The organism is Ruegeria sp. AA3, assembly GCF_056542905.1.
The window spans coordinates 1-115,343 of sequence record NZ_JBQGAQ010000002.1; the positions used below are offsets into that span (position 1 = coordinate 1).

103 protein-coding genes and 4 pseudogenes (1 of these 107 running past the window's edge) are annotated in these 115,343 nt (G+C 54.7%); 54 read left to right on the forward strand and 53 right to left on the reverse strand.

Annotation, left to right across the window (positions count from 1 at the left end; translation table 11 throughout):
* Window positions 1-261: 261 nt before the first annotated feature.
* Window positions 262-1,197 (reverse strand): LysR substrate-binding domain-containing protein, encoded by a 936-nt coding sequence (locus ACR0JR_RS04510; RefSeq protein ID WP_480455197.1) that lies wholly within the window; start codon window positions 1,195-1,197, stop codon window positions 262-264.
* Between the two features lie 238 nt (window positions 1,198-1,435).
* Between ACR0JR_RS04510 and ACR0JR_RS04515 the strand changes: the two genes are divergently transcribed.
* The 7 genes from ACR0JR_RS04515 (at window position 1,436) to ACR0JR_RS04545 (ending at window position 9,061) form a co-directional block, all read left to right on the forward strand.
* Window positions 1,436-2,386, forward strand: a complete 951-nt coding sequence (locus ACR0JR_RS04515) for an ABC transporter substrate-binding protein (RefSeq protein WP_170546212.1) — start codon at window positions 1,436-1,438, stop codon at window positions 2,384-2,386.
* 84 nt (window positions 2,387-2,470) lie between these two features.
* Window positions 2,471-3,499 carry a quaternary amine ABC transporter ATP-binding protein gene (locus tag ACR0JR_RS04520; protein WP_170546215.1) on the forward strand — a complete coding sequence of 343 codons (1,029 nt, stop codon included), beginning with the start codon at window positions 2,471-2,473 and terminating at the stop codon, window positions 3,497-3,499.
* Window positions 3,499-5,481: an ABC transporter permease gene (locus tag ACR0JR_RS04525; protein ID WP_480455198.1), complete on the forward strand. Its 1,983-nt coding sequence runs from the start codon at window positions 3,499-3,501 to the stop codon at window positions 5,479-5,481. The genes ACR0JR_RS04520 and ACR0JR_RS04525 overlap by 1 nt, the downstream gene beginning before the upstream one ends.
* A 19-nt stretch (window positions 5,482-5,500) precedes the next feature.
* Window positions 5,501-5,854 carry a cupin domain-containing protein gene (locus tag ACR0JR_RS04530; protein WP_480455199.1) on the forward strand — a complete coding sequence of 118 codons (354 nt, stop codon included), beginning with the start codon at window positions 5,501-5,503 and terminating at the stop codon, window positions 5,852-5,854.
* Window positions 5,851-8,253 carry a trimethylamine N-oxide demethylase gene (locus ACR0JR_RS04535; protein WP_480455200.1) on the forward strand — a complete coding sequence of 801 codons (2,403 nt, stop codon included), beginning with the start codon at window positions 5,851-5,853 and terminating at the stop codon, window positions 8,251-8,253. The genes ACR0JR_RS04530 and ACR0JR_RS04535 overlap by 4 nt, the downstream gene beginning before the upstream one ends.
* The gene (locus tag ACR0JR_RS04540) at window positions 8,237-8,689 is read left to right on the forward strand and encodes a hypothetical protein (protein WP_480455201.1); all 453 of its coding nucleotides are present in this window, start codon (window positions 8,237-8,239) and stop codon (window positions 8,687-8,689) included. The genes ACR0JR_RS04535 and ACR0JR_RS04540 overlap by 17 nt, the downstream gene beginning before the upstream one ends.
* A 183-nt stretch (window positions 8,690-8,872) precedes the next feature.
* Entirely contained in the window at window positions 8,873-9,061 is a 189-nt protein-coding gene (locus ACR0JR_RS04545) for a DDE-type integrase/transposase/recombinase (RefSeq protein ID WP_480455202.1), read from the forward strand.
* A 75-nt stretch (window positions 9,062-9,136) separates the two neighbouring features.
* Here ACR0JR_RS04545 and ACR0JR_RS04550 read toward each other — a convergent pair whose 3' ends face one another.
* Together ACR0JR_RS04550 and ACR0JR_RS04555 are read right to left on the reverse strand one after the other, a co-directional pair.
* Complete coding sequence (locus tag ACR0JR_RS04550; RefSeq protein WP_480455204.1) at window positions 9,137-10,378, reverse strand: L-rhamnose isomerase; 1,242 nt, start codon at window positions 10,376-10,378, stop codon at window positions 9,137-9,139.
* A gap of 22 nt (window positions 10,379-10,400) precedes the next feature.
* Window positions 10,401-12,503 carry a bifunctional rhamnulose-1-phosphate aldolase/short-chain dehydrogenase gene (locus tag ACR0JR_RS04555; RefSeq protein ID WP_480455206.1) on the reverse strand — a complete coding sequence of 701 codons (2,103 nt, stop codon included), beginning with the start codon at window positions 12,501-12,503 and terminating at the stop codon, window positions 10,401-10,403.
* 187 nt (window positions 12,504-12,690) lie between these two features.
* Here ACR0JR_RS04555 and ACR0JR_RS04560 point away from each other — a divergent pair, with 187 nt between their 5' ends.
* The 7 genes from ACR0JR_RS04560 (at window position 12,691) to ACR0JR_RS04590 (ending at window position 19,818) form a co-directional block, all read left to right on the forward strand.
* Window positions 12,691-13,497, forward strand: a complete 807-nt coding sequence (locus ACR0JR_RS04560) for a DeoR/GlpR family DNA-binding transcription regulator (RefSeq protein ID WP_170546235.1) — start codon at window positions 12,691-12,693, stop codon at window positions 13,495-13,497.
* Window positions 13,498-13,540: 43 nt separating this feature from the next.
* On the forward strand, window positions 13,541-14,539 hold the full coding sequence (gene rhaS / locus ACR0JR_RS04565; protein WP_170781329.1) for a rhamnose ABC transporter substrate-binding protein: 999 nt from the start codon (window positions 13,541-13,543) through the stop codon (window positions 14,537-14,539).
* A 65-nt stretch (window positions 14,540-14,604) separates the two neighbouring features.
* Window positions 14,605-16,131: a sugar ABC transporter ATP-binding protein gene (locus tag ACR0JR_RS04570; RefSeq protein WP_480455492.1), complete on the forward strand. Its 1,527-nt coding sequence runs from the start codon at window positions 14,605-14,607 to the stop codon at window positions 16,129-16,131.
* 14 nt (window positions 16,132-16,145) lie between these two features.
* A complete protein-coding gene (locus ACR0JR_RS04575; RefSeq protein WP_480455208.1) occupies window positions 16,146-17,129 on the forward strand; it encodes an ABC transporter permease in 984 nt (327 codons plus the stop codon).
* Window positions 17,126-18,109: an ABC transporter permease gene (locus tag ACR0JR_RS04580; RefSeq protein ID WP_480455210.1), complete on the forward strand. Its 984-nt coding sequence runs from the start codon at window positions 17,126-17,128 to the stop codon at window positions 18,107-18,109. Before ACR0JR_RS04575 ends, ACR0JR_RS04580 begins: the two co-directional genes overlap by 4 nt.
* Window positions 18,109-18,423, forward strand: a complete 315-nt coding sequence (rhaM, locus tag ACR0JR_RS04585) for an L-rhamnose mutarotase (protein WP_170546249.1) — start codon at window positions 18,109-18,111, stop codon at window positions 18,421-18,423. Before ACR0JR_RS04580 ends, rhaM begins: the two co-directional genes overlap by 1 nt.
* A 12-nt stretch (window positions 18,424-18,435) precedes the next feature.
* Window positions 18,436-19,818, forward strand: a complete 1,383-nt coding sequence (locus ACR0JR_RS04590; RefSeq protein ID WP_480455211.1) for an FGGY-family carbohydrate kinase — start codon at window positions 18,436-18,438, stop codon at window positions 19,816-19,818.
* A gap of 817 nt (window positions 19,819-20,635) precedes the next feature.
* Here the strand turns inward: ACR0JR_RS04590 and ACR0JR_RS04595 are convergent.
* Together ACR0JR_RS04595 and ACR0JR_RS04600 are read right to left on the reverse strand one after the other, a co-directional pair.
* On the reverse strand, window positions 20,636-21,790 hold the full coding sequence (locus ACR0JR_RS04595) for a hypothetical protein (protein WP_480455212.1): 1,155 nt from the start codon (window positions 21,788-21,790) through the stop codon (window positions 20,636-20,638).
* A gap of 196 nt (window positions 21,791-21,986) precedes the next feature.
* Window positions 21,987-22,814 carry a LysR family transcriptional regulator gene (locus ACR0JR_RS04600; protein WP_480455213.1) on the reverse strand — a complete coding sequence of 276 codons (828 nt, stop codon included), beginning with the start codon at window positions 22,812-22,814 and terminating at the stop codon, window positions 21,987-21,989.
* 81 nt (window positions 22,815-22,895) lie between these two features.
* Here ACR0JR_RS04600 and ACR0JR_RS04605 point away from each other — a divergent pair, with 81 nt between their 5' ends.
* Entirely contained in the window at window positions 22,896-23,882 is a 987-nt protein-coding gene (locus ACR0JR_RS04605) for an aldo/keto reductase (RefSeq protein ID WP_480455214.1), read from the forward strand.
* Between the two features lie 162 nt (window positions 23,883-24,044).
* Here ACR0JR_RS04605 and ACR0JR_RS04610 read toward each other — a convergent pair whose 3' ends face one another.
* Complete coding sequence (locus ACR0JR_RS04610) at window positions 24,045-24,554, reverse strand: MarR family winged helix-turn-helix transcriptional regulator (RefSeq protein WP_319544354.1); 510 nt, start codon at window positions 24,552-24,554, stop codon at window positions 24,045-24,047.
* A 77-nt stretch (window positions 24,555-24,631) separates the two neighbouring features.
* Here ACR0JR_RS04610 and ACR0JR_RS04615 point away from each other — a divergent pair, with 77 nt between their 5' ends.
* The 5 genes and pseudogenes from ACR0JR_RS04615 to ACR0JR_RS04635 all read left to right on the forward strand — a co-directional run bounded on the left by ACR0JR_RS04615 (window position 24,632) and on the right by ACR0JR_RS04635 (window position 27,241).
* Window positions 24,632-25,519 (forward strand): DMT family transporter, encoded by an 888-nt coding sequence (locus ACR0JR_RS04615; RefSeq protein WP_480455215.1) that lies wholly within the window; start codon window positions 24,632-24,634, stop codon window positions 25,517-25,519.
* Window positions 25,520-25,531: 12 nt separating this feature from the next.
* Window positions 25,532-26,173, forward strand: a complete 642-nt coding sequence (locus ACR0JR_RS04620; RefSeq protein ID WP_480455216.1) for an NAD(P)-dependent oxidoreductase — start codon at window positions 25,532-25,534, stop codon at window positions 26,171-26,173.
* Between the two features lie 503 nt (window positions 26,174-26,676).
* Window positions 26,677-26,838: pseudogene (locus ACR0JR_RS04625) on the forward strand (SAM domain-containing protein); the annotation flags it as partial.
* Between the two features lie 44 nt (window positions 26,839-26,882).
* A complete protein-coding gene (locus tag ACR0JR_RS04630) occupies window positions 26,883-27,020 on the forward strand; it encodes a hypothetical protein (RefSeq protein ID WP_480455496.1) in 138 nt (45 codons plus the stop codon).
* A 5-nt stretch (window positions 27,021-27,025) separates the two neighbouring features.
* The gene (locus ACR0JR_RS04635) at window positions 27,026-27,241 is read left to right on the forward strand and encodes a hypothetical protein (protein WP_480455497.1); all 216 of its coding nucleotides are present in this window, start codon (window positions 27,026-27,028) and stop codon (window positions 27,239-27,241) included.
* 169 nt (window positions 27,242-27,410) lie between these two features.
* On the opposite strand, the gene fsa is transcribed toward ACR0JR_RS04635, so the two are convergent.
* The 5 genes from fsa to ACR0JR_RS04660 all read right to left on the reverse strand — a co-directional run bounded on the left by fsa (window position 27,411) and on the right by ACR0JR_RS04660 (window position 31,819).
* Window positions 27,411-28,064: a fructose-6-phosphate aldolase gene (fsa, locus tag ACR0JR_RS04640; RefSeq protein ID WP_480455217.1), complete on the reverse strand. Its 654-nt coding sequence runs from the start codon at window positions 28,062-28,064 to the stop codon at window positions 27,411-27,413.
* A gap of 97 nt (window positions 28,065-28,161) precedes the next feature.
* Complete coding sequence (locus tag ACR0JR_RS04645; RefSeq protein ID WP_480455218.1) at window positions 28,162-28,722, reverse strand: nucleoside/nucleotide kinase family protein; 561 nt, start codon at window positions 28,720-28,722, stop codon at window positions 28,162-28,164.
* Between the two features lie 107 nt (window positions 28,723-28,829).
* Complete coding sequence (locus tag ACR0JR_RS04650; protein WP_170546283.1) at window positions 28,830-29,612, reverse strand: ATP-binding cassette domain-containing protein; 783 nt, start codon at window positions 29,610-29,612, stop codon at window positions 28,830-28,832.
* Window positions 29,612-30,682 (reverse strand): ABC transporter permease, encoded by a 1,071-nt coding sequence (locus ACR0JR_RS04655; RefSeq protein WP_170474723.1) that lies wholly within the window; start codon window positions 30,680-30,682, stop codon window positions 29,612-29,614. The genes ACR0JR_RS04650 and ACR0JR_RS04655 overlap by 1 nt, the downstream gene beginning before the upstream one ends.
* A 117-nt stretch (window positions 30,683-30,799) precedes the next feature.
* Complete coding sequence (locus ACR0JR_RS04660) at window positions 30,800-31,819, reverse strand: sugar ABC transporter substrate-binding protein (protein WP_029622083.1); 1,020 nt, start codon at window positions 31,817-31,819, stop codon at window positions 30,800-30,802.
* Window positions 31,820-32,005: 186 nt separating this feature from the next.
* Here ACR0JR_RS04660 and ACR0JR_RS04665 point away from each other — a divergent pair, with 186 nt between their 5' ends.
* Window positions 32,006-33,205, forward strand: coding sequence for an ROK family transcriptional regulator (locus ACR0JR_RS04665; RefSeq protein WP_170781471.1), 1,200 nt, complete (start codon window positions 32,006-32,008; stop codon window positions 33,203-33,205).
* Window position 33,206: 1 nt separating this feature from the next.
* Here ACR0JR_RS04665 and ACR0JR_RS04670 read toward each other — a convergent pair whose 3' ends face one another.
* The 19 genes from ACR0JR_RS04670 to ACR0JR_RS04760 all read right to left on the reverse strand — a co-directional run bounded on the left by ACR0JR_RS04670 (window position 33,207) and on the right by ACR0JR_RS04760 (window position 52,266).
* On the reverse strand, window positions 33,207-33,380 hold the full coding sequence (locus ACR0JR_RS04670) for a hypothetical protein (protein ID WP_480455219.1): 174 nt from the start codon (window positions 33,378-33,380) through the stop codon (window positions 33,207-33,209).
* Window positions 33,381-33,610: 230 nt separating this feature from the next.
* Window positions 33,611-34,627, reverse strand: a complete 1,017-nt coding sequence (locus ACR0JR_RS04675) for a GlxA family transcriptional regulator (protein WP_480455220.1) — start codon at window positions 34,625-34,627, stop codon at window positions 33,611-33,613.
* 72 nt (window positions 34,628-34,699) lie between these two features.
* Complete coding sequence (nhaC, locus tag ACR0JR_RS04680) at window positions 34,700-36,172, reverse strand: Na+/H+ antiporter NhaC (protein WP_480455221.1); 1,473 nt, start codon at window positions 36,170-36,172, stop codon at window positions 34,700-34,702.
* A gap of 546 nt (window positions 36,173-36,718) precedes the next feature.
* Window positions 36,719-37,414, reverse strand: a complete 696-nt coding sequence (locus tag ACR0JR_RS04685) for an RraA family protein (RefSeq protein WP_480455222.1) — start codon at window positions 37,412-37,414, stop codon at window positions 36,719-36,721.
* On the reverse strand, window positions 37,411-38,106 hold the full coding sequence (locus ACR0JR_RS04690) for an alpha/beta fold hydrolase (RefSeq protein WP_480455223.1): 696 nt from the start codon (window positions 38,104-38,106) through the stop codon (window positions 37,411-37,413). The genes ACR0JR_RS04685 and ACR0JR_RS04690 overlap by 4 nt, the downstream gene beginning before the upstream one ends.
* On the reverse strand, window positions 38,103-39,224 hold the full coding sequence (locus tag ACR0JR_RS04695) for a cobalamin-independent methionine synthase II family protein (protein WP_480455224.1): 1,122 nt from the start codon (window positions 39,222-39,224) through the stop codon (window positions 38,103-38,105). Before ACR0JR_RS04695 ends, ACR0JR_RS04690 begins: the two co-directional genes overlap by 4 nt.
* 10 nt (window positions 39,225-39,234) lie before the next feature.
* Complete coding sequence (locus ACR0JR_RS04700; protein WP_170772136.1) at window positions 39,235-39,837, reverse strand: class I SAM-dependent methyltransferase; 603 nt, start codon at window positions 39,835-39,837, stop codon at window positions 39,235-39,237.
* A complete protein-coding gene (locus tag ACR0JR_RS04705; RefSeq protein ID WP_480455225.1) occupies window positions 39,834-40,793 on the reverse strand; it encodes a cupin domain-containing protein in 960 nt (319 codons plus the stop codon). Before ACR0JR_RS04705 ends, ACR0JR_RS04700 begins: the two co-directional genes overlap by 4 nt.
* Window positions 40,794-40,945: 152 nt before the next feature.
* On the reverse strand, window positions 40,946-41,920 hold the full coding sequence (locus tag ACR0JR_RS04710; protein ID WP_480455226.1) for a nuclear transport factor 2 family protein: 975 nt from the start codon (window positions 41,918-41,920) through the stop codon (window positions 40,946-40,948).
* 2 nt (window positions 41,921-41,922) lie between these two features.
* A complete protein-coding gene (locus ACR0JR_RS04715) occupies window positions 41,923-42,936 on the reverse strand; it encodes a LacI family DNA-binding transcriptional regulator (protein ID WP_480455227.1) in 1,014 nt (337 codons plus the stop codon).
* Window positions 42,936-43,703, reverse strand: coding sequence for an SDR family NAD(P)-dependent oxidoreductase (locus tag ACR0JR_RS04720; protein WP_480455228.1), 768 nt, complete (start codon window positions 43,701-43,703; stop codon window positions 42,936-42,938). Before ACR0JR_RS04720 ends, ACR0JR_RS04715 begins: the two co-directional genes overlap by 1 nt.
* A 1-nt stretch (window position 43,704) precedes the next feature.
* The gene (locus ACR0JR_RS04725) at window positions 43,705-44,757 is read right to left on the reverse strand and encodes an ester cyclase (RefSeq protein ID WP_480455229.1); all 1,053 of its coding nucleotides are present in this window, start codon (window positions 44,755-44,757) and stop codon (window positions 43,705-43,707) included.
* Window positions 44,754-46,085 carry a histidinol dehydrogenase gene (hisD, locus tag ACR0JR_RS04730; protein ID WP_480455230.1) on the reverse strand — a complete coding sequence of 444 codons (1,332 nt, stop codon included), beginning with the start codon at window positions 46,083-46,085 and terminating at the stop codon, window positions 44,754-44,756. The genes ACR0JR_RS04725 and hisD overlap by 4 nt, the downstream gene beginning before the upstream one ends.
* 11 nt (window positions 46,086-46,096) lie before the next feature.
* The gene (locus ACR0JR_RS04735) at window positions 46,097-46,627 is read right to left on the reverse strand and encodes an ester cyclase (protein WP_480455231.1); all 531 of its coding nucleotides are present in this window, start codon (window positions 46,625-46,627) and stop codon (window positions 46,097-46,099) included.
* Between the two features lie 132 nt (window positions 46,628-46,759).
* Complete coding sequence (locus ACR0JR_RS04740) at window positions 46,760-47,749, reverse strand: nuclear transport factor 2 family protein (RefSeq protein WP_319544333.1); 990 nt, start codon at window positions 47,747-47,749, stop codon at window positions 46,760-46,762.
* A 178-nt stretch (window positions 47,750-47,927) separates the two neighbouring features.
* Entirely contained in the window at window positions 47,928-48,809 is an 882-nt protein-coding gene (locus ACR0JR_RS04745; protein ID WP_010442385.1) for a carbohydrate ABC transporter permease, read from the reverse strand.
* Between the two features lies 1 nt (window position 48,810).
* Window positions 48,811-49,839: a carbohydrate ABC transporter permease gene (locus ACR0JR_RS04750; RefSeq protein ID WP_480455232.1), complete on the reverse strand. Its 1,029-nt coding sequence runs from the start codon at window positions 49,837-49,839 to the stop codon at window positions 48,811-48,813.
* 65 nt (window positions 49,840-49,904) lie between these two features.
* Window positions 49,905-51,131: an ABC transporter substrate-binding protein gene (locus tag ACR0JR_RS04755; protein WP_480455233.1), complete on the reverse strand. Its 1,227-nt coding sequence runs from the start codon at window positions 51,129-51,131 to the stop codon at window positions 49,905-49,907.
* A gap of 85 nt (window positions 51,132-51,216) precedes the next feature.
* Window positions 51,217-52,266, reverse strand: coding sequence for an ABC transporter ATP-binding protein (locus ACR0JR_RS04760; protein ID WP_480455234.1), 1,050 nt, complete (start codon window positions 52,264-52,266; stop codon window positions 51,217-51,219).
* Between the two features lie 147 nt (window positions 52,267-52,413).
* Here ACR0JR_RS04760 and ACR0JR_RS04765 point away from each other — a divergent pair, with 147 nt between their 5' ends.
* From ACR0JR_RS04765 to ACR0JR_RS04775, 3 genes and pseudogenes are all read left to right on the forward strand, one after another.
* The gene (locus ACR0JR_RS04765; RefSeq protein WP_480455235.1) at window positions 52,414-53,415 is read left to right on the forward strand and encodes a nuclear transport factor 2 family protein; all 1,002 of its coding nucleotides are present in this window, start codon (window positions 52,414-52,416) and stop codon (window positions 53,413-53,415) included.
* Window positions 53,412-54,323, forward strand: coding sequence for an amidohydrolase family protein (locus ACR0JR_RS04770; RefSeq protein ID WP_480455236.1), 912 nt, complete (start codon window positions 53,412-53,414; stop codon window positions 54,321-54,323). The genes ACR0JR_RS04765 and ACR0JR_RS04770 overlap by 4 nt, the downstream gene beginning before the upstream one ends.
* A gap of 142 nt (window positions 54,324-54,465) precedes the next feature.
* Window positions 54,466-54,671 (forward strand): annotated as a pseudogene (locus ACR0JR_RS04775) (transposase); the annotation flags it as partial.
* A gap of 787 nt (window positions 54,672-55,458) precedes the next feature.
* Here ACR0JR_RS04775 and ACR0JR_RS04780 read toward each other — a convergent pair.
* Window positions 55,459-56,157, reverse strand: coding sequence for an MOSC domain-containing protein (locus ACR0JR_RS04780; RefSeq protein WP_480455237.1), 699 nt, complete (start codon window positions 56,155-56,157; stop codon window positions 55,459-55,461).
* Window positions 56,154-56,699: a MarR family winged helix-turn-helix transcriptional regulator gene (locus tag ACR0JR_RS04785; RefSeq protein ID WP_480455238.1), complete on the reverse strand. Its 546-nt coding sequence runs from the start codon at window positions 56,697-56,699 to the stop codon at window positions 56,154-56,156. The genes ACR0JR_RS04780 and ACR0JR_RS04785 overlap by 4 nt, the downstream gene beginning before the upstream one ends.
* Window positions 56,700-56,785: 86 nt before the next feature.
* Between ACR0JR_RS04785 and ACR0JR_RS04790 the strand changes: the two genes are divergently transcribed.
* The gene (locus ACR0JR_RS04790) at window positions 56,786-57,535 is read left to right on the forward strand and encodes a hypothetical protein (RefSeq protein WP_480455239.1); all 750 of its coding nucleotides are present in this window, start codon (window positions 56,786-56,788) and stop codon (window positions 57,533-57,535) included.
* 371 nt (window positions 57,536-57,906) lie between these two features.
* Here ACR0JR_RS04790 and ACR0JR_RS04795 read toward each other — a convergent pair whose 3' ends face one another.
* The 5 genes from ACR0JR_RS04795 to xylF form a co-directional block, all read right to left on the reverse strand.
* A complete protein-coding gene (locus ACR0JR_RS04795; RefSeq protein ID WP_480455240.1) occupies window positions 57,907-58,164 on the reverse strand; it encodes a hypothetical protein in 258 nt (85 codons plus the stop codon).
* Window positions 58,165-58,612: 448 nt separating this feature from the next.
* Window positions 58,613-59,920, reverse strand: coding sequence for a xylose isomerase (gene xylA, locus ACR0JR_RS04800; RefSeq protein ID WP_480455241.1), 1,308 nt, complete (start codon window positions 59,918-59,920; stop codon window positions 58,613-58,615).
* Window positions 59,921-59,929: 9 nt separating this feature from the next.
* Window positions 59,930-60,733 (reverse strand): ATP-binding cassette domain-containing protein, encoded by an 804-nt coding sequence (locus tag ACR0JR_RS04805; protein WP_480455242.1) that lies wholly within the window; start codon window positions 60,731-60,733, stop codon window positions 59,930-59,932.
* The gene (locus ACR0JR_RS04810) at window positions 60,733-62,031 is read right to left on the reverse strand and encodes a sugar ABC transporter permease (RefSeq protein WP_480455243.1); all 1,299 of its coding nucleotides are present in this window, start codon (window positions 62,029-62,031) and stop codon (window positions 60,733-60,735) included. The genes ACR0JR_RS04805 and ACR0JR_RS04810 overlap by 1 nt, the downstream gene beginning before the upstream one ends.
* A gap of 63 nt (window positions 62,032-62,094) precedes the next feature.
* Window positions 62,095-63,114 carry a D-xylose ABC transporter substrate-binding protein gene (xylF, locus tag ACR0JR_RS04815; protein ID WP_480455245.1) on the reverse strand — a complete coding sequence of 340 codons (1,020 nt, stop codon included), beginning with the start codon at window positions 63,112-63,114 and terminating at the stop codon, window positions 62,095-62,097.
* A 151-nt stretch (window positions 63,115-63,265) separates the two neighbouring features.
* On the opposite strand from xylF, the gene ACR0JR_RS04820 reads away from it, so the two are divergent.
* Together ACR0JR_RS04820 and ACR0JR_RS04825 are read left to right on the forward strand one after the other, a co-directional pair.
* On the forward strand, window positions 63,266-64,483 hold the full coding sequence (locus tag ACR0JR_RS04820) for an ROK family protein (protein WP_480455246.1): 1,218 nt from the start codon (window positions 63,266-63,268) through the stop codon (window positions 64,481-64,483).
* A complete protein-coding gene (locus ACR0JR_RS04825) occupies window positions 64,473-65,984 on the forward strand; it encodes a CRTAC1 family protein (RefSeq protein WP_480455247.1) in 1,512 nt (503 codons plus the stop codon). Before ACR0JR_RS04820 ends, ACR0JR_RS04825 begins: the two co-directional genes overlap by 11 nt.
* Here the strand turns inward: ACR0JR_RS04825 and ACR0JR_RS04830 are convergent, their stop codons facing one another.
* The 4 genes from ACR0JR_RS04830 to ACR0JR_RS04845 form a co-directional block, all read right to left on the reverse strand.
* Complete coding sequence (locus tag ACR0JR_RS04830) at window positions 65,985-67,286, reverse strand: cytochrome-c peroxidase (RefSeq protein ID WP_480455248.1); 1,302 nt, start codon at window positions 67,284-67,286, stop codon at window positions 65,985-65,987. It lies immediately after the preceding gene.
* A 1-nt stretch (window position 67,287) separates the two neighbouring features.
* Window positions 67,288-68,235 carry an aldose epimerase family protein gene (locus ACR0JR_RS04835; RefSeq protein WP_480455249.1) on the reverse strand — a complete coding sequence of 316 codons (948 nt, stop codon included), beginning with the start codon at window positions 68,233-68,235 and terminating at the stop codon, window positions 67,288-67,290.
* Entirely contained in the window at window positions 68,232-69,689 is a 1,458-nt protein-coding gene (gene xylB, locus ACR0JR_RS04840) for a xylulokinase (protein WP_480455250.1), read from the reverse strand. The genes ACR0JR_RS04835 and xylB overlap by 4 nt, the downstream gene beginning before the upstream one ends.
* Window positions 69,690-69,920: 231 nt before the next feature.
* On the reverse strand, window positions 69,921-70,700 hold the full coding sequence (locus tag ACR0JR_RS04845) for an MOSC domain-containing protein (RefSeq protein ID WP_480455251.1): 780 nt from the start codon (window positions 70,698-70,700) through the stop codon (window positions 69,921-69,923).
* Between the two features lie 386 nt (window positions 70,701-71,086).
* Between ACR0JR_RS04845 and ACR0JR_RS04850 the strand changes: the two genes are divergently transcribed.
* From ACR0JR_RS04850 to ACR0JR_RS04970, 25 genes are all read left to right on the forward strand, one after another.
* Window positions 71,087-72,406: an ABC transporter substrate-binding protein gene (locus ACR0JR_RS04850; protein WP_029622076.1), complete on the forward strand. Its 1,320-nt coding sequence runs from the start codon at window positions 71,087-71,089 to the stop codon at window positions 72,404-72,406.
* Window positions 72,407-72,485: 79 nt separating this feature from the next.
* Window positions 72,486-73,433: a carbohydrate ABC transporter permease gene (locus tag ACR0JR_RS04855; RefSeq protein WP_480455252.1), complete on the forward strand. Its 948-nt coding sequence runs from the start codon at window positions 72,486-72,488 to the stop codon at window positions 73,431-73,433.
* Window positions 73,430-74,368 (forward strand): carbohydrate ABC transporter permease, encoded by a 939-nt coding sequence (locus ACR0JR_RS04860; RefSeq protein ID WP_010442361.1) that lies wholly within the window; start codon window positions 73,430-73,432, stop codon window positions 74,366-74,368. The genes ACR0JR_RS04855 and ACR0JR_RS04860 overlap by 4 nt, the downstream gene beginning before the upstream one ends.
* Complete coding sequence (locus ACR0JR_RS04865) at window positions 74,365-74,553, forward strand: hypothetical protein (protein ID WP_010442360.1); 189 nt, start codon at window positions 74,365-74,367, stop codon at window positions 74,551-74,553. Before ACR0JR_RS04860 ends, ACR0JR_RS04865 begins: the two co-directional genes overlap by 4 nt.
* 2 nt (window positions 74,554-74,555) lie before the next feature.
* A complete protein-coding gene (locus ACR0JR_RS04870) occupies window positions 74,556-75,653 on the forward strand; it encodes an ABC transporter ATP-binding protein (protein WP_480455253.1) in 1,098 nt (365 codons plus the stop codon).
* Window positions 75,646-76,638, forward strand: a complete 993-nt coding sequence (locus ACR0JR_RS04875) for an ABC transporter ATP-binding protein (RefSeq protein ID WP_480455254.1) — start codon at window positions 75,646-75,648, stop codon at window positions 76,636-76,638. The genes ACR0JR_RS04870 and ACR0JR_RS04875 overlap by 8 nt, the downstream gene beginning before the upstream one ends.
* 11 nt (window positions 76,639-76,649) lie before the next feature.
* Complete coding sequence (locus tag ACR0JR_RS04880; protein WP_480455255.1) at window positions 76,650-78,272, forward strand: dihydroxyacetone kinase subunit DhaK; 1,623 nt, start codon at window positions 76,650-76,652, stop codon at window positions 78,270-78,272.
* 37 nt (window positions 78,273-78,309) lie between these two features.
* Complete coding sequence (locus ACR0JR_RS04885) at window positions 78,310-79,338, forward strand: LacI family DNA-binding transcriptional regulator (protein WP_480455256.1); 1,029 nt, start codon at window positions 78,310-78,312, stop codon at window positions 79,336-79,338.
* A 27-nt stretch (window positions 79,339-79,365) separates the two neighbouring features.
* Window positions 79,366-80,421, forward strand: coding sequence for a sugar phosphate isomerase/epimerase family protein (locus ACR0JR_RS04890; RefSeq protein ID WP_480455257.1), 1,056 nt, complete (start codon window positions 79,366-79,368; stop codon window positions 80,419-80,421).
* Window positions 80,421-81,575 (forward strand): Gfo/Idh/MocA family protein, encoded by a 1,155-nt coding sequence (locus ACR0JR_RS04895; protein WP_480455259.1) that lies wholly within the window; start codon window positions 80,421-80,423, stop codon window positions 81,573-81,575. The genes ACR0JR_RS04890 and ACR0JR_RS04895 overlap by 1 nt, the downstream gene beginning before the upstream one ends.
* Window positions 81,576-82,192: 617 nt before the next feature.
* Window positions 82,193-83,266 (forward strand): LacI family DNA-binding transcriptional regulator, encoded by a 1,074-nt coding sequence (locus ACR0JR_RS04900; RefSeq protein WP_480455260.1) that lies wholly within the window; start codon window positions 82,193-82,195, stop codon window positions 83,264-83,266.
* Between the two features lie 18 nt (window positions 83,267-83,284).
* Window positions 83,285-84,640, forward strand: coding sequence for an ABC transporter substrate-binding protein (locus ACR0JR_RS04905; RefSeq protein WP_480455261.1), 1,356 nt, complete (start codon window positions 83,285-83,287; stop codon window positions 84,638-84,640).
* 65 nt (window positions 84,641-84,705) lie between these two features.
* On the forward strand, window positions 84,706-85,941 hold the full coding sequence (locus tag ACR0JR_RS04910) for a carbohydrate ABC transporter permease (RefSeq protein WP_480455262.1): 1,236 nt from the start codon (window positions 84,706-84,708) through the stop codon (window positions 85,939-85,941).
* A complete protein-coding gene (locus ACR0JR_RS04915; RefSeq protein WP_480455264.1) occupies window positions 85,941-87,149 on the forward strand; it encodes a carbohydrate ABC transporter permease in 1,209 nt (402 codons plus the stop codon). Before ACR0JR_RS04910 ends, ACR0JR_RS04915 begins: the two co-directional genes overlap by 1 nt.
* Window positions 87,150-87,154: 5 nt before the next feature.
* Window positions 87,155-88,402 (forward strand): MGH1-like glycoside hydrolase domain-containing protein, encoded by a 1,248-nt coding sequence (locus ACR0JR_RS04920; protein WP_480455265.1) that lies wholly within the window; start codon window positions 87,155-87,157, stop codon window positions 88,400-88,402.
* Entirely contained in the window at window positions 88,402-89,457 is a 1,056-nt protein-coding gene (locus tag ACR0JR_RS04925; protein ID WP_480455267.1) for an ABC transporter ATP-binding protein, read from the forward strand. The genes ACR0JR_RS04920 and ACR0JR_RS04925 overlap by 1 nt, the downstream gene beginning before the upstream one ends.
* 200 nt (window positions 89,458-89,657) lie before the next feature.
* Window positions 89,658-89,897, forward strand: coding sequence for a hypothetical protein (locus ACR0JR_RS04930; RefSeq protein ID WP_480455269.1), 240 nt, complete (start codon window positions 89,658-89,660; stop codon window positions 89,895-89,897).
* Window positions 89,898-90,124: 227 nt separating this feature from the next.
* Window positions 90,125-91,864, forward strand: a complete 1,740-nt coding sequence (locus ACR0JR_RS04935; RefSeq protein WP_010442345.1) for an ABC transporter substrate-binding protein — start codon at window positions 90,125-90,127, stop codon at window positions 91,862-91,864.
* Window positions 91,865-91,948: 84 nt separating this feature from the next.
* A complete protein-coding gene (locus ACR0JR_RS04940) occupies window positions 91,949-92,998 on the forward strand; it encodes an ABC transporter ATP-binding protein (RefSeq protein WP_480455270.1) in 1,050 nt (349 codons plus the stop codon).
* Window position 92,999: 1 nt separating this feature from the next.
* Window positions 93,000-94,076 (forward strand): ABC transporter ATP-binding protein, encoded by a 1,077-nt coding sequence (locus ACR0JR_RS04945; protein ID WP_480455271.1) that lies wholly within the window; start codon window positions 93,000-93,002, stop codon window positions 94,074-94,076.
* Window positions 94,073-94,936: a carbohydrate ABC transporter permease gene (locus ACR0JR_RS04950; RefSeq protein ID WP_260027296.1), complete on the forward strand. Its 864-nt coding sequence runs from the start codon at window positions 94,073-94,075 to the stop codon at window positions 94,934-94,936. The genes ACR0JR_RS04945 and ACR0JR_RS04950 overlap by 4 nt, the downstream gene beginning before the upstream one ends.
* On the forward strand, window positions 94,933-95,730 hold the full coding sequence (locus ACR0JR_RS04955; protein ID WP_480455273.1) for a carbohydrate ABC transporter permease: 798 nt from the start codon (window positions 94,933-94,935) through the stop codon (window positions 95,728-95,730). Before ACR0JR_RS04950 ends, ACR0JR_RS04955 begins: the two co-directional genes overlap by 4 nt.
* 8 nt (window positions 95,731-95,738) lie before the next feature.
* Window positions 95,739-96,140: a DUF2160 domain-containing protein gene (locus ACR0JR_RS04960; RefSeq protein WP_480455274.1), complete on the forward strand. Its 402-nt coding sequence runs from the start codon at window positions 95,739-95,741 to the stop codon at window positions 96,138-96,140.
* A 65-nt stretch (window positions 96,141-96,205) separates the two neighbouring features.
* Complete coding sequence (locus ACR0JR_RS04965; RefSeq protein ID WP_010442339.1) at window positions 96,206-96,601, forward strand: BlaI/MecI/CopY family transcriptional regulator; 396 nt, start codon at window positions 96,206-96,208, stop codon at window positions 96,599-96,601.
* Window positions 96,588-97,685, forward strand: a complete 1,098-nt coding sequence (locus ACR0JR_RS04970; RefSeq protein WP_480455275.1) for a M56 family metallopeptidase — start codon at window positions 96,588-96,590, stop codon at window positions 97,683-97,685. Before ACR0JR_RS04965 ends, ACR0JR_RS04970 begins: the two co-directional genes overlap by 14 nt.
* Before the next feature lie 400 nt (window positions 97,686-98,085).
* Here the strand turns inward: ACR0JR_RS04970 and ACR0JR_RS04975 are convergent, their stop codons facing one another.
* The 3 genes from ACR0JR_RS04975 to ACR0JR_RS04985 are packed head-to-tail and all read right to left on the reverse strand — an operon-like array spanning window position 98,086 to window position 106,185.
* A complete protein-coding gene (locus ACR0JR_RS04975; protein WP_480455276.1) occupies window positions 98,086-101,910 on the reverse strand; it encodes a hypothetical protein in 3,825 nt (1,274 codons plus the stop codon).
* Window positions 101,911-101,925: 15 nt separating this feature from the next.
* A complete protein-coding gene (locus tag ACR0JR_RS04980; RefSeq protein WP_480455277.1) occupies window positions 101,926-104,676 on the reverse strand; it encodes a hypothetical protein in 2,751 nt (916 codons plus the stop codon).
* 24 nt (window positions 104,677-104,700) lie between these two features.
* Window positions 104,701-106,185, reverse strand: coding sequence for a hypothetical protein (locus tag ACR0JR_RS04985; protein WP_480455278.1), 1,485 nt, complete (start codon window positions 106,183-106,185; stop codon window positions 104,701-104,703).
* Window positions 106,186-106,385: 200 nt separating this feature from the next.
* Here ACR0JR_RS04985 and ACR0JR_RS04990 point away from each other — a divergent pair.
* Window positions 106,386-106,781: pseudogene (locus ACR0JR_RS04990) on the forward strand (DDE-type integrase/transposase/recombinase); the annotation flags it as partial.
* An 84-nt stretch (window positions 106,782-106,865) separates the two neighbouring features.
* Here the strand turns inward: ACR0JR_RS04990 and ACR0JR_RS04995 are convergent.
* The 6 genes from ACR0JR_RS04995 to ACR0JR_RS05020 form a co-directional block, all read right to left on the reverse strand.
* The gene (locus ACR0JR_RS04995; RefSeq protein WP_480455280.1) at window positions 106,866-107,543 is read right to left on the reverse strand and encodes an aspartate/glutamate racemase family protein; all 678 of its coding nucleotides are present in this window, start codon (window positions 107,541-107,543) and stop codon (window positions 106,866-106,868) included.
* A 7-nt stretch (window positions 107,544-107,550) separates the two neighbouring features.
* Entirely contained in the window at window positions 107,551-108,273 is a 723-nt protein-coding gene (locus ACR0JR_RS05000; protein ID WP_010442325.1) for an ABC transporter ATP-binding protein, read from the reverse strand.
* A gap of 3 nt (window positions 108,274-108,276) precedes the next feature.
* Entirely contained in the window at window positions 108,277-109,059 is a 783-nt protein-coding gene (locus ACR0JR_RS05005) for an ABC transporter ATP-binding protein (RefSeq protein WP_480455281.1), read from the reverse strand.
* Window positions 109,056-110,042 carry a branched-chain amino acid ABC transporter permease gene (locus ACR0JR_RS05010; protein ID WP_480455283.1) on the reverse strand — a complete coding sequence of 329 codons (987 nt, stop codon included), beginning with the start codon at window positions 110,040-110,042 and terminating at the stop codon, window positions 109,056-109,058. The genes ACR0JR_RS05005 and ACR0JR_RS05010 overlap by 4 nt, the downstream gene beginning before the upstream one ends.
* A 4-nt stretch (window positions 110,043-110,046) precedes the next feature.
* Window positions 110,047-110,916, reverse strand: a complete 870-nt coding sequence (locus ACR0JR_RS05015; protein ID WP_010442322.1) for a branched-chain amino acid ABC transporter permease — start codon at window positions 110,914-110,916, stop codon at window positions 110,047-110,049.
* Between the two features lie 95 nt (window positions 110,917-111,011).
* The gene (locus tag ACR0JR_RS05020; RefSeq protein ID WP_480455284.1) at window positions 111,012-112,199 is read right to left on the reverse strand and encodes an ABC transporter substrate-binding protein; all 1,188 of its coding nucleotides are present in this window, start codon (window positions 112,197-112,199) and stop codon (window positions 111,012-111,014) included.
* A 228-nt stretch (window positions 112,200-112,427) separates the two neighbouring features.
* Here ACR0JR_RS05020 and ACR0JR_RS05025 point away from each other — a divergent pair, with 228 nt between their 5' ends.
* Window positions 112,428-113,138 (forward strand): GntR family transcriptional regulator, encoded by a 711-nt coding sequence (locus ACR0JR_RS05025; RefSeq protein WP_480455286.1) that lies wholly within the window; start codon window positions 112,428-112,430, stop codon window positions 113,136-113,138.
* A 56-nt stretch (window positions 113,139-113,194) separates the two neighbouring features.
* Here ACR0JR_RS05025 and ACR0JR_RS05030 read toward each other — a convergent pair.
* The 3 genes and pseudogenes from ACR0JR_RS05030 to ACR0JR_RS05040 form a co-directional block, all read right to left on the reverse strand.
* Window positions 113,195-113,875 (reverse strand): annotated as a pseudogene (locus ACR0JR_RS05030) (IS6 family transposase).
* 203 nt (window positions 113,876-114,078) lie between these two features.
* On the reverse strand, window positions 114,079-114,963 hold the full coding sequence (locus tag ACR0JR_RS05035; protein ID WP_480455287.1) for a glycosyltransferase family 2 protein: 885 nt from the start codon (window positions 114,961-114,963) through the stop codon (window positions 114,079-114,081).
* 34 nt (window positions 114,964-114,997) lie between these two features.
* Window positions 114,998-115,343, reverse strand: the final stretch of a protein-coding gene (locus tag ACR0JR_RS05040; RefSeq protein ID WP_480455288.1) for an ABC transporter ATP-binding protein. It continues 1,352 nt past the right edge of the window; only the last 346 of its 1,698 coding nucleotides appear in the window; its start codon lies off the right edge, out of view — the gene reads right to left on this strand; it ends in the stop codon at window positions 114,998-115,000.

Here is a 115,343-nt window from a genome sequence, read left to right on the forward strand (position 1 = left end):
ACTGGAAATGCCCAGCTTGGCACCGATCTCCTGAATCGGCTTCTTGTTTGCCTCACGGGCAATCTCAATATCGGATTTATAGCTCATTGGGCTTTGGACTCCCTGCAAAAGTAGGCCGAACGAATTCAGACCCGTCCGCATAGGCGACCCGGGGCTGAATCAGATACTTTCTTTAAGGTAAATATTTATTCCCTTCGGTCAACCTTTGAATTTCAGAGACATTGAAGGAAAGCAAATTTATCGCGCGATGGCACCATCGGATCACGCGTAACGTTTGCGCCCTGCGCTGAGCCCCAACAACCAATCCTCGACAATGCGTCGCTCGGGAAATGATTTTTGCGTTGGGCTCTTCAGAAGAAAATATCCCGACTGCGTTCGTACCGATATGTCCTGGATTGGTCTGACCAACGCACCGCTTTCAAGCAGGGGGTCAACAAGATGGGCCCAACCCAGTGCGACGCCCAAACCATCAACAGCTGCTTGTATAGAGAGAGGATAGGTGTTGAAGGCCACAGCGCGTTCCATCAATGAGGTGGAAATTCCATTGCTGCCAAGCCAGGTATGCCAAGTCATCCATTCTGCGTGGCTGCTGGTCACCTCAATCAGATCCAATTCCGGCAGCGCGGATAGTACCGCCGCCTTCGGATTACTTTTGAGATAATCAGGGCTGCACACAGGGAATACGGTTTCCCCGAACAAAAGCTGCGCCTCATATCCGGGCCAATCCCCTTCCCCGCGCAATATCGTCAGATCCATAGAATCAGACAGGCACTCCGCGTCGCTGTCCGAAGACACCAGCGAAATACGGATGCGGCCATTGGATTTGTTGAACTTACGCAGCTGCGGCATCAACCAGAGCGACGCGACAGAGTTGGTCGCGGAGATCGACACCGTATTGGCCTGATGTTTGGCCAACATATCGCGGCTGACGTCTCGCATCAGATCCAGCGACTTTTCAACGGTCGCCAGCAATATGGCCCCTTGCTGTGTCAGCGAAACCGACCGATGACCTCTGACAAACAAGGGTACGTCATAATGTTGCTCCAGCAGACGTACTTTGCGGCTGATTGCTGTTTCCGAAATGTTGAGCACCTTGCTGGCCTGCGCAAAACTCTGGGCCTTGGCGGCCGCTTCAAAAGCCAAAAGGTAGTCGAGCGGTGGAAGAACCTTCCCGGTAACTGGTGCTTTCTTTGGCATCTGACGGCGGATTCCCAATCTGAAGCGGATTGCAATCAAAGAACATTCGCCTGCGTCAACTGGAAACCGATCAGGCAACTGACTGTTAAGATAGTAAAAAAATAAATTAGCCTCAAGATTTTATGGGCAACGCCTCTCAAATTTCTGTTCTGCGTTTCGCGCAAATTTGGGCAGAATGCGCAAATTCGGGGCCGGAAGAGCCCTCAATCCAATATCGAACGTCACTCAGGGAGCAATCATGAAACTTTCAAACCTACTTTCTGCTGCAACCTTGGCAGCGGTAGCGGGCACCGGTGCGATCGCAGAAGACAGCAGCGATCCGATCGTCATCCCAATTCACAACTGGTCCAGCCAGATCGTTATGTCTTACGTGGTCGGCCAGTTGTTCGAAGAGATCGGTGATAATGTCGAATACGTCACGACCGACAGTCAGGCGGTCTACGAGTCGGTGCGTCTGGGCGACGTCACGCTTGAAATGGAAGTCTGGGAAGGCGCATTTGGAGCATCCTTCCGCGCGGCTCTGGAAAAAGGTGGTCTGCATGATGCAGGCGACCACGATGCCGTCACCCGCGAGGACTGGTGGTATCCGATGTGGACCAAAGAGTCCTGCCCCGGCCTGCCCGACTGGAAAGCTCTGAACGACTGTGCGCATCTGTTTGCAACAGCAGAGACCGGCGACAAGGGCCGATATTTGGATGGTCCAGTAGACTGGTTAAAGCATGGTAAAGAGCGTGCCGAAGCGCTTGATCTGAATTTCACCGTGATCAATGCAGGTTCGGCTGCAGCCCTATGGGCCGAGATCGGCGCCGCAGAGGCGGACAAGAAGCCGGTTCTGGTCTTCAACTGGACACCCAACTTTGCCGAAGCTGTCTGGCCCGGTGAGTTTGTCGAATTTCCTGCCTGGGAAGATGGTTGCGACAAAGACCCATCCAAAGGTCCGAATCCCGAGGCTTTGTATGATTGCGGTAATCCAGCCACCGGTTACCTGAAAAAAGCCGCGTGGGATGGCATGAAAGACAAGTGGCCGGCGGCCTACTGCGTATTGACTGAAATTTCGTTCACCAACCCGCAAATCGCGGAAATGGCCAAGCTGGTCGACACAGACGAGCTGGAACCGGAAGAGGCAGCAGCCGAATGGCTGGATGCTAACCGCGCCGTTGTTGACCCCTGGATCAGCGCCTGCAGCTGATAATCCGGTCATTCGCAACGAAACTGGCGCGGCCTTGCCGATCTCAGTGAAGCAAGGCCGTGCCTAACAAGAAAGAAGGCAGCCATGTCCGCCACAGCGCCCGTCATCTCAGCCAAAAACGTCTGGAAACTGTTTGGAGCTTCTCCTGAGACCTATCTGAAATCTATTCCCGCGGGCCGCAGCTTCGATGAGATACGTGCGGACGGCTACATCGCCGGGGTCAAGGATGTATCGATTGAGGTTGGCCGAGGTGAAATGCTGGTCATCATGGGGTTGTCGGGATCAGGAAAATCCACCCTGGTACGGTGTTTTTCGCGGCTGCATGACATTACTGGAGGCATCATTGAGGTCGACGGTCAGGATATTATGAGCCTGAGCGAACGTGACCTGATTGAGTTGCGCCGCAACAAGATGGGCATGGTGTTCCAGTCCTTTGGCTTGCTGCCGCATCGTACCGTTCTGGACAACGTGGCCTTCCCTTTGGAAATGCGCGGCCAAGATCGTCATGACCGACGCGAGCGCGCTTTGGAAGTTGTAAAACTGGTCGGCCTAGAAGGCCGTGAAGAATATTTCCCGCGCGAGCTCAGCGGAGGGCAACAGCAACGCGTCGGCATCGCCCGGTCCCTGGCGATTGAGCCGGACATCTGGTTTCTGGATGAGCCGTTCTCCGCTCTTGACCCTTTGATCCGACGTGAAATGCAGGATGAATTCCTACGGCTACAAGAGATGTTGGGTAAAACCATTGTCTTTATCACCCATGATTTTGACGAAGCGCTGCGTCTGGCGGACCGGATCGCGATCATGCGCAATGGCGCGGTGGAACAATGCGATACGCCGGACCAGATCGTCATGAACCCCGCCACGGAATACGTGGCGAAATTCACCGAGGACATCGACAAAGCCCGCGTAGTGCATGCTAAAGGGCTGGCGAAACCAGTCAACGGACACGCTTTGGAAGGCGCACCAATCAATGGTGGAGCAACGATCCACGAACTTGCGCGGGTTCTGGTCAATGACAACCGCATCCTTTTGCCGGTTGCAAATGACAAAGGCGTTGTCACCGGTGTACTGGAGCGCGACACTGCACTGAATGTCCTGCTCGGAGCCGAATAATGGCGACGCTGTCGACAGATCTGACAGAGACATCAGACAAGCCATGGGGACGTTCCCGTGTACTTTCTGTGCTGCTTGCCGTGGCCTTCGCACTGATCCTTGCCAAGGCAGTTGGTATTCTGCCTGAATGGCTAAACCGCATCCCCGAAGCCGCCATCCCACCCACTGCGCAGGTTCTGGACGCAGTTTTCAGCTTCATCCAAAATGACCTTGGCTTGATTTATGTAACCCGCTTTATCGCGGAAGGTCCTCTAGAGTTTCTGCTGGACACGTCAGCAAACCTTTTGGAAGGCAAGCGTCGCTGGCCCTATCTGGGACCAATCCCATGGTCTGCGATTGCCGCCGTCGCTGGGGTTGTTGGATACGCTGTCGGTGGTTGGCGGTTGGCCGCCCTGGGCGCTGGAACCTTTATCTGGACGGCTGCGATCGGTCAGTGGAAGATCGCCATGCAAACAATGTCCGTGATCGTCGTCGCGGCGCCATTGGCGTTTCTGCTGGGTCTGGCGCTTGGTATCGCCGCGTGGAAATACGGCTGGTTCGAGCGGATGTTGAAGCCCGTTCTGTCTGTGCTTCAAACCCTGCCCTTCTTCACCTATCTGCTGCCCGCTGTGATCTTCTTCAAGGTGGGGCCAACCGCTGGAGCCGTAGCAACGATTACCTTTGCCATCCCACCTATGATCTTGATGACAACGCTGGGGCTAAAAAAGGTCAGCCCTGAAGTGATCGAGGCGGGCCAAATGTCCGGCTGCACTCGTTGGCAGATGCTGCGCCATGTCTATGTTCCGGCGGCACGCACCGAAATTCTAGTCGGCGTAAACCAGGTGATCATGCTGTGTCTGGCCATGGTTGTTCTGACCGCCTTTATTGGTATGCCCGGTCTCGGTGCCAAGCTGTTGGCAATGATGGGCAGCTTCAAACTTGGCAGATCGTTCGAGATCGGCGTTACGATTGTTCTTCTAGCCGTAACGCTGGATCGGATGTCCAAGGCATGGGTGGTCAAGCAACCTGTTCACTTTGAACGTGGGACACCCTGGTGGAAGCGGTATAAGATTTCGCTGGTCGCACTGGGTCTATTCATTGGTTTTATTCTGCTGTCGCAGCTGTTTCCGATCCTGGCCGAAGTTGGTCGCAAACAGCACCTGAGCCAAGGCAAGGAAATTGATGTGGTGATCAAGTCGTTCCTGGCGATCGAGGCTATCAAGGGAACAACTGAATGGTTGCGCTGGTTTCTGAACGTCAAGGTTCTGATCCCGTTCCGGGACACGTTGCTGGCGATCCCAACCCCCGCCTTCATCCTGATAGTCGTTGCTTTTGCATATTGGATCGGTGGACGCCGCCCAGGTATATATGCGGCGGTTTTCTTTACCATCGTCGCATTCTCGGGTTGGTGGGACCGATCTGTGATCACTCTATACACAGTTATTTCGGCTGTTGCTCTGGCCACCTTGATTGGCATACCGCTCGGTGTAATCGCTGCCCGATCAGAACGTTGGTCAAAAAGCATCCTTTTGGCCTGTGACACGGCACAAACCTTCCCCAGCTTCATCTATCTGATCCCGGCAATCATGCTGTTCGGCGTTAATGACGTAGCTGTTGTGTTCTCGATCCTAATCTTCGCCGCAGTACCATTGATCCGGTACACCATTATTGGCCTCAGCAGCGTACCCTCGGAAATGACCGAAGCGGCAGACATGTCTGGATCAACGCGGCGGCAAAAGCTGATGTCAGTTCAGTTTCCGCTGGCACTACCGACAATGGCAGTTGGGTTCAATCAGGCCATCATGTTTGCCTTCTTCATGGTCATCATCGCAGCCTTCATCGGCACTCAGGATCTGGGACAGGAACTGCAGCGAACGCTGGCCGGCACCGAGTTGGGTAAAAACTTTGTCCTTGGCCTGAATGTGTCGCTGATGGCTCTGACCTTTGACATGGCCATCAGCAGCTGGACGGAACAGCGCAAGAAGCGATTGGGGCTCGATTAAGATGTCACAACAGCAAAACATGCGTACGGTCACCCGTTTCGACGATACTGGCTTTGTCAGAATGCAGATGAAAGACCTGCCCGACGAACAAGTTTGGTGGAAAAATGTAAGCTTTGACCAGGATACCGGCCAAGGCAGCTATCTGATGAAAATGGCACCTGGCACGCGCTCGAACCCGCATATTCATCACGGTCCGGAAGAGTTCTTTGTCCTTGAGGGTGACCTGACCGATCACGATGGATTCAGCTATCGCAGCGGTGACTTCGTAAGTCTAACCGCAGGTTCCAGCCATTTTTCACACACCAAATCGGGATGTCTTTTGGTGGTCATGCACCGCGGCGCGACGGAATCTATTCAGGAAGGTGCATTATGAATGTGAAGCCGGTCTTCGAAGTGCCGTATGAACGCAGCGGGGTTCTGGCTCCTGGCCTTCCAATCCTGCCCCATGGCACGGAACGTCATCCCGTCCCTGGCACAGGATCGCGTGCGGTTCCGGTGTCCAAAGGCGACACGATCACATTGTTGGATCGCGATGGGATGCAACCCGCCGAGATGGTGTTCTTTGCCCCGGATCGAAGCTCGGACGCTGCCATGCTTGGCGCGCAGGGGCACGGGCGACCAGAGGGGCTGATTGCAACTCTGGCGAATGGCTCGGCTTCGGGCAAGAAAGTGCTGCGCGCGTTAGAGATTGCAGGTTTCGACATCGGACGCGGGGATGCAGTCAGGGCCTTCTCAGATGGATCACGCCCCGGCGACATGGTGCATTTCGTGGCGGAAAGTGACGGTCTTCTGATCGTCGCCGCACCCGGTGAAGCTATGCGGCCGGAAGACAACAACCCACCGACCGACATTATCCTGTACATTCAGCGTGCCGCTCCCGGCTTGGGAAAACCCGACGTGGGTCCGCCCGATCCGCTGGCCGACCCGCTTAAGGATATCAACATTCAGCCTGGCAACGCCAAATCCTATGAGGTCAAAGCCGGAGAGTTCATCCAGATCGTGGATATCAGGGGCCGCGAATGCTCAGACTTTCAGGCGTTCAGCCGACGAGCATTGGATCAGGGGATCGAGCGCGAGATTGATCCCACCACGACACGCAGCCTGATGGGCAGCTTGTATCCGCAACCAGGTATATTCTCGAAATACTGGTCAGTGGATCAGGAACCCCTGGTTGAGATCGTGCAGGATACGTGCGGCCGTCACGACATGTTCGGGCTGGCCTGCACAGCAAGGTACTATGAAGATCTGGGCTATCCTGGCCATGTCAATTGCTCGGACAATATCAACAAGGATCTGAGCCAATATGGCATCCGTCCTCGCGCAGGTTGGTCCGCGATCAACTTTTTCTTCAATACAATGCTGGACGATAGCAATGCCATCGGTATGGATGATCCTTGGTCGCGACCCGGAGATTTCGTGCTGCTGCGCGCACTGACGGATCTTGTCTGCGTCAGTACCGGCTGCCCCTGCGACATCGACCCGGCCAATGGCTGGAATCCAACCGACATTCAGGTGCGAACTTACAAAGCGACCGAGGATTTTAAACGGTCCTTCGGCTACAGAAAATCTGCGGAGGCGGATGTGGAAGAAACCAAGAAAACAGCATTTCACGACTGCTTTGCACGTCATACCCGTGATTTTGTCGAATATAACGGATATTGGCTGCCCAACACGATGACCAATCATGGCGCAATCGCAGAGTATTGGGCCTGTCGAGACAAAGTCGCCGTAATGGATCTGAGTCCACTGCGCAAATATGAGGTTGTTGGCCCGGATGCCGAAGAACTGATGCAGCTTTGCGTGACCCGCAACATGAAGAAGCTGAGCGTCGGTCAAGTTGTCTATACGGCAATGTGCTATGAACATGGCGGCATGATCGACGATGGCACTATCTATCGGCTGGGTGAGACCAACTTCCGATGGATTGGTGGCAACGACACCAGCGGTTTGTGGCTGCAGGAACAAGCGCGTAAGCGCAACATGAATGTCTGGGTTCGAAACTCTACAGATCAGTTGCACAACATCGCGGTACAGGGGCGGCACAGCTGTGACATCCTCTCGCAGATATTCTGGACGCCACCCCAGCAGCCAACCATAGAAGAATTGCCTTGGTTCCGGCTTACCGTGGCCCGGATCGGGGATGTGCGCGGCACCTCTGTCGTGATTTCCCGAACCGGATATTCCGGCGAATTAGGATATGAAGTCTTCTGCCACCCCAATGATGCTGTCGAGATTTTCGACCGTGTCTGGGAAGTTGGTCAGGATTATGGAATTGCTCCGCTTGGCCTTGCCGCCCTCGACATGTTGCGGATCGAAGGCGGCTTGATCTTTGCTGGGTCCGAATTTGACGACCAAACCGATCCGTTCGAGGCTGGGGTCGGTTTTACCGTCCCATTGAAATCTAAGACCGATGACTTCATCGGGCGCAGCGCAATTGAGGAACGCAAGGCTCACCCTCAACGCAAACTGGTCGGGTTTGATATAGAAGGTGGAACAGTTCCTTCTCCGGGCGATTGTGTACGTATCGGAAAAGCGCAGGTCGGTGAAATCACCAGCGCGATGAAATCACCCATCTTAGGCAAGGTCATCGCCCTCGGGCGGGTTGCATCAACCCATGCGCTCGAGGGGCACAATATTGAGATCGGCCAACTGGATGGGCAGCAAAAGCGCTTGAAGGCAAAAATTGTTCCATTCCCGCATTTTGATCCAGCAAAAGAGCGTGTGAAGGGTGTTTACCTAAGAAATGATTTCCCGGATGCGGCTGAATTATAAATTGACAACCAAGCAAACGGCCAAAGTTGCGGTCGTTTGTTTTCTGGGATTTGTCATGGCTAATTCGCCAGAAACCGGCTTCGCAGGATTATGTGACAGGGTTATCGCGCTTGAAAACTACAACACCACCGGCTCCTCACCGAAAGGAGCAATGTGCGAACCGTATGTCGGCCTGGTCAATGTCCAAGGCATTTCATGCCGATGGGAGTTTTCGTTCCGAGACACCGAAGCCAATCGCGCATTCAACGACCTATGGACCGAAGTAACACGTTGCAAAGACGGAACTCAGAAACAACACGGTAGTTCCGTTAACCACCCTGACAGCTACGTACAGAAGGAACTTATCACCTCGGACCGTCTTTATCGCGTCGCCCAAAAAGACAAGAGCCAAATCAATCGCACATTGGTGTTTTTGAGTCTCGAACATCGCAATTGACGCAGCCGACGTACCATTGTTCGCTAGATGACTAAGGATAGAGTAGTTCATGCTCTGCCATCTTCGATCGTCACGAAGCCCAAGTGCCGGACAACAGAACAGGCAGCGGCGCGAGCTGTCAGCTCAGGTATTCTGAAGCGGTTTGGTTGCCAAGCCAAGGTTTAGACAATCAGGTCCAAATTTTTGAATAACATGATCGAGCAGGATCATCGGTTCATAAAACGACGCGTTCAACATATGTGTGGGTTCAAATCCTTCGCATCCGCGTCTGCTACGTTGGATGGCATTGAAGTCGCCACTATGACCCGAAAGCAGCAACTCTCCAGCGCAGCAACCTCCGGCTTTCGGGGGTTCGCTGAGATCGTAGGATAAGTGTGCCTGGTAAGGCGCTTACTCTGATCGTTCCAAAAATTTGCAACATAACCTTTGCGACAGAACCCGGCTCGTCTATCCTCGCGTCGAAACTTTGCTTTGGTAATTGTCGAGTTCCCTAAGCAAGGATTTCCCGTATTCTACATCCATCCGTTCACAGTATTCGGCCCAGATTGCGCTGAAGGGCAGATCCTTAAGCTCTTCTGTCATCATGAAGCGCGTCGTGAAGTCCAGCGAGGTCTCAGCAGTTTTCAGTTGATCCAAAGGAAGAAGTAGTGCGCGCAAAAGCGCCTTTTGCATATTGCGTGTTCCGATGACCCACGCGGCAGTTCGGCTGATCGTGGCATCGAAGAAATCAAGTCCGATATGAGTGCGGCCAAGCAGATCGCATGCGACCAGTTCCTGCGCCATGGCAAGAATGGAGTCATCGAGCAGAATCACGTGATCGCTGTCCCACCGCATCGGGCGCGAGACGTGAAGCAGGACTTTCTCGACCGATAGGGCGACGGAACTTAGCTTGTCGGCGATGTTTTCAGTTGGGTGGAAATGCCCCATGTCGAGGCAAAGAAGCGTACCCTTCCGCGTCGCATAGCCCAGATAGAATTCATGGCTGCCGACCGTATAAGCCTCGACCCCAATGCCGAAAAGTTTACTCTCGACAGCATCCAGAAGATGTTGGGCATCGAACGGGTCCGACAGCATAGAATCCAGAGAGTTTTCAAGATGCTTTCGAGGTGTCATCCGGTCGATCGGGTGGTCTTTCATACCATCCGGTACCCAAATATTGTTGATGCATGGGTTGCCCTGCGCATCACCGATTTGAGATGCAATTTCACGTGTACGTTTGCCATGCTCGATCCAGAAATCCCGGATGCCCTGGTTTGGGTGCGCAAGGGTTAGATTGTCGTCAGCTTTCTCATGGGCAAAGAAGGTGGGATTGAAGTCTAGCGCTATGTTTTGCTCGTTGGCCCAGCCAACCCACGGCGCGAAATGACGCAACTCGATTTCATCCCGGTCGGGTGATTCATCGGTGTCCAGGTACATCGCGTGCAGATTGAGACGGTGCGCCCCCGGAATTTGTGAATAAGCGAACTCCAGATCAGCCCGCAGTTCGTCCGGTGTGCGTGCTCGGCCAGGGTGGTTGCCCGTCGCTTGTATGCCACCGCCTGAACTTCCGGACTTCTTTTCGAAGCCGACCACATCATCGCCCTGCCAGCAATGCATGGAAATTGGAATGGCCTTAAGCGTCTCGATGGCGGCTTCGGTGTCGACGCCCCAGTCCGCAAACTGTTGCCTCGCGCTACTATAATTGCTCATGATTTCGTCCCTTCGTATGGCCTCAGCGTGTGAAGGCCTGAACGTTTCCTGCGTCCACGTTCAATATGTTGCCGGTGGATTTAGCAGAGGTGTCGGCCGCGAAGAAATAACAGGCCTCAGCAATATCTTCCGGCAGGACTGAACGTTTTAGCATTGAGCGCTGGCGATACATTTCTTCCAGCCCTTCCTTGTTCGTGCCGTAGGTAGTGGCGCGCTGATCCAGCCAGTCGCCTTCCCAGATTTTTGATCCACGCAGAACTGCATCCGGGTTGACAACGTTCACTCGGATACCCGCCTCGGCCCCTTCCAGTGCCAGACACCGCGCAAGGTGGATTTCGGAGGCTTTGGCCGTGCAGTAAGCCGAGGCGTTGGGTGAAGCCGCCAGCCCATTCTTGGACGCGACAAACACTATGGAGCCACCCATGTTTTGTAACCGCAGCAACTTGAAAGCCTCGCGACTGACAAGAAAATATCCGGTACTGAGGATATCCATGTTTTTGCTCCAAAGAGCCAGTGAGGTTTCCTCAATCGGAGCAGAGGATGCAATGCCTGCGTTTGATAAGAGGATATCAACTCCGCCAAACTCGCAAGCGGCCTCATTGAATGAACGTGCTACGGATTCTTCACTGGTAACATCCATGGTCACACTGCGCACTACGTCGGCGCTGTACTTTGCCGCGAGCGCTGCTTGGGTAGTGGCAAGGCCGTCGGCATTGATATCCGCGAGGACAACACATGCGCCTTCAGACAGATACCGTTCCGCCGTCGCCGCACCGATCCCACCCGCCCCGCCGGTGACCAAGGCCACCCGGCCTGCAAGCGATTTGGGCTTTGGCATGCGCTGAAGCTTGGCCTCTTCCAAAAGCCAATACTCGATGTCGAAGGCTTCTTGCTCTGGCAAACCTACATATTCGCTGACCGAGGAGGCGCCGCGCATCACGTTGATGGCGTTGATGTAAAATTCCCCGGATATGCGCGCCGTTGCCTTGTCCTTGGCAAAGGTGATCATACCAACGCCAGGCACCAGATACACCACAGCGTTGGGATCACGCAGTGCTGGGCTGTTGTCGTGCTTACAGCGCTCGTAGTAGCTGGCGTAGGCATCCCGATACGCGGCAATCTGCGCAGACAGACCATCAAGCACCTCATCTATATTGCCTTTCAACGGATCGTAATTGATCACCAATGGACGGATTTTCGTTCGCAGGAAGTGATCGGGGCAGGATGTCCCCAGTGCGGCGAGAGACTCCATCTCGTTGGCATTGAGGAACTCCAGAACCGCATCGCTGTCATTGAAATGCCCAACCATATGTTGATTGCCCGAGACAAATCCACGGATTGCGGGCATCAGCCGTGCAGCTACGGCGCGGCGATCTTCGGGTTTAAGGCTTTGGTGGATGGGACCTCCGAAAGGTGCGACGTCTTCCGCCTTTTCGGCCAGCCACTGGGTGGCGGTATTGATGACTTCGATTGTCTTGTCATAGCAGGACTTCGCGGTGTCCCCCCAGGTAAACAGCCCGTGGCTTTCCAATACCACCCCATCCGCATCCGGGTTTTCCAAACAGAACTTTTCAAGCCACAAACCCAGCTCGTACCCGGGTCGTTTCCAGGGCAACCAACCGATTTTGTCGCCGAATATTTCCTGCGTCAGTTCCTTTGAGCCTTTGGACGCCGCGATGGAAATGATGGCGTCAGCATGGACGTGATCCACGTGTTTTTGTGGCACATAGGCGTGCAACGGGGTGTCGATTGATGCCGCGCGCGTGTTCAGATCGAAGGTACAATGTGATAAGTAGCCAACCATCTCATCTTCTAATTCCACACCGCGATACAGACTTTTCAGAGCTTTCAGCTTGTCCATGTAAAGCGTCGCGAACCCGTCCATCTTGATCGAGCCGATATCCCCCCCGGATCCTTTAACCCACAGGACCTCGACCTCTTTGCCGGTTAGCGGGTCGGTCTCCATCACCTTTGCTGAAGTGTTGCCGCCGCCATAATTTGTCACGCGCTTATCAGCTCCGAGGATATTCGAACGGTAGAGCAGCAGTTCCGATTCGCTCATTCCAGCGACAGCAGCCTCATCCCAACGATTATCCAGAAGCGATTTATCTTCAGATTTCAACATGCTGTCCTCCGGATCGGCGGCGCGCGCCTGAATTAGATTTAGGGTACATCCTGAAAAGGCAGTCAAGAATTGTCAATCACAAACAATCATTATCAGCCATAATATGTGCTATAGTGATTAGTTTTGATTGTTTTTGATTGACAGACGCATTGAAACTGCGCAGTGTTGACGCTCAAGGGAGGCGTGAATGCACGAAAAAGAACGTCATAGAGTTATTCTGTCTGCGGTTCAGGACCGTCCAGTCGTTACTGTTGCGGATCTGTGCAATCTGACAGACGCGTCAGAGGCGACCATACGTCGTGACATCGCCACACTCGATGCAGAACGCAAACTAAAGAGGGTGCGGGGTGGAGCCGAAGCACTTAACCCGCCGCAGTTTGTGGGGCTTGCCGGACGGCCATTTGCAATCAACGAAACCATGCGCACGCGTGAGAAGCAGGCCATCGCCCGTGCGGCGGTCGAGATTTGCGAAGATGGTGAATCGATCATCATCAATGGCGGCACCACCACATTTCAGATGGTGCATCCGTTAGCTTCGCGTCGGATGCAGGTATTTACGAACTCATTTCCGATTGCCGAGCATCTTCTCAAGCACTCTAAGAACACCGTAATGTTGTCGGGTGGGGTGATCTATCGCGAGCAGAACATCATTCTTTCCCCCTTCGAAAATGACGTGACGCGCAATTTCTACGCACGCCGCGTGTTCATGGGGGCGCAAGGGCTGGGACCACTTGGCCTCATGGAGGCAGACCCGCTTCTGATCCAGGCAGAAGAAAAGCTTATCGGTCAGGCTGACGAACTCATCGTTCTTGTCGACAGCTCCAAGTTTGAGAACCGCTCCAGTCTGGTGCTGTGCCCGTTGAATCGGATCACAACTGTGATCACCGACGAGCGTATCTCAGACAGTGCAGCAGCCATGCTTGAAGCTGCGGATGTGAATTTGATCGTCGCTGAATCCGGCGCCGCTCAGGAAGAAGACGCAGCGGCTTCATAGGGCCAATGCGTCAAAAATCGTAGTGACTATGGGAGGAAACGTAATGCACCGTCGCAATTTCAGTAAACTGGTCGCAGGTCTTGGGCTTGCCATGAGTCTGACCACCGCCCCGGCCTTTGCCGAGGACAACGTGCGAATCGCGCTTGTCGTCAAGGCACTTGGCATTGGGTTCTTTGAAGCTGCTGCCAAGGGCGCCGAAGAAGCGGCAGCAGAGCTTGGGAATGTCGAGATCATTTATACCGGTCCAACCGACACCACTGCGGAAGGCCAGATCGAGGTCATTAACTCGCTGATCGCCCAGGGCGTCGACGCCATTGCGATCTCGGCCAACGACCCGGATGCGCTGGTACCCACTTTAAAAAAGGCGATGAGCCGCGGCATCACTGTCGTTTCCTGGGATTCGGGAGTTTCCCCCGAGGGCCGGCAAATGCATCTGAACCCGTCGTCGACCGAACTGATCGGCAACACAATCATCAAGCTGGCGGCCGATCACATGCCCGATGGTGGGGATATTGCAATCCTGTCGGCGTCGGCAACTGCGACCAACCAGAACGCATGGATCGAAGCTGCGAAAGAGGTTCTGCCCAATTATCCGGGCGTCAATCTGGTCTCGACAGTTTATGGCGATGACCTGTCGGACAAGTCCTATCGTGAAGCGCAGGGCCTGATGTCGACCTATCCCGATCTGAAAGCAATCATTGCACCGACAACCGTGGGTATCCTGGCATCATGTCAGGCCGTCACAGACGCGGGCAAAATCGGCGAAATCAACGTGACCGGTCTTGGTCTCCCATCCGAGATGGCCGGCTGCGTTGAGTCTGGTGCAACCAAAAGCTTTGCGATCTGGAACCCGATTGATCTGGGTTATGCGGCAACCATGCTTGCCTACAACATCCATGAAGGGGCCACGGCCGATGCGGGGTCTTCGGTTCCGATGGGGCGTATGGGCGAAGCGACGCTGGACGATACAGGGTCGGCCGCGATGTCCGATCCGTTCACCTATGACAGCTCGAACGTCGACGACTTCAAGTCGATCTTCTGATCGTGGCCTGACCACCCGACCCGGCGTACCGCGCCGGGTCATCACTTCCAATGAATGATACGGCGATGCAGATTCAACCTGATCCGATAGCCGCAGCCGACCGGGCACTTGAACCGATCCTGGCGCTTGATGGGATCACTAAGACATTTCCCGGTGTAAAAGCTCTGTCCGAGGTCGAACTGAAGCTTTACCCCGGCCAAGTGACTGCTCTTGTTGGGGAGAATGGCGCGGGCAAATCCACGGTCGTTAAAATCCTCACCGGGATCTACCAGCCTGACGGCGGCGCGATCCGTATTGATGGAGAGGCAATGCAGTTTCCCACAGCTCAGGACGCCGCGGATGCGGGGATCACTGCCATCCACCAGGAAACAGTGCTTTTTGACGAGCTGTCGGTCGCCGAAAACATCTTTCTGGGCCATGCGCCACGTGGCCGTTTGGGGTTGATTGATTGGGCGGGGATGGAGCAACGGGCGCAAGATATTCTGTCCGAAATCGGAGCAGAAATCGATCCTTCAACCAAGCTGCGTGAACTTGGGATCGCCAACAAACATCTTGTTGCGATTGCCCGCGCACTGTCGATCGACGCGCGCGTCGTCATCATGGACGAACCAACTGCAGCGCTATCGCACAAAGAAATTCAGGAACTATACCATCTTGTGGAAACGCTCAAAGAGCAGGGCAAAGCCATCCTATTCATCAGTCACAAGTTTGACGAGATCTTTCGAATAGCGGATCACTTCACCGTTTTTCGGGATGGGCAGTTCATTGGCGACGGCCGGATCTCCGATATCACCGAAGCCGAACTGGTCAAGATGATGGTGGGGCGGGATGTGAGCCAGATCTTTCCAACCCGTGACAGCCGCATTGGAGAACAAGTGCTTCAGGTCGTTGGTTACGATCACCCGACCGAGTTTGCGGATATAGGTTTCGCACTGCATCGGGGTGAGATCCTCGGCTTCTACGGTCTGGTCGGAGCCGGACGTTCAGAATTTATGCAGGCGCTGTTCGGGATCACGAAACCATCCAAAGGCGTCACCAAGCTCGATGGAAATATCCGGGTGATCCGTTCCCCCGCAGACGCAATTGAAAACGGGGTTGTTTACGTCCCAGAGGATAGAGGGACACAGGGTGCCATTACCTCGCTTCCAATCTTCCAAAACGTGACGCTTCCGTCGCTCAATCGAACCTCAAAGCACGGGTTTCTGCGACTGGCAGAGGAGTTTCGTCTGGCCCGAGAATATACCGAGCGTCTGGATTTGCGTGCAGCTTCGCTTGATACCGATGTGGGATCTCTGTCCGGGGGAAATCAGCAAAAGGTGGTGATCGCCAAATGGCTGGCAACGCAGCCCAAAGTGATCATTCTTGACGAACCGACTAAGGGCATAGATATCGGATCCAAGGCTGCCGTGCACGAGTTTATGGCCGAGCTTGCTGCTCAGGGCTTGGCCGTCATCATGGTCAGCTCGGAAATCCCCGAAATCATGGGCATGTCCGACCGAGTCATCGTCATGCGTGAAGGCCGCATCGCTGCCGAGCTGGAAGGCACCGACCTTTCCCCCGAAACCCTTGTCCGCCATGCGGCAGGTATCTGATGGAGGCCGCAAGTATGCTGAAACGGTTCATCGGTTCTCGGGAAGCCCTGTTGTTGGGCGCGATTGCTGTTCTTCTGGCGCTGATCTCAATGCGCTTCCCCAGCTTCGTCACGCTATCCAACCTCTCCGTCGTGTTTAATGACACTTCACCTCTGATCCTGCTCGCCATCGGCCAGATGATTGTGATCTTGACCAAATGCATTGACTTGTCAGTGGCCGCGAACCTCGCTCTGACCGGCATGATCGTCTCAATGATCAATGTTGCGGCGCCGGGTGTGCCAGTCGTTGTGATCATTGCCGTAGCTGTTGCTCTTGGTACGATGATGGGCATGGTCAACGGAATTCTGGTTTGGAAACTCAATATCCCACCCATCGTTGTGACGCTTGGCACCATGACTATTTTCCGCGGGATCATCTTTTTGATTTCTGACGGAAAATGGGTGAACAGCCACGAGATGAGCGCTGCCTTCAAAGCTTTTTCTCGATCTGAATTTCTGGGCCTACCAATGCTTAGCTGGATCGCCATCATTGCAGTGATCGCGTTCGCCATCGTGATGACGCGGACGACACTGGGACGGGCGTTCTATGCGGTCGGTGGCAACCCGCAAGCGGCAACCTACACTGGCATCGATGTTGGCAAGACCCAGTTCTGGGCGTTTACAATCTCAGGTGCACTGGCCGGCTTGGTCGGGTATCTCTGGGTGTCGCGCTATGCCGTGGCCTATGTCGACATTGCGGGCGGGTTCGAGCTTGATGTGGTCGCCGCCTGTGTGATCGGCGGTGTTTCGATTGCGGGTGGCATCGGTTCGGTTGGCGGCGCGTTGTTGGGAGCGTTGTTTCTTGGCCTGATCAAGAACGCCCTGCCTGTCATTAATGTCTCACCATTCTGGCAACTGGCCATTTCGGGCAGCGCGATCATTATCGCTGTGGCGCTGAATTCACGGACCAATCGCGACAAGGGACGGATCATCCTTAAATCAGCGGAGCATACGGCATGAGCACCACAGCCCGTTTTATTCCCGACCGGTTGAAATCGCCGTTGGAGCGGAAGCTAAGGAGTTGGGAGTCGCTGCTGCTGGCGGTCGCCATCGCCATCTTCATTGCCAACAGCTTTGCCTCGCCATATTTCCTTAACGCCTGGAACCTGTCTGACGCGACCTTCAATTTCACTGAAAAGGCAATGATTGCCTTCGCAATGGCACTGCTGATCATTTCGGGCGAAATCGACTTATCTGTTGCCTCAATAATCGCGCTTGCATCCACGGCTATGGGTGCGGCGGTCCAAATGGGGGCCGGGACTCCGGTCTTGATCCTTGTCGGTTTGGGAACCGGGGTTCTGTGCGGGGCCTTCAATGGGGTCTTGGTTACCCGTCTGGGTCTGCCTTCGATCGTGGTCACCATAGGGACAATGAGCCTGTTCCGCGGGATCAGCTATATCGTCCTGGGGGATCAGGTCTACAAGGGTTACCCGACGGACTTTGCCTACTTTGGCCAGGGCTATGTATTTTGGGTCATTTCGTTTGAGTTCGTCCTGTTTGCGCTGCTTGCTGTGATCTATGGAGTGATCCTGCACAAAACCAATTTCGGCCGTGCGGTCTATGCCATCGGCAACAATCCCACCGGTGCGCTGTTCTCGGGCATCCGGGTCGCGCGGGTGAAGTTTCTTTTGTTCTTGCTGACTGGCCTTATGTCGGGCGTCGCCGCGATCTGCCTGACGTCACGTCTCGGGTCGACGCGCCCATCGATTGCCTTTGGGTGGGAGCTTGAGGTGGTGACGATGGTCGTTCTGGGCGGGGTCAACATTCTTGGTGGGTCGGGCAGCATCCCCGGTGTTGTCATTGCCGCATTTGTGATGGGATTGGTAACCTTCGGACTTGGGCTTCTGAATGTACCTGGAATCGTGATGTCCATTGTGATCGGTGCGCTTCTGATTGGCGTCATCGCACTGCCCCGCCTTTGGACTATGTGGAGAGGCTGATGCAGAAGTATGCGTTCAAGATGACGTTGAACCCTGGCTGCAAAGACGAATACCGCCGGCGTCATGATGAAGTCTGGCCAGAGCTTCTGGAGCTTCTGAAACAGGCGGGGGTGTCTGATTATTCGATCCACCTGGACGACGACACAGGTATTCTGTTTGGTGTCCTGTGGCGGACCGATGATCACACAATGGAAGACCTGTCAGCACACCCGATAATGCAGCGCTGGTGGGCGCATATGGCGGATATTATGCAAACCCATCAAGACAACGAACCAGTTGCAAAGCCGCTGGAAACCGTTTTCCACATGTCGTGAGGTGCCGTGCATATGGTTAAGGGCCACGTCGCAGTCATCGACATCGGAAAAACCAACGCAAAACTGGCATTGGTCGATCCGACCAACATGTCCGAGCTGGCTGTCATCACCCGGCCTAATACCGTGCTGTACGATTCCCCATGGCCGCATTTCGACGTCGAAGGGCATTGGGAGTTTATCCTGCGTGGGCTGGCGGATTTCCATCGTGAATACGGCGTCTCTGCCATCTCCGTGACGACGCATGGGGCGTGCGTGGCCCTGCTTGCCGCTGACGGTTCCTTGTCCGCGCCGATCTTGGATTATGAGTTTACCGGGCCGGAAACGCTTGCTAATGCCTATGATGCCATTCGACCTGCGTTTTCTGAAACAGGGTCTCCCAGGCTTTCGATGGGCCTTAACATTGGCGCGCAACTGTATTGGCAGTTTCAGGTCGATCCGGAACTGAAAGCGCGTACAAAAACGATCGTGACCTATCCCCAATACTGGGGGTACCGATTGACCGGTGTCGCGGCAACGGATGTCACGTCGCTTGGTTGCCATACTGACCTGTGGAATCCCCACGCAGGGCAGTTCTCGTCGTTAGTCGTGGAACTTGATGTGTGGGATAAACTCGCGCCGCCGCGCCGCCCCGGAGAGGTTCTTGGTACAGTTTTGCCGGACATAGCGGCACACACTGGGCTCGACCCTGATACACCGGTCCATTGCGGCATTCATGACTCAAATGCTTCACTGCTGCCGCACATTCTTGGCCATCAGCCACCGTTTTCGGTTGTTTCCACCGGTACCTGGGTTATCGCTATGTCGATCGGTGGGCAGGCGATCACGCTCGACCCGAATGCGGACACGCTTATCAATGTGAACGCCCTTGGAGACGCAGTTCCATCGGCCCGCTTCATGGGCGGGCGAGAGTACGATATCGCTATCGGGTGCCAGAGTTGCCCAAATCCCTCGGATGCCGACATGCAGACGATACTGGAAGACAAGGCGATGTTGCTTCCTGCGGTTGTCACGGAAAGCGGGCCATTTCGCGGACGTAAGTTACATTGGATTGGCCCGGAACCCGCATTGGGTACATCCCTTCGCAAAGCAGCGGTCAGTTTCTATCTTGCACTGGTCACATCCCGCTGCCTCGAAGAGATTGGCCACCAGGGCCCGATCATCGTCGAGGGCCCCTTCGCCGCAAACCGAGCTTATCTTTTGATGCTGGCAGCGGTTTCAGATGTGCCAATCAAGGTTTCCCAATCGGTCACCGGAACAAGCCAGGGCGCGGCTATGCTTGTCGAACCGTCAAGCACGGTCACTTCCCTCGAAACACTGCCCGTCCCACAGCCCGATGCTCTCAGAAAAAGCTTGCTTTCTTATGCTGAAAACTGGCTTAGGCTTTCGCAGAAATGACGCCTTTGCCGCACAGAATGAACCGGAGGATCACTATTTGAGGACAGCGTGTACTATGGAGATTTCGAACAGATGGACTCCGGTAATGCGTTAGAATAATTGACTTTCTATCCTCGACCATCGGTCGTTTGCGACATGTCTCCATGGTATTAACTTTGCCGCCACATTTGCGGATCAGCACAGCGTTCGACTCTTGCAATCGCTATGATGTTGCCCGGATGGTACAGGAATCTTGATGACATCAAGTGCGACGCGCCGAACTCGTACCCCCTCATTAGAATCGCTAAACCCCATCAAGGCGCGCCGCATCAACTTGATACTTGAGTGACGTGTTCTGATTGCGACCGTTAAAAGAAATATACGTACAAATCCTGACATTTTATAAACGCAGTTTGCAGTTTTGAGAATTTGGCGTGTTGGTCGTTGGGCGACACGCCGTACTAGGTAACCCCCTAAAATCAAATTGAAAACTAGAAAGTGCTAAAATCAAGACATGCCGCCCACATCGTGAATATCGCATTACGGCAAAATAGTGCCTGCAATTCATTGAGAAACTTATAGTTCGTGCTGTGGAAACAAACCGTTTCGCACAAACTTGCAGCTTTACGGGAAACCCCGAATATCGTCCAACTCGCAAAACCCGTATTTTGAGTTCAGAAATACCACTCACCCCCTCGAGTCTAAGGAGAGGGGCCGGCTTCTACCCCCTCAGCCAGTCCCTCGCACCACCTCTCATTTTTACACACTGGTGACAGGTGGTTATCGTCAGAAGCGAATATTGCCAGTGCATCACTTTCTACGGCACACCAACTGTTCTTCAGCCATTATTTGCAAGTTCTTCTTGGGTATCCTCGTTGGAGGTTTGATCCTCTCCCGCAGTTTGATCAATGACTTCTTCATTGTCTTCGCTGTCGGCATGGGCAGTTTCTCTATCGGTTGTGCCGAGCGTAGCTTTTACTGCTTCTTCGTCGGGATTAGAGGATCGTACTGCGTCTAGGACGCGGTCTTGTTGCTCCGCAGCCAAAACATCGTCTTCAGAAAAGTCACCCTTGTAACTCCCCAGGAGGCTTGCCTCTGCTTCATATACCGCCTCTGCGGCAGCCAATTGATCCTCGGTTGGGCGCTCAATCGCATTGCCATCATCGTTCAATATTGCGTCGTGCGCATCTTTAACCGCTTGAGCGTCTGCCAAATCTTCAGGGTCAGTCACACCCGGGTTTGCCATCTCCTCGGCAAGAACCTTCTCGGCTTCTTCCAGCGTCATAGAGGCAGCGTCCAAGTAATCGTAAGCTGCAGCAATATCCTTAACGTCTGCTGGGCTTAAAGTGTAATCTTCACCCATGACATGATTGAAATTCGCGTCGGCAACGGCCAGGCTAGCGGCTAGGCTGACTGGCCCTGAACCCTTCGCATACTGACCGTTCGCAATATGCGCGAGCTTTGCGTTGATGCTGGAATTAATAGCACCATTCAGTTTGCCAAGATTGCGCGGGGCGAGAGTGCCATCGCCGACAATTTTTGTTTTCTTGCTTTGCGGTTTTTGTACTGGCTTAACAGTAGACTTTTTTGCGCTCGTTGCTACCGGCTTGGTTTTATTACCTTTGAATAGGCCCTTGATCCCGTTCTTCTGTAGATTGCGGCCTAGCGTTTGAAAATCTTCTTTGACAGCCCGGCCCAAACGACCGCTGCGTTTTGACTTATCACCTTTGTTAGCAGACTTTCTGCTTTTCCGGTTCAGCTTGCTGTCTGAGCCCGCCCCACTCTTAGCGCCCTTGTCGCCGCCTTTGCCGCCTCCATTTCCGCCTTTTTCACCACCTTTGCCCCCACCATTTCCGTTGCCGTTTTTCGCATAGGCGTAATCGGCAGTGAGAACGGTCGCGACGGGTGCGGCTACGAAAGCAGTTAACGCGAGCGCGGAAACGCTTACTCTCAGAAAGTTCAACAAAACAAAATTCCTTCTCGCTCTCATCATCTAAACCAAAGCGCTATTGCCACCGGCTTAACCAAGATTGTCGGTGGAATGAGTTCAGATTAGGGCAGCTTTCCGGCTTCCCAGAGTTGTTATTTTTAACCGAAAATTAACAACTCCGCCCTTACGTCTCTTAAGACCGATGCGGGTGTGCTCGGTTGATGGAACGGTTAGGTGAATAGGCATTTGCAGCATCAGTTCATCCGTTTTCACAAGCTTCCGACAACACTGCGTGGGTGCGATCTATGACATGCCGCACCTCTGCAAGAAACCGATCTTCATGATGGGTGACCAGCCACTGATCATGTTCCAGATCGTCAATCAAAGGTGAGACCGGTTTCAGACCCGGCTGGGTGTTTCCAATGAAAGTTGGCAGAACCGCCCGGGCAAGACCTGCATTTGCAAGCTCAAGCGCATTTTGCGGCGCCGTCACTTCGATTGCGTCGTCCTCTTGCGCGTGCGCCCGCAGCCATCTGGCCGAGGGTGTTTTGGACATCACGCGCGCCCAGGTCGAAATGCTCTCATCCGCAGCATAGACCGCAAAACGAACTCGCCCAATCTTACGACCCGCCAGGCCAATCTCTTCTGGTCGGCGGTTTCGAATGCCGATCGCGGCTTCCCGGTGTCCAATCTTTAACACCTCTTCTGACGAGATGAATCGCAGCCGAACCGGCATTGAACGGGTAAGCCTTCCGAACGCGCCGATCAAAACCTTTGTCACCCAACTCCCGGCCGAGATTTTGACCAAAGGTGGCGCGGTGGCAAGGCTGCTTTCCGTGACAGGCATGACACGCGCTTCGATTCCTTCGACCTTCCTCAAAAGCGCTTGCCCGTCTTCGGTCAGGTCATACCCTCGCGGTTTGCGGTGAAACAGCTCGCTTCCCAGGTTGCGCTCAAGCTCGATCATGCGCCGGCCCAGGGTGGGTGCGCTCTTGCCGGTCTGTTCAGCAGCTGGTCCAAGCCCTCCCGCTCTGGCAACCGCTAGGAAAAGCCGCAGGTTGTCCCAGTCAAAGTTACTTTCATTCATGAAATGAAGATTACATTCTGTGTTATTGATGAAAAGAGAGTCGTGGCTTTATTTCTGGAGGATCAGTCAAGAGGGCCACAAATGAACTTTCTCGACACCAAAATCTCACCCCTTGGTATGGGATGCTGGCCGATCGGCGGCAAGATGTATTGGGGCGAACAGTCGCTGGGTTACACCCGATCGGACGACGAAACCTCTATACGTGCGATCCACGCCGCACTGGATGGTGGAATCACACTTTTTGACACCGCTGCCGCCTATGGCGCGGGGCATTCTGAACGTTTGTTAGGCAAAGCGTTAAGGCACCGGCCCGACGCCCTGATTGTCACAAAGATCGGGGTTGGGATCGATGAGGCAAGCAGGCAGATTTCGTTTGACCCCTTCACCCCGGATCAGGTGGGCCCCGCCGTAGATGGGTGCCTGTCGCGGCTGGAACGGGATCGGATCGATCTCTTGCTGTTGCATGTGAACGATATGCCAATTGCCCAGGCGGAGGCGGTGTTTGACGAACTGGACCGGCTTAAAGAGGCTGGCAAGTTGCGCGCCTATGGTTGGAGCACTGACCATTCCGAAAGTGCCCGAGTGACCTCAACACGTGATGGTTTTGAGGCGGTGGAATACGTGTTGAACGTCTTTTTCGATGCGCCCCGCATGCAACAGGTTGTCCAAAAGGAAGGGCTTTTATCCCTAATACGCTCACCTCTTGCGATGGGGTTGCTCTCGGGCAAGTACAATCGGAACAGTGTCATGGCACCAAACGACGTGCGCGCATCCGGTGAAAGCTGGATGGAGTACTATTCGGATGGAAGGGTAAACCCTGATTTCATGCAAAAACTCGAAGCGGTTCGGGATCTGCTGACCACCGATGGCCGAACGCTTGTGCAAGGGGCTCTCGGGTGGATATGGGGCCAATCTGAAACATACGTACCGATTCCGGGCGCTCGGACAGAAGAACAAATTGAAGGCATTTCGGGAGCACTGACCTTTGGTGCCTTGCCAGTTGAAGCAATGAACGAAATAGAAAGCTTGATTTCGCGCAATCCCAACGAGCCAGACCGCCCCAGGTAACTTTAAGAACTGTATCAAATCTGTGCGCTTGCCGCGAATGTCGGCAACGCGGGCTGCTAACGCGGCATTTCAGATTTCTGTTCAAGGTCTGCTTAGGGCCGTCCGCATCGGAGCGACATAAGGCCAACAGGTCGCGGTTATGTGTTGCACCCAGAGATACGATCATTCGCGTGAATTCGTCCCACTATCTGAGTTCATTCTTTCGTCCAGCGTCTTTAATAGCTTGTTCAAATCTTCGGCTTCCGCCGGAGATAGCCCCCGCAAAAGATGATGCTGTGTTTCGACATGATCGCCAACGGCATCCTCGATTGTCGCAAAACCGGTCTCGGTCAAGCGGATCAGAAACCCGCGCTTGTCTTCGGGGTTTGGCACTCGCTCGACAAGGCCGCGTTTGACGAGTTGGTCGATACGATTGGTCATTGTTCCAGAGGTCACCATGGTCAGGTCCAGCAACTCGCCAGGGGATAAGCCATCAGGTTTACCCGATCTGCGCAGGGTCGCCAGGACATCAAAGCTGGCGGCGTTTAACCCATGTGCCTTCCAGGTTTTATCCATTTCACTTCGGAGCTTGGTAGCCATACGAGATAGCCGGCCGATGATTTCCATCGGTCCGACATCAAGGTCGGGCCGGGCCTTGTTCCATTGAGCAATGATGCGGTCTACGTGGTCCATGCATACATATTGCGGGATTATATCTTGACGTCAAGATAAAGCAGTATATCTTGACGTCAAGATAATGGAGATCTGCGATGAGACATCTCGACATTGGAATCACAGCCATTGCGCCATTGGTATGGGGCAGCACCTACTATGTGACGACGGAGTTTCTTCCTGTCGGGTATCCGGTGACGATGGCCGCCCTGCGCGCTCTGCCTGCCGGCCTGCTGCTGCTTGTTTTGGCTCCTCGATTGCCGAAAGGTAATTGGTGGCTGCGCATCTTTATTCTTGGCGCACTGAACTTCACGCTTTTCTGGGTCTTTCTTTTTATCGCAGCCTACCGGTTACCGGGGGGGGTCGCGGCTACCGTCGGTGCTGTTCAGCCGCTGATCGTCGTATTCCTTGCCGCACCGCTGCTCGGGACCGCAATCCGAGCAGCGTCGGCGCTGGCCGCCTTGATCGGCATCCTAGGTGTTGGACTGCTCGTCTTGGGGTCCGGCATATCGCTTGATCCAATCGGTTTGATAGCCGGGATTTGCGGAGCGGCCTCAATGGCCGCAGGTACAGTCCTGACCCGGAAATGGCAGCCTCCCGTGTCGCTACTCACCTTCACCGCGTGGCAACTGACCGCCGGCGGTCTGTTGCTGGTGCTTCTGGCCGTCTTCATCGAGCCGCCTCTTCCTCCACTGGATGCACGAAACCTCTCCGGCATCTTTTACCTTGCTCTCATCGGGGCTGCGCTCACCTATATCCTGTGGTTCCGCGGCATCTCTCGGATAGAGCCAGATGCCGTCTCGGTACTTGGTTTTCTGAGCCCGCTTTCCGCCGTCCTGATCGGCTGGACATTGCTGGGTCAGGCGCTGACACAGATGCAGATCACTGGGGCCGCGCTTGTTTTTGCCGCAATTTGGCTTGGACAAAGGGCGGGGCGCGTCCGCCCGCCCAACCTTCCGAAACATCCCATCCGTAATCCAGTATAAAGGAGAACTTCCATGAAACTCATAGTATTTGGTGCCACCGGTGATGTCGGTTCTCGCGTCGTAACAGAAGCGCTCGCACGCGGGCATGACGTAACAGCAGCTGTCCGAAACGAGGCAGCGTTTGCCAAGTTGCCGGAAGGCATCAGGCCAGTCATCGCGGATGCGAAAGACCCCGCAGCCCTCGCCGCCGCCATGGAATCGCAGGAAATGGCGATCAGCGCATTGCGCTCTCCGCCCGGGCGCGAAGGCGAGATTGTCGCTCTGACACGTTCGATCCTCAATGCTGCGTCACGCACGGGCCTTCGGGTGATCATCGTCGGTGGCGCCGCGCGACTCCATCTGCCAAACGGAAGTCCACATACGGTTTTGTCAGACCCCGATTTTTTACCTGAAGACATCGTTCCGATTGCCCGCGCATCGATGGCGCAATGGGAACTCTGCGCCACTGAAACATCGGCAAACTGGACCTATGCCAGCCCGTCCGCCCTCTTGCAGCCCGGTCAACGCCTAGGCGCGTTCAGAACCGGTACAGACACGCTGCTCGTTGATGAAGCTGGCAAATCAGAGATATCGATGGAAGATTTTGCTGTTGCGCTGGTAGATGAGGCACAATCAACCAAGTTTCCGCGTGCTGGGTTCACGGTCGGTTACTAACACTCGTCTCAGAGCGCTATGGAAAGGGCGTCCAGCCAGCCGGCTAGCAGGCAGGGCGTTTCCTAAAGGGAGCAGTCCGCCGACTCAAGACGTTGATCGCTGCAGGGCCGACGCAGCTTCTTACGCGATGCAGTCCTGCGCCTGACCTGAATGCCACTCTCAGGTCTAAACATTCGTTTTCAGGAAACTGAACTGCAGAGTTGCTCAGATTGATGGAGGTTTCCTTTGGGCCGTTAGATAGATCGCAGGAAACGGGTAATAGAAAGTCACAGGCGAGAGTGTTTGCGTGACAAAGGCAATATTCCGGCCGGGATTCATGACTAGAACTGCATTGGCGTTGATAAGCACCATTGTTGGACCAAAGCCCATGGAGGGTCACCTTCCGAAGGCAACTCTACTCGAGCTTGGATAAAGTGTCTTACTTCCCAATAACTTTGAAACAGATCCAAAAAGCTCTGTGAAAATATCAAAATTAGGCAAGCTGAGTCCGTGGAGAATTGTGCATGCCTGATGTCGCAAGCTGGCTGGCTGAATTCGGCTTAGAAAAGTACGCAAGGGATTTCGACGGCGTCGAAATCGATTTTGAGACTCTTCCGGAGTTAACAGAGAAAGACCTCGTAGAGCTGGGTTTGCCAATTGTTCCAAAACGCAAGGTTTGGGCTGTTATCCAGCGTCTTAGTGGTGGGCTGAAGGAGCAGAATCCCTTGGGGTGGAACACTTTGGACAGGCTGGTACGGTTGAAGACACCTATCATCTGCATGGAATTGGCACGAACGCAATTCTGCACGCGACGCGAGCGTTGTTGCCGGGGCGCGGGGCGCGCTACATTACTCCTCTTGCGGGATGAAAGAGATGATCAAAGACCAACCTCTGCCACCCGGCGCGCATTCCGAACCGGGGTTTTGGCTTGAAACCTTCAATCACCGTAACTGGTTGATGGATCAGGCCATGCGACAGTTTGAGTTCTTCAGCGCCAGTTGCCGAAACGGGCTTGGGCTCTTCACTCTTGGTCACGATGGCAGCCCAGCAGCGCTGGCGACGAAGTTGGATGTCTCCTTTGGGCAGTAGTGTTCATGCCGCCATTAAGAGGAGTTCCGACAATTTCCCACTAAGATTGACCTGCTTGACAAAGCCGAAAGACTCTCCTTGAGCGTTTACTTCCTCAAAGCGCAGCCTTGCCGCTCAGCCGTAAAACATTTGGTACAGGCCGTTCCCTCCCAGACAAAATGGCAATCCATCAAAGGATCGATTGCCCAGTCGAGTTCCAATCATTGAGAAACTTCTCGATGCCGGTATCGGTCAATGGATGCATGACCAATTTGCGGATAACGGACGGTGGGATTGTGGCTATGTCTGATCCGGCCAATGCCACCTCTGTAATATGATTGGGGCTTCTGACGGATGCAGCAATGATTTCCGTTTCAATACCATAGTTATCGTAAATGGTACGGATATCACGGATCAGATCGGCTCCGTCCAGATTAATGTCGTCCAATCTGCCAATGAAAGGAGATACATAGGTCGCTCCGACTTTCGCCGCTAAAAGCGCTTGATTGGGTGAAAAGCAGAGTGTGACGTTTGTTTTGATGCCTTCTCTTTTAAAATGTGCACAGGCTCTGAGGCCATCTAGTGTCAAAGGCAGTTTGACGACGACGTTGTCGGCAATCGCGGCAAGGTGCTCTCCCTCCGCAATCATGCCAGCTGTATCCAAAGCTGCAACTTCTGCTGACACGGGCGTTTCCGTCAGTGTACAAAGTTCGGCAATGACTTCTTTGAAGTCCCGGCCGGACTTGGCGATCAGGCTTGGATTGGTAGTAACGCCATCCAACAATCCAAAGTTTATCAGATCTTTTATGTCGTTTACTTCTGCAGTGTCCACGAAGAATTTCATGAGCTTTCCTCATCGTGTATAAGGTGATTTTGCTTGCACTTGAAATCGCCCAGAGGCGTTTGCATCAACGGATCGTTTCAGCTTTCATTGCGCGGGGTCAGAACGCGTAGCGCATCCCGAATTCGGTGTAATTCTGGTCCAGTGTGAGATCCGCTTTCCTGCTATCACGGATAACGTGTTCCGCGTTGGGCAGATCGTTCGTTTTCGCGCGTTGCAGCGCAGTTTGCGGGTCAAAGCCATGCTTGATCCAGCGATGCTGGAGCCGGTTTTCGAGTTCCTCCAATGTGGGGCTGACAAAAACCGTTGCGGCGTAAACATCTGCCAGCGTCCTCCACGGGTCGCTATTCATCAAAAGGTAGTTCCCTTCTACGACCAAAGTCTGAGTTTCCGGGTGAACGGCAATCGCATTCGCAATGGCCAGGTCCATTTGGCGGTCAAATTTAGGAAGAAAGGACTCATGCTGCGCGGATTGCAGCCCTCTGATTGCAGTGCAGAAACCGACTGCATCGAAGGTTTCCGGCGCGCCTTTTCGGGCCAGCAAGCCTCGCGTTTCCAGCACGCGGTTGTCCAGATGATAACCGTCCATGGGCACCAGCGTGGCTAAAGGAACCGCAGAGCTTTGTTGCGCGTTCAGCGATTGCACCACGGTTTCTGCCAAAGTCGACTTTCCGGATGCAGGGGGGCCGGCGATTGCGACAATCGTCCGAACCCCTACCTGCCTCCGGGAGGAAATAAGGTCACAAACGCGCTTTGCATCCTGATCGATCACGCGGCGTCCTCTTTTGGGGGTTCCTTGGCACCGGTCATGAAGGCCACCGCGTCGGACATCGTGTAATCCTTGGGATCAATGGTGCAGAGCCTTTTGCCCAGCCGATGCACATGAATGCGGTCAGCAACCTCAAAAACATGCGGCATGTTGTGGCTGATCAGAATGATCGGAATACCACGCGCCCGCACGTCTTGGATAAGCTCAAGCACTTTGCGGCTTTCCTTGACCCCCAAAGCAGCCGTGGGTTCGTCCATGATGATGAACTTCGTCGCAAAGGCGGCAGCACGCGCAACGGCTACGCCTTGGCGCTGGCCGCCAGAGAGAGTTTCGACCGCCTGATTGATCGATTGTACAGTCATCAGCCCAAGCTCGGTCAGTTTTTCACGGGCGAACTTCTCCATCGCTGGACGGTCAAGCTGACGCATGTATTTGCCCATGAACCCTTGTTTGCGGATCTCGCGCCCCATGAACATGTTGTCGGCTATCGACAGAGCAGGGGACATGGCGAGCTGCTGATAGACAATCTCAATCCCCATATTTCGGGCGTCGATCGGAGAAGTGAAGTTGACCTTTTCCCCTTCGATCAGAATCTCGCCCTCGTCTGGGATAGTGGCGCCGCAAATTGCCTTGACGATGGACGACTTGCCTGCGCCGTTGTCGCCAATAACCGCAAGGATTTCCCCCTGGCGCAGTTCAAAGTCAGAATGGTCGATGGCAGTGACGTGGCCATAGCGTTTCACGATCCCGCGGCCCTGGACGACTGGAGTTGTGTCTGACATTAGCCCGATACCTTTCTGATCCACTGGTCGACTGCGACCGCTGCGATGATGAGAAGTCCGATAAGCAGGAAGGTCCACTGCGCGTCCGCGCCCAGAAGCCTGAGCCCCAGAGTAAAGACGCCGACGATCAGTGCCCCAAACAGGGACCCCAGAATGGAGCCACGCCCGCCGAACAGTGAGATACCGCCAATCACGACCGCAGTGATGCTTTCGATATTGGCCAATTGGCCGGAGGTCGGCGAGACCGATCCGATGCGCCCGATCAAAGCCCAGCCCGCAAAGGCACAGATCAAACCGGACAGCATGTAGACGGACATCAGTGTTTTGTGGACGTTCACACCGGATAGCTCGGCCGCCTCGGGATCGTCCCCCACCGCGTAGACATGTCGGCCCCAGGACGTGTGTTTGAGCGCATAAGCCAACACGAATATTAGAACGAGCATGAAGATCACACCAACCGTGAAAGTCGCACCACCGATGCTGAATTTTGTGCCAAAGAATTGCAGGAACGGGGCGTTGGCCTCGATATCCTGACTCCGAATTGTTTCGTTTGCGGAATACAGGAAGTTTGTCGCCAGAACGATCTGCCACATGCCGAGCGTAACAATAAAGGGCGGCAGCTTTACGCGACTGACCAGCCAGCCGTTGAGTGCCCCGATTAGCGTACCCATTGCCAGCCCGCACATCACCGCAATGGGTACGGGGATGCCGTAGCGGAAGGTGAACTGACCCATAATGACGGATGAAAACACCATGATCGCTCCGACGCTTAAGTCGATGCCGGCGGTCAGAATGACAAGGCTTTGCGCTGCAGCTACGATGCCCACGATCTGAACCTGCTGCAGGATCAGCGTCATCGCAAAGGGTGAGAAGAACTTAGAACCCAGCAGCAAGCCGAAAATCACGATCGCGCCAACCAGAACGATCAATGGCACAAAGGATGGATTGACGTGGAGAAGATGCTGCAACTTCCCCAGAACACCACGCCGGTTATCTTCAAACTCCGCCACGGTTTCTGAAGCACTGGCGGCGGTTTCGAATTCCTGGGTGTTTTGGTTTGCTTCAGACATATCTCCCCCTTTTCGTGGCTGGCATCGCGCCCACGAAATCAGTGTACAGGAAATTTCAGTTGGCTGGTGAGAGGATTGATGAGACGCAGTGGCGCGCCTCACCCAATATGGCTGCCTTTAGCCCCAGCAGAGATCCAGGCCTTCTGCGACCGACAGCGACTCGACCCCATCAACCGGCTGGTCGGTGATGAGCGCGACGCCCGTGTCATAAAAGTCTTTGCCGGGTGTGTTTTCAGGCTTCACGCCCTCTTCGGCCCATTTTTTCACGGCCTCAACACCAAGCGAGGCCATCAACAGCGGGTACTGCTGGCTTGTCGCCCCAATCACACCGGCTTCGACGTTTTGGACACCGGGGCACCCGCCGTCGACCGAAACGATCAGCACGTCGTTTTCACGCCCGATGGATTTCAGTGCCTCATATGCACCCGCAGCAGCCGGTTCGTTGATCGTGTGAACAACGTTGATCGATGAATCCTTGGCCAGAAGGTTTTCCATCGCACGGCGACCGCCTTCTTCGTTGCCGTCGGTCACGTCACTGCCGACCAGACGCGCATCGGTTTCGTCACCGATGACATTCGGGTCCGCCAGGTCCACACCAAACCCGTCGAGGAAACCCTGATTGCGCAGAACGTCCACTGTCGGCTGGCTGACATTCAGATCCAGCGTCGCGATCTTGGCATCGGCCGCGGCGTCGCCCATTTTGGCCTTGGCCCATTGACCGATCAGCAGACCGGCCTTGTAGTTGTCCGTCGCGAATGTCGCGTCCGCTGAGTCAATCGGGCTAAGTGGTGTATCCAGCGCAATGACTAAAACCCCCGCATCCCGCGCCTGTTTGACCGCAGGTACGATCGAGCTGGTGTCAGATGCCGTCAGTAGAATGCCTTTTGCGCCATCGAGGATGCAGGTTTCAATGGCCTGGACTTGAGTTTCATGGTCGCCATCAACCTTGCCGGCAAACGCCTTGAGCGTCATGCCCAGCTCTTCTGCCTTGGCGGTTGCGCCTTCCTTCATCTTGACGAAAAAGGGGTTGGTGTCGGTCTTGGTAATCAGGCAGACGGTTTCACCAGCCGCTTGCGCGGATGCAGCGGCAAAAGTTAGCGCAGTCGCGGATGCGGCGAGCTTGAGTAGATTTCTCATGTTGTCCTCCCAGAAAATTGTTGTGGCCCCGCGCGGAATAGCGACAAGGCGCGCCTCCATCCTCCAATGAAGGTCCTGCTTAAGAAACCGTGATTCTAACCCCTGTGTCAATAAATAAATAAAGTTTATTTATTAATTTGCCTGCGTATCTTTTCATAAGAAAACTAGGTGTTTATGTTTAATGTTATGGAAAGAGAAGCGCTGAAAATACTAACCGGCGGGGTAAGCCAAAGCGGTGTTCGTGATCATAACGAACGCCTGATTCTGACGGTTTTACAACGGCATGGACCTGCTGCCGGGGCCGAAATCGCGCGGCTCACAGGCCTGTCTCCGCAGACCGTGTCGATCATTCTGCGTAAGCTCGAAAAGGACGAGATTCTCAAACGTGGGACGCCGTTAAGGGGCAAGGTAGGGAAACCTTCGATCCCAATGGAACTCAATCCCGAAGGCATCCTGTCGGTGGGGATGAAGATCGGTCGCCGCAGCGCTGATCTTCTTTTGATCGACTTCACCGGCAAGCCGCGCCATCAAATCTCGACGACTTATGACTATCCGCTGCCCGAAGCGGTGTTCGGGTTTCTGGAGAAAGGATTGGAGGAACTTCTGGTCCATGAACCCCAGAAACTTCGCGACCGTGTATGCGGGGTTGGAATCGGAACTCCGTTCGAACTGTGGAAGTGGCACGACCTGTCTGGGCTTGCGGCCAAAAAATTCAGGTCCTGGAAAAACGTGAATTTCTTTTCCGAGGTCGCCAAGTTCAGCGACCTGCCAGTTTTTGTGGTCAACGATGCGACGGCTGCCTGTCACGCCGAGCATCTTTATGGACGCGGGGCCGAATATCGCGACTATTTTTATTTCTTCATCGGGTCAATGATCGGCGGCGGAGTCGCGCTGAACGGCACCGTGTTTGAGGGCAACCAGGGAAATGCAGGTGCCTTGGGCGCGATGCGAACGACCGGGCCATTAGGCGAAAGCCAGCAGTTGATCGACACTGCATCACTGTTCCTGCTCGAAGACAGGTTGATCGAAGCCGGTGTCGATCCCCAAATACTCTGGACGAAGCCACAAGATTGGAGCAGCATTTCGCGATATGTCGAGCCTTGGATTGGTACCACGGCACAGGAACTTGCCAAGGCTGCCTTGTCCATTTGCGCGGTCATCGACTTTGAGGCGATTTTCATAGACGGCGCGTTCCCATCGGAAGTGCGGGAAGAGTTAGTTGCCCGGGTTCGTCGTTACCTCCTCAACCAAGACAAGCGTGGATTGATTCCTCCGGTCGTAGAAGCTGCAGCAGTTGGTGAAAACGCCCGAGGCATTGGAGCAGCAAGCAGCCCGATCTTCCGCCAGTTTCTATTGAATACCAATGCGGGGCTTTCTGGGATGTAGCCTACCCAATCGCTGAAGAGTTATCCGCCGGACAGCGGCGAGGATCATTATCCCGCACGATTACTTCATCTGGAATGTTGTTCTGCACGACTTTGTTGCACGGCTCGGCTTCCCAGTTTAGCTCTGGTGCTTTCATTTTCGTGAGTTGCCGTGGATGCCATACAAGTTCAATCATGCCCGTCGCCTGCAATCGCGTGATCTTGCCACTCAAGTAGTTGAAGCAAAAATTGCATCAAAAGCGCTGAACCACATGACATCTCTCGGTCGTGCAGAACATGAGCACATTTTCTGAAGTGTTGGGACTGGGGTCTGGTCGCCCCATCTCTGATCCATGCAACAGGGTCGCTGCAGAGAAACCACTGGAGTACGTTTAGATGCCTCAAATTATGACTGTTCAGACGCAAATTATTCACGCCTTTCAGACCACCCCCTTCTGAATGAAGTTGGTGCTTCGCCGTAGCGTTTCTTGAATCGTACTGTAAGTTGTGTAGCGCTGCTAAAGCCTGTGGCTGCCGCGATTTCCGCGACCGCCATCTCGGTTTCGCTGAGCAATGCGTAAGCCCTCGAAACGCGCAGTTCTAGATAAAACTGAACAGGCGAAGTTTCGACATACTTTTGGAAGAGACGCTCTAACTGGCGACGAGATATCTGCACGGCTTCTGCTATTTCAGAGATATCTAACGGCTCTTCCAGGTTTTCTTGCATGATCTGCATTGCGTTGATCAGGTACTGGTTGCGACTACCCAAAGCTACCGAAAAGGCTGATTTCTGGAGCGTTTTACTATTGTTGGACCGAAAATGAATGCACATGTCCGAAACAATGACCGCGAGGTCATTTCCGAAATTGGATTCGATCATGTCCAACATCATGTCGGTTGCGGCATTTCCGCCGCCACATGTCATAAGCTCGTTGTCGATCTCATACAGGTTTGACGATGGCTCCAAATCATCAAAATGTTCGACAAAAGCAGGGTGGTTTTCCCAATGCAATGTGAACCTTTTCCCTGACAGAACTCCAGCCTTGGCAAGGGCGAAAGCCCCTGTGCAAATACCACCCAGATTACATCCAAAGGTTCTTTGGCGGCGGATCCACGACAGGACTTTCGGGTTGGTACTTTCCGCTGGTTCAATACCCGAGCATACGAACAGCCGCGAGGATCGCGGTAGATTACGTAGGGCATAATCCGGGGTAATTTCAATCCCATTCGAGCAGGTAACCGGATTTCCATCTTCAGTGATCAGAAACCATTTATACAGTTCTTTGTTAGTAACCTGGTTGGCGATCCTCAGAGGTTCCACTGCGGCGCTGAAGGCCAGCATAGTCAGCTTTGGCAGCAGCAGAAAATAGATTTCCTTGGCCGATCCATCATAGTCAATACGATAGCTGGCCGCGCCCTTTGGGACAAAGTTTTTCGGGTCCATATGCTCTCCTCCCAGTATTGACCGAGGCGGGTGAAGGGCACCAACACCTCATTTGGTGTTGGTGCGGAAAGATTAGGCACTCATCTGTGCAACAGGTTCGCCGCTTTCTTCCCAGGAGCGGATTTCTTTTTCGCTGGCTTTAGGCGAAAACAGCCCTGTCATGGCATAGAAGATACCGATGACCGGTGACAGCCAGCAAGCGAATGCAAGCGGAATATACAGCAGATTTTCGAAGTTGCCGTCCGCGATACCCAAGCCAAGCGCCGTGATGACAAACGCACCACCCGCGTTCCAAGGGATCAGAGGGGACACCAAAGTTCCGCCTTCCTCGACCGCCCGGGATAGGTTCAGTGGGGAATAGCCCATCGCGCGATAGACCGGTGCATACATCCGCCCTGGCAGTGCAATTGACAGATAGGGGTCACCTGCAACGGTGTTGGTCGCAACAGAGGTCAGGATGGCTGAGGTTTGAATACCGGCAAACGTTTTCACCTTCGAGATGACAACTTTGATGATGGCCTGAAGGCAGCCTACGCGTTCAAGCGCTCCGCCAAACCCCAATGCCAGCAGCACCAGTGAAATCGTCCACATCATAGACTGAATACCGCCACGGTTCAGCAGGGGATCGATCTCCGGAACTCCAGTATCGATCGAATAGCCGCTGTTGGCGAAGGTGAACGTCTCATGCAGTCCAGCCCCCTGACAGAAGATAGCCATGATGCCGCCCGCAACGGCGCCTGCGAACAGTGACGGGATCGGAGGTTGTTTCATGACCGCCAGCACGATGACCAGAACTGCCGGAAACAGCATGATCGGCGAAATCCAGAAAGCGTCGTCCAGCGCGGTGGTGATCGCGTGAATACGGTCAAACGATACCTGGGATGTGTCGATCAGAGTGAAGCCGACGACAAAATAAATTACCAGTGCTATCAGCATGGACGGAACTGTGGTTGGAAGCATATTCCGAATGTGATCGAACAGATTAGTCCCCGTCACAGCAGGTGCCAGGTTTGTCGTATCTGATAAAGGCGAGATCTTGTCTCCAAAGAATGCACCTGAGACTACCGCCCCTGCTGTCCAGTACATTGGAATGCCGAACCCGGCTCCAATCCCCATCAGCGCTAATCCGACGGTGCCTGTCGTTCCCCACGAGGTGCCCAAAGAAACGGAGACAATAGAGCAAAGGACCATTCCCGCGGCGAGGAAAAGCTCGGGCGACAAAATCCTGAGACCATAGTAGATCAGCGTCGGGACGGTGCCGCTTGCGATCCACACTCCGATGATCATCCCCACTGTGATCAGTATCGAGACCGACGGTAGGGAGATATTGATAACGTGGAACACGCCCTCCTCGATACTGGGCCATTTGTGACCCAACATGAGGCCAACGATGCCTGTGATTGCGATTCCGAATGCCAGTGGGATGTGTGGAGTAAAGTCACCGAAATAGAATAGTTGCAGCCCAAGCACACACAGGGTCAGCACTATTGGCACGAGGGCCAGCACCAAGCCGGGCTGCCGTATGTTGTCTTCATTCCCAGACATATGGGTCTCCTCCTTTGGAATGGTCCAGAACCGTGATGATCTGCGGAAGAAACCAAGTTTGGCGTTGTGAGACTGTCGGTCAGAGCGCACATCTTGTTAGAATTTGCGACATTGGGGCGTCGATTTCGGCGTCTTCGAATGAACTGAAGACTGACCTTTGCAATCACGCCAAACAAATTACTTGCGTTCGTGAAGTATGCCTTGCTTCGAAAAATCGTGCGCGTGCCCAGTGAGGCGACGAGCTACTCAAGCCTTACCCGGATAGCGGCGAGTGGAGGGCTTTGGTCATAGAACACGACGGGGGAACGGCAAGGCGTTGATCAAGACTCTGGGGTATCTCAAAAATGTGCTGGCGGACGTGATCATTCACAGCGTCGCCGCCGGGAGGTACTAGATAGCCGAACTGACCAAGAACGAATGGCATACGGCTATATTCGACGGACAGAACAATAGTGACCAGAATGACCACAGCCGCAAATGCGACAACAACAACCGAACGGATAAGTCGTCTTCTTGTAAGGTTTAGCACCAGAGCCGATCGCAAGTTTATGTCCGCGAGGCTTCGAACGCCGCCCATGCTTTTTCGAAGGCGTCGAAATCGAACCCCGATGCTCGGGCGGGATCCAGGATCAGTTTCTCGGTTTCAAGCAGCTTGATGATCGCCTGTTCAAGCTCGTCCACCACCTCGGGCGGGATCACCAGAGCGCCATGCCGGTCGGCATGCACAAGGTCACCGTCATTGATGGACAGGCCGAAGATTGTCACCGGAGTTCCAACCTCTTTCACGTGCACGAACCCGTGGCTTGGCCCGACAGACCCGGCAACCACCGGGAATCCAGCCGGCAGGTCGCCGAGGTCCCGCATCACGCCGTTGGTCAGCGCACCGCTGATGCCAAAACCCTTGTGGACAGTCGTATTGATTTCACCCCAGTACGCACCAATGCAGCCGGGATAGTCCGTGTCTTCCACAACGGTCACGGCGGGACCTGTACCCGAAGCCATGTGCCGGTAGTAGTCCATACGGCGCGCGCGGATCACGTCGGAGGCCTCGGTTGGCGGGTTTACGGCGGCAATCTTTGCGGTCCGGGCATATCCTACCATCGCACCCGCATCAGGGTCAGAGCACTGCATCGTGCCCCGAGTAAAATCATTGAAACCGCGCTTGCCCTGCGCCACTTCGATGGCGTTGCAAACAGTTGGCGTGTCGACCTTTTTCAGCAGGTCCAGCAGAGATGGGTTCATATTGCCTCCAGCCAGCGGATCAGAGCCGCCGTGGTTTGTTGCGGTTGTTCCAGAGTCGGTAAATGGCCGGCGTTTTCGATGATTTCCAACCCGCTTTGCGGCATCATGCCGTGCATCAATTCGTGCCGTGCGACAGGACACAGGGCATCGTCGCGCCCACACAGAACCAGCGCTGCACCGGTGAAGTCGCGCAGGGTATTGCTCTGATCAGGGCGATCGCGCAGAGCCTTGGATTGGTTGATGAAAACCTCCGACCCAAGATCCATGGCCATATCCATGCACAAATCCAGAATTTCTGCGCGGCACGGGCCGTCCGTCAGGTAGTTCGGCTTCATCTCTTCGGCCATCACCTTGCGCAAGTTGCCGCTTTCAACGGCGTCGATCTGAGGGCCGCGCCTGGCTTTTACTTCGTCCAATTCAGCAAGTGGGTTCGTGTCCATCAACGCCAGACCGGCCACACGGTCCGGAGCCTGCCGCAGGATTTCCATCGCCACGATGCCACCCATGGAGAGCCCCGCCATAGCAAAGCGCTCGGGCGCATAGGCCAACACCTCGGCGGCCAGCGCCTGCATTGTGCCCTTTCCGCCGATCGGTGCGGACAGGATCGGGTATTTGCCTGACAGAGCGTCAATCTGCGGTGTGAACAACCGCGCATCGCACATCATGCCGGGCAGAAGGATAAGCGGCGTCATTTGACCAGAGCAGCCCCTTCGGCAAGCGCGCCCAGCTTTGCATATGCGATGTCCTGATCGACCGCGCCAAAACCCGCAAAGGTGCCAAAGCCGCAATCCGATCCGGCGATCACGCGTTCGGCGCCTACAATGTTCACAAACCGCTCGGTTCGTTGGGCGATCAGCTCAGGGTGTTCGACAAAATTGGTCGTGGTGTCGACCACACCGGGCACCAGAACCTTGTCATCCGGAATCTCATCCTTGCGGTCACGGAACACCGTCCATTCATGCGCATGGCGCGGGTTCGAAGTTTCGAACAGAACATAGCGAGATTTGGTGGACATCAACGTTTTGAACACCTTGTCCATGGCGATGTCACAGCAATGCGGGCCCTCGTAATTGCCCCAGCAGATATGGACGCGCACTTTTTCGGATGGGACGTTTTGCAGCGCGTGGTTCAACGCCTCAACGTGCATGTCTGCAATTTTCACGAATTCATCGTCGGACAGATCGGTGAACAGCATATGGCGCGACAGGGCGAGATCCGGGCAATCCAGCTGCAAATCCAGACCCGCACCAACGATGGTTTCATATTCTTCTTTCATCGCATCGGCCAGCGCGGCCAGATAGGCCTCGCGCGTTGGGTAGAAATCATTTTGCAGAAACAGGGAAATCACACCGGGGCTAGCGGCGTTCATAAAACCGCGCTCGACCGTGTGTTCGGCCATCGCAGCCTTGAGATTGTTTATGTCTTTCTGCAGCTCACCCTGCCCTTTCGAGCGCACCTCACCCACACACATGGGCCGCGCATATTGCGGCGTTCCGCCGTCATCGGCCAATCGCTGCAGAAAGCCCGGAAACATTTTGAGGTCCGCCGGCGCGTTGCGTGGGCTGTCCCCATCAAAGCCGGTATAGCGATCCTTCACATAAGTGGCATAAGAGATTTTTGAGGTCTCACCATCCGAGACAATATCAACCCCGGCTTCGGCTTGTTTGCGCACCGTCTCGGACACCGCAGCGGTCATGCAGGCATTGAACGCGGCCTGATCGAACGGTTCCTCCCGCTCGCGCGCGAAGATGAAGTCCACGACCTTCTGCGTCCGGGGCAGTGACCCAACATGGGTGGTTTTTATGCTCATCAGGACCTCCTCAGGTTTTGCGCGCCATCAAGACTGTATGGCTTTGGGTTTCGGGGTCTTCGGCAAGAAAGCCGGTCATCCGCAGCCCGTTTTCTTCTAAGCACAGGGCATATTCCGCAGGCGAAAGCGAAGCATGATATACTGGTTCTGTCCCCACTGTGCCGCTGTCCTCACCAGCGCGCGGTCCGACCGTCAGCATCAGCATTCCGCCAGATCGCAAATGTCGAGCTATGCGCGCGATACATCCCCTTTGCTCTTCCGCAGTGAGATGGAAAAAACTGTTCCAGGCAATGATGCCGTCGAATGTCTGGCCCAGATCGAATTCCCGCATATCGGCATGCCGCCAATCACCATCAGGCCAGCGATCTTGGGCGATGGCCAACATTGCCTTTGAGAAATCGACACCCGTTACGTTAAAACCCTCGGCCAGGAACCAGCGCGCTATGGGGTCGCCGGTGCCACACCCCAAATCCAATACATGCTCGCCGGGCTTGAGGCTCGCGGTGAAGCGCGCCAGCCAACGCGCTTCGAAGAGAGCCTTTGAACGGAGCCTGTCATACTCTGTAGCTTGCCGTTCGTAGACAGCATGGGTGTCTTTGGGGTCCGCGTTCATTCTGTCCAGGTTGCTCCTGCTGGGTCATCTGTGGCCGTGATCCTATAGAGTCCGGCGAACCCGGTCATTGATGGTTCAACACAATAGCTTTCATCCGGCAGAACCAGTGCGGTGTCGCCGTTGGACAGGGTAATTTCGACCTCATTAATCCTGATACGCCAATGGCCGCTGGCCGGCATCAGAACCACAGGCTTGTCCGCCTTGATCTGATCAGTCACGGCCGAGCCGCGTGTCAGGAAATCCACCTCGAAACCGGGCTTGTCCTTGATCAGACCATTCTCACCGATCACCATTGTCGGCTTGTCCACCGACAGCGCCATCAGGTCCCAGTACCGGGCGACATATTTTCCGATCACCGCATCAACGGGAACCTCGGGATAGGCTTTCAGCTCTTCCTCGGTCAGCAACGGCATGGGCTGGACGTTGTGCGGCAATTCCTCGCCCTTTTTGCTGTCATAGAGTACGCCGTTATTGCCCAGAACCAGGCCATGGGCCTGCGCGTCCTGAATGACTTGCGGAGCCCAGGTCACACCGCCACCAGCGTCGTCGCCGCCCAGCATCGACATGATCATGCCGTAGTCCTGTCCGACATTTTCGAACCCGCGGAAGATGCCAGTCGGGATGTTGAAGATGTCACCTTCTTCGGCGATGAACTCACCTGCAGTGCCGTAACGACCCCAGAAGAACCGCCAGCGGCCCTTGGCGACAAAGAACACCTCGGCGGTGGTGTGGCTGTGCAGTGAGTTACGGCACTTCGGAGGCTGTCCCGCTGCGCCGATGTTGAACCCGATCTTGTCGGTGATGTGGACGTGCTGATCGGGGCTTTCGCTAACACCGCCACCAATAATGGTAAAGTTCTCCTTCTGGTCAGACCCCGGTGTGTGCGCGTCGATGAACGCGGTTTTGCAGGGCTTTAGCTCGCCATATCGGACGATGCGGCTTTGGATTGTGGTCATTTCTTTCTTCCTTTTGCTTTGAGGTTTGATCGGATCAATCCCCAAGGCCCGGAGGGCGATTGTTCAGCCGCCGGGCGCGCAGACTGGTGCGGTGGGCGTGGAACCGCCGCAACACCTGCCCGGCATCCAGATTTGAGATACGGAGCGACATTCTAGAGATCGCCGGTTTTCAGCAGAATCTGTTTCCAGATCGAGGTTTCGTCAAACAGGGTGTATTCCTTACGCAGACCCCAGGGGCCGAACTCGGCCTGACTGATGCCCAGCACAAAGACCTCGGTCCCGGTCGGCACGCCGAAAACGCCCCAGCCATCATGCTTACCGTGCAGCGTCCAGCGGATCGCCGCGCGCGGTGGCATCATCGGATCGTCGCGGCCAATCTGGTGCTGGATTTTGAATTCTGCATTCGGGAAAGACGCGCGCAGCCCCATCCAGAACCGATCCACCAGCCCCCAGCTATGCCCTGTGGTGCCACCGGGATATTCCGAGAGGACGGCGCGGTCATACTCTTCCTCAATCACACCCATATCGGCATTCATGATCCGGGTCAGAATGTCGGCATATTTTTGGCCCCATTCGTTGTCGTTGCCATGGCCTTCATACGGGCCAGGCTGATCGTTTGCGGGCGTGTAGGGCTGAATACAGGCGTCAGGTCCGCCCTCGCGGGCGATCAGGTCGCGGGCGTATTCCTTGGGATCCCAGCCCATCTGTTGGACAATCGCGCTTTGGTCGCGGATCAGCCATTCGTCGTTGATCTGGTTATTGATTGCGTGGCAATCGGCCAGGATGCGATAAACCAGCTTTTTACCGGTCGCCTTGCCATAAACGCCGTCACCCAAATGCGTTGCCGTAGACAGCAAGCGATGCGACGACAGCATGCCCTCTTCCGGTGTGCCCGACCAGATCACATCCTCGCCAAGCAATGTACGATCCGGAAACTCGGCAAGGGTTGCCATCGTGGCGGCGATAACCCCCTGATTGCCAACCACAACCGAACCGGGCGAACGCACAACGATATCCGGCGAGTAATAGTGGTGCAAAGTGGCAATTCCACGATCTTCCCATATCTCTTTGGTAATCCCGATAATATAGTCGGGAAAGTCTTTGAATTTGGGATCAAATCCCTTCATGTTTACCATCCTTCAGGAATGCGGGCCGAGCCGCGAATGATCAGTGGTCCGTCGATCTCAAGCTGTTTGGGCTCTATCTGCGGGTCGTCGATTTTACTGAGAAGAATGTCCACCGTTTCCGCCACCATGCGGTTGGCGGGCTGTCGGACTGTTGTCAGGTCATAGCTGGGCCAGGCCGCAACGGCGACATCATCATACCCCACCACCGAAACGTCTTCGGGGATATTCAGGCCCAACTCGAACCGGAGCGTGTCCATCACCGCAATCGCCATATGATCGTTGGCGACGAAGACAGCATCAGGCGGGTCCGAGGCAAACAACCTGCGGGTTGCGCCCCGGGCATCTTCCGCCCCAAAGTTGCCAACTTCGCGGCTGTGTAGCGTCACGCCCGCTTGGTGCAGGGTCGCGACAAAACCGGCCTCGCGGTCCCGCTGGGTCGACGCGCCTTCCCAACCGGCGACATAGCTGATTTTCTTGTGCCCTGCGGCCAGCAGGAATTCGGCGACCTTACGTCCTCCGGCCTGGTTATCCGATGTAACCGATGACATCGTGGGATCATCCTGCCCACGATTGAACAGAACCATGGGCACCCCGGCCGCCCGGCAGCGATCAGACAGATCGGATGACAGCGCGACCGAAGCGGCAACGATCCCATCGACCTGAAAATCCAGGATTTCGCCAACAATCTTATCAATGTTCTGGGCCGAATTAGAGGCCATAAATATCAGCACATGATACCCGCGCTCCTGTAAGGCGTTCGACAGTTTTTCCAGCGCTTCTGGATAGAACTGATTGTTCAGGTAGGCCACGACCAGACCGATGATGCCGCTTTTGCCCGAGACCATGGCTCGGGCAAGCACGTTGGGCCGATATCCCAATGCCTCTGCCGCTTTGCGTACCTTAGCAACCGTCTTGGGCGAAGCCGAAGCGCCCGGCGTAAACACCCGGCTGACTGCGGATTGGCTGACCCCAGCCATCCGGGCAACGTCCATGGATGTAACTTTGTGCACCGCCATCAGTCTGCCGTCCAACCTCCGTCGATCAAAATTGCTGTGCCGGTCACCAACGCTGACGCATCCGAGGCCAAATAGACCACAGCCCCCATGATATCCTCAATCTCACCCGGTCGGCCAAGTTTGATCTTGTCCAGAATCCAAGCGCGTTTGTCCGGGTCATCGAAGGTCGATCTAGTCAGGTCGGTCAAGATGAATGTGGGGCATATCGTGTTGACGCGGATCTTTTCGGGTCCGAACTCCAGCGCCATCGCCTTGGTGAACCCTTCGACTGCGAATTTCGACGCGCAGTAAACGGCGCGTTCTCTGCCACCGACATGACCCATCTGGCTTGAGATGTTAATCAGCGACCCGGGGCGCCCAGCGTCAAGCAGGCCTTTGGCAACAGCTTGCGTCAGGAAATAGGCCCCTCGGACATTCACCCCCATCACGGCATCAAAATCATCCGGTCGCGTGTCCACAGCCTTACCGTGCCGGGCCAGCCCTGCAGAATTCAGCAATACATCAAAAGGTCCGTTCTGCGCCACGGCCTCGGCCGTTGCCGCCACGTCCGAGACATCCAGTTCAAGCACGTGGGCAGCCCAGCCCCGGGCGCTCATTTCCTCGGCGATATCGCGCAGCGCATCTGCGCGGCGCGCAGCCAGTGTGACCTCGGCACCCTGTTCGGCCAGCGCAACCGCGCAGGCCATGCCGATGCCCGAGGAAGCTCCGGCAACAAGTCCGCGCTTGCCGCTGAGGCTGAAACTGGGGGTGCTGGGGAATTGGGGCATATCAGACCTCGCCGACCGGGAACGGAATTTTGCCCGGGACACGTGCCTTATTAAACTCGCGCAGGCGGGCAAAGACATCTACGCCCAGTTGGCGGTAGGCGTCCAGCAGATCGACCATGACCCAGTTCTCGCGGATCAGACCATCTTCGAGCCGCCAGAAATCGAGGCTGCGCATGGTAATCCGCTTGCCGGACGGCGCGATACCCATCCAGCCATCATGCGTGACGGTCTGAATCATGTCGGGCCAGCCGGTAACGGCGGCATAGTCGCCGTCACCGAAGAAGTGATAGGTGATATCCTCAACGTACTGGCCACGATCGGGCATACCGTTCAGGAACGGAATCTGGTGCCAGTTGCGGAACCCCGCGATACCGCGACCCGTGCCGATCCCTGCAGGACCGTACCAATTCATGCGCGGATGCCAGAACTTCTCCATCTCCATCACTGCGGGACCGCCCTGGCTGGGGTGTTTCTTAAGGTGTTCGAGCATTGAGACAATGTGAGTGCACGAGGCCTGCGATGTCGCCTCATCCCACGGTCCGGGCACGATGCCGTCCAGCGTTGCCGGGCCGGGAATGTAAAATTCCAGCCCCAGCGACGGGGCCATGGGCCAGGCCTTGGCCTGCATCATCACCTCGGGGATGTCCCACAGAGTCTGGATCTCGACAACCTTGCCATCGGTGATGCGGTAGAATTCGTGGAACCGCATATGGGTCAGGTGCCCGGTTGGCGGGATACCCAACCACGGGGCGACGAAAGTGCCAATGTAATGCCCGCCACAACCGACCCAATCATCGCCATGTTCCGTTGGCCCACCTATCACGATCCAGTCCCGGCGTTCCAGATCGGGCATGGCTTTCAGCAGCGGCGCATAGCAGGTGTCGTAGAGGTCCTGCGGACCGATCAGATCACCGAAAGGATGCGGCATATGCACGACCGCGCCCGGTGCGATCAGCCCATCCAACGCGGCGCGCACCCTTGCTTCGTCAAAACCGTACATTGCCGCCCGCAACGGGGCGATCAGCGCCTTGTTCGCTGAATGGACGTCGGTCATTCCGCAGCCTCTCGGTAAGGGGCGCCTTCACCGTAAGGAACGTTGATCCCACCATAGCGGCGGACGCGGATATTGCATTGCTCGGCATGGCCGACAAAGCCTTCCAGCATGCACAGGCGCGAGCCGTATTCGCCGATCAGCGTCGCAGCCTCGTCGGTGACGACCTTCTGGTAGCTGTGGGTTTTCATGAACTTACCCACCCAGAGACCGCCTGTATAGCGACCGGCCTTCTTGGTCGGCAGGGTGTGGTTTGTTCCGATCACCTTATCACCGTTTGCCACATTGGTGCGTGGCCCAAGGAACAACGCGCCGTAGCAGGTCATGTTTTCCAAGAACCAATCGTCGCGGTTGGTCATGACCTGAACGTGCTCGGATGCGATATCATCAGCGACCTGCAGCATCTCGTCATAGCTGTCGCAGACGATCACCTCGCCATACTCGTCCCACGACACTTTCGCGGTGCCCGCGGTCGGAAGAATGCCCAGCAGGCGGTCGACTTCCGACAGAGTTTCCGCAGCCAGTTTGTGCGAGTTGGTCAGCAGAACGCAGGGACTGTTATAGCCATGTTCTGCCTGACCCAGCAGATCGGTTGCGCAAAGCTCGGCATCGGCTGCGGTTTCATCGGCGATCACCATGGTCTCGGTCGGGCCAGCGAAGAGATCAATGCCGACGCGGCCAAACAACTGGCGCTTGGCTTCGGCCACAAAGGCGTTACCGGGGCCAACCAGCATGTGAACCGGATCGATGGTCTCGGTCCCGATTGCCATGGCGCCGATGGCTTGGATACCACCCATGACATAGATCTCATGCGCGCCGCCCAGATGCATGGCCGCGATCACCGCAGCGTTTGGTTTGCCCTGAAACGGCGGCGTGCAAGCGATGATCCGGGGTACGCCGGCGACCTTCGCTGTTGCAACCGACATATGCGCCGAAGCCACCATCGGGAACTTGCCGCCGGGCACATAGCAACCCACGGACTGCACGGGGATGTTCTTGTGGCCCAGTATCACGCCAGGCTGCGTTTCAACCTCGATATCCAGCATCGAGTCGCGCTGCGCCTGCGCAAAGTTCGTCACCTGTGCCTGCGCAAACCTGATATCCGCCAGTTCGCGTTCGGTCAGCGACGCGATCAGGTCGTCGATCTGCTGCTGGCTCAGGCGGAAACTCTCAGGCGAATAGTTGTCGAATTTCTCCGATAACTCGCGCACTGCCGCGTCACCGCGAGTTTCGATATCTTTCAGCGTCGCCTCGACGACAGCGCGTGTTTTGGCGTCATCTTCGGCCCGGTCGGCTTCGGGTTTGCCGCGTTTAAGATATTCAATTGCCATTGTCCTAATCCTCAATTGTCGGGCCGGGGCGGAGTTTTCTCTCCCCGGTCGAATGTTTCCCAGCCTTCGCCATTGAACAGATCAACGCCAAGCTGCGCGGCGACGTGGGCGAAATCGACATTCACCCAGTTGTCGACGATCTTACTGTCGACGACTTTCCAGAAATCCATGTAGCGGATCTCGACCCGCTTGCCGGTCGGGGCGATGCCCAGAAACTCCCCCGAATGGGTCGCTTCCTGACGGCCAAAGGCCGCAGCCCATTCGCCCATGTAGAGGCGCGCTTCGTCGATGCAGGTCTTATCCGAAAAGGCGGCCTGAAACGGGCGCTGCCAGTTTTCCTGAAACTCCTGCAACCCGGTCTTGGTGCCGCAACCCTGATTGCCGATCCAGCGGAATCCTTCTGCAAAGAATTCGCCGATATCGTCGATGCGGTGGTCGTTCAAACCATCGACCATCCCCTCGATCACGGCGCGGGTCTCGTCGGTTTTGCTCATGTCCGTGTCACGTGTCAGCACGGCCTGTTCGGGGCGGGAGCCCTTCATGTGTCTCGTCCTTATGTGGTTGCCAAGAGATTTTCTGTACAGACGGGGAGGGTTAATCGGCCGTCAGAAAATCCCTTGGCATTCGGTTGAGCGCCGGGTGGCGCGCAGCGGCGTTATGTCTGGCGGAACAGCTCATGCGGCTGGTTCAGCGATTTCGGCAAAAAGGTCGTAACCCAGCTGCAACAGCACATGCGGGATGTCGACAAAAACCCAGTTTTCGACCAGCAGGTCGCCCTCGCGGCGCCACCAGTCACAGACCCGCATGAAGACGCGTTTACCGCTTGCGGGCTGGTCGAGAAAGGATTTCATCTGCACGCCAGTCAACGAGGGCCAGCCACCCGAGCATACGTAGTTGCCGTCGCCGTAGCGGGTGAAATGCGCAGTCATGCCGTTGCCCGCACTGCCTCCGGACCAGCCTTCAAAGGTGGCTTCGAAAGGTAACTGGAAGCTGGCAAAACTCTCGATTCCGACGAAAGAACCGAAGGCGCCGGGGCCATACCAGACCATGTTGTTATGCCAGTAGGGGCGCCAAGCCTCATTCTCAGTGGCAAGTCCGGCCAGCATTTCTGTGACCATACGATAACTCCTGGCACCCTCGGCAGGGTCTTGAGGGGTGGTCAAGATGCCATCATGGCTGGCTGGGCCCTGAATCATGCCAGTGAAACCGCGGGTCTTGCCCGGGCTGTCGGTAATCGGCCATTGCCCAGCGGCCAGCATCAGCTCTGGGATGTCCAGAAAGACAAAACTCTCCACGGCCTTGCCATCCTGCATACGGTGGAACTCGCCGAAGCGCAGATAGGCAAGCTCGTCTGTGGCGCGAATGCCAAGCCAATCGCGTGAGAACCGACCAACGAAATAGCCCGTGGCGCTGATCCAGCCTTGTCCGTTAAATTCGCCGGCCATGACAATGTCGTCGCGTCGAAACAGCCCGTCGAAGGAATTGGCAAGCGGGGCGATGACGTGATCGTGCAGTCCGAGGCCGCCCGCGACCTCGTTGAAGGGATGCACCACGTTGACTTGCGCACTGGGGGCGAAGAATGCGTCAAAGGCCGGCCGGAAGTTGCCAGGATGACGTTGTGCGGCGGTGAATTTCAGAAAGGGTTTGCGGTCGAGGCTTTCCATTGTCTTTGTCTCTATGGGATCTGTTCAAGGCGTCTGCGGAGAAGCGCCTCGCATGGTCCTGCGCGCATCAAAGCAAAGGGAATTCGCCCGGGTCGTCGTGCCCGGCACGCAGCCATGTTCAGGCTGGCTGCGCGCGCATGGGCAGATACGGACTGAGGATGCGTACGTCCCATCAGAGTCAGCCTTTCACAGCCCCGGCGGTCAGACCGCCCACAATCTGACGCTGGAAGAACATCACTAGAATGAACAGTGGAACTGTGGCCGAAACCACGGCCGCAACGGCGAACATCACGTTGCCCTCGGTTTGCGTTGTACCGAGGAACGCGGCAATGGCGGGCACCATGGTACGGTTGCTTTCTGACAGCAGCATCGCCCCCACGGCAAAGTCGTTATAGGCCAGCAGGAATGAGAACAGCCCGGTGGTGATGACACCCGGCCACATCACCGGAATGATCACGCGGCGGAAGGCTTGAAACTGGTTGCAGCCATCGACTTTGGCGCTTTCGTCCAATTCGCTTGGGATGTTCTTGAAGAAGGAATGCAGCATCCACAGGGTAAAGGGCTGGTTGATCGCCACAAGCACGATGATGGTGGTTGGGAGGATTCCCCAGATATTCCATTCAAAGAAGGGCAGCAGATATCCTGAAACCAGCGCAATCGGTGGCATCGCACGGAATATCAACGCCGTGATCAACAGCCAGAACGTGTAATTATAGGTTGACCGTGAAAGCGCGTAGCCTCCCAGCGTTCCGATAGTCAATGAGATAGTGACTACGAAGAAACACACGATTCCGGTATTGAGAACATTGCGCCAGAATTCTTCCTGTATCCATGCGCCCTCATAGCCGGTGGTGGTGAATGGCGAGCCATAGACTGCTTCGGTTCGGGCACCGGTCAATGCATTGGTCCAGTCCGCGATAGAGAAGAAATCCAACTCGACTTTGAACGAGCCCCATACCGTCCAGAAGAATGGGAAAGCAGCCAGGAAGAACCAAAGGAGCACGAATAAGGAAGAGGCTATCCGAAGGCTTTTGGGCATTCTTTGTGCGCGACTGGCCATCTTATCTTGCTCCTTTGAAGTCACGCCATGTGCGGACAAGCACGGGCGACAGAAGAATGGCGACCCCGATAATTGTCATCACAGAGGTTGCAGCAGCGGATGAAAGTTGCCGGGTTTCACCACTCATGTCGTTCAAAATGAAGGTGCTGAGGGATTGTGCATGCGCTCCGGCGCTGAACCCGATGATCGGCTCAAGCACTTTGAAATTGTCCATCAGCTGGATCAGCGCAACAAAAGTAACCAGCGGCATCAGATGCGGGACGACCACAAATTTGACCTGCTGCCAGCGGGTCGCACCATCGATCTGCGCGGCCTCAATCTGGTCCTGAGGCAACGTTTGTAGCCCAGCATAGAACACGACGAAGGCAAACGGGGACGAGCTCCAGACGCCGTAAACCATCAAGGCAACCCACATCAGCCCGGTTGAGGCCTTAAGGCTGAAATTCGGATCTCCGGCCATGTATACAAGAGCGTTGCCAATGACACCGCGGCTGTCGATCATCCAGAACAGGATAAGAGACCCGATAAGCGGGGTGACGATCATGGGCAGAAGCGAAAAGAAGATCATCAGACCTTTGAGGTGCCGGTGCAGTGAGTTGACTGCCAGAGCGATTACTAGCCCCAAGAGGATCGTGAGAGGCGTCACTATGAAAGTGAAGGTAAGCGTGAACGCCATTGCCCGGTAAAAAGGCAGATTTCCCAGTTCCGAGAAGAACCCGTCCCACGTCTCGTTGGACGCCCACATTTGGCTGATTTCCTGGATCGCCAGGTGGCCACGGTCAAAGTAGATGCCCAATCCGACAAACCGGCCCAAGGGTTGCTCGGCGCGCAATACGGCTGTCGCTTCCTGGTCGATAGTCGTCTCTGTCGTACACCCAATCAGGGGGGTACAATTCTCAACTTCCAAAAGTACCGCTGGGTGAGGTGCGAAGATTGATTGTGTCACGACCGATACGATTGGCATGGCGATGAACAGCAACATCGCAAGTCCTGTGGGCAGGAAGAACCAAAGGAATGTCTTATGGCGCATGTTGCAATCCTCGCGTCAGTGGGTTTGCGCGGGCGGATATCGAAGGCGCCCGCGCAATGGGCTTGTTATTGCAAATAGCCTTGCTCGATGGCGGCGGCGCGATAGGCGGCCTCGACATCGGCAAGTGCCTGTTCAGCGCTTTCCTTGCCTTGCATGAAGTCCGCAAGTTCGTTGCCAAGTGCGCTGTGCATCAGACCCATGTAGGGCAGCATCGGATAGGCGGGTGTGCCCATTTTGGCCGCGGCAAAAACGCCTTCGGCATCTGCAGCGGGCTCGTAGCCTTCGATCAGCCAAACCGCTAGCGGCGTGGTCTCATCGTTCAACATGTCCGGGCGGATACCGTGTTTCATGGCGATGAATGTGGCCTCGGCCTCTTCATCCGAGATGTTTTTTCCGACAGTCCAGCCGTCCCACCACAGGGTCGATGCCGGGGTATCCCCGCCGCCAACTGTCAGCGGTGCGCCTATAGCGTGACCGTCGATCACCTCTTGCAACACGCCCTCGGTGGTGGTCTGCTGTGACGCACGCGACCCCCACATGTTCATAATTGCAACGTTGCCCGCGCGGTATTCAGCGTTGGTTGCGTTCGAGTCATGGGTCAGGAAGTCGGGATTCATGTATTCCGACAACGCTTTCATCATGTTCAGCGCGTTTACGCCGGCTTCAGAATTCACGTTGGGTTCGGCCGTGCCGGGCTTGAAGTGCTGGCCACCATAGCCAAGGAACATATTGTTGAATTCTTGTGCCAGATTCCAACCCGATGCGTAGGCGCCGCCCACCGGATTTTGCATGATCCCCTGCTCACGAATGGCGCTGGCTACTTCGAGCAGTTCCTCATACGTGGATGGCACTTCAACACCAGCCTGCTCCAGAACATCCTTGCGGTACATCAGGTGCTGCGCATTGGCCATGAACGCGATGGCCATGATATTGTCGCCAATTTTGATCAGCTGTCCTGGCTGCAAGTCCTGACCATGTTGTTCCACAAGATCGTTTAGCGGGCGAATGACGTCTTCGTTCATCAGCGCGACTATCGAGCTGTTGGCGATGATGGCACTTGTATACTCAGACGGGTTTCCAGACAAACCAGCCACGTTGATGGTTTGGTGTTCCGATGTCAGGTTAGATTCTACTGACGCCCCAGTGCATTCCTTGGCACCTGCCGCGACGGCCTGAATGGCCGCAAATTCGTTGCCAACAATATTGACCCGACTGTCGATTTCACAGGCATATCCTGCGCTCGCGGCAAAGGCGGCCATCGAACCAGCCAATGCGATTCTCTTTAGAAACATAAGTATTCCTCCCTGGATGTTTGGGTGCATCTTCGAAGTCTGCACCCTTGTTTGAACCCGTTGTGACGGGTACGGATTTTAACGTTTAGCCATTCAAGCGTGCGCCTGTTTGCGCATCAAACAAGTGGCAGTGATCGGTGTGGATATGGATCGAAACCTGATCATCGATCTCGGCCCGATAGGTTTTGTCGGCCTTAACTGAGACAAGTGCTCCGCCAATCCGAACCGAGACCATCGTGCTGTCGCCCAATAGCTCTTGCGTGTAGATCGGCGCGTTGATCTCGCCACCGCTTTCCACAACATTGGCGTCCTCGGCGCGAAATCCCAGCGTGATGGGACCGTCCGGTGCGTTCAGCCCCTGCACCTCAGTGTTTTGAGCGCGGAACACACCACCTTTGACATCGCCATCAACAAGGTTCATCGCCGGGTTGCCAATAAAACTCGCCACAAATGTGTTTGCAGGCTCATCGTAAATGTCGGTCGGAGAACCAACCTGCTGCACCACACCCTGTTTCATGATCACCACGCGATCGGCCAACGTCATCGCCTCGATTTGGTCATGGGTCACGTAAATGGTTGTCACCGCCAGTTCGTGGCTAAGGTTCTTGATCTGGGCGCGGGTAGAAACGCGCAGTTTTGCATCAAGGTTGGACAGTGGCTCGTCCATCAAAAACACGTTGGGTTCACGAACAATGGCACGCGCCAGCGCGACCCGCTGACGCTGCCCACCCGACAGCTCTGCCGGTTTACGATGCAAGAAGTCATCCAGTTCGACCATCGCCGACGCACGACGCACTTTTTCGTCATGTGTTGCGGGGTCGATGCCGCGAACCTTCAGTGGGAACCGTATATTCTCGTAAACGTTCATGTTCGGATACAGGGCGTAGGACTGGAACACCATTGCGACGTCCCGGTCCTTGGGCTCCATGTCGTTGACACGCGCGCCATCGATCAGAATGTCACCCTCACTTGCGTCTTCCAGGCCCGCGATCATGCGCATGGTCGTGGTCTTGCCGCATCCTGATGGACCAAGGAGCACCAGAAACTCCTTGTCGGCGATAGTGAGGTCAAAATTGTCTACGCCGACAAATGAGCCCCATCGCTTACCGACGTTCCGAAGTTGAATTTCGGCCATTCCACCCTCCCTGGTGCGCAAAATTGTGCATACGCATGCAGAAGCATAGACATTCAGTAAAGCTTATGGCAAGTTTTTTTTGCATGCGAATGCAAGCGTGTCGGAAGCCGATGCGCACTATCTCCTAACACACTGAAAGTTAACAATATGTCTTATGAATCCGAGAAGAAGGTTGTCCTCGGCTTCTACGACGCGCTGAGTCGATCCAAGGACTCGGCCATCGCAGAAACACTCTCGAACTATTGCGAGAAAGGGCTTTTATGGCGAGGATTCCATCCCTTCAACGAACTGACCGGAATCGATGATGTAGTCCAAAAATTCTGGCTCCCTCTGTGGTCGAGCCTAACAGGTTTGCAGCGCCGGATGGATGTGTTCATGGCAGGCGCGAATGAGATCGACGGGCATAGCTCGGTCTGGGTTGTATCGATGGGTCATTTGATGGGTTTGTTCGACAAAAACTGGCTGGGCATTCCCCCGACACACAAGATGGTCTTCCTGCGATATTGCGAGTTCAACAAGATCGAGAACGGCAAAATCACCGAGACCGCGATGTATTTTGATATCCCGCACCTGATGATGCAGGCGGGGTTACAACCCTTCCCTCCTCAGACGGCCGCGCAGCTGGTTCAGCCCGGACCGATGACTCATGATGGGTTAATGTTCGGCCCACAGCCCGCCGTAGAAGGCGAGAAAACCTTAGCGGCCATTAACACAATGATTTCCGATCTCGGTCGCTGGGACAGCGGTTTGAGCCTTGTGGACGAACTGCGCCGCACCTGGTGTGAGGATATGATCTGGTGGGGGCCATCGGGCATCGGGGCGACTTACACAATTGAACGCTATGCAAAACAACATGCCGGGCCGTTCCGGTCCTCGTTTGCGGATCGCTCAAAAACCAAACACATCTGCCGCATGGCCGAAGGTCACTATGGTGGTTTCTTTGGGTGGCCGAACTTCACCGCGCGTCCCACGGGAGGTTTCATGGGCATGCCCGCCACCGGCAAGACCGGCGAATTCAGGGTGATCGATATCTACCGGCGTTCCGGGGACAAACTGGCTGAAAACTGGATCTTCATTGACCTCCTCCACTTTTGGAAACAACAAGGTGTCGATATTCTGGCCCGAATGGCAGAGGTGACGCGAACATGACTCATTGGATCGACGCACATCACCACCTTTGGGACCTCGAGGCAGTACACTACCCTTGGCTGATGGCACGCGGGGTGGAAAGGTTCTTCGGCGACCCAACGCCGATTCAACGGAATTACCTGCTGCGCGAGTTCCGGTCCGAAGCCGCGTCCTGCGGCATCGGCGCGTCCATCCATATTCAGGTGGGAGCAGAAAACGGCCTGGACGAAGCCAGATGGGTTCAATCTGTCGCCGATGCCAATCCAGACTGGCCGATGGCGCAGGTTGTGTATTGTGATCTGACTTCAACCGAACTATCCGCCCAGCTCGACACGTTTCAGACCCTTCCGACCGTGCGTGGCGTGCGCCAGATCGTTGGCCGCGCACCCGGAGAGGACGCACAGACAGGCACCAATGCACTACTGGACGATCCACAATTCCTGATCGGTTTAAAAGAAGCCGGAAAATGCAATCTCAGTTTTGATCTGCAACTCGTTCCCGAACTCATGAAAAAGACCGCCCGCGTGCTGGCGCTGGCGCCGGATATTCGTGTTGCACTATGCCACGCCGGATCGCCGCATGACCGCAGCCCCGCGGGCTTGAAGGAATGGGCTCAAAATCTGCGCGCGCTGTCCAATCTGCCTAATGTTTCGTGTAAACTCTCGGGTTTGGGAATGTTCGATCACAACTGGACCCCAGATAGCATTCGACCGATCGTGGATGAATGCCTTGAACAATTTGGGCCTAAGAGGGTCATGTTTGGTTCAAATTTTCCAGTAGATAAACTCTATGGCGACTATGCCACTTTGGCGGAGGTTTATCGCGATCTGGTTCCCGCTGAATCGCATTCGGCGGTATTCAGCGAAACTGCTATAAGATTTTATGACCTTGAGGTTCCTAGGAAGGCAGATTCAAATTTGAATCGCTAGTGCAGACCGAGGGTTTAGTTGCAAAAAATTGGACCATTGTCCCGCATCGATAAAGCAAGCCGATGGCTCACCATAATTCAAGGTCGAATGTCTGGTCATGAGTTCTTTTAACGGCACACAATATCCAAGGTGATGTGTCGCAAAAGGGATATGCGCCTGTATCCCAGGTCAAAAGCAGCGCAGAACCACCGTCAAATACGAGAAGCGCCGATACAAACGCCGCAACGAGATCGAGATCATGTCAGTAGACTCAAGGACGGGCGGCGTGTCGCAACCCGATACGACAGGAGCCCAAAGGTATTCCTCTCAGCCATCGCGCTCACCGAGACCGTCATGTTCTGGCTATGAAACAAGAACGTGTCCTGACGCTAGCGACTTAGCAGGAGCAATATTGACGATGAATGTCCGCTTTCAGCGATAACGTCAATTCAATCTCACGCTCGCAGCGAAGGACCGCTTCCCGCCCGATTCATTCGAATAACAACGCGTTCTGGCGCAATAAGTACCGGCGCGGCTAGCACCACCGCACTTGTTTTTGGGCCGCGGGATTTGGACAAGCCAAACGCCTCTGGCCGTCAGGGGTAAGACGCTGCCTTCCCCCTCGGGTAACCCTATTAGACAACACCGTGTCCTCGGCTCCGCCCGCAGGCCGCACCACCATTATCGAATAGCATTGCCTCACCCCCATCCGTGTTCGCCACGTGGCAGATCAGCAGGAACAGGCCCCTTCGGCGTCTGATCTGCAAATCAGCCCTGATTTTCCTAAAAGGAAGTCAGGTTCAATGAAATGTCTAGGTGCTAGATGAAGGAAGTGAGGCGAAAATGGCAGGGTTCTGTCGCTGGTGGCAGAACTATGTGTCGCATTATACGAGCACTGTGGAACGTGGCTGAAAATTGCCTCAACCGACAGCTAAAACCTAAGCAAATGAGTGAATCACGTCATTCAATTTTGACCCAAACGTCAAGCATTTCTGGCCCAAGGCGATTAATGGCATTTCATCGATGCTGAAGTTGATGTCTCATTTCTTGCCTGCTCCACCCAGCGACTGACAAACGCGGATTTGAACATCAAGGAGTTGAGAAGTTTGCTAAGTTCGAGGAAACTACGTCACGACTGAACGCCGCGTTAGGTGTCTTAGCCGGTGTCTCCAAGCCTTGCCGATGTATCCTCCTTGGCATTGCCATCAGCCATTCGGCTAAAAGCTTGTCGCCAACCTTCAGCAAGTTCTTCCATCTGAGACAAAACCTCGGCATCTTCCGGCAGGATGCGACGAGTCAGCCGTGCGCGTGTAACAGCCAATACAGACCAATTGGGATTTGGCCTTTCAGCCAAGGTGATCCGATCACCGGCGCCAACTTCGCCAGGTTGGAGCACGCGGTAATACCATCCGGTCCGGCCCGTCTTCTGGAACTGGTAAGGCATTTCCTTGCGCCCCGTATGTAGCCCAAGTTTCCAGCACGGCTGCCGCCCCTGGCTAATTTGAACTACCGCCGTCCCGAGTAACAGGATGTCACCGATGCAGAGGTTTTCCTCATTCAGTCCCGTGGTAGAAATGTTCTCGCCAAACGCCGCGGGCATCGTGCCCGGTGCCATTAGGTCCTCTGCTTGCCAAGCCGAATAGTGACCAAAATCATAATGATGGATGGCTTTGTCTTTGCCGCCATGCACGGTCAGGTCCGCCTGAGCGTCCCCGGAAAATCCAAGCGAGGTAATGGCTTGCCGCCCGTCCACCCGGTCTTTCTGAATGGCAGATGGCGGCTTTCCTTCCCAGCGATCTCTGATGGCTCCAAAGAAGAGGCCGTCGATGATTGCCGACAGTTCTGGACGGTTCATTTAGCTTCCTCGTGCTCAATGCAAATCTTGTCTTTTTCGCCGGGCTCCAATGCAACACTCAACAATTTACAAAAACCGTTTTCCGTCGTGGCATCATGGTGAGAGCAGGATTTACATTGGCCGAATGATCGACCTCCATTTGCGGCTAAAGCCAGACTGAGGCTTTGCATCAACCCCTGCTCAAGCAAGGCTTGGTTTTCTAAGGGCATATACCCAATCGCCTGAGCAACAGGGTTTGGCTGCCGCGCGATCTCGCTCCCTTCCGCGGTGAGTTCGTAGGAAATCGACCGCTGATCATGTTCCTTGCGATGCTCTTCTACATAGCCTTTGCGCGCCAAAGCTTTGAGCGTCTGTGACATCGTTCCACGGGTTGTTCCGATGTATTCTGCAACATGCGACGGCGAGCGCGAGAACTTGTTCGCCTCAGCGAGGTACTCGAGCGCCATCCTCTGAGTTGGGTTCAAATCCCCCGTCCATCCTTCGGAAGCATCAATCCGTGCCAGACGGTTGATCAGTGTGCGTATGCGGTGATCTGTGTTCATAACACTTTTAGTAGCGACTCGAAATTATAGTTGCAATATATTTCTCTCTATAGTAGCGACTCGCTATCTTATATTTGGAGGCAACCATGAAACTCTCAATACTCACTTCCACTCTGGCCTTGTTCATCAGCAACACTGCACTTGCTGATGGGAACCATGCCATCCATCAAGGTGACGCCATCATATCTTCGACAGACGCCAGCAAAGTCGCGGACTTTGACATTCTGGCCGCGCACGCGCACCGCAATGGAAACACCGTCACTTTTCACATGACAACGAATGGATCGGCTGGCGCCTCGGTTCCGGTGGCAACCGGAGTGGTCGGTGGATCAGACGTCTGGTCATATGTCTGGCCTACGTCTTTGGACCCTTCGGCCGTTGGGTTCGAAGGCGGCACAGGTATCCTTGCAATGGCCGCAACCAGTCATCCGGATTTTGATGACACACCGCTTTTTGACGAAAACGGCGACGGAGACCCGACCAATGACGGCATCGAATGGCACAGCCACTGGGTTGTGTTGACCCCGACCGAAGCGTGCGGACCCGACGCGCTTGCCGTACGTGATATCCCCGAAGGTTCCACACCCAAGCTACCTGCGACATGGCCAGGGTTTCCGATCTTTCTGGACAGCCCAGGGTTTACACCGCTGTTCGACGGGCCCGAAATTGTGGTGAACGCAGGCTTCGCCAGCGACGTTGAATTGGATGGTGTCGCTTATGACGGAGTCACATCCGCCTTGAGGGTTAACGCGAATATCCATGTACCCTTGCTGTGCGTAACAGATGTCTTCGACGTCGCATCCGGCGATCTGAGCCTACCGGGCAAGATTCACTAACATTCGACTGAGCAGCCGCCGATCCCAAGGCGGCTGCCTGCTACTGAGGACGAAGAAAATGCAAGCACCAGAGTTAGACGTCACGGAATGGTTCAACACAGACACGCCTCTAACCCTAGATAACCTAAAAGGACGGGTTTGCGTGTGACGCGCGATAGCCGTTGTGGCGGCCAAACGTTCCATTCAAAGCGTCGATCAGTTTCACTGCCTGTGACATGACGTGCTCCTTAGTCAGTTATCGAGCAGGCCGGGCAAGCCCTTTTTCAAGATGGCTTTATTGCCCATGCATATTGCTCATTGAGAATTCGTATTTCCGGCAGCGCAGAGCATCACAGGAAATTCGTTGATCCGCCGGTTTAACGGATCCAAAGCTATTCTTTTTCAGACAACCGCTTTCCCACTCCATGAGCGTAGATCAACGATCGCGCTTGCAACATGGGATCATTGGATGGCGCAAAGCCTTCACTCAAGATCAGCGGGTCAAAGTTGATCTCGTCACACCGACCTTCGACCTCGGTTATCGCATCACTCGCAGTGAAGCGTGCGGCAACGATTTCTGTGTGATCGCCGGTCCACTGAACAGAGGGATCTTCAACATCGTCATCAGTGTTAGCCAGAACGATAACCATAAGCGCCGTTCCTGGCCGGGTCGTCCCGGCGGGCAGATCAATTTTACCTAAATGTGCTAGGGCGCTTGGTCAAGGGTGTGGGCTTATTTGTATTGGGATGAATAGCAGACGTTCGCACACAAACCGGCGTTGTCGGCTTTGTCCCGCACTGCGGTCATCACCGGACAGAGTCTTGAATGGCGCGCTACTGCAACCACCGTGTGGAAGGTTACCGATATTTGACTCAATCGACGGCCAAAAACTCATTAAATTGGTCAAGCACGTCATTCATTTCTGACCTAAACGTCAAGCATTTGTGACCCAAAAAGAATTGCGGCCGTTTGACCAGATCAAGGAAAGGTTTTGTCTTTATGGACGGGTTATGAACAAAACCTCCCTTAGTGTCCTCAGCACCAAGGGCGGCTTGGCGTGACTATTGACAACAGTGTAAAACACCCAAGTTTGGCAGTTAGACAAATCTGCTCACATAATTCTCTAATATTTCCTGGCGTCCAGATTGCGGCTCTGGGTTTATTCCGTCATTTAAAACAAGAGCGGAAATTTCATCCAGGCTACTGCTTAACAGGGACTTCGCTTTGGGAGACTTCCAACCGGAATACCGTTGCGAAAGCGCGCTTTCCAAACCCCCATCCGCAATCATAGCAGCCGCTGCCTTCAAACCGCGTGCGCATATGTCCATTCCGCCGATATGAGCCGCCACCAGATCGACAGCGTCAATCGATTGTCGGCGAATTTTGGCGTCGAAATTTGTGCCGCCGGTGGTAAAACCACCAGCTTTCAAGATGTAATAGTAAGCTAGGGCAACTTCCGGTGTGTTGTTCGGGAACTGGTCTGTATCCCATCCAGATTGGTAATCGTTGCGGTTCATATCAATCGAACCCAGCATCCCCTCAGCAGCCGCAACCGCAATTTCATGCTCAAAGCTATGCCCGGCAAGGATCGCGTGGCCCTGCTCGAGATTCAGCTTCACTTCATTCTCCAACCCGTACTTCCGAAGAAAACCGATGCAAGTAGCTGCATCATAGTCGTATTGGTGCTTGGAAGGCTCCTGAGGTTTCGGCTCCACAAGAATAGTGCCTTTGAACCCGATCTTATGTTTGTACTCTACGACCATGTTCAGAAAACGGCCCATGTGGTCCAATTCAGTTTTCAGGTCCGTGTTCAGAAGGGTTTCGTAGCCCTCACGACCACCCCACAGAACATAGTTTTCACCACCTAGTTTGTGAGTTGCATCCATGCAGGATTTCACTGTCGCTGCAGCGAACGCAAAAACGTCGGGATCAGGATTGGTACTGGCGCCAGACATCCAGCGACGATGACTGAACATATTGGCCGTACCCCAAAGCAGTTTGGTGCCAGAAACTTGCATCTTTTCACCGATATAATCAGTGATTTCTTCCAATGTGCGCAGGTTATCGGCAAAGTTTCCCTGTTCGGGCCGGATATCAGCGTCGTGCCAGCAAAAGAATGGCTGCCCCAAAAGCTCAAACAATTCGAATGCAATATCTGCCTTCTGGCGGGCCCGGCCCATATCGTCCTGAGGATACCATGGGCGTTCGAACGTAGGTCCACCAAAGGGGTCTCCGCCCTCCCACGCGAATGAATGCCACCAGGCCACAGCAAACCGCAGATGGTCCTCCATGCGCATTCCCATGACAATCTCGTCCGGATCATAATGGTGGAATGCCAGCGGGTTGTCGCTGTCCGCGCCTTCAAACCGGATCTTTTCGATCCCTTCAAAAAATCCACTTGGCATTTCTGCCCCCTACTCTGCTTTTTGTGCTGGCTGTTTGCCGAGAATGATCATCGACAAAAGATCGTCATCAGTGACGTCTGCGATATCGACCGCCCCGACCAGTTTCCCGTTCTTCATGACCGAGGCGCGGTCACACAGCTCCATAACGGCATGCACATCGTGGTCGATCAGAAATATCCCGATGCCTTGTGCCTTCAGTTGGTGAATCAGATCCGCCACCATCTGCGTTTCATGTGGCCCAAGTGCCGCTGTCGGCTCGTCCATGATCAGAATACGCGCGTTGAAGTAGACAGCCCGAGCGATCGCCACTGATTGCCTTTGCCCTCCCGACAAGGCCGAGACCGGATCATTGAACTTCTGAAAGTTCGGATTGAGCTGCGCCATTATCTTTCGGCATTCGGCCTCCATGGCTGCGTCGTTGACCAACCCGAACGGCGTCGTCATCTCGCGCCCCAGGAAAAGGTTCGAAGTCGCGTCCAAATTGTCGGCCAATGCGAGCGTCTGATAGATCGTTTCGATGTTATTCGCCCGCGCATCACGGGGATTGTCAATCTCGACCGACTTGCCATCAATCAGAATCTCGCCGTGGTCCATCTGATAGGCGCCGGACAATACCTTTATCAACGTGGACTTTCCGGCCCCGTTATGGCCTAGCAAACCGACGACTTCACCCGGATAGAGATCGACTGAAACATGGTCGACGGCTTTGATCCCACCGAATGAAATCGAGATGTCGCGCATCTCGACCAATGGCGGTGCGCCTAAACCGCGCCCAGTGCCGGAAAGTCTTTTCTGAGTATCCTGAGCTTGCATCACTTGGCCCCCAGTCGCTTACGGTAAACGATATCGATATAGACGGCCAACACGAGGACGCTGCCGACGACTATGTTCTGAAACGGTGCGTCTACGCCAACCATTGCCATGCCCGATTGCAGCGCCTGCATGATCAATGCGCCAAGGATCGCGCCGTATATGGTGCCGATGCCACCAGACAATGCGGTTCCTCCGATCACTGCAGCGGCAATAACCCGTAGTTCGTCGAGCGTACCAATGTCGTTCGAATGGTTTGCCAGACGGGCCGAGGCGACCACGGCGGATACGGCGCACAGGAATCCCATCAGAGCAAAAATCTTCACAGTCAGCAGCCGAGTGTTGATGCCCGAAAGCTCTGCCGCATCCGGGTTGCCGCCAGTAGCAAAGATGTATCGGCCGAACTTGGTTTTCCGCGCCACAATTGTCAGCGTGACGGCCACGATGATTAGGATTAGTACAGAAATCGGTATGCCGTATCCGACGACCAGCCCCTCTGGCATTGTCTCTCCGCGCGCTTCGAACATGCGTTGCAGCCGGCGCGTCGGAATGGCGTAACTGTTTACGATGTAAACGTACCCAAGGATGGCAATTGCGATTATCCCGGCCAGAGTGGCCTCGGCCCAAACAGGTTTCACAGGGAAGCCATGTGCCGCTTTTGCGCGTCGGCCACTCCACAAAGCCCAGATGGCAACCGCAGTAGCGAAAAGCCCAAACAGCCAGCTTGTCGTCGTTCCCAACGTACCGTTGGTCCCGCCAAACATCAGGAATGTACTATCCAGAGGACCAATCGTCTGGCCGCTGGTCAAATACCACGCCACGTTTCGCCAAACCAGAAATCCACCAAGCGTGACAATGAAGGCCGGTATCGTCAGGTAGCCAACCATCCAGCCATGAAACGCACCAATCAGCGTGCCGACAAACAGCCCGGCTACAATGGTGATCGCCCAAGTTGCAGGATTGTTCAATCCCATCCCAAGTATTTGCGGCAAAAGCTCGGTTTGCGTGATTGCCATTACGGCTGAGGTTGTTGCCAGCAGCGCTCCTACCGACAAGTCGATGTGGCGAGTGACGATAATGAACACCATTCCGCACGCCATAATGGCCACTGAAACCGTCTGGATGGAGAGATTGAACAGGTTCCGAGGCGTCAAGAACCGTCCGTCCGTGAAGATGTTGAACCCGATACACAGGATGACAAACGCGCCGATCATTCCCAAAAGTCGCATGTCCAGTTCCAGTTGCTGGAACAGGCTGGGTTTCGCTTTTTCAGGTATCGGCTGAGACGAAGTTTCGGTCATTTCCGATCTTTCATATTCAGCATTTGCCCCAGGCCCAGACTAAGAGGCCCAGGGCTGAGTGGTTTAGTTACAAGGGGCAGGTCCGTTTTCAACGCCTTGACAAAGATCTTCCAGCGGGATCCATCCGGCATCAACAACCACGGACAAGTTGTCCTTAGTTATTGGAACAGGCGCCAGGAAAACCGAGTTCATCTCGGTCCCACCCGGTGATGTCCAGCTAACTGCGCCTTCGACATCAGCAGGGCTTGTACCACCGCTCAATGCGACAGCGATTTCGCCAGCGGCCATTCCGAGTTCGCGAGCATCCTTCCAAACCGAAACCGTCTGCGTACCCAGTGCGACACGGTTCAATGCTGCGTGGTCGCCGTCCTGACCGGAAACCGGAATGCCTTCCATGCCCTGTGCGGTCAGCGCAGCAACAACACCGCCTGCAGTACCGTCATTCGACGCGACGACTGCATCCACGTTGTTTTCATTTGCAGTTAGGATTTGTTCCATGTTTCGCTGCGCGTTCGCGGGCAGCCAACCATCCGTATAGGCTTCGCCAACGATTACGATATCACCGCTGTCGACGGCTGCTCCGATGATCTCTTGCTGACCACCGCGCAGGAAATCTGCGTTCGGATCAGTAGGAGAGCCCTTGATCATCACGTAGTTACCCTTGGGCATGGCTTCAAAAACAGCCCGGGCCTGCATTCTGCCGACTTCTACGTTGTCGAAGGTCAGATAGAACGCGCGGTCGTCCTCAATCAGGCGATCATAAGCAATGACCGGAATACCTTCGTCCGCCGCAGCCTGAACAGCCGGACCGATTGCCTGCGCGTCCTGCGCCAGAATGATCAGCGCGTCCACGCCCTGGGCGATCAGGCTTTCAATGTCCGAAAGCTGCTTTGCGGAAGACGATTGCGCGTCTGCCGAAATGTACTCGGCACCGCCAGCTTCAAGTGCCGATTTTATGGCCGCCTCATCCGTTTTCCAACGTTCTTCCTGAAAGTTCGACCAGCTTACGCCGACCACTGGCTCTGCGAATGCGGTCGAAGCCAACAAAGTGGCCACAGCCGAAAAGCTGAGAATTCTTTTCATGATTTCCTCCCATTTGCCGAGCCATCGCATTTCGATTCGCGGCTCTCACAAATTTCAATACCATATTTATTTCAGTCGGTAAAATATTTACTCTACAAGAGGCTGTCAAATTCAAATAGATTGGACCAACAGCAAGATTCGCGAGGACAAAATGCTGAAAAGCAAAGCCTCTCCGGTTTCTTTGGAACAAAGAAATACGACCCGCATACGGGTATTGGAGCACATCAGAGCCAAGGGGTCCGTCTCGCGGATCGATATTGCATCCGCCTTGCAAACCAGCCCTGCGACGGTCACCGCCGCCACGGCTGATCTCATCTCGGCCGGGCTGGTCAAAGAGACTGAAAGCCAGGCACAGTCAAAGTCGGGGAAGAGAGGCAGACCCAGAGTATTGCTGCAATTGGACGGCCAGATGCACCTTGTGGCCGGTCTAAAAGTGGCTCGGCAAGTGATCTCAGTTATCTTGGTCGACTTTGAAGGTACCGAAGTCGCATCCCATAAATATGCTTTGGATCACGCCAGAATGTCGCCGCAAGAATTTGTATCGGCGATCCGCGAAGCTCTTGAAGAAACCTGTAATCAGATCGATCGTTCTGTCGCTCATTTGGCAGGTGTTTCTATCGGGGTCGCTGGGCTGGTCGATGCAAACAAGAATTTTGTCCACTGGTCTTCTTCGATTACTGAGAGAAACATTGATTTTAGCCACTTACTTTCAAATGCGCTCCCCTGCCCCGCATTCGTTGACAACGACGCCAATCTTGTCGCCAAGGCCGAACAGCTTTTTGGCTTGGGCAAGGGCCTAAAGAATTTCCTCGTTGTTACAATCGAACATGGTGTTGGCCTTGGCATCGTATTGGATGGCAAACTATACCGTGGAGAACGAGGCTGCGGCGCTGAGTTTGGGCACACCAAAGTTCAACTTGACGGAGCCCTTTGCCAATGCGGTCAACGCGGATGTCTAGAAGCCTATGTGGGCGACTATGCTTTGATCCGCGAGATGACAGTCACCGGTCATACCAACGACATGGAAACCGTTTCCGACATACATGACCGCGCCAACTCAGGTGACGACAGAGCTTCATCTGTGCTTGCCCGCGCAGGTCAGATGTTTGGCCTCGGGATTTCCAACCTGATCAACTTGTATGACCCAGAGTGCATTATCGTCTCGGGGGCACAAATGAGCTTTGAGCATTTGTGTTCCAACGAAGTTATGACCCGCATTCAAAACGGCGTTGTGAATGTCGATGCACCTTTGCCCCAGATCAAAGTTCATCACTGGGGTGACATGATGTGGGCCAAGGGGGCGGCAGCCTATGGAATTGAACAAATCTCAATTCTCAAGGTCAAGGAGCTGACGGCGAATGCGTCTTGAGTTTGCGATATTTGCGACTTTGGCCACAGTTGCGAATGCGGACACTGTTATTCCCCAGTTTACAAATGTGGTTGTACCAAAACATGTCTATGATGGTGGGTGGGAGCATTTTGTCGGCGGTGGTGTGGCCGTTTTCGATTGCAATGGGGACTCGCTGCCAGAACTCTTTTTGGCTGGTGGTTCCAACCGGTCTCAACTGTTCATCAATACCTCGAACGAACAGATAGCATTTCAGGCAAAGACGCCTGAAGATCTTTCGCTGGCCGGTGTGTCCGGCACCTACCCTCTTGATGTTGATAGCGACGGCGTAATGGATCTGGCGATTTTGCGTGTTGGCCCTGACCTGCTTCTTCGGGGCCATCACGACTGCCAATTCAGCCCTTTCACTGAACTCGGCTTTCAGTCCGAGGATCACTGGACCACAGGTTTCTCGGCAACATGGGAAAGCGGGCAAACTTTACCGACCTTGGCGTTTGGCACCTATGTTGATCGGTTTGATCCCGAAGGTCCTTTTGAATCCTGCGGACCAACCCTTTTGTACCGCCCAGAAGGCAACTTGTATCACGAGCCACTGCATCTTGAGCCCGGCTACTGCTCACTTTCTATTTTGTTTTCGGACTGGGCTCGAACTGGCCGCGCTGATCTTCGCATCAGCAATGACCGTCACTACTATGTTCGCGGCGGTCACGAGCAGTTATGGGCGATGGAGCCTGAGCCTCGGCAATACTCGGAAGACGAAGGCTGGCTTCCATTTTCGATCTGGGGAATGGGGATCGCCTCTCGCGACCTTACAGGAGATGGATTTCCCGAAGTTTATCTGACTTCGATGGGTGACCAGAAACTCCAGATTTTTGACCCAGTGACAAACGGACCGACCTGGCGCGATGCAACTTACGATAAGGGTACGACCGCTCATAGACCGCATATCGGTGGAGACGGAAGGCCATCCACCGGGTGGCACGCACAGTTTGGCGACGTCAACAACGACGGCCGGGACGATATATTCGTGGCCAAGGGAAACGTAGAACAGATGCCCGATGCGGCTCTGAACGATCCCAATAACCTACTACTACAGAACTCCGACGGTCAGTTTATTGAAGCTGCAGCAGATGCCGGTGCTGCTTCGATGGCTAAGTCTCGTGGCGCGGCGCTTGCTGACCTGAACAACGATGGGAAGCTGGATCTGGTGGTCGTCAACCGAGGTTCTGAGCTCGAAGTCAGTCAGAACACTTCACCAGGTGGAGATTGGCTCTTGCTGGATGTCGCTCAGGATCAATCCAATCGCGCAGCAATTGGTGGATTTATTGAGGTTATAACTTCGCAAGGCGGTCAGACCCGCGAACTTACAGTCGGCGGCGGCCACGCAGGTGGTATCGCCGGTTTTCATCATTTTGGACTTGGGAAGGAAGACAAGGCGAAGGTTCGAATGATCTGGCCGGATGGAGCGAAAAGCGAGTGGCGGGAATACCCCTCCAACCAAATCATCCGAATTCGACGCTGATTACTTGTCGACCGGCAGCCCGCTTGGAACTTGGTCAGGTACACCTAGTCGCTGCGCCGGATCCTCAAGACTTTTAAGAAAACTGAGAAGAGCGTCAATTTCCTGATCCGTCAGGCTTACTTTCGACAAGCTGTTGCTTTTGGCAATCGCACCCAAGTTCTGATTATCCAACATTGCTCTTTGGTCGTCAGAGCCGGGGAAGTCCGGCAAGGTGGCCATCTCGATCGAGTAGTTTCGCAAGGACGCTACCGGGTCCAGATGGTGGCGCACAATATCTTCAAGGTCGGCATAAGCTCCGTTATGTCCGTACGGAGCAGTTAGGGTCACGTTGCGCAAAGATGGCGTGCGGAAAGCAAACGCGTCGTCGGGATCACCGGTCACGCGAAGACGCCCGTCGTCCCTGACATGGTTTTCAAATCGCGCTGCCTTTCCCGGGCCGATCTGCGGCATTGCAATCGAATGAAACTTGTGATCGGTCTGGAACCAGCCCGAGTGGCAGTTGCTGCAACCAGCTTTTCCATAAAACAAGCCCATCCCAATCTCGGCTTCTTCTGAAAGCGCGGCCTCCCCTCGCATCGCGCGATCGAACGGGCTGTTATCCGCACGCCACTCGAATGCGATAAAGTCCGCGATTACATTGGCAATTGCCGTGAACGCAATTCCATCATCCGGCGCTAAGTCCTCAAACCTCTGCTCGTACTCTGGAATGGCCGCAACACGTTCTGCAATCAGATCCCACGCACCGCCTTGCTGTGTTAGAAATCCGAGGCGAACCGCTTTGCTCACGTCATTCTCAGAATAGTGACCCGCCATTTCGTCTGGCGACAAAACCGGGAACATGGCCTGTGCGGCCAGCGCTGAATTGAAACCAGACCGCATATGAGTACCCAACGGGGTTCTGATACCATCAGGTTGCGTTGGGTCTGCCTCTAGTCGCCCATCGTGGAAAAACGTCGTGAACTCAGTGGCTCCGAGGTTCCAAAGCCCTGGTGAGTTTCGAGGAATACGTTGTTCCGGGGTGTTCTCTGGGTCCAATGTCCGCTCTGGACCCAACCCAATTCCCCCTTCCCCGATACCAAGGGAAACACCGTCGGACGTGCCAAGCCTGGGATGATGACAGGTCGCGCAGCTAATATTCTTGTTGCCAGATAAGATCGGGTCATAGAACAGCAAACGCCCCAGCTCAGCACTTGCAAAGCCGGGTTCGAGGAACTCCGGCAACGGACCAAGCGATTGGGCACGCGCGCTACCCACCGCTGAGATTGTTGAGCCGATAATCAAGAATAGCGAAACTGCTCTCATGTCATTCCTCAGAAACTTCTAGAGTGAGTTCCTGCCGATACGGATTCTCCGGAGTATAGATGATTGAAGGAAACGACGAGATATTCAGTGCGTTGGGATAACCCGAAGGCTCGATACATACACCACGCGAAGCGCGACGCGGTTTTGTCAGCTCATAGCCCGAATACACCTGCGCACCGAGCTGGTCAGAGTAAACCGTCAACGCAAGGCCAGAGAGTGAAGTGATTTTCGCTACCGGAGTTTTTGGGTCGCGATCATGATCAAAGCAGAAATAGTGGTCAATCCCATCAGGCACACTTCCAATCGTATTGGGCGTTAAAAAATCCAACCCGTTTTCGTTGGTCGCAAGCACTCTTCCCGACGGAATACCCTGTTCGTCGATTTCCAGATACCGATTTGAAGTTAGTTTAAGCGAATACTGGTTCACGCCTTCTGCGGCGCCCAATGTGTAGTAGTTGTGTTGCGCAATGCTTATCGGCGTCGGCCGATCAGGTTGTGCAGCTACTGAATAGACCAAGCGTGAACCCATTAGGCAGATCCTGACCTCGAACCTGATTTGCCCTGGAAAGCCGCCCTCCCCGTCGCGAGAAACGTAACCCAACAGGGCCTCATTCTGTGCAATCTGTTCAAGTTCCCAAAATTGTTTAGACAGCCCATCGTCTCCGCCATGTAGGGTGTTTTTGCCCTCGTTGGCGTTCAGTTCAAAACAAGCGCCCTCCAATTCAAACTTCGCGCCGCTGATACGGTTGGCAACACGCCCAACAATTGCCCCGAAGTAACGCGCATCGGTGTGATACTCGTTTGGATCGTCAAACCCAAGGATGAGTGGCACGTCCTTGTACCACCAACCTTGTGTGATCGCCCCATAGTTCAAAACCGAAACACGCATGTTCCCATCGGTGAGAATAGCAGATTCGATCCCAGAGGCTTTACCCGTTTCTGGATTCATCTTACTGCCAGCGGCGCAAGCGCCTGATAGAATTTCCTATATCTCCGGTATTCGTTTTCGTATGCGTCAATCAGGTCGCCTCGTGGTTCAATGCGTTCCTGAATTTCCGGCGGCGTCATGACTTGCGCCGGTTCAGCTCCGTTGGCAGCACATATCGCGAGTCGTGCAGCGCCCAAAGCGGCACCGAATTCGCTGCCTTTTGGCAAATCCAGTGGAACTTGCAAAACAGTAGCCAAGGTTTCCAGCCAGAACCGAGAACGCGCGCCTCCCCCAACTGCCATAAGACTGTCAGGCTGAGTTCCGGTGCTCTTCAATGCCTCCAGACAATCTCTCATTCCAAAAGAAACACCCTCCATCACAGACTGGGTCAACTCAGCGGGCTCCGACGAGATGTCCACGCCCAAAAACGCGCCTCGAATATGGCTATTGTTATGCGGCGTCCGTTCTCCTGACAGATATGGCAGGAAGGTGATCGCTGCAGGTCCGTTCAGTTTTTCAGGCATAGCTGAAGCGAGACTCTCCACGGGTTCGCCAAGATTGCGAGCAAGCCAGTTCATGCTGTTCGTTGCTGACAGCATGACACCCATTTGTATCCACCGATCAGGAACCGCATGACAAAAACAGTGCACGGCTGTTTCCGGATCAGGAGCATAGGCTTCCCGCGCAACAAGCAACACGCCGGACGTTCCGAGTGAGACAAAACCGGTGCCGTCGTTGATGCTCCCGATCCCGCAGGCAGCGGCAGCATTGTCGCCAGCACCTCCAGCCACGACAACCGGATTCGAAAGACCCCACTCCTGCCTCAAACGGACCTTCAACTCTCCACCCCGATCACTGCCCTCAACCAAGCTCGGCATCTGCTCGGCGCGCATGTGAGCTATGGCTAGTGCCTTTTTTGACCACCGCCGAGTGTCAACGTCCAGCCAGGATGTTCCTGCGCTGTCAGACATGTCTGAGACATATTCGCCAGTAAGCCAAAACCGCAAATAATCTTTAGGCAGCAATACCTTGCCCACCTTCGAAAACACATCCGGCTCATTCGCACGCAACCATTCGAGTTTCGGCGCCGTAAACCCCGGGAATACGATGTTTCCCGAAATTGCGCGCATCTCTGGTGTTTCATCTAGTGTCCGCGCTTCGTCGGCTGACCGAGTATCATTCCAAAGAATACAGGGCCTCAATATTTCGCCATCAGGATCCAGTAGTGTAGCGCCGTGCATGTGTCCGCTTAGGCCAATACCTCGCAATTTTGAGAACGCTTGCCGGTTGCCGACGCGCAGCTTCCCAACAACCTCTTCGCAAGCGTTGGTCCAATCCAAAGGATTCTGCTCAGACCATCCAGGCTTGGGTGTCGAAGTGGAAATGCTGACTTCGGCATCACCGACAACGTGTCCTGTGTCATCTACCAGAATCCCGCGGAGACCTGACGTTCCCAAATCCAAGCCCAGATACATTGAGCACCACCTGCCTAAATATTTTAATGGCTAAAATTTATTGAAATAGGGATCTTGTCAAGGCTCCGTAATAGGAGTGCCCTCCAATCGTATCTGGATCAGAAAACACGAACGCGACGTCCTTCGATACCCTGGACAGCCAAAAGAAAGACTGAGCAAGAGTTGGGTAAAATCGTCTGACCGAACATGGCGCAAGCCTGTTAGAAAAGCCACTTTGGCAAGAGGCAAGGTCTAAGCGAGTATTTCCCCAGTTTGACCGACAGCTAGCGTTCCACCATTAACCACTTCGACGTAGACGCCCATATCCATATGGCCCATCAATTGCCGAATAAGGTACGGTATTTTCAAGTCACGCTCGGCCGTTTTCGGGTTCACTTCAGTTGCTGCACACCTTTTTGTACGTGAGAGTATCTTCAACTCGACATCGCCAAATCTTAAAACTGATCCAATTGCATCCAGCTCAGCAAACGAAGGTAATCCGTCTATCTCAATATTCGCTCGGAAGCGCGCCGGTTGGATTTCTCCGTTCAGTTGTTCGCCCAACTTTTTCACAGAGGGCAGATTCAAAACGGATATCGCGTTCATCATTTGCGATGACACGACAGATACATCTGTAAACCTATGAGGAGCAGAGGAGACAAACTTTGGCGGCTCTGGATCTTTTAAATCGATCTCTGAAGAAAGGAACTCTGCTGCCTTCTCCCGATCTTCAGACTCTCGCATATCAAAGCGTCGTGTCTTTCCGTTCGCATTGATCTCAAGTGCCTGGGACTCAATTTCAAAATCGGTCTGAATGCCTGCCAGTGCAGCCTCGTTCAACAAAACGACAAAACGATCTTTCGGCAGTGGCGTTGGGTTCTGCATGTCGAAACCGGAGTTGTAGCGAGCAAATCCGAACAGACGATCGCCCGGAATGCCATCTCCTGCTCGCAGCGTCACAGTGCGCATAGGCTCGGAACTCAAGCCTTTTATAGGGTAGCGGTTCAATCGGACGATGGAGAGATTGCTCATACGTCTACACCTGACCAAAAAGAGTTAAGCACGATCCCGAATTGTCCGCGCTGTTTGACGCTATCTCGAATTCTCAAAGGTATCGACCAAATAATATTTGAGCGCTTCAGAAGCGGGTTAGCTAAACCTGTTGGCTACGTGACGGCTGCGCCCATTTAAGTCGATATGACCATTCGATACCTCGCTGCCGAAAATACATTCGCCTCAAAGTCAATGAATAATTTCTTTATGATTCAATAACTAAGAGAAAAAACTGGCTATCTCTTCCGGTTTCTTGAGGTACGAACCTCAAAATTATCTGGACTTGAGGTGCGTACCTCAAATAGCCTTGGATGTATGCCGCGATTCGCACATCCTCGATTGACGGCGCAAAAAGGGAGGAATGGATGACTTACACAAAACTGGCCTCGACCAGCGCAATAGTCCTTGCCGCTACTACTCTTTCTACCAAGGCAAATGCTGAAGATCTGACGCTCTGTTGGGCTGCATGGGACCCGGCCAACGCGCTTGTTGAGCTATCAAAAGAATTTGAAGCAGAATCCGGCCACACCATGAACTTCGAATTTGTTCCTTGGCCAAATTTTGCGGATCGGATGCTGAACGAGCTGAATTCTGGGGGTAAGCTCTGCGACCTACTGATCGGTGACAGCCAATGGATTGGCGGTGGCGCTGAGAATGGTCATTATGTCCAGCTGAACGAGTTCTTTGATGCTGAAGGCATCAGCATGGACGATTTCGCGCCGGCCACTGTTTACGCTTACTCGACCTGGCCTAAGGGCACACCAAATTACTACGCGCTGCCTGCGATGGGCGATGCAAACGGCTGGTTCTATCGCAAGGACTGGTTCGAAAACCCCGAAATCCAAGCCGCATACAAAGAAGCAACTGGTCAGGACCTTCGTGAACCTCAGTCTCAGAAAGAATTGCTGCAGATCGCGCAGTTCTTCCAAGGTCGTGAAATCGACGGCAAGACAGTCTATGGCGCCGCAATTTTTACCGAGCGCGGTTCGGAAGGGATCACCATGGGTGTGACCGGAGCGCTGTATCCTTGGGGCTTCAAATACGAAAACACCCCGGGCTCATATGACATGGAAGGCGCGGTAAACTCACCCGAAGCGGTTGAGGCACTGGAATTCTACAAGGAGTTCTACAAAACGGCGACGCCTCCGGGGTATACCAACTCTTACATGGGTGAGAGCTTGGACGCCTTTAAGTCCGGTCAGGTCGCCATGGCTATGAACTGGTTTGCGTTCTTCCCAGGTCTTTATGCCGACCCCAATACTGGCGGTGACAAGATCGACTTCTTCGTGAACCCACCACAAAATCAGGCAGGTTCGACACTGGGCGGACAAGGTATTTCTGTCGTCAGCTACTCTGACAAACAGGACGCCGCACTTGAGTACATTAAGTGGTTTGCACAGCCGGAAGTTCAGGCCAAATGGTGGGAGCTCGGCGGCTACTCGGCGCATAACTCCGTGCTGGAAGATCCTGGTTTCGTAGACAGCCAGCCGTTTGCCGGCGACTTCCTGGAAGCAATGGGCGGTGTACAGGATTTCTGGCAAGAGCCTGCCTATGCGGAACTGCTGCTGGCAATGCAGAAACGCATCCACGACTACGTGGTTGCCGACCAAGGTACAGCTCAAGAAGCGCTTGATCTTTTAATCGAAGATTGGACGGAAGTCTTCGAAGACGAAGGAAAGCTGTAGTCCGGACGCAGACAGGAGCGGGTGCAATCCCGCTCCACCTTCACCCGTGAGTCTTAAACCAACAAGAACTGGCAAAGAGATGTCTGACAGGACAATAGATCGCGTTGCACAGGCAACGCCCGAGCGAGTTGCGCGAAAAATCCGAGGATTATCCGACCGCGCGATCGCCTGGATATTCATCTCCCCAACGATCTTTCTTTTGCTGGCGATCAACATCTTTCCGTTGATCTGGACCATCCAATTGAGCTTTACCAACTACAAGGCCAACCGGATCGGGCGCGAAGTCAAAGATGTCGGCTTCAGGAATTACGAGCGTATCCTGACGGACTCGGACACCTGGCTAAATATGCAGGCGACGGCGCATTTCCTGTTCTGGACGATCTTTTTCCAGGTCCTGATCGGGTTTACTCTGGCGTGGTTGATCAACAAGAAATTCAAGGGCAACGATCTTTGGACCACGATTATCGTGCTGCCAATGATGCTGTCCCCGGCGGTTGTCGGGAACTTCTGGAAGTTCCTGTATCAACCTCAAATCGGACTGTTTAACTACATCGTGTCCTGGTTTACCGGCAAGGACCCGTCGAGCTTTGAAATGCTGGGATCCGTGACGTTGGCTCCGTGGGCGATCGTGATCGTCGACACCTGGATGTGGACCCCCTTCGTGATGCTGATCTGTCTGGCCGGTCTGCGCAGCATTCCCGATTACATCTACGAGGCGGCTGAAATCGACAGGGCCAGCAAGCTGCGACAGTTCTTTACGATTACCATCCCGATGGTGCTACCGTTCCTGATGCTGGCCGTGCTGTTTCGAGGCATAGAGAACTTCAAGATGTTCGACCTGGTTGTTCAGCTAACCGGCGGAGGCCCCGGTTCTGTAACGGAACTCACTTCGATCAACCTGAAACGCGAAGCCTTTGAGAAATGGCGTACGGGCTATGCCTCGGCCTATGCGATCATCCTTTTCGTCACCGTGTTCGGCCTCGCGTCGATCTACGTCAAAGCCCTGAACAAGGTGAAACAGAGATGAGCAGTTTTTCCGTCACCGAACCTTCGAACCGGTCCAAGTGGATCGCAGGATTCCTGGTAATTACTTATGCGCTGATCACGATGATCCCGCTGGTTTGGATCTTGCTGACTGGCTTCAAGTCCCCGGCCGATGCGATCAGTTACCCACCCAAAGTGGTCTTTGACCCCACGCTTGAAGGCTACGTCAATCTCTTCACCACACGAACACGGCAAACGCAGGAGTTTCTGGAAGCAAACCCACCGCAGAACTGGGCCGATGAGATCGTGCGCCAATACGACATGGTGATTGTCGGGCCATCCAAGTTCGGCGAGCGCTTTATGAATTCGGTGATCATCGGATTTGGCTCAACGTTCTTGAGTATCTTCCTTGGCACGTTGGCCGCCTATGCCTTCAGCAGGTTTAAAGTACCGCTTAAGGACGACCTACTATTTTTCATCCTCAGTACAAGGATGATGCCCCCGGTCGCCGTCGCCATCCCGATATTCCTGATGTTCAGAAACCTTGGTCTCAGCGACACGCATTTGGGAATGATCCTGCTGTATACGGGCGTGAATATTTCCTTGGCGGTTTGGTTGCTGAAGGGTTTCATAGACGAAATCCCAAGAGAGTACGAAGAGGCCGCCCTCATAGATGGCTACACGAGATTTCAGGCCTTCTACAAAGTGGTGCTGCCGCAAGCCGCAACCGGCATAGCCTCAACAGCTATCTTTTGCCTGATCTTCGCCTGGAATGAGTACGCGTTTGCCGTGCTGCTGACATCCGCGAATGCGCAGACTGCGCCACCGTTCATCCCGACCATTATTGGTATTGGCGGCCTGGACTGGCCTGCTGTGGCGGCAGGTGCCACGATCTTCCTGATCCCCGTCATGATTTTCACCATCCTGATGCGCAAACATTTGCTGCGTGGGATCACATTCGGAGCCGTGCGCAAATGAGCGATTTTCTAACCGGATTGATGCGGCTCCGCCGCGGCCCGTGGGAGATGGTCGCAACCATCCTTATCGCACTGGGAGTCTTCATGCTGATGCAACCCTTTGTCCTTTGGGCCTTCACCTATTCCTTCATCGTCACGCTGATCGGAACCGTCATGTTCATCATCGTCAGTCATTTCCCGGAGTAGAAATGGCCCAGATCGTAATCAAAAACGTAAGAAAGATGTTTGGCGATTTCACGGCTGTCCGCGAAAGCTCGTTCACGATTGAGGACGGTGAGTTTTTCATGCTGCTCGGGCCATCCGGCTGCGGAAAGACGACGACGCTGCGGATGATAGCTGGATTGGAACTTCCAACATCGGGTGAAATCTATCTGGACGGTGAAGAGATCAGCCAGCGGCCACCGTCGGAGCGGGACATTGCCTTCGTGTTCCAAATGTTCGCGCTGTATCCCCACATGAACGTGCGCAAGAATATCAGCTACCCCCTGATATCGCAGGGCATGCCGCGTGCTGCTGTCAAAGCCAAAGTAGAGGAAGTCGCGGGAATTCTGGGGATCAACGACATCCTCGATAGCCCAGTAGGTGGGCTTTCGGGCGGCGACAGGCAGCGCGTGGCGCTGGGTCGCGCGATTGTTCGCGAACCCAAGGCATTCATGATGGACGAACCTCTTGGTGCCCTGGATGCCGAATTTCGCGAGCATATGGCCGAAGAACTGCGCGCACTTCATGATCGCATGGGCGCGACCACTGTTTACGTCACACATGATCAGTTGGAAGCCATGCAAATGGGCGACAAGATCGTGGTGATGAATAATGCTGTGATCGAGCAATTCGGTACACCCCAGGAAATCTACGACAAACCGGCTACGATGTTTGTGGCGGATTTTATCGGGTCTCCTTCGATGAACTTCCTGCCGTTTGAGGGAAAAGTCGAGCCTGGTTCGGAAATGGTTCGGCTGAATGGCCATGACGAAGCCGTGCCGAGGCTGATGGAAGGGGCGGAAGGTGACTTGGTTTTTGGCGTTCGCCCCGAGCATGTTTTTCTTTCGGATGGGAGCGAATACCGGGCCAAGGTCTTGGCCGCAGAATACTTGGGAACCACCCAGATCGTAACATTGCAAAGTCCGAACGGAGAACTGAAAGCTCGCATTGATGCACGCGAGGTCGTCAGTCCCGGTGAGACAGTGGGATTGGAGTTCCGCTCCCCCGCAGTAACTTTGTTTGAGAAATCTACCGGGCGCGCGTTGAGGTCCGCTCTGAACGACGAGGTGCTGAGCAATGGCTGAAGTCGTTTTGGAGAATATCTTGAAGTCATTTGGCAACGTCAAAGCGGTGGACGGTATTTCGATGACGATCCCCAACGGTGCATTTGTGGTGTTGTTGGGCCCGACTGGCGCGGGAAAAACAACGACGCTGAGATTGATATCCGGACTCGAGAAACTGGATTCAGGAACTGTGCACATTGCCGGGCGTGACGTTGGAATAGACACTCCCGCTCAGCGCGATGTAGCGATGGTCTTCCAGCAGTACTCGCTGTACCCGCATATGACAGTGCGGGAAAACCTGTCCTTCCCTCTACGGTCGCCGATCCTGAAGACCCCAGAGGACGAGATCACCAGGAAGGTTAATGAGGTCTCGGAGATTCTTCAGATCCCGCACAAACTGGATAACAAAGCCACTGAACTGTCTGGCGGTGAAATGCAGCGCGTTTCAATTGGACGAGCGCTGGTGCGTGATCCCCAAATCTTCCTGATGGATGAGCCGCTCAGTTCTTTGGACGCCAAGCTTCGGGCGGATTTGCGGGTCGAGTTGAAAAGGATTCAGGCCGATCTGGGGTCAACCTTGCTCTACGTGACCCATGATCAGGTCGAAGCCATGACAATGGCGACGCATATCGGTGTTTTGGAGAACGGCCGGTTGGTTCAGTACGGAACACCTCGGGACATTTATGAAAACCCGGGCAGTGTTTACGTAGCCAGCCGATTGGGTCTGCCGCGGATAAATATCCTGCCGTCCGGGTTGTTCGAAGGCGATCACAAAGGCCCGCAGATTGGCCTACGCCCGGAAAACATCATTGAAGGCGAAGGCAGTGAAGCGCGTGTCATACGTGCTGAACATCTGGGGGATCAAACGCGGTTGCACCTGGACTTAAACGGTCACCCGGTTGTGACCTTGATTGATGTCCATCAGGATTATCCATCTGGAAAAGTTATAAAAATCCGCCCCCACAACCCTTTGTATTTTGACGCGTCCGGCGCGCGAGTGAATTAAGGAGCAAAAGCATGGCCCAGTTCCTCAACACAAAAGAAACTCTGGTGACAGAGGCGATAGACGGCCTTCTGGCCTCCTCCGGAGGGCAACTTACCCGGCTGGACGGATACCCACACATCAAGGTGATTTTCAGGTCGGATTGGGACAAGTCGAAGGTCGCCTTGGTGTCAGGCGGAGGATCTGGCCACGAACCCGCCCATGCAGGTTTTGTTGGCCCCGGTATGTTGACAGCAGCGGTGTGCGGCGAAGTGTTTGCTTCCCCGTCGGTAGAGGCGGTACTGGCGGGCATTCTTGCGGTTACGGGTGAGGCTGGGTGCTTGCTTATCGTGAAGAATTACACCGGTGATCGGTTGAACTTTGGACTGGCAGCTGAACGCGCCCGTGCATTGGGCCGCAAGGTAGAGATGGTTGTTGTTGATGATGACATCGCCCTGCCCGACCTTCCGCAACCACGTGGCGTCGCAGGCACGTTGTTCGTACACAAGATCACCGGAGCGCTTGCAGAAAGCGGTGCGGATCTAGACACCGTTACCAAAGCAGCAACAAGCACTATAGCAAAGGTTGTCAGCATCGGCATGAGCCTGGACACCTGTACCGTTCCGGGGTCTCCAAAAGAAGATAGGATTGCACCCGGGAAGGCAGAGCTTGGCTTGGGTATCCATGGTGAACCCGGCGTGCAGCAAGTCGAATTCTCAAATGCTGTATCGGCGATGTCCACAGTGGTGGAGAAGCTGAAACAAAGGGTTGGGTCCGGCGATTGTGTGGCGTTGGTCAACAACCTTGGTTCCACAACTCCGCTGGAAATGTCTGTCCTCGCGCATGCCTTGTCCGAGACTGGTATTGCCCATCACATCATCGGCCCGGCGCCAATGATGACATCGCTGGATATGCACGGGTTTTCTGTTTCTATTCTGCCTGTAGATCAGAACGATTTAGCGGCACTTGAAGCTCCTGTTGATCTGGCGGCTTGGCCCGGCGTCAATTCCATCGACCCGATAAAAGTAGCGCCTTTGCCTGATGGCCTGACCCCTATCGATCCAATTCCTTCGAACAATCCCGCCACAAGGGAGACGATCACCCGATTGTCTGAACTGCTCATCAACGCCGAGAAGAACCTGAACGAGCTGGACGCGAAATCCGGAGATGGCGATACAGGAAGCACGTTGGCGACGGCCGCTAGAGCGTTGCAAGGTAGCCTTGACCGAATGCCGCTCGCTGACCTGACACAACTGTTTCCGGCGTTGGGCAATGAGTTAAGCCAGACAATGGGTGGTTCTTCCGGCGTGATACTCGCAATTTTTTTCAACGCGGCTGGAGATGCCTCTGCGAGCGGGGCTTCGGTACCGAAGTCACTGGTCGAAGGTCTGAATCGCGTCAGCCAGGTTGGGGGTGCCAAGGTAGGTGACAGGACAATGATTGACGCCCTGGCACCGGCACTTGCCGCTCTGCCATCTGGTCTGGCGCATGCGGCCGAGGCTGCCCGCGAAGGCGCGAACAACACCGCGAATATTCGACGTGCGAAGGCAGGCCGCGCAGCCTATGTTCCCGAAGAAAACCTAGTTGGGCATAACGATCCGGGCGCTGAGGCTGTTGCTTTGTTGTTTGAAGGCTTAGCGCAGGAGATTGAGGGCTGAAGAACACGTGGAAGATCAAACACGAAAACTAGAATTGGTGAAAAAGCCAACTGTCAATGACATCGCTCGCGTGGCGGGTGTCAGCCTTGCGACCGTTGATCGGGTGTTGAACAGGCGCCCTGGCGTACGAGCAGTGACTGTACAGAAAGTACAGAGGGCGATTGATGAGCTAGGCTATGTGCGCGACACGGCCGCAGCCAACCTGGCGCGAAACCGCGTCTACAATTTCCTCTTTGTTTTACCAGACTCGGACAACGAGTTTGTGGAGGCAATAAGCAGTCAAATCGCTGAACAAACACGTGACCAATTTATCCAACGGACGCGCATTGCAGTAAAGAACGTCGCTCCGTTCGAGCCGCAAGATATCGTCAACATTCTAGATGCAGTCGACAGTTTGGACGTTGACGGTGTCGCCGTTTTCGGGCCCGAAACGCCTTCTGTCCGCGACGCTGTAAAAAGGCTCAGGGACAAAGGCGTTCCGGTGGTTGCCTTGGTGTCCGACTTGCCGAGTTCTGAGCGAGACCACTTTGTCGGAATTGATAACGTTTCGGCAGGACGAACTGCCGCTCGGCTGATGGGAAGATTTGTCCATCGCGAAGGTAAGATCTTGGTTCTTACAGGATCCCGTTTGGCGCGTGACCACCTGGAGCGTCGTCAAGGCTTTGACCTTGTTGTGGCTGAAGAATTTCCGCACCTCGAAGTCGTAGCATCAGTCGAGGGCCGGGATGACCCGGATCTGATTTACAAGATGATGCCTGAAATATTTGAAACCTACCCAGATCTGGTCGGAATATACTCGTCAGCAGCGGGTAATGCAGGCCTGATTCAATTCCTTTCAGAGAACAAGCTCAGCGAAGATCTGGTGATCATAGCTCATGAGCTTACACCGCTCAGTCGTGAGGCGCTCACGCTCGGTACATTTGACGCTTTGATCTCGCAAGACACCGGGCACATTGTACGTTCAGCCGTCCGCCTGCTGCGTGCGACTTCGGATAAGGTTCCGTTCAACAAAGCGCAGGAACGTATCCGCATCGACATCTATCTGAAGGAAAATTTACCGCCATAGAGGCTTAGGTTTTGGGGAGGAGATTTTATGAAGACGATCAAAGGACCAGCTTTGTTTCTTGCGCAATTTGCAGGGGACGAAGCGCCGTTCAATTCGTGGGACGCGATCACTAAATGGGCAGCTGAGTGTGGATACAAAGGCGTTCAGGTGCCCAGTTGGGACGGCCGGCTGTTCGACCTGGAACAGGCCGCATCCAGCACCGGTTATTGCGAAGACTTCAAAGGTAAAGCCAGGGAAAATGGCGTCGAAGTCACTGAACTGTCAACGCACCTTCAGGGCCAACTTGTGGCTGTTCACCCGGCCTATGACAGTGCGTTTGACGGCTTTGCGGCTGAAAGTGTGCGAGGGAACCCGAAAGCCAGACAAGAATGGGCGGTGGAACAGGTCAAAAAGGCGCTATCGGCTTCAAAAAACCTGGGTATTTCGGCTCATGCGACATTCTCTGGCGCGTTGGCGTGGCCCTATGTCTATCCTTGGCCGCAGCGCCCTGCTGGTTTGATCGAAACGGCGTTTGATGAGCTCGCTCGGCGTTGGGTGCCGATCCTGGATCACGCCGAAGAATGCGGCGTTGACGTCTGTTACGAAATTCACCCAGGTGAGGACCTCCACGACGGCGTGACGTACGAGATGTTTCTCGAACGGACAGGCAATCACCCACGCGCTTGCATGTTGTACGACCCGTCGCACTACGTGCTGCAATGCCTCGACTATCTGGACAATATCGACATCTACAAAGATCGGATCCGGATGTTCCATGTCAAAGATGCCGAGTTTAACCCGACCGGCCGACAGGGTGTTTATTCCGGGTATCAAGGCTGGGTCGATCGTGCCGGGCGCTTCCGGTCGCTTGGCGATGGCCAGGTGGATTTCGGGGCGGTCTTTTCAAAAATGGCGGCGAATAACTTTGATGGCTGGGCAGTTGTCGAATGGGAATGCTGCCTCAAACACCCCGAGGATGGAGCGCGTGAAGGCGCTCAGTTCGTGTCCGATCACATCATCCGTGTGACCGAGAAAGCCTTTGATGATTTCGCTGATGGTGGCGCAGACGAAGCCGCCAATCGTAAAATGCTGGGGATTGAGTGATGGTCACAGGACGCAGTGAAGAAACCTCGGGTCGCATTCGCCTTGGCATGGTTGGCGGCGGAAACGACGCCTTCATAGGCGGTGTTCATCGCATAGCCGCTCGACTAGACGACAAGTTCGAGTTGGTTGCCGGTGCGTTGTCTTCGACGCCTAAAAAATCCATGGAAAGTGGGCAGGCATTGGGGCTTGAACGAGTCTACGAAGACTTCAAACAAATGGCGATCAGAGAAGCCCGGCTGAAATCTGGAATCGAGGCGGTCTCAATCGTCACGCCAAATCACGTTCACTATGCAGCCGCGCGTGAGTTCCTGAAGCGCGGTATTCATGTAATTTGTGACAAGCCACTCACCTCGACCCTTGCCGATGCAAAAAAGCTGGTCAAAGCAGCTGAAAGCGCGAATGCCCTATTCATTTTGACCCACAATTACACGGGCTATCCGATGGTTCGGCAGGCACGTGAAATGGTTGCCAACGGCGATATCGGAAAGATACGCGTGGTTCAGGTTGAATACCCGCAGGACTGGCTGACCGTGCAACAGGATTTCAAACAGGCAGAATGGCGAACCGATCCCGAGCGCTCGGGCGCGGGTGGATCAACCGGTGACATCGGAACCCATGCTTACAACCTCGCTTGCTTTGTAACCGGGCTGAAGGCGGAAAGCTTGGCGGCGGACTTGCAGGCCTTTGTGCCGGGGCGCAAAGTCGATGACAACGCGCATGTGTTGCTACGTTTCGAAGGTGGAGCGCGCGGTATGTTGTGGTCTTCTCAGGTGGCTCCCGGCAACGAAAATGCACTCCGATTGCGAGTCTATGGCGAAAAAGGTGGGCTGGAGTGGTCTCAGGAAGATCCTAACTATCTTTGGTTTACGCCCTACAACGAACCCAAGCTTCTAATCACCCGAAATGGAGCTGGGGCTGGTGATCCTGCCAATAGGTTGAGCAGAGTTCCTCCGGGCCATCCCGAGGGGTATCTGGAAGGGTTCGCGAATATCTATGGGGAGGCTGCGGAGGCGATCCAAGCTTTCCGAAACGAGACTTCACCTGACGCTTCGGTTGTTTATCCAACGGTTCGCGACGGCCTCAATGGCGTTAAGTTTGTAGCCGCATGCGTGCAAAGCTCTTCAAAAAATGCGGCTTGGATCAAGTTGGAGTAAAGTCTGGTTGTGCGGATTTAGTGGACATCTTGAAAAACGCTGTGAGTATCTGCCAAGAACTGAAGCTCGCACAAACTATATAGATGAACACTCCGGTACAACAAGCTGCGAGCATCGCTGAACGGATGTTATGTGAACCACCTTAACGCTGTACCATCACTCGCCGAGGTCCTCGTCATTCGCATCCCCAGTTTCATGAATCTCTTGCTTTTTCATATGCCAAATGAATGCAATGTGATTTATGACGCGATCGATCTCATCTACCTCGCCTGTAGTATGAGCGGCTGCAATCAGTTTGAACTGCGTTTCTAAGTCTTCAGCGAGGTCCGCGTCACTGGTTCACAGGTTGTCCCTAGCCCCCACCATCGCGACAAACTCCGCAAAATCTTCTTCCCACATCTCATTGGGATAGGCCCTCGTATCAATCTCGGGATCGTTCTCGCCCACGCCTCAGCCCCGTTACGCTCGCTATAACGTTTCAAACAAGTCACTTGAGAGGTACTTCGACTTTTTTGTTGCCGAAACCGGTTTCGGAACGAACAAATAGTAGGATGACAACGAATCCCAGTCTGCAAAACCGCCAATCTCAGTCTAGGAGCGCCTCACCGCCACGGCGGGTGAAACTCGACGAATTGGCGGATCATCTCGGGCTTTCAAAGAGCACGGTATCGCGCGCATTGAACGGGTATTCAGACATCTCGGAAGTCACGCGAAAGAGAGTTGAGGTCACGGCGAGGAAGATGGGCTATCGCCCGCTCAGTCACGCGCAGGCTATTCGAACAGGAAAAGTTCGCGCTATAGCGATGGTCATCAACAGCGAAGAACCGGACCAGCACAACCCGTTTCTTCAGGATTTTCTGGCAGGCGCTTGCGAAGCAGCCAGTGCGTCGGACTGGACAATGACAATTTCCACGGCAAAGTCCGGGAAAGATATGCTCAATGTGTTGGGACGTCTTGTCGAAGAACGCAAGGCAGATGGTTTCATTTTGCCCCGGACCGAAGTGGACGACGCGCGGGTAAAGTACCTTGGAGAATTGCAGGTCCCATTTATCCTATATGGGCGGACGGAATACGGCCAATCGGATCCAATGGATGATATGTCTTGGTTTGACATATCGGGTGAAGCAGCAATCAGAAATGCGGTCGTTCGATTGGTCAACTTTGGCCATAGCCGTATCGGTTATGTCGGCAGTGATCCGAAGTTCAACTACAGTCATTTGCGCCGCGACGGGTATCTTGAAGGCCTGAAAGTTGCCGGCTTGCGGGATGATCCAGAATTGATCCGGGAAGGTGCACGGACACGCGAAGAAGGGGCTAACGAAGCGCGGTCACTGTTGAAATTGGACCACCCGCCAACCGCAATGGTGTTTGCGACCGACTTGGCTGCATTAGGGTGTTATCCAGTTTGCGCTGAACTTAGCCTTGAGATCGGAAAAGACGTTTCAATCCTTGGATATGACGGCATTCCCGAATGCCAATACGTCAATCCGGGGCTGACAACATTCAGCGTGGATTCGAGACGCGCAGGAGAGCGTCTGGCCACGCTACTGATCCGCCAAACCCGAGGCGAAGAACCCGCAACCCTGCGCGAACTCAGCGAAGCCGTGCTTATCGCACGCGAATCCGACGGGCCACCCCGGCTGACACCCGAGGCACTGGCGCGAAAAATCAACCTAATCCAACGATCATAACCGGGGAGGAAACCGACTATGAAACTCACACCTAAAGTATCTCGGCTGATGCTGGGCACATCGCTGGCGCTGGTGCTGGCTGCCGTTTCTGCGCAGGCGGACACAATCCGCTTCTGGACCACCGAGGAACAGCCCGAACGTCTGGCAAAGCAGCAAGAGATGGCCGATCAGTTCAAAGCCGAAACCGGAACCACGGTTGAGGTGATCCCGGTTACAGAAACCGATCTGGGCACCCGTGCCACCGCTGCTTTTGCTGCTGGTGACCTGCCGGATGTGGTTTACCACCCGCTGCAGTACGCCCTGCCTTGGGCCGAAGCCGGAATTCTGGACACCGAAGCAGCGTCTGAGGTGATCGAAGAACTGGGCGCCGATACGTTTGCACCGGGCGCGCTAGGAATGGCGGCGTTCAACGGTGAAACGGCCTCTGTTCCGGTCGACGGCTGGACCCAAATGGTAGTCTATCGCAAAGACTTGTTCGACGAAGCCGGTCTGGAAGCGCCCGACAGCTTTGCCGACATTCAGGCCGCGCTGGAAGCGTTGCACAACCCGCCGGAAATGTATGGCTTTGTCTCGGCCACCAAGGTTGATGAGAACTTCATGAGCCAGGTGCTCGAGCATGTTTTCCTGGCCAATGGCGTGTCCCCGGTTGGCCCCGATGGGTTCCAGCCGTTGGACGAAGCCAAAACCACCGAGGTTCTGGATTTCTACAAAGCGATCTCCAAGGCATCTCCTCCGGGTGAGCTGTTCTGGAAGCAATCGCGCGAGCTGTATTTTGACGGCAAGGCCGCGATGATCATCTGGTCGCCCTTCATTCTGGATGAACTGGCCGGTCTGCGGGATAGTGCTCCGCCGACCATCAATGACGACCCAACCTCGCGCGATCTGGCCAGCAAAACCGGCATCGTAACCAAACTGTCCGGCCCGTCGAACCCCGATGGCGCAGCATGGGGTGACGTCCGTTACTTTGGCATCACCAACGACGCGGACACCGATGCGGCGATGGAATTCGTGAAATTCGCGATGGATGACGGCTATTCCCAGACGCTGGCGATCGCGCCCGAGGGTAAGTTCCCGGTGCGCCGCGGCAATGCGGACAACCCGAATGCATTCTCTGAGGCTTGGGCCGAACTGCCCGTTGGCGTCGACCGCAAGGCACCGCTGGGTGAGCTATACGAACAGTCGATGATCGACGAGATCGTCGGCGGTTTGGATGTGGCGCAGCGCTGGGGCGTGGCCGAGGGTCAGCTGGCACTGGCATCGAAGATAATCAACAGCCAGGCGATCAACCGCGTCGTCCGCCAGTATATCGACGATGAGATTGACGCCGCAGCAGCCGTTACGGCGATGAACGAAGAACTCGCCAAGGTCGAGTAACGCTACCACTCAATGGCATCTGCAGCGGCGTTCGCGCCGCTGCACCCAACCCTCTGAGGTCTCTCATGTCTTCGGCCACCCCACCGAACGGTACCGGGGCTCTTGCCAAGCGCGAAGCGCGTCTTGCCTGGGCATTGCTGGCTCCGACCGTGATAAGCGTGTCTCTTGTTGTGATCCTGCCGCTGCTGGCGATCATCTGGATCAGCTTCAAGCCCTTTACCTTGTCCGACCTGCGCCCACCGGCGCCGGTTGTCCGAGAAAGCCTGCGTGGATCGGGCGATGATCTGCGGATCGAATATCGCCTGCGTAATTCCAGTCAGGAGATTGCCATCGGCGGCGTCACTCTAAGCGATGTGCTGCCTGAGGCTGTGACACCCACAGGTGAGATCGCAGCACCATGTGTGCTGGAAGGACAAGACCTGTTCTGCGATTTTGGTATCTTGGATGGCGGCCAACGCGAGAGAATTCGTATCCCGGTCACCGTAGACGGCGACCCTGACGCATTCGAAGAGTTGGTCGAAGGGTCAGAACCCGACGTCACAGGCAGCGGTCCCAATGTGCTGACCAATTTCGAGTTCAGCCTTGAAAACTACGCCCGCGTCTTCGATGGGTCAGAGTTCTGGGGCGTGCTTTGGGTGACGCTGTTCTACACCGTCTTCGGAACCATCGGCGCATTGGTCATGGGATTGTTCGCCGCGCTGCTGCTTAACAAAAGTTTCCGCGGTCAAGGGTTCATACGCGGGCTCTATCTGTTCCCATATGTCGCTCCGGTGATTGCTGTAGCGTTCACCTGGGTTACTCTATTTGACCCATTCTCTGGCTCAGCCAATGCACTGCTGGTTCAAATGGGCCTGAGCAGCGAACCGATCAACTTCTTCGGCGAACGACCACTGGCGCTGATCATGGTGACGGTGTTCGAGATTTGGCGCTATTTCCCGCTGTCCTTCCTGTTCATTCTGGCGCGAATGCAATCCATAGACTCTAGCATGTATGAGGCGGCGGATATGGACGGCGCCTCTCCGTTCCAGAAGTTCTGGCTGCTGAGCATCCCGCAACTGCTGGGTATCCTGTCGGTGCTGTTCCTGCTTCGCTTTATCTGGACGTTCAACAAGTTCGACGACATCTTCCTGCTGACCGGCGGCAATGCGGGCACCCGCACGCTGACCGTAAATGTCTATGAGCAGGCCTTTGCAATCTCGAACATCGGCGCAGGCGCGGCCGTCGCCGTAGTGATCCTGATGTGCCTGATCGCGTTTAGCTTCGTCTTCTTCCGCTTCATCAGCCGAGAGGAGGGTCTGTGATGCGCAAAGGGTATATAACCGGCCCTGTTCTGGGCGCGCTATGGATGGTGGTGATCGCCACCACCGCTGCCATCACCATGTCGTTCTCAACCGGCGACGCATTCCGACCACAGGTCTTACTGTGCCTGATCTGGGGAACACTGGCTGGTCTTGTTTATGTCCGTTTTCCGCTACAGCGCGCGCGCGCGCGTCTGGGTATTTCGGCACTGTTGGGCCTGTCTTGCCTCACCGCATTTGGACCGGTTCTGATCGGCTCTGGCACATCGTTGCAGGCGATTCTGATCACGGTGATCGGCATTGCCGTTGTGATGCATCTGTCGATGGCGGCGATCCTGAAGGAAACACCGTTCAGTGAGCTCACCCGCCATGAATACGAGGATGCGGTGATCCGGTTCTGCACCGGTTTTGGTTATATCTTTTTCACCGCCATCGTGATCATTCCGTTCTATGTGATGGTGATGACCAGCCTGAAATCCCAGCAGGCGCTCTTGCAGAACCCGCTGGATTTCTCGGTGGACCTGAGCCAGGGCGCCGCCCTGTTCCGCAGCTATACCGAGCTGTTCCGCGACTTCAATTTCGGCAGCTATCTGTGGACGTCCTTCTATGTCTCGGTACTGACAGTGTTCATAACGCTGCTGTTCAGCGTACCCGGAGCCTATGCCGTGGCGCGGTTCCGGTTTCAGGGACAAAAGGCCTTTTCACGCTCGATTCTGCTGATCTACATGGTGCCGATGATCGTTCTGGCGCTGCCGATCTATATTGCGTTCTCGCTGACCGGCCTGCGCAACTCGATCCTCGGCATCGTGATGATCTACCCGGTGACGACAATTCCAGTCGCGTTGTATATGCTGCAGGGCTATTTTCGCGGATTGCCGACCGAGGTGGAAGAGGCCGGGCTGATGGACGGCCTGTCCCGCCTGGCGGTGATCTGGAAGATTACCTTGCCACTGAGCCTGCCAGCGCTGGCCTCGGTCTCGCTCTATGTCTTTATGATCGCCTGGAACGAGTTCCTTCTGGCCTTCATGCTGCTGGACGACCCGTCGAAATTTACCCTGACCCGAGGAGTCACGATGCTGAACTCCTCAGAAATTCCCCGTCAGCACCTGATGGCCGGTGCGGTGATCGCCACCGTGCCGATCATGGCGCTGTTCCTGGGGCTTGAACGTTTTATGACCAAAGGCCTCACAGCGGGGTCTGTCAAAGGATGACCGAGATGAATCAACACACAAACCCCGACCGCGAGGCACGCAATATCCTGATTGCCAATGATCGCGGTGGCTACACGATCCCAACCGAAGGGCTGTACCCATACCAATGGAACTGGGACAGCGCGATTACTGCGCTTGGATTTGCCCAGTTCGACCTCGTCCGCGCCTGGGTCGAGATCGAGACACTGTTTACCGGGCAATGGGATAATGGCATGGTGCCGCACATCCTTTTCCACCAGCAGGATGAAGGGTATTTCCCCGGCCCGGATGTTTGGGGCTGCAATGGTCCGATCCCCTCATCGGGTATTATCCAACCCCCCATCGCGGCCACGATGACCCGCAAAATCTGGGAACAGGACACCGCGTTCGGAGACGCGCGGATGAAGGCGCTGTTCCCAAAGCTGCTGGCTTGGCACCGCTGGATCATGAAATGGCGTTTGGATGAATTCGGGGCTGTTTGTACAACCCACCCTTGGGAAGCGGGTCGTGATAACGCGCCAGACTGGGACAATTCAATGGCGCGCATGGATGCGTCGGATGTGGGAGAGTACAAACGCCGCGACACCAGCCATGTTAACAGCGAGGATCGCCCGACAAAGTTCGACTATGACCGTTACATCAGGCTGGTACAGATCGGTCGAAAAGCAGGCTGGGATCAGCAGGAGCTGCTGTCGCTGAACCCGTTCCGTATCGCCGATCCGACGATGACCTTTGCTACACTGCGGGCCGCGCGGGACTTGCTGGTGATCAGTGAACAGCTTGGTCTGGCAGCTGAAGGCTTAAGCACAGACATTGAAAAACTGGAAGCCGGCGCTCGCTCGCTTTGGAACGAAGAGCTGGGCAGCTTTGATGCGCGCGACACACATACCGGCGAGATGTCAGGCAGCGTATCGAACGCGTCCTACCTGTGCTGGTATGCGGGTGTTGAGTCGGACAAGATGCTGGAACGGTTGAAAACCACACTAGAAACCGTGCCCTATCCAGTTCCGAGTTATGACCCGGAAATGCCGAAATTCGACGCGCGCCGCTATTGGCGCGGGCCCACCTGGGCTTTCATGAACATGATGATCGGATTCGGGCTACAGGATCTGGGCCATTCCGAGCACGCGGATCAGTTGCGCAAAAAAACCGGCGATCTGATCTCGGGCTTTGGTTTTGCAGAATACTTCGATCCAATAACCGGGAGCCCGGCTGGTGGTAAGGCTTTCTCTTGGACAGCAGCGGTTTGGCTTCACTGGGCGGGGAGGGCCTGATGGGTAGCATCGAACTTAAATCAGTCGAAAAATGGTTCGGCTCGGCCCAGGTCATCAAGGGCGTGGAGCTCAAGATCGAAGAGGGCGAGTTCATCGTTTTCGTTGGCCCATCGGGCTGCGGAAAGTCCACTCTGTTGCGCATGATCGGCGGGCTCGAGGATATCTCGCGCGGGTCGTTGTTGATCAATGACAGCGATGTCACCGATCACCCGCCTTCAAAGCGCGGCCTGACGATGGTGTTCCAATCCTATGCGCTGTACCCGCATCTGACAGTTGCCGAGAATATGGGGTTTTCTTTGAAGGTGGCCGGAGTTCCCAAGGCGGACATCGCCGAACAGGTCAACCGCGCGGCCGAGGTTCTCAAGCTGGGAACGTTCCTGGAACGCCGACCCAAAGACCTGTCTGGTGGTCAACGGCAACGGGTGGCTATTGGCCGATCCATTGTCCGCGATCCCACCGCGTTCCTGTTTGACGAACCGCTTTCCAACCTCGACGCCGCCCTGCGGGTCGAGATGAGGTATGAGATCGCCAAGCTGCACCAAAGCCTCAAGCGCACGATGATCTACGTGACACATGATCAGGTCGAAGCGATGACATTGGCCGACCGCATCGTGGTTTTGGAATACGGCAAGATCGCTCAGGTCGGTACGCCGCGCGAGCTGTATGAACGCCCTGCGAACCTGTTCGTGGCCCAGTTCATCGGCAGCCCAAAGATGAATATCCTGCCCTGCGCGACCGAGGGTGACAGTTTCCATCTTGAGCACGGCCGCAGTGGCCCGTTTTTAAGGTCCGCAGCGGCCACCAAGATTGGCATCCGCCCCGAACACATTCGGGTAGGCGCTGCAGGCGATGGTCAGACTGACGGCGTCATCGAGGTGATCGAATATCTGGGTGCAGACACATTCCTGATTGTGGATTGTGGAAGCGAGGACAAGGTTACAGTCCGTCTGACCGGCGATACGGCCCTGACACCGGGCACCCAGATTGGTCTGCACTTCCCCGCCGACAATCTGCATTTTTTCGATGAAGACGGGCAGGCGTTGGGCCTTGGATAGATGAACCCACCGGTATCCGTTGCAAACCTTGACCATTGACACTCAAGAACACAGTGAGTGTAAAGCCGAAGCAATCCCTATCAATGTGGGCTGCTATATTCAGCCTAAACCTAGTGTCTTTGCCCCCTGAAATTGGGCCACTATTTTGTGCCCGTTGGGTTGCACGGGGTGGATGCCGTGATCTTGGCACAACAGGTGCCGTGGCGGAAGGTACAGCCGTCTACACCGCCGTGCATGAACGCGGTGCCTACTACTTTACCTCGAAAGAAAGTAAAGCGAAGTTCGAAGCAAACTCTGAAGCGTATCTTCCACACTATGGCGGCTTCTATGCCTTCGTGATCGCGCTTGGCAAAAAATTCGATGGAGATCCGAAACATGCGGACATCATTGACGGGCCGCTTTTTCTATTTGTGAATTCGCATTTGAGCAGCGGGTGTTGAGCCGACTCAAGAATTGGTTACGCGATGTTTTAACCACCCACGGATACCAGTTGATTGAACAAATTTTTAATCCCAGATACCTCGATAGTAAAAATAATATTCATTATCATATAGTTAACAATACATACTGCTATTACTAAAAATTTAGTTTGACAGCTGCGCCGAATATCACCGATGCTGATTGCCATCCGGTCTGCGCCGGATCACATAATCTTGGGAGGAGACAGATGCGGAGACATCTACTTTCCGCCGTGGCGGCAGCGGCCGTCATTGCGGGGCATGGGCCTGTTTGGGCCGACGAAGCCGCAGCACAACGTTGGATTGACGACGAATTCCAGCCATCGACCTTGTCGAAGGACGAACAGTTGTCCGAAATGAAGTGGTTCATCGAAGCTGCACAACCGTACTCGGGCATGGAAATCAATGTCCTGTCCGAAGGTATCCCGACGCATTCCTATGAATCCGAGGTTCTGACTAAGGCATTCGAGGAAATCACAGGTATCAAAGTCAATCACCAGATTCTCGGCGAAGGTGAAGTGGTTCAGGCCGTTCAGACTCAGCTGCAAACCGGGCGGAACCTTTATGATGGTTATGTCAACGACAGCGATCTGATCGGAACACATTCGCGCCTGCAGTTAGCCTATCCGCTGACCGACATGATGGGTGGCGATTGGGCGGCGACAACTTCGCCGACGCTGGATCTAGATGACTTCATGGGCATTCAGTTCACCACCGGACCGGACGGCAAGTTGTATCAGCTGCCTGACCAGCAGTTCGCAAACCTCTACTGGTTCCGCAAGGACTGGTTCGATGACGAGGACAACAAAGCCGCGTTCAAAGAGAAATACGGCTATGATCTGGGCGTTCCGGTTAACTGGTCGGCCTACGAAGACATCGCTGAATTCTTCACAAATGACGTAAAAGAAGTCGATGGCGTCGCGATCTATGGCCACATGGACTATGGCAAGCGCGCGCCTGACCTCGGATGGCGCATGACCGACGCCTGGCTGTCGATGGCTGGTGCTGGTGACGTGGGCGAGCCGAACGGTGTTCCCGTCGACGAATGGGGCATTCGCATGGAAGCGGGCACATGTAACCCGGTCGGTGCTTCCGTTTCGCGCGGTGGTGCTGCAAACGGTCCGGCTGCGGTCTATGCGATCCGCAAGTGGGATGAATGGCTGCGGAACTATGCGCCTCCGGGTGCCGCAAGCTATGACTTTTATCAGTCGCTACCGGCGCTCAGCCAAGGCAATGTGGCCCAGCAGATATTCTGGTACACCGCCTTTACCGCCGACATGGTCAAGCCCAAATCCGAAGGCAACAACACCGTCGACGACGAAGGCACGCCGCTGTGGCGGATGGCGCCCAGCCCGCATGGCCCCTACTGGGAAGAAGGCCAGAAGGTTGGTTATCAGGATGTGGGTTCCTGGACCTTCCTGAAATCGACCCCTGCGGATCGTGCTCAGGCAGCATGGCTGTACGCTCAGTTCGTGACGTCCAAGACTGTCGATGTGAAAAAGTCCCATGTGGGTCTGACCTTCATCCGCGACAGCTCGGTCAACCACGAGTCGTTTACCGAACGTGCGCCCAAGCTGGGAGGTCTGGTCGAGTTCTATCGCTCACCTGACCGCGTGGCATGGTCGCCGACCGGCATCAACGTCCCGGATTATCCGAAGCTGGCCCAGATCTGGTGGCAGCAGATCGGTGACGTGAACTCGGGCGCGTTTACTCCGCAAGAGGCGATGGACCGTCTGGCAGAAGAGATGGACATCACCATGGCCCGTATGCAGGCCGCGGATGAAAGCGCAGGTGTTTACGGTGGATGCGGACCGCGCCTGAACGAGCCGCAGGATGCGTCATTCTGGCTCGAGAAAGAAGGTTCGCCCAAGGCCAAGCTTGAGAACGAAAAGCCGCAAGGCCAGACTGTCAACTATGACGAGCTGGTTCAGCGCTGGCAGTCTCAGTAAGCCAAAGCAACCCGGGGTGCCGTTCGCGGCATCCCACACCAAGACCAAGACAGCGCGGGCGCTGCGGGATCGGAATTCGCGAAAATGATCGAACTACAGGACGCGACCAAGCGGGTCGGCAACGTCATCCATATCAAACCAACCAACCTGACGCTGCAGACCGGCCATTTCAATGTGCTGCTTGGCGCGACAGGATCGGGCAAGACCTCTCTGATCAAGATGATGGCCGGGCTGGACCCGATTGCCTCGGGCAAGGTCTGTATGGATGGGAAGGATGTGACTAAACTGAACACGCAGAAGCGGCAGATCAGCCTGGTGCACCAGTTCTTTGTGAACTACCCGCATATGACCGTGTTCGACAACATCGCCTCTCCGTTGCGCGTTGCGGGCATGGCAAAGTCCGAGATTGTGGGCCGCGTGGAAGAAGCCGCAGATCTGCTTCAACTGCGCCCGATGTTACACCGCCGCCCGCATGAGCTGTCGGGCGGGCAACAGCAACGCACGGCACTGGCGCGCGCCATTGCGAAAGAGAGCCGCGCCGTCTTTCTCGACGAACCGTTGGCCAACCTTGATTACAAACTGCGTGAAGAATTACGCGAGCAGCTGCCCGATCTGTTCGCAGGTCGTGGTGCTGTGGTGGTTTATGCCACTTCAGAGCCCGAAGAAGCACTGCTACTGGGTGGATACACGGCCCTGATGGAAGATGGCCGCGTGACCCAGTTCGGGCCGACCGCTGATATTTATCGCAACCCTGAGAACATCGCCGCCGCGCGAGTTTTTTCGGATCCGCCGATCAATGTCGCGCGCATCACTGTGTCCGGCGCTCAGGCGCAAATGGCTGGTGGAGGTGGCTGGGCTGTCACAGAAATGGCCGACGGAGATTACATGGTCGCCGTGCGTCCCCATCGGGTGACCCCGTTTCGCTCTTGCGATGATGATGTGGAGCTTACCGGCCGCGTGATTGTGACCGAACTGTCCGGCTCGGATTCCAGCGCGCATTTCCAACATGGCGATGATGCGTGGGTGTCACTTGCCTCGGGCGTCCACCCCTATCAGGTTGGCGAAGATCACAGCTTCTACATGAACCCGGCCCACTGCCGGTATTTCGGCCAAGATGGCAAAAGGATAGCCTGACATGGCACAGATCAAGCTTTCAAACCTGCGACACAGCTACATGTCGACGCCGAAAGACCCGCAAGACTATGCACTGAAGGAAATCGACGTGACTTGGCGCGATGGCGGTGCCTATGCGCTGCTAGGACCGTCCGGTTGTGGCAAGTCCACGTTGCTAAACATTATCTCGGGTCTTTTGACGCCGTCCGAAGGACAGATCCTGTTTGACGACCGTGACGTGACCGCCTTACCCCCCGACCAGCGCAACATCGCACAGGTGTTCCAGTTCCCGGTGATCTACGACACGATGACAGTCGGCGAGAACCTGGCTTTCCCGCTGAAAAACCGAGGTGTTGACCCGGCGACAATCAAGCGCCGCGTCGATGAGATCGCCGAAATGCTTGACGTTACGGATATGCTGGGCACGCGCGCATCGGGTCTGAGTCCGGATAACAAACAGAAAATCTCGATGGGTCGCGGTCTGGTGCGAGACGACGTGAACGCGGTGATGTTCGATGAACCCCTGACCGTGATCGACCCGCATCTGAAGTGGAAACTGCGCTCCAAGCTGAAAGAGCTGCACCAACGCGTCAAAGCCACGATGATTTACGTGACCCACGACCAGACTGAAGCCCTGACCTTTGCGGACGAGGTCGTAGTGATGCAGGAAGGTGAAGTGGTGCAGATCGGCACGCCCGTTGAGCTATTCGAGCGGCCCCAACACACCTTTGTCGGCCACTTCATCGGCTCCCCCGGCATGAACGTGTTGCCGTGTGAGGCCAAGGGCGACCGCGCGGTGTTCGAAGGTCACGAGGTTGTGCTGGAAGGCCCGACCCATGGCGACGGAGGCCGCACCGATCTGGGCATCCGCCCTGAATATGTAGGCTTCGGCGACACAGGCATCCCGGCACATGTAACCAAAGTTTCGGACATCGGCCGCCACTACGTTGTCAGCGCGATGGTCGGCGACACGGCGCTCAAGGCCGTGACTGAGCACAGCGTGCCCGAGCCCGGATCACAGGTCTTCCTGCAATTCAAACCTGAACAATCCCGTGTCTATCGCGATGGCTGGGTCGCAACCGAGGAGCGGGCGCTATGAGAACGGAAAACCAAAAGGCATGGTTCTTTGTCCTACCGGTGTTGGCGCTGGTCGCGTTTAACGCGCTGGTGCCGATGATGACAGTGGTCAACTACTCGGTGCAGGAAACCTTCGGCAACAACCAGTTCTTCTGGGAAGGTCTGGGCTGGTTCGAACAGATCCTGCGATCCGACCGCTTCCAAGCCGCGCTGGGTCGGCAATTCCTGTTCACCTTCCTGATCCTGCTGATCGAGGTGCCGTTGGGCATCATCGTGGCCCTGTCGATGCCCCGCAAAGGGTTCTGGGTGCCGGTCTGTCTGGTGCTGATGGCCCTGCCGATGCTGATCCCGTGGAACGTGGTTGGGTCAATGTGGAACATCTTCACCCTGCCCAAGATTGGCCTGCTGGGATACTTCCTGAATGATGTTCTGGGCGTCAACTATGACATGACTCAACAGCCGCTTTCGGCCTGGATCACCGTCATTGTCATGGATGTCTGGCACTGGACTTCGCTTGTGGTGTTGCTGTGCTATGCGGGCCTCGTTTCGATCCCTGACGCCTATTATCAGGCTGCCAAGATTGACGGTGCCAGCCCGTGGTCAGTGTTCCGCTACATCCAGCTGCCCAAGATGAAAACCGTCCTGACCATCGCCGTTTTGCTACGCTTCATGGACAGTTTCAACATCTACACCGAGCCCTTCGTGTTGACCGGCGGCGGCCCCGGCAACTCAACCACCTTGCTGTCGATCGATCTTGTGAAGATCGCGCTGGGACAGTTCGACCTTGGCCCTGCAGCCGCGATGAGCCTGATCTACTTCGCCATCACGCTGCTTGTGTCGTGGGTCTTCTACACTCTGATGACAAAGGATGACGCGCAATGAAGAAGCGGTCCCTTATCCCGATCCTCTATATCGCGTTTCTGATGCTACCGATCTATTGGCTGGTGGCGATGTCCTTCAAGACAACGAACGAGATCCTGTCGGGCTTTTCCCTGTTCCCCCAGACCTTCACGCTGGAGAACTACATCACCATCTTCACCGACCCGACGTGGTACTGGGGGTATATCAACTCGATCATCTACGTGACGATCAACACGGTGCTCTCGGTCTGTGTGGCGCTGCCTGCGGCCTACGCGTTCTCGCGCTATCGGTTTCTGGGCGACAAGCAGCTTTTCTTCTGGTTGCTGACCAACCGGATGGCCCCAGCGGCCGTGTTCGCACTGCCTTTCTTCCAGCTTTATTCGTCGATCCGTCTGTTCGACACCTATCTGGCCGTGGCGTTGGCGCACACGCTGTTCAACGTTCCGCTGGCGGTTTGGATTTTGGAAGGCTTCATGCGAGGTATCCCGAAGGAATTGGATGAAACGGCTTATGTCGATGGTTACTCCTTCCCGCGCTTCTTCGTAACGATCTTCCTACCAAACATCAAAGCCGGCGTAGGGGTCGCGGCCTTCTTCTGCTTTATGTTCTCATGGGTCGAGATGTTGCTGGCGAAGACCCTGACGGCAGTCGAGGCCAAACCAATTGCCGCCGTGATGACCCGCACCGCTTCCAGCGCGGGGTACGAACTGGGCCTGCTGGCCGCCGCCGGCACGTTGACCATCATCCCCGGCGCCATCGTCATCTGGTTTGTCCGCAACTACATCGCGCGCGGTTTCGCGATGGGACGTGTGTGAGGTTCGATATGCGTAAACTTCTTGTCACTCTGCCATTCCTGCCTTCAGTGGCCTACGCCCAACAGGCCGGTTGGGGCAGTGTCGGCCAGCAAGAGGAAAAAGGTTTCTCGTGGACCGCTCCTTTGTGGTCGGATTTCTGGATGGCATGGACTCCGGCAACACTGGCGGTGTTCATCGGTATATTTTCGGCCATCGCCCTAATCGGTTTGCTGGAAGGGTTCAAATTCCGAGACGGGATCGAGCGGCGCGGCGTGCTGGGACTGACCACCACGCTGGGGGATCGGTTGTTCATCACCCTGCTGGGCTCGACCTATATCTTCCTGGCCTGGCTCGGGCTGGTTGGCCAACCTGTTTGGACGCCGCTTTTCCTGTCCATCGGTTGGGGCGTCTTCGTCTTCTGGAAAGTTTAGGCTTTGCGAAACAGCGAAAGGATGCTTGTCTGTCAGGCATACTAATAATGGCGACACCGAGATTGATGCGAAAGAAAAAGACAACAAATCTTCTGACCGAAGTGGAACTTGAGTTCATGAACGAACTCTGGGCGCTTGGTCAGGGCACGGTCCGTGAAGTCCTTGATCGCCTGCCACCTGATCGCAATCTGGCCTACACTTCCGGAGCCACAATTTTGCGGATCCTTGATGAGAAGGGCTTTGTCGAAAGCGAGAAGAACGGCAAGTCGCTGATCTACAGACCCCTTCTCGAGAAGGACAGGTATCAGTCGCGGTCGTTGCAGAATCTGTCCCGGACCCTGTTTGACGACACGCCCGCAACTCTGGTTGCAAGGCTGGTCGACGATGAGGGCCTGACAGAAGATGACCTAGAGGAGATTCGAGCACTGGTAGAGAGGAGACTGCAAAATGACAGCGGTTAAACCGGTTCTCGATGCGTTTCTCGAGTTCAACGTTGTGCTTGGATTATCGGCGCTGATCTGGCTGGCCGTGCGTGGGGGCCTTGCGTTGACGCCCATGAGGTACGGCTTTGTTGCTCAGCTTCGTTCGCTCAAGATACTTTGCATCGGCGTTATGCTCAGCCCGGTTCTGGCGATCGGTGTTTCGGGCTTTGTCGCTCAGGTGTGGCCCGGACGTGTTGTCGCGCTGGGGGATATCGCAGTGGCGGCCTATTTGCGCGGCGAAATCGCCATGCCCGCTGCGCAGTTCGAAACCCTTTTGAATACGCGCGAACGCTGGCTCGACTATGTCTTGTCAGGCGGCTCTGTTTTCGTAACTTGCGCGCTGACTACGCTGGTTCTTCTATCAATTGTTCTGGCAATTCGGGTTGCCTGCAACGCGCTTACAATTCGCAAGGCCGTACGGTCCAGCTTTCTTTGGCGACAGTCGGCAAAGGTGGACATTCGCCTTTCAGATCGCGTAACTGTGCCTTTTGCAGTACGCGGCCTTCGTCGCCGTCACGTCGTTTTGCCCAGCCATTTGCTAAACTCGCCACGCGATTTGCGCTTTGCTCTGGCGCATGAATTCCAGCACATCCGCGCGCTGGACGTGGAATGGGAACTGGGTTTCGAGCTTATGCGTCCTCTGCTGTTTTGGAACCCGGCCTATCTGGCCATGAAACAACAGTTTGATCGACTTCGCGAATTGGCCTGCGACCAGTCTGTCGTCTCGCGTAAAGGCATTGACGCGACCGACTATACCGCTTGTCTACTGGACTACTGCACACGATCTATCAAGCTGAAGAACCCTCGCATTCTTCATGTGGCCCTGGTTAACGGGCCGAAAGCAAAGCAAGTTCTGCGCCAGCGTGTGATCGCCCTGACCGATGCGCCCGTGACGAACATACAATTGTCAGCAAATTTCTTTGGGCTAACGCTTTCCCTGGTTGTTGTGCTTGCAATTGGGTCGGCCTCGGTTCGTCAAACCCAGGATTGGAGCCATGATCGTCTTATGCTTTCGACGGTTGTAAATCTGGAACGGCTGGAAGCTCGGAATCAGGGAAATTGAAAGGCAGAATTTTAAGTCCAGCGTGGATTGGAATGTCGGCTTCACGGGTATTGCTAGCAAGCTGGTCGCAGATTCGACGCTACAGTGCTGCGGAATTTCAACAAGTCCGGGTTCAATGTGCCGCAATCACCGGCTCTAATGCCCCGTTCAGCCATGACTTCCTCAAGGTCGCGATAGGAAACAGTGTAGCGCAAATAGAAAAGCACAGCGTGCAAATCCACATCCTTTGGGAGGTGGCAGCCTTTCAAAGAAATCATTCTGAAACTTGCCCGCGATTGATTTGAAAGCAACGAGCACCAAGGCACGCAATTTCGTCAACCTCGGTCAAAAGATTGCGACACAACCGTCCCTGCTTCTCTCAGATACCTCAAGACCAGCATCGAGATCATTCGCTCGAATTCTAACCGGCCAAGTCTTTTGCCAGCCTTTTCGCAGCTTGATCACCGGCCACATCGACTTGGTGTTTGAGTTGTTGTGCAACAACAATCATCGCCGCATGGGGGTTCTTTTCAGTGTCCAGAGGACGATACTCATTCAGCACCTTCGAAAGCTCTTGGCTTTTTACAGTGAAATCCCTGAGCTCTTTCTGGCCGGCGGTATCGTCAGGCACAACAAAGCCATCAAGCGACGCGTTGATATCGGGTGTCTTGAAATACCGCGAATCCATGCCCGGCTTTGATTTCACCGCGCTCGCCTTGATCATGGACCATGATTTCAAGTTAAGTTCTATGTCACAAGGCAACCAATCCACATCCGCGTGCGATCCGATCGTCTCGAATTCCTTGTCCTGCAATGCTTCGCGCATATAGGCGACAACTCCTTGACAAACATCCGCGCGATCTTCGAACACCTCGGGTGTCAATCCACAACTTTGCAAAGCCCGCCTGGCTTGTGCGTCGCCGTCTATGCAGGCTCCGTAGGCCAGAACACATTTGCCAAGGGTGGTATTGACCTTGATTGCCTCGCGCGCGAGGCGACGGTTCTTGGGTTGTTCCCTTGCCAAAACGAACAGCTCCCACCCTTCTTTCACCTGCTCGCGTGAATGGTGTTCGAACCAGAAACTGTTGAGGAGTTTACCGATTTTCTCAATGCTGGTCAGAACTGCAGCGCCAATATGGGTTGCGTCGGTCAACCGCGCCGCCTCTGCACCGACGCCCGCCGCGTCGGCGGCAACCTGCGCTGCGTCATGCAGGGTTCCGGCCGCCAGCACGTCGCGCTCGCCCACAACAGCCGGCTCATATGGGCTGTAAGTTCCGGCAATCGCCTTCATCTCACGGCTCCATTTGTTGAGAGATTTGCGGCGGCGGTGCAGCTTGATGCTGTCTGCAACAAGCGTTCTGATCTTGCCCAGCAGCGCCGCGCCTGGCAGCGCGGCCAGCAGGATGCCGGTTGCGCCTTTGGTAGCCTGATCAATCATCTTGATGCGCTGTTCGGTTTTCTTGACCTGCAAGGTCAATTCCTCAACCGCTAACATCGCCCGTTCATATTCTTCGGCATAGATTTTTGGATCGGTGAGCTGATCTAATCGCGTCAGATCGGCCTGTTCTTTCAGCTTTTCAAGCCATTCGTCCTCCTCGTCGATATCCGCTTCGACCGCGGCGACGAATTTGGGGTTTTTCAGCAGGGTGTCGGTCACGTCGTCGTAGAGGACCCGCACTTCGGCTTCGAGCATTTCGTTGTTCCTGGCGGGCCGTTCCTCAATCGTGTCGATCTTGTCGATCATAGAGAATAATTTTTCGTCCAGTTCCCCTTCTTCTTCTGGGGTCAAGCCAAGGGCGGCCACTTCGCGAACATCCGGCGACACCATACTTTCGAAAATCCGACCGATATTCATAAGCGCATTCATCACCGCGTCGGGTTCGACCTTGTCCGGGTCCAGCGACAGGAAGAGCTTCACGTCCTTCTGGTCAACGGGCAGCTTGAATTTGTCGATCATGCCACGGCATTTATCCATCGCAGCTTTCACATTGGCCCGGTCCTTCATGAAGCTTTCATCGGCGATTTGCTGAGACAGTTCGCGCGCTTCGCCCATGACGGCGCGCTGATCCGCCACGGTCGCCATGTTACCACTCATGCCGAAATCAGCCTGACCTCCGGCATGAAGTTCTTCTTCGAACGGGTTGGTGGCAAAGGGCGAGTCGCTGCCGTGCCCGCCCCAACCAGCCTCGATATCGCGGGCGTCTTTGTCGACACGCGATGCATCCCCCTGCAATCCAGCAGTACCCGCGAAACTTGCCGCCACGGGCAAAAGGGCCAATTCCTTGGCGAAGGTGTCCCAATCGCCCTTCTGGGCCGCAGCCACCATCTTGTCAATCATCTGGGTCGACATCCCGACTGCCTTGGCCAGCATCCCCCACGAGGCGGCCTCGTCCCGGCTGTCCTTGCCGGTATCACCCCAACCGCCATCTTCACCCTTGGTACCGCTGGCCGATATGCTTTCGCCTGCCGCGTCACACAGATCGGCGATCGACTCAACCACCAGCGCACGCGGGTCGCGCAGGGTTCCCTTGGCCTTGATCTCGGCCAGTTCGCTCAGCTTCGAGACCGCTTTCAAGCCGGCTTTTCCGGCCAGAATCCCGAACTTGGTCTTGTGTTCGCGGTTTTGTGTGTCGGCGTCGCTGGTCAGTTCCTTGGCAATGCTGTCGGCGGTCATGCCCGCCGCAAAAGCATCGGCCATCGCCCCGGCTAGTCCGATCGCCACCTCGCGATTCTTCTTCTTCTTGTCGCGCGCGCCTTCAACAGCTTCAACCGCGCCAAGAGCTGCTGCAACAGCGCATTTGCGAGCGGCGTCCTGGCGCACGTATTCCCCATAGGCCTGGGTCATCTTGGCGGCCTTGATGTTGCCCAGCTCGCGCTCCAGCTGGGCCTTGTCTGAGTCTGAGGCGGTTTCCATCTCGGTCAGAATCCGCTTTTCTTCGTCCGCCAGCCAGTCGTCGTAATCGCCTTTGCCGCCGTCTTCCTTGAATTTGTCAAACTCTGCCTGCGTTAATTGCAATTGCGTGACCTTAGCCTCGTCCTCGGCCAGTTCGGACAGAGTCATGCCGTCCTTGATCTCAAGGTCCCCATATTCCAGTTTGTTCTGTTCGACCGACACGCCGTCCAGCTCACTGCGCAGCTGAATCAACTTTTTTTCGTCTTTTTCGATCGCCATCTGCGCAACAAGGGTTTCTTCTTCCTGCGCCAACCAGTCCTTATAGCTTGTCGCGCCGTCCGGGTGGGCCTTGGCAAAGCGCGCTTCGGTCAGATCAGATTGCGTGATCTCGGGACGGTTCTCTTTGTCCATCTCTTTGATCTCGGCGATGGTTTTGCCGTCAATTTCCAGATCGTCATATTCGCCGGGCATTTCATCATATGGGACGACATCACCTTCGATCACATCCGCGCCCTTGAACTTCATGAATTCCGCAATATCATCGCGGCTGGCCTCGGTGATCGCCAGATTGGCGTAGTCGAGGGCCTGCGAACTTGCTAAATTCGCTGCCCCGATCAGTAATTTGGCGTTGCGCAGGCCCGACCCTAGCTTTGAGCCGCCCATTTCCTGCCCGTCTTCTTCCGCCATCAACCTTGTATAGATCGCGGTGGCGTTGCTGAATGCATTCAGCCCTTCGGAAAAACTGTCGGGTACCAGGTTCGAGGGAATTACCCCTTCGCGCACTAGAGGGGTCCAAAGTTCTTTTTCAATGTCGCGGTCGCTGAACAACCGCTTGCCATCTTTGCCAAGCAACTTGGCCAACTCGTTGGATTTTTCGATCAACGGTTCAAGCTTGGCATACATATCCCGGATGGCTGCTGCCGCCTCGGGCGACGAAAACGAGAACTCCTCATCGCCCTGTTTCATCTTCTTGAACTCAACCGCGCGATCGGCATAGCTATCCCATTCTGCATTCTCGATCTCGACTGGGATCTTCTTGTCGCCCACATTGGCAAGCACCTGAATGCGTTTGGGCGTTTTGATGCCCGCTTTCTTCCACGCATAATCGACCGCCGGGTTCATCCCCAGCTTTTTTGCAAGATCTTTGTCATGGGTCTTGATAACAAAGTCCATCTGCGACAGCTGCGCCTTGAGGTCGGATTTGATTTTATCAAACTCTTCCGTTTTCAACGTCGCGTCGATGAGATTCTGACGCCGTTCGAAATCATGCAGCTCATTAACCAGATCAGGGGCCAGAGTATCATTTTCACCGCAAACCTGTGTCAGCCACTCATGTTCTTTTTCAAATGCCATGATCTTTACCCCCGGTTACGACTGTTTGACTTCGGCCAGCAGGTCGGCTTCGGTTTTTTCGAGAAAATAGAGGAACCTGCGCACCGGTCGTCCGCCGTCAAAAGGGTTGGTCTTATAGAGCGCTCCAATCGAGCTTTCGTCCAGAAACCGCCTGTTGCGCCGGATCATGGCAAAGGCTTCTTCCCGTAGCCCGATCAATTTCGGCATGTCTGCGCCTTTGGCGGCGGCGATCAACTTGTTGCATTCGTCTGACAGATCCATCTTCTGGCGGATTTGTTCAGCAACGGACTTGATCGTGTTCTTGTTGTTTTCGACAAGCGCCACGACGCTTTGGGCTGTCGCATCTTCATCCTCAACGGCCTGGGCTTTGGCGACAACGGGTTTGACGTGCTCGCCGTAGAATTCCTCCATGCCCTTGAAATATGGCGTTAAACTGTCGACCAGCCGGTTCAGAATCTTCTCGAATTTCTCGTCAGGGGCTTGGTCTTTCAGATCCAGCGTGACATTGGCATCCGCGAACTCACGCGCTTCGGCCGTCAGGCGCTGAGCTTCGTCGCACAATTCGTCCCAATCTTCGACCGTGACCGCAGATTTCGCGCGACTTTTCAAAGCTTTCGACAGGGTTTCATTGCTTTCAAAACTATCCCGTGCCGCACCTTTGAGGTGCTTTTTTTCGGCCTTGATGACATTTTTGAACCCGGCCCGGGCCGCCTCGTATCGCGCCTTGGCTCTTTCTGTATTTTCTTTCTTTTCGTCAGATTCATACAGGTCCTGAATGGCTGCCTTGAGCGATCTGCTGCCATGTCCCTTTATGCTGGCAATCACAGTAGCCGGCGCGTCCTTGTCGGACAACCCTTTGAGGGCTTTTTCCGCCTGCTGGAGCAAATTGATTTCCTTGTTGATCCGGTCGACAAGATTCTTCAGTTCAATTTCGCCGTTAAACTCGTAAGTCGTGTTGTCCCCTATATCAATTGGGCTCCAGATCTTGGCAAATTCGGTATCGAATGTGCCGACATAGTCCTTGCGGTTAGCGGCGTCCTCAAGCTTTTTGATCATACGCGCGTCGATCCTGAGACCGTCGACCTTGTCGGCTATGTTACTGGTATCCAGCTTGGCCGCGAAGGCATTCAACGTGTCCTTGAATTGCTTGACATAGGCTTTGGTCAGGTCCTTGCGCGCAGAATTGAACCTGCTTTCAAAGTCTTTGTAGAGCTTGCGATAGTATTCCGCGCTTTCAACCTGAATTTTCAATTTCTTTTCAAGGGAGGTCAGGGTATCCAGACAATCCGGCAGGTTCTCCGGGTCTTTGACCTTTTCATTCGCACTGTCGAATTGATCCTGATAGAATTGCTTTCCACTCACAGTGTATTTCAAAACACCCTTATCCAGCAGAGTCTGCCATCGCTGGGCGCATTTTTCATATTCGACATATTTATCGACGTTTTTTTCTAGGTCGCCCAGATCACGCGCCATCTCTTTTTCGAAGGTTTCCAACAGCTCCAGATCGGCGCGGCCCAGTTCCTCGGACCCGGCAATCAATTGCATAACTTCAAGATTTGCGGCCAGCGGACGCAGCACTTCTTGCGGCAGGCCGGTCAGGCCGCGCCGGATCAGGGGGATAGCACGGCGAGTCTGCAATTCGCCGTGGCCAGTGGCATCGGCGCCTTCCTGTTCGATCTCGTGATCCGAGATGGCCAGATACTTGGCCAGCTTCTTCTCATGAAATTCGGCGCATTCCTTGAAAAACGCAGCCAGCAGTTTTTCACCGGCAGCCACTTCTTTTACCGCCATTTTCTGCCAGGCTAGGATCTTGTCGACATCATCCTCGAAATGGGCTTTGGCCTTCTTTACCTTTGACAGGTACACATAGTTGGGCATGGTGTCGTTGAACTTGAACAGCGCTTCGTAGGGTTTGTTCTTCTTGTCCTTGTACCTTTCCTTGTAATCGCGGTACATTTTGCGCGATGTGGCGCGCATGTCCCTCATATGCCGCGTAGTATCGACAACTTCGCGCGCCAACGCGTCCAGCCGGGCTGCACCGGATTCTTCGGCCAGCTCCTCGGTCGATTTCCGGTCTGCGACCACCTGTTCTAGGTCCTGATCCTCTTTCCCCAAAATCTCGCCTTTCGGGGCATCGGCAGACTGTTTTTCGGACAGAGCCAGCTTTTCCAACGTCTCAAGATACAGCAGACCATTGAGAACCGCTTGGGCTTCGGAATAATTTCCTCGGGCGCAGAGTTTCTCGGCCAATATTGCGGCCCGTTTCAACACGCGCTGCCCCCGGCGGGCGAATTTATCGTGATCGTCGTCCTGGTCGCCTTTTTCTGTTTTTTGGTCTTGTAGGTCGGTCAGATCGCTGCGCACGGTCTTTAGTTTCAGATCGATCGAGGCCTTGAGCGCAGCAATCTTCTTGTCGCGGAGTTTCTTGTCTTTTTGTTGATCGCGGAAATCTATCGGATGCCGCCAGGCCTTGAGCAGTTTGACTTCCTGAGTGGAAGGATCAAACGTCTCCAGCTCCTGATCGGTAAAAGTGAACAGCTCGGATTTAAATTTGGACAGGTCGGCATTCTCTTCTGTCATCCAGTAAAGCTGCGCTGCCGCCTGACCGATTTTTTTTTCCATAGACGTACCGTCGGGTCGGTCAGGCACGACAACGGATTTCAGTTTTAAGGCCGTCATCAACTTGGCTGCGAAATCGCGCGCCCGTTCGGTTTTTCTCGGGTCTATCTGTTTTTCTACGTCCTGAACTTCTGCGCCATCGGCCATTTACTTTCCCCCCAAAGGACCTCTTTAGCTGGTGCTCAAGGCCTGTTTCATCTTTTCGACCGCGCCACCCAGCGTGTCGGCCAAGCTCATTGGTACGCTCAGATCATTCCCGTCCATAATCTGAATTGCCTCGTTCGTATTCAGAAACTGGCCCATATCGTCAAACACACTTTGCGCGTCCGTTTTGGCGTCAGGCAGTTTGTCCGCATTCGCGGCTTCAAGGCCCAGAAAAGCCGCGTTCAACCGGGTATAGAGGTTATTTGAAAATCCGGTTAGGCCATTATCAGCCAGTATTTGGCAATTGGGGTCCGAAAAACCCGCTAGTTCTTTTCTCAGGGCTTCGATCTGACCATTGGCTTGGGTACAAGCCGCGTCCCAGATATCGCGCACGCGCTTGGCAACTTCTTTGCCAATTGGGCCAGGGTTAAGTCCCTCAGGTTTCTTCGGGTTGTCATCCACTCCGGCCAGTTCATTTTCGATCATCGCAAAGGCTTTGAGAGCAATCTGGTAGTCACCAGCCTCAGCCCTAGCAACGGCCTGCGCATATATCTTTTTGGACTTCCTGAACTGTGCGGCATCCCGTTTTAGGGCCGCCACCAGCATCGGTGCGATACGAGCGCGTTCCTGCTCATATTTTTTCTTGTCAGCCGAGGCCACGGGCTCCTTGGTCTCGGTTACAGTGGCTTTGCCCGTCTGAATCTGGCCAGACAGTGCTTTGAGGATTTTCAAAGCCAATTCAAAATTGCGCGCATCCGCCTCGGCCACTGCTTTTGCCCATGCTGCATCAGCTTTGCCACCGTCGATACGACCTACCTCAATCGCTTTTCTAAGGATGGGTTCGAACTTGACTGACCCGACGCGCCACTTCTTCTCGTTCAGATCTATGCGCGGTAGGGCTTCTTCGGGCTGCCTATCCGTCGAGGCAATCGATTGCATCACGCGTTTTGTGACTTTAATTGCCCCGGCAAAGTCAGTCTCTTCATCGCCGATCCGCACCGCATAGACCCAAGCGGCCCGGATCTTGGATACGTCGACGGTCGAGGTCTTCAGAAAACGCAGCACTTTGGGCTCGACTACCGATTTCAGCTGTTCCCATTTTACCTGAAGCGGATCGGGGGCTTCGGATTCGACAGTATCGTCCTCGGCATCCTCATCCACGCCATCTTGTTCAATCAGATTGCCCTGTGCATCCAGAATGCACACTTTCATGGGCAGCTTGGCCAGGGTCAGAAAGGTGCGGATCTTTTTGGCAAGCCCACCCAGCTCATCCGACAGTAGGGTCAGGTTCAGTGTCTTACTGTCAGCGTTACATGTGCCAAAGGCAACTTTTGGGGTTTCACCGGCCTTTTTCGCATTCCGGCCAAGCAAGTCCGGGGCTTTGATACGATCTAGCAGGAAAACGGTGGTATCAGATTTCTTGCCCAAACAAATGGCAAAATTGAGGTCCCGTTTTCGGGCCGCCTCAAGATGACCTTTGAGATCTTTTATAACTGTTTTGTCCAACGCCATCTCTTTGCCTCCCCCCGATCGCATGAAGGCGCGGCAGTGCCAACGGAAGACAAGACCTACGACAGCACTTGGTAACCATAACACCTGCTAACGTTCATTAATTTGAAGTTTTTGTGAGAAAAGTACACCTAATATTCAGATCTTCTCTTGGTTTTCTTTGTAAGGCTAACTTGTAAGGACGGTGAACTTTAGACAAAGCAGGGAACACCCTTGATTTTATGTTGTCTGAGCGAAGGAACCATCCCGCAGCAACCAGGTGCTTTGCCAAAGCGCTGTCATCAAACGGAATCCCAGATAAAGTCGTCATCGATAAGAGCGGAGCCAACGCAGCCGGCATTCGAGAAGTGAACAGGATTCTGAAGCGGTTTGGTTGCCAAGCCAAGGTTTGGACATTCAGGTCCAAATTTTTGAATAACATGATCGGGCAGGATCATCGGTTAATAAAACGGAGCGTTCGACATATGTGTGGGTCCAAATCCTTCGCATCCGCGTCTGCTACGTTGGATGGCATTGAAGTCGCCACTATGACCCGAAAGCAGCAACTCTCCAGCGCAGCAACCTCCGGCTTTCGGGTGTTCGTTGAGATCGTAGGATAAGTGTGCTTGGTAAGACGCTTACTCTGATCGTTCTAAAAATTTGCAACACAACCCTATGAACCGCTGGAAAGATGGTTAATCGGATCAGGAATAGGAACAAAGTTTCGAAGTCGTGAGCTTGGCTTTGACCAAGGCTTCGGCAAAGGTAACAGCACAGGCCACTCCATCGACAACGGGCAAATTGAATTCTTCCGATAGATGCGACATGAGGTCGGTCATCCCCGCGCAGCCTAACACAATGGCCTCAGCCCTATCTTCCTCGATGGCAGCGCGAATTTCGACCCGTATCTTGTCGATTGTCGCCGGATCGTTTTCCTCGAGCTTCAGAACCGGCACATCCGATGCCCGAACTCGAACGCAGCGACGATCCAGACCGTATCGCAACAAGTTGGCCTCCAGCCCTGCCAAAGACCGGGACAATGTGGTGATGACACTGAATTTTGGACTGATCATAGATGCCGCATGGTAGGCCGCTTCCCCAACACCGATGACTGGCGCCGAAGTGACGCAGCGCACGGCGTCGACCCCAGTATCGTCGAAACAGGCCACAACAATTGCATCTGCGTCCGGATGCGCGTTCACAACCTCCAGCAGTCCGGGAACGCAGGTAGAGACATCCAGATAGCCCTGTATGCTGGCGGGACCGTTTTGGGACGTGGCAGCGATAATCATGGTTTCAGGATGCGCTGCCGCCCGCGCTGCCTCTTCTATCTTTCGCGTCATGGAACTGGTAGTGTTGGGATTGACGATTAGAAGTTTCACAACATCCTCACACTTCTCCGCCCAGGTAGGCAGCTTTTATCCGCGGATCGGTCAAAAGTTCCTTGGAGTTTCCTGAAATGACCACATTTCCTGTCGTTAGCGCATAGGCGCGGTGTGAGATCGACAGCGCCATGCGCGAGTTCTGTTCGACTAGCAGCACCGACACTCCTTCGTCCCGGTTGATCGCCACTATTGAGCGGGCAATGTCCTGAACCAACTTGGGCGCGATGCCCAGCGAAGGTTCATCCAGCAGCAGTAGTCGAGGTTTGGCCATCAAGGCGCGCCCAATCACCATCATCTGCTGTTCGCCGCCCGAGAGTGTACCAGCGGACTGGCTATAGCGCTCTCTCAGACGCGGAAACCGTTCCAGAACGGAATCCAAGGTGCGGTGCACATCCGCTTTATTCGAACGGGTGAATGCCCCCATCAGCAGGTTGTCTTTGACCGTCATATAGGGAAAGACCCGCCGCCCCTCTGGCACCATCGCAATGCCTTTCGAGACTATCTCAGCCGGGTTGGTTCCTGCGATATCTTCGCCCTCGAACGCAACCGAACCGGACTTGATCTTCGCCAGCCCAGTGATCGCCCGCAGGATGGAGCTTTTGCCCGCACCATTGGCACCGATAAGGGCGACGGTTTCACCTTGCTCAAGATCAATCGACACGCCCTTCAGCGCATAGACGTGATCGTAGTAAAGCTCGACATCTTTGAATTCCAACATCTTGCTCATGGCTCAGATCCCGATCTCGTCATCGGCGCTGCCCAGATAGGCTTCGATGACCTTTTCGTTGTTCTGGATTTCCGCTGGGGTGCCCTCGGCGATCATTTCGCCGAAATTCAGCACCACGATCCGATCCGAGATCTTCATCACTGCGGGCATGTCATGTTCCACCAACAGCACCGTGACACCCCTGTCATCGCGCACCTTGCGAACCAGATTGACCATTTTCATGGTCTCGTCATGGTTCATGCCCGCAAAAGGCTCATCCAGCAACAACACCTTGGGATCGGTGGCCAAACCGATGGCGATCCCCAGCGCGCGCAAATTGCCCTGCGGCAGGTTCGAAGCCTGCTCGTTGGCGATCTCGGTCATGCCAAGGAAATCGATCAGGTCATCGGCATACTGGCCAAAACTGTCGACGTCTTCATGTGCCGTTTTCGTGCCCCAGAAATACCCGGCCAGCGAGGCACGCGCACGCAGGTGCTGAGCGACGATGACACTTTCGCGCACGGTCATTGACTTGAAAATCGTGGTTTCCTGAAAGGTACGGACCACCCCCTTGCGCGCCACCACATGCGGTTTCAGGTTCGAAATCCTCTCACCCTTGAACAGCACTTCTCCGGCGGTCGTCGGCAGAAACGACGAGATCATCTTGAACAATGTGCTCTTTCCAGCACCGTTTGGTCCAATCACCGACAGGATCTCGTTTTCATTGACGTTGAATGAGATATCGCTGTTGGCGGTCAACCCGCCGAATTTTTTGGTGACGTGGCGGACTTCCAGAAGATGGCTCATTTGTCATCTCCTTTCTTGCCCGGCAGCCGCAGGCTAAGCAGCCCGTTCGGCAGGAACAGCATCAGAATGATCAGCAGGCTGGAATAGGCCAGCAGTTGGAAGCGACCCAACTCGAACAACAGATCCCATCCAAAATACAGAACCAGTGTGCCCAACATCGGGCCAAACACATAGCCCAGACCACCGAGGAAGCAGTTCAGCATGAAGTTCACACTGTCAGCGACCTGAAAGCTGGACGGATAGACCGATTGTGCAATCGATCCGAACATGGCTCCGCCAATGCCGCCCAGAAAGGAGGAAATAGCAAAGATGATGATGCGGATATATGAGATATTCACGCCAATGGAACTGGCGAGTTCCTCGTTCTGCTGCATCGACCGGCACAGGTGGCCGAGGCGCGAATTCACCAGCCGGTACATGGCGGCAAAGGTCAGCACCATAAGCACACAGGCCGAGTAGTAGAAGGCTAACCGTGGATTCTCGAGCGTCGCGAAATCCGGGATCAGGGTAAGACCCAGGATCGACACACCCCCGGGAAGCGGGATCGAGGTAATTCCCTTGGCCCCATTGGTGACGGGCAAGGCCAGCGCGGTCAGGGTGACGACCTGCGTCAGTACCAGCGAGATCATCGCAAAGTACACACCCCGCAGCCGCAGGATAGGTAAGCCAATTAACACGGCGACCCCTGCCGCAAACAGACCCGCCAGCGGCAGAGACAACCAAAAGGACATGCCAGCCTTCGTCACAAGAATGGCCGAGACATAAGCTCCGATCAGGGCAAAAGCGCCCTGCCCGATATTGATGCGGCCGATATAGAAAGTCAGCCAGACACCGGCACTGGCAATCGAAAGCAGCGCAACCGAGGTCAGCGTATAGTAAAGGTCAGACCGCCCGGCCGCCGCGATAAAGCCGGGAACCGCAACGAAGATGGCCAGTAGGAAAAACGCCAAACCGGCCCATTGGATCGTGGAAAGTTTCGGCACAGTGTTAACCCCACGGTTTGCCCATCAAGCCCTGCGGGCGGATGGCCAGGAAAATCATCAGTGAGACGAAGATCAGCAGATAGGTGATATCGCCATATTGCGACAGAACCGCCAAACCAATGGCTTCCATGAAGCCAAGGATGATACCGCCTGCAATCGCGCCGGAAATCACGCCTGCGCCGCCGATCATTACCATCATGAAGGCTTTGATCGAGGTCGGCCCGCCCATGCCCAGATTGACGCCTGTGATGGTCACCAGCAGGCCGCCGACCAGACCAGCCAGCATCGCACCCAGGGCAAACCCGATCATAGAGTACCGGGCAACATTCACGCCCATAAGCTGGGCCGCGGTTCTGTCCTGCGCCAGCGCACGCAAGGCGCGGCCGGTTTTGGAATATTGCATGAACAGAATGAAGGTGACGATTGAGAGAATGGCCAGCACGCAGATCAGGATCCGATCATAAGGCATGATCAGCCTGAAATCCCAGTTGAAGACACCGTCGACAATCTTGGGCACGCCACGCTGTTTTTCTCCGAAGACAAGCAGGATGACCGCGTCAAACAGAAACGCCAGTCCCGCCGCCAGCAGCATTGTGCTTTCTTCGCGCGACGATCGTCGTATCACTGGCGCAAACAAGAACCGTTCGATGAGTGCGCCAAGTACTGCCAGGGTGATACAGGACGCAAGCAACGCCAGGATGAATGGCCAACCAAGCTGCCCGTAAAAGGTGTAAGTGACGAAGCCGCCGAGAACGTACATCTGTCCGTGAGCAAAATTCAGTACGTTCATCAGGGCGAAGATCAGCGTCAATCCCAAGGCGATCATCGCATATTGCGCGCCCAGATAGATGCCATTTGCTAGTATCTGTTCCATTGGAGTCCCGCGTAAGGTTCGGGTATCCCGGGCTGATCATCAGCCCGGGAGGGATTGAGGCTCGGTAGGCGATTGCCTTGGTTGGGAGTATTGCCTCAGTCGACTTCGGCGACAAAGAGTGTTTCAAACTCTCCGTCCTGGTAGACATTTACCACCAGCGGAACCGCGATCTGACGCTTTTGCCCGAACGATGTCGTGCCGACATACCGCATCTTAGCATCGCCCTTCATGAAGGGATTTGGTGCTTCGAACGTGTCCATTGTGGTCTGGAAAGCGTTCACATCGTCGATACCTGCCGGATTGGCATTTAGCGTCGCCAGAATATACTCTAGCGCATAGACCTTGGTATTCGACTCGTCGTTATATTCGCCGAACATGTCAGTGTAGCGCTTGACGAATTCCTTCATGTCATCCGATGCGATTTCAGGGGTTGAAGCGCCACCCACCGAGATGAACCCGTTGGCCAGATCACCTGCGCCTTCGCGCAAAACCGTCGCATCCTGCGCCGTCTCAGTTGAAATTATGCCCTGGAACCCAAGCTCTCGAGCCGAACGGATCAGCTGAGGGGCATTGGCCGGTGAAACACCTGACAGGACCAGAAGATCAGGTTGTGTCCGCATGACCGGCGTCAGAACTGGGGTAAAGTCCGTAGTGTCCACCTGATACGTCACATTGTCAGAGACAACTTCAAGACCCAGCGCATTGGCCGCAGCGATCCCGCCGTCACGCTGGCTCAGCGGATCAGACTCGTTGGCAGCAACAAAAGCCACCGTCTTCACGCCCTTTTCGTCCTTCAGATACTTATAAATCGCTGGACCTGACTGGTAGTTTGCAACCATGCCCAGAACCGCATTCGATGCCGGCGCTGTGTAAAGCTCTTTGGGGAAAGCATATGGAAAATACATGATCCCTTTTGCTTCGGCAACTGGGCGAACTGCGGCTGCGCCGTCATCCACGTTGGGACCAACCACATAGTGGATCCCTTCCTGCGCCATTTTTTCCATGCCAGCGATCGCACGTTTGGGGTCTTTCTGATCGTCGAATGAAACGATTTCGATATCGTAAGTGGTATCGCCAATCTGGTAACCGCCGGATTCGTTAATCCAGTCTGCCCTCGCCTCCATCGATCGCTGGTTAGAGATGCCCCAAGCCGCCGCCGGACCCGAGGTTACCCCGACAAAGCCGATCTTAAGTACGGGGTTATCCGCCCAGGCAGCCGAGCCAAGCACGGATGCGGTCAAGGCCAATGCGACCGAGGATTTAATCAGTTTTCTACGTTTCATTCTTTCCTCCCTGTGAGGTCTCGGCGCCTCTTCTGGGCGCTTGGCGAAGTAAACAATGCGACCGGTCGAATCCCGGAATGCCTCTTGGATACTGCATTGTTAACAATCTGTGTCAACACTTTTAGTAAACGTGTTTGTTGATATTGCAAACAGAAGACCGATATATTGTCAGTTAGAAGTTGTACGGTTAAGTACGATCGACATGTATTCCTGCCAAATCGGAACAAGATGACAGACGCCCAACAAAAACTCGACACCCTCCAATCCGATCCGGATGAGCAATTGATCGTAGACCGAATTTATTCTGCGGTCATGGAACAGAAGCTGGCGCCTAGAACCAAATTGAGCGAACAAACCTTGTGTGAGACTTTTGGCGTAGGCCGAATGCGCGTTCGCCGAGCTTTGTTGTTATTGAGCAGCCAAGGCATCGTTGAACTGCACTCCAACCGTGGTGCCTTTATAGCCTGTCCAAGCCCTGACGAAGCTCAAGAGGTTTTTGAGGCCCGCTTGATGATTGAATCTGGCATCGTACGTACACTGGCACATGAGAACGGCAGCCTAGGAATCGACGCGCTACGGACACATGTCAAAGAAGAAGATGAAGCTCGGGCAGCAAATGATCGAACTGAGATCATCCGGCTTTCAGGTGAATTTCATGTGGAACTGGCCAAATGCCACAACAATTCGGTACTTACACGCGTTGTGCGCGAGTTGGTGACCCGGTCATCTCTGATCGTGGCATTGTTCGGAACCAACAGGGACTCTTCGTGTCCCGATGATGAGCACGCTTCGATCATTGATGCGATCGTGAGTGGTGACCCACAATCCGCGGAAGACAACATCCAACACCACCTCCTCCACGTAAAAAACAGTCTGGATTTGGAACAAACCCGAAAGGTTGAACCCGATCTGGCTAAGATACTCATCGGGCGCATGTAACTTGGTACTGTTGCGAAGTGTTCCGATGTTTAAAGAAATACATCTGACCTTCTTTGTTATGCGAGCAGTTCTCTGAATTGTTGAAAGGGACAGAGTCCGGGCGTGATTTGATCTTTGCGGATCATGTGCGCCACTTCGATTCCGTCCAGGGTTGCCGCCGCTTAAGCAAATGCCTTGAACCCTAGCATTGGCCGGATGCGTCTCTTGATGAAACAATGGTCCTGTTCCACGATGTTGTTTAGGTATTTCCGCCTGACCATCTCAATCGGGATCGGGCAACCAAAACCTTTCAGCATCTTGTTTATGTCCTTGATGCCAGCCGTGTTAGCTCCGCTTTTGTCGATGACAATCTTCCGTGGCAAACCATTGACCTCCATCATCCGAGCGAAGAAGTTCGTCGCGGCAGGCTTGTTTCGCTGTGGTGAAAACATGAAATCAAGCGTCTTGCCGTATTTATCGACGGCCCGATAGCGATAGACCCACGCACCCTTCACCTTGATGTAAGTCTCATCCATTCTCCAAGAGCGATCACATGGCCCTTTCCTGCGGCGCGCTACATCAGCAATTGCGCCTGAGCATCGTGTCACCCAACGGTTCAGTGTCGCATGATCAACCGATACACCGCGTTCTGCCATGATTTCTTCCAGATCTCGGTACCACACGCCGTATCGGACGTAAAAGAAGACTGCGAATAGGATAACATCCTTCGGATATTGCGCACCTTTGAAAGAAATCATGGACCAACCTTCAACTGGATAGTGTTGTTCGCCACACATGCGCTAAAGCCACGAAGGTCAATGGATAAGAGTTTGCAACAGAGCCATCATCAACGCGTCTTAATAATCAAAATATTATACTTATGACTACTACACCAAAGCCTAGTTTCGCAAAGAGTTTGAGTTTTCAAACCAAGTACATGAAGAGTTCTGTTTAATTAGCCCTATTTCCGCTGATCGGCGCGTCGTAGCCAGAGCAGACGAATAGTTTCAGTTATCTTCACCACTCGAAGAACATAATGGACACCCCAAACTCCAAGGGCTCGTCGGGTAGATAGATCGGATTTTCCAAGAAGATTTTTCAGAGTCTTAAACGACGGGATCAGCTTGTGAATGGGTGGTATGTAATTCACAATTCCACGCTTCGCGTTCCTACGCAAACGCGCGCCTTCAATCCGGCGGGCTTTGGTGATGTGTTCCCCAAGACTTCTACGCGCTGGATGTCTTACGATGGCATCCGCAGCAAAAAGGATAGGTTCGCCTGCAGCTTTTGCGCGATCGTTCCATTCCATATCACCACCTGACAAAACCGTGTCGTTGAACCGACCGACTTGATCCATCACACTGCGACGCAAAATCAGGTTGGCAGTAACAGCTCTGCCACGCTCAACCCACTTCTGCTGCTCCAGACCAAGATGAACGTCATACAATTCCGTTGTCGTCCATTCTTCCCCGTTAGGGATCAGAACAACATTGCCTCCGAACCGCCCAACCTCAGGGTGATCCTGGGCTATCTTCAATCCAGCTTCCAGATACTGTTGGACAGGCTGACAATCTGAATCGGTAAAGAAAAATAGGTCGGCATTCGCGTCATCGATACCGCGATTTCGTGCCGCGTATGAGCCTGGCTTTGCTTCGCTCAATATACGAGCGTTTGCAGGCAAGCGAAACTCAGACGGAGTTTGGTCGGAAGGATCATTGTTTACCGCAATAATCTCAAACTGATCGGCATTCAGGGTCTGGGAAGCCAAACAGTCCAGACAGATCTGCAGTTGATCCCAACTGTGGTAAGTTGGAATAATGACGGTCGCGGCCAGTGGTTGCCGCACCGGTCGTCTTGCAGATTGCTGCGTCAAACCAAGTTCACTCTGCGCTAACTGCGTTAGAATACTGATGGTTGTACAAGGTTTTGAAGGGGCCTTGTTCTTTCAACAATTGTTTGGCGCTCCCTTGCTCCAACACTTCTCCACTTTCGATCACAACAATTTTGTCCGCGTGCATAATCGTTGAAAGGCGGTGCGCAACGATAATTGTTGTACGCCCCTCCGTAAGCCTGCTTAGCGCTTCCTGCACCAGATGTTCCGACTTTGAATCCAGCGCACTCGTCGGCTCGTCCAGCAACAGAATGGGGCTATCGCGCAACAACGCACGGGCGATCGCAAGGCGCTGTTTCTGACCGCCAGATAAGAAGGCTCCGTTTTCGCCCACC

What these genes read in the sequence shown, in the direction of transcription:
- ACR0JR_RS04510 (WP_480455197.1), bottom strand. Translation starts at nt 1,197, where the DNA reads ATGCCAAAGAAAGCACCAGTTACCGGGAAGGTTCTTCCACCGCTCGAC.
- ACR0JR_RS04515 (WP_170546212.1), top strand. Translation starts at nt 1,436, where the DNA reads ATGAAACTTTCAAACCTACTTTCTGCTGCAACCTTGGCAGCGGTAGCG.
- ACR0JR_RS04520 (WP_170546215.1), top strand. Translation starts at nt 2,471, where the DNA reads ATGTCCGCCACAGCGCCCGTCATCTCAGCCAAAAACGTCTGGAAACTG.
- ACR0JR_RS04525 (WP_480455198.1), top strand. Translation starts at nt 3,499, where the DNA reads ATGGCGACGCTGTCGACAGATCTGACAGAGACATCAGACAAGCCATGG.
- ACR0JR_RS04530 (WP_480455199.1), top strand. Translation starts at nt 5,501, where the DNA reads ATGCGTACGGTCACCCGTTTCGACGATACTGGCTTTGTCAGAATGCAG.
- ACR0JR_RS04535 (WP_480455200.1), top strand. Translation starts at nt 5,851, where the DNA reads ATGAATGTGAAGCCGGTCTTCGAAGTGCCGTATGAACGCAGCGGGGTT.
- ACR0JR_RS04540 (WP_480455201.1), top strand. Translation starts at nt 8,237, where the DNA reads ATGCGGCTGAATTATAAATTGACAACCAAGCAAACGGCCAAAGTTGCG.
- ACR0JR_RS04550 (WP_480455204.1), bottom strand. Translation starts at nt 10,378, where the DNA reads ATGAGCAATTATAGTAGCGCGAGGCAACAGTTTGCGGACTGGGGCGTC.
- ACR0JR_RS04555 (WP_480455206.1), bottom strand. Translation starts at nt 12,503, where the DNA reads ATGTTGAAATCTGAAGATAAATCGCTTCTGGATAATCGTTGGGATGAG.
- ACR0JR_RS04560 (WP_170546235.1), top strand. Translation starts at nt 12,691, where the DNA reads ATGCACGAAAAAGAACGTCATAGAGTTATTCTGTCTGCGGTTCAGGAC.
- rhaS (WP_170781329.1), top strand. Translation starts at nt 13,541, where the DNA reads ATGCACCGTCGCAATTTCAGTAAACTGGTCGCAGGTCTTGGGCTTGCC.
- ACR0JR_RS04570 (WP_480455492.1), top strand. Translation starts at nt 14,605, where the DNA reads ATGCAGATTCAACCTGATCCGATAGCCGCAGCCGACCGGGCACTTGAA.
- ACR0JR_RS04575 (WP_480455208.1), top strand. Translation starts at nt 16,146, where the DNA reads ATGCTGAAACGGTTCATCGGTTCTCGGGAAGCCCTGTTGTTGGGCGCG.
- ACR0JR_RS04580 (WP_480455210.1), top strand. Translation starts at nt 17,126, where the DNA reads ATGAGCACCACAGCCCGTTTTATTCCCGACCGGTTGAAATCGCCGTTG.
- rhaM (WP_170546249.1), top strand. Translation starts at nt 18,109, where the DNA reads ATGCAGAAGTATGCGTTCAAGATGACGTTGAACCCTGGCTGCAAAGAC.
- ACR0JR_RS04590 (WP_480455211.1), top strand. Translation starts at nt 18,436, where the DNA reads ATGGTTAAGGGCCACGTCGCAGTCATCGACATCGGAAAAACCAACGCA.
- ACR0JR_RS04595 (WP_480455212.1), bottom strand. Translation starts at nt 21,790, where the DNA reads ATGATGAGAGCGAGAAGGAATTTTGTTTTGTTGAACTTTCTGAGAGTA.
- ACR0JR_RS04600 (WP_480455213.1), bottom strand. Translation starts at nt 22,814, where the DNA reads ATGAATGAAAGTAACTTTGACTGGGACAACCTGCGGCTTTTCCTAGCG.
- ACR0JR_RS04605 (WP_480455214.1), top strand. Translation starts at nt 22,896, where the DNA reads ATGAACTTTCTCGACACCAAAATCTCACCCCTTGGTATGGGATGCTGG.
- ACR0JR_RS04610 (WP_319544354.1), bottom strand. Translation starts at nt 24,554, where the DNA reads ATGGACCACGTAGACCGCATCATTGCTCAATGGAACAAGGCCCGGCCC.
- ACR0JR_RS04615 (WP_480455215.1), top strand. Translation starts at nt 24,632, where the DNA reads ATGAGACATCTCGACATTGGAATCACAGCCATTGCGCCATTGGTATGG.
- ACR0JR_RS04620 (WP_480455216.1), top strand. Translation starts at nt 25,532, where the DNA reads ATGAAACTCATAGTATTTGGTGCCACCGGTGATGTCGGTTCTCGCGTC.
- ACR0JR_RS04635 (WP_480455497.1), top strand. Translation starts at nt 27,026, where the DNA reads ATGATCAAAGACCAACCTCTGCCACCCGGCGCGCATTCCGAACCGGGG.
- fsa (WP_480455217.1), bottom strand. Translation starts at nt 28,064, where the DNA reads ATGAAATTCTTCGTGGACACTGCAGAAGTAAACGACATAAAAGATCTG.
- ACR0JR_RS04650 (WP_170546283.1), bottom strand. Translation starts at nt 29,612, where the DNA reads ATGTCAGACACAACTCCAGTCGTCCAGGGCCGCGGGATCGTGAAACGC.
- ACR0JR_RS04655 (WP_170474723.1), bottom strand. Translation starts at nt 30,682, where the DNA reads ATGTCTGAAGCAAACCAAAACACCCAGGAATTCGAAACCGCCGCCAGT.
- ACR0JR_RS04660 (WP_029622083.1), bottom strand. Translation starts at nt 31,819, where the DNA reads ATGAGAAATCTACTCAAGCTCGCCGCATCCGCGACTGCGCTAACTTTT.
- ACR0JR_RS04665 (WP_170781471.1), top strand. Translation starts at nt 32,006, where the DNA reads ATGGAAAGAGAAGCGCTGAAAATACTAACCGGCGGGGTAAGCCAAAGC.
- ACR0JR_RS04670 (WP_480455219.1), bottom strand. Translation starts at nt 33,380, where the DNA reads ATGATTGAACTTGTATGGCATCCACGGCAACTCACGAAAATGAAAGCA.
- ACR0JR_RS04675 (WP_480455220.1), bottom strand. Translation starts at nt 34,627, where the DNA reads ATGGACCCGAAAAACTTTGTCCCAAAGGGCGCGGCCAGCTATCGTATT.
- nhaC (WP_480455221.1), bottom strand. Translation starts at nt 36,172, where the DNA reads ATGTCTGGGAATGAAGACAACATACGGCAGCCCGGCTTGGTGCTGGCC.
- ACR0JR_RS04685 (WP_480455222.1), bottom strand. Translation starts at nt 37,414, where the DNA reads ATGAACCCATCTCTGCTGGACCTGCTGAAAAAGGTCGACACGCCAACT.
- ACR0JR_RS04690 (WP_480455223.1), bottom strand. Translation starts at nt 38,106, where the DNA reads ATGACGCCGCTTATCCTTCTGCCCGGCATGATGTGCGATGCGCGGTTG.
- ACR0JR_RS04695 (WP_480455224.1), bottom strand. Translation starts at nt 39,224, where the DNA reads ATGAGCATAAAAACCACCCATGTTGGGTCACTGCCCCGGACGCAGAAG.
- ACR0JR_RS04700 (WP_170772136.1), bottom strand. Translation starts at nt 39,837, where the DNA reads ATGAACGCGGACCCCAAAGACACCCATGCTGTCTACGAACGGCAAGCT.
- ACR0JR_RS04705 (WP_480455225.1), bottom strand. Translation starts at nt 40,793, where the DNA reads ATGACCACAATCCAAAGCCGCATCGTCCGATATGGCGAGCTAAAGCCC.
- ACR0JR_RS04710 (WP_480455226.1), bottom strand. Translation starts at nt 41,920, where the DNA reads ATGAAGGGATTTGATCCCAAATTCAAAGACTTTCCCGACTATATTATC.
- ACR0JR_RS04715 (WP_480455227.1), bottom strand. Translation starts at nt 42,936, where the DNA reads ATGGCGGTGCACAAAGTTACATCCATGGACGTTGCCCGGATGGCTGGG.
- ACR0JR_RS04720 (WP_480455228.1), bottom strand. Translation starts at nt 43,703, where the DNA reads ATGCCCCAATTCCCCAGCACCCCCAGTTTCAGCCTCAGCGGCAAGCGC.
- ACR0JR_RS04725 (WP_480455229.1), bottom strand. Translation starts at nt 44,757, where the DNA reads ATGACCGACGTCCATTCAGCGAACAAGGCGCTGATCGCCCCGTTGCGG.
- hisD (WP_480455230.1), bottom strand. Translation starts at nt 46,085, where the DNA reads ATGGCAATTGAATATCTTAAACGCGGCAAACCCGAAGCCGACCGGGCC.
- ACR0JR_RS04735 (WP_480455231.1), bottom strand. Translation starts at nt 46,627, where the DNA reads ATGAAGGGCTCCCGCCCCGAACAGGCCGTGCTGACACGTGACACGGAC.
- ACR0JR_RS04740 (WP_319544333.1), bottom strand. Translation starts at nt 47,749, where the DNA reads ATGGAAAGCCTCGACCGCAAACCCTTTCTGAAATTCACCGCCGCACAA.
- ACR0JR_RS04745 (WP_010442385.1), bottom strand. Translation starts at nt 48,809, where the DNA reads ATGGCCAGTCGCGCACAAAGAATGCCCAAAAGCCTTCGGATAGCCTCT.
- ACR0JR_RS04750 (WP_480455232.1), bottom strand. Translation starts at nt 49,839, where the DNA reads ATGCGCCATAAGACATTCCTTTGGTTCTTCCTGCCCACAGGACTTGCG.
- ACR0JR_RS04755 (WP_480455233.1), bottom strand. Translation starts at nt 51,131, where the DNA reads ATGTTTCTAAAGAGAATCGCATTGGCTGGTTCGATGGCCGCCTTTGCC.
- ACR0JR_RS04760 (WP_480455234.1), bottom strand. Translation starts at nt 52,266, where the DNA reads ATGGCCGAAATTCAACTTCGGAACGTCGGTAAGCGATGGGGCTCATTT.
- ACR0JR_RS04765 (WP_480455235.1), top strand. Translation starts at nt 52,414, where the DNA reads ATGTCTTATGAATCCGAGAAGAAGGTTGTCCTCGGCTTCTACGACGCG.
- ACR0JR_RS04770 (WP_480455236.1), top strand. Translation starts at nt 53,412, where the DNA reads ATGACTCATTGGATCGACGCACATCACCACCTTTGGGACCTCGAGGCA.
- ACR0JR_RS04780 (WP_480455237.1), bottom strand. Translation starts at nt 56,157, where the DNA reads ATGAACCGTCCAGAACTGTCGGCAATCATCGACGGCCTCTTCTTTGGA.
- ACR0JR_RS04785 (WP_480455238.1), bottom strand. Translation starts at nt 56,699, where the DNA reads ATGAACACAGATCACCGCATACGCACACTGATCAACCGTCTGGCACGG.
- ACR0JR_RS04790 (WP_480455239.1), top strand. Translation starts at nt 56,786, where the DNA reads ATGAAACTCTCAATACTCACTTCCACTCTGGCCTTGTTCATCAGCAAC.
- ACR0JR_RS04795 (WP_480455240.1), bottom strand. Translation starts at nt 58,164, where the DNA reads ATGGTTATCGTTCTGGCTAACACTGATGACGATGTTGAAGATCCCTCT.
- xylA (WP_480455241.1), bottom strand. Translation starts at nt 59,920, where the DNA reads ATGCCAAGTGGATTTTTTGAAGGGATCGAAAAGATCCGGTTTGAAGGC.
- ACR0JR_RS04805 (WP_480455242.1), bottom strand. Translation starts at nt 60,733, where the DNA reads ATGCAAGCTCAGGATACTCAGAAAAGACTTTCCGGCACTGGGCGCGGT.
- ACR0JR_RS04810 (WP_480455243.1), bottom strand. Translation starts at nt 62,031, where the DNA reads ATGACCGAAACTTCGTCTCAGCCGATACCTGAAAAAGCGAAACCCAGC.
- xylF (WP_480455245.1), bottom strand. Translation starts at nt 63,114, where the DNA reads ATGAAAAGAATTCTCAGCTTTTCGGCTGTGGCCACTTTGTTGGCTTCG.
- ACR0JR_RS04820 (WP_480455246.1), top strand. Translation starts at nt 63,266, where the DNA reads ATGCTGAAAAGCAAAGCCTCTCCGGTTTCTTTGGAACAAAGAAATACG.
- ACR0JR_RS04825 (WP_480455247.1), top strand. Translation starts at nt 64,473, where the DNA reads ATGCGTCTTGAGTTTGCGATATTTGCGACTTTGGCCACAGTTGCGAAT.
- ACR0JR_RS04830 (WP_480455248.1), bottom strand. Translation starts at nt 67,286, where the DNA reads ATGAGAGCAGTTTCGCTATTCTTGATTATCGGCTCAACAATCTCAGCG.
- ACR0JR_RS04835 (WP_480455249.1), bottom strand. Translation starts at nt 68,235, where the DNA reads ATGAATCCAGAAACGGGTAAAGCCTCTGGGATCGAATCTGCTATTCTC.
- xylB (WP_480455250.1), bottom strand. Translation starts at nt 69,689, where the DNA reads ATGTATCTGGGCTTGGATTTGGGAACGTCAGGTCTCCGCGGGATTCTG.
- ACR0JR_RS04845 (WP_480455251.1), bottom strand. Translation starts at nt 70,700, where the DNA reads ATGAGCAATCTCTCCATCGTCCGATTGAACCGCTACCCTATAAAAGGC.
- ACR0JR_RS04850 (WP_029622076.1), top strand. Translation starts at nt 71,087, where the DNA reads ATGACTTACACAAAACTGGCCTCGACCAGCGCAATAGTCCTTGCCGCT.
- ACR0JR_RS04855 (WP_480455252.1), top strand. Translation starts at nt 72,486, where the DNA reads ATGTCTGACAGGACAATAGATCGCGTTGCACAGGCAACGCCCGAGCGA.
- ACR0JR_RS04860 (WP_010442361.1), top strand. Translation starts at nt 73,430, where the DNA reads ATGAGCAGTTTTTCCGTCACCGAACCTTCGAACCGGTCCAAGTGGATC.
- ACR0JR_RS04865 (WP_010442360.1), top strand. Translation starts at nt 74,365, where the DNA reads ATGAGCGATTTTCTAACCGGATTGATGCGGCTCCGCCGCGGCCCGTGG.
- ACR0JR_RS04870 (WP_480455253.1), top strand. Translation starts at nt 74,556, where the DNA reads ATGGCCCAGATCGTAATCAAAAACGTAAGAAAGATGTTTGGCGATTTC.
- ACR0JR_RS04875 (WP_480455254.1), top strand. Translation starts at nt 75,646, where the DNA reads ATGGCTGAAGTCGTTTTGGAGAATATCTTGAAGTCATTTGGCAACGTC.
- ACR0JR_RS04880 (WP_480455255.1), top strand. Translation starts at nt 76,650, where the DNA reads ATGGCCCAGTTCCTCAACACAAAAGAAACTCTGGTGACAGAGGCGATA.
- ACR0JR_RS04890 (WP_480455257.1), top strand. Translation starts at nt 79,366, where the DNA reads ATGAAGACGATCAAAGGACCAGCTTTGTTTCTTGCGCAATTTGCAGGG.
- ACR0JR_RS04895 (WP_480455259.1), top strand. Translation starts at nt 80,421, where the DNA reads ATGGTCACAGGACGCAGTGAAGAAACCTCGGGTCGCATTCGCCTTGGC.
- ACR0JR_RS04905 (WP_480455261.1), top strand. Translation starts at nt 83,285, where the DNA reads ATGAAACTCACACCTAAAGTATCTCGGCTGATGCTGGGCACATCGCTG.
- ACR0JR_RS04910 (WP_480455262.1), top strand. Translation starts at nt 84,706, where the DNA reads ATGTCTTCGGCCACCCCACCGAACGGTACCGGGGCTCTTGCCAAGCGC.
- ACR0JR_RS04915 (WP_480455264.1), top strand. Translation starts at nt 85,941, where the DNA reads ATGCGCAAAGGGTATATAACCGGCCCTGTTCTGGGCGCGCTATGGATG.
- ACR0JR_RS04920 (WP_480455265.1), top strand. Translation starts at nt 87,155, where the DNA reads ATGAATCAACACACAAACCCCGACCGCGAGGCACGCAATATCCTGATT.
- ACR0JR_RS04925 (WP_480455267.1), top strand. Translation starts at nt 88,402, where the DNA reads ATGGGTAGCATCGAACTTAAATCAGTCGAAAAATGGTTCGGCTCGGCC.
- ACR0JR_RS04935 (WP_010442345.1), top strand. Translation starts at nt 90,125, where the DNA reads ATGCGGAGACATCTACTTTCCGCCGTGGCGGCAGCGGCCGTCATTGCG.
- ACR0JR_RS04940 (WP_480455270.1), top strand. Translation starts at nt 91,949, where the DNA reads ATGATCGAACTACAGGACGCGACCAAGCGGGTCGGCAACGTCATCCAT.
- ACR0JR_RS04945 (WP_480455271.1), top strand. Translation starts at nt 93,000, where the DNA reads ATGGCACAGATCAAGCTTTCAAACCTGCGACACAGCTACATGTCGACG.
- ACR0JR_RS04950 (WP_260027296.1), top strand. Translation starts at nt 94,073, where the DNA reads ATGAGAACGGAAAACCAAAAGGCATGGTTCTTTGTCCTACCGGTGTTG.
- ACR0JR_RS04955 (WP_480455273.1), top strand. Translation starts at nt 94,933, where the DNA reads ATGAAGAAGCGGTCCCTTATCCCGATCCTCTATATCGCGTTTCTGATG.
- ACR0JR_RS04960 (WP_480455274.1), top strand. Translation starts at nt 95,739, where the DNA reads ATGCGTAAACTTCTTGTCACTCTGCCATTCCTGCCTTCAGTGGCCTAC.
- ACR0JR_RS04965 (WP_010442339.1), top strand. Translation starts at nt 96,206, where the DNA reads ATGCGAAAGAAAAAGACAACAAATCTTCTGACCGAAGTGGAACTTGAG.
- ACR0JR_RS04970 (WP_480455275.1), top strand. Translation starts at nt 96,588, where the DNA reads ATGACAGCGGTTAAACCGGTTCTCGATGCGTTTCTCGAGTTCAACGTT.
- ACR0JR_RS04975 (WP_480455276.1), bottom strand. Translation starts at nt 101,910, where the DNA reads ATGGCATTTGAAAAAGAACATGAGTGGCTGACACAGGTTTGCGGTGAA.
- ACR0JR_RS04980 (WP_480455277.1), bottom strand. Translation starts at nt 104,676, where the DNA reads ATGGCCGATGGCGCAGAAGTTCAGGACGTAGAAAAACAGATAGACCCG.
- ACR0JR_RS04985 (WP_480455278.1), bottom strand. Translation starts at nt 106,185, where the DNA reads ATGGCGTTGGACAAAACAGTTATAAAAGATCTCAAAGGTCATCTTGAG.
- ACR0JR_RS05000 (WP_010442325.1), bottom strand. Translation starts at nt 108,273, where the DNA reads ATGAGCAAGATGTTGGAATTCAAAGATGTCGAGCTTTACTACGATCAC.
- ACR0JR_RS05005 (WP_480455281.1), bottom strand. Translation starts at nt 109,059, where the DNA reads ATGAGCCATCTTCTGGAAGTCCGCCACGTCACCAAAAAATTCGGCGGG.
- ACR0JR_RS05015 (WP_010442322.1), bottom strand. Translation starts at nt 110,916, where the DNA reads ATGGAACAGATACTAGCAAATGGCATCTATCTGGGCGCGCAATATGCG.
- ACR0JR_RS05020 (WP_480455284.1), bottom strand. Translation starts at nt 112,199, where the DNA reads ATGAAACGTAGAAAACTGATTAAATCCTCGGTCGCATTGGCCTTGACC.
- ACR0JR_RS05025 (WP_480455286.1), top strand. Translation starts at nt 112,428, where the DNA reads ATGACAGACGCCCAACAAAAACTCGACACCCTCCAATCCGATCCGGAT.